The following is a 112065-nucleotide window of genomic DNA, read 5'->3' as shown; positions in this document are numbered from 1 at the left end:
CCGGCGGGGTCTGTTGTCCCAGTGATGGTCACGCATCCCGGCCGCTGGTTCCGCAGCGACACACCCCTGTGTGATGGTGCTCACGGATGGCCCGTTCGGGTGACCGGCCCTCCCCCTCGCCCCCCTCCTGACCAGTGATGATCTCTGCTTCGTCGAGGGGCGGCGGCACGGGGCGCAAGCGGGCGGCGATTCTTCCCCGGGATTTCCGGCTACGCCGATCGGGCGACCGTTTCAGCTCCTCCGGGCCGGGGGCAGGGTGACCCGCCCGGTACGCCGCTCCCCGTCCAGCACCCGCAGCGCCCGCGCCAGGGTGGCGGTGTGCAGGGCGCTCTCCCCGCGCTGGTGCATCAGCTCCAGCGCGTCACGCAGTGCGACGGCCCTGCCGACCAGCGCCTGGGCGGCACGCAGACTCGCATAGGTGTCCTGGGCACGGGCCGGGTTGACCCTCCCGAGCAGATCGACCGCCTCCAGATAGGCATCGACGAGGTTCCCCTCCGCGCGGGTCAGCGCGGGCAGCGGCGGCAGCTCCGGTGGAAGCATCCTGCGCTCACCTCGCTCCGGTGGCCGTGTCCGGCCCGCCGCGGCGCTCGGTGAGCCGGTCCACCAGTCCGTATGCCACCGCGGCCGGAGCGTCGAAGATCCGCTCGCGGTCGATGTCGGCGCGGATCTCCTCGGCGCTCCGGCCGGTGTGGCGGGCCAGCATCTCCTCGAGCAGCGCCTGGCTGCGCAGCAACTCCGCGGCCTGGATCGCCAGATCGGAGGTGCTGCCCTCGATCGGCTCGCTGATGGCGGCCTGGTGCAGCAGGACCCGTGCGCCGGGCAGCGCCAGCCGCTTGCCCGGCGTACCCGCGGCGAGCAGTACGGCGGCGGACGAGGCGGCCTGGCCCAGGCAGACCGTCTGGATGTCGCAGGTGACGTAACCCATCGTGTCGTAGATCGCGGTCATGGCGGCGAACGAGCCGCCGGGGGAGTTGATGTAGAGCGAGATGTCCTGACCGGGGGCGGCGTGCTCGAGGTGGACGAGCTGGGCGATCACATCGTTGGCCGAGGTGTCGTCGACCGGGGTGCCGAGGAAGACGATCCGCTCGGCGAGGAGCCTGGCGTACGGGTCCATGGTGCGGGCGCCCGAGCTGGTGCGCTCGGTGAACTCGGGCAGGACATGGCGCGCGGTCGGTCGTTCCATGGCGTCACCTCTCGGCGGCTCGCAAGGCGCTCTCCATGAAGGGCGCTCTCTGAATGGCGCTCTCTATAAAATGTACAGGACGTACGTTTCGTTATGATGGTGAGCATGGCCTATGAGATTCCGGTGACGCAAGCCCGTGCGGAGCTCGCGGAGCTGATCAACCGCGTGGTGTACGGCGGGGAGAGGGTGGTCGTCACTCGCCACGGAAAACCGCTTGTCGCCCTGGTCTCCGCCGCTGACCTGGAACGACTCGAGCGGAACGAGACGGAGGCGGAGGAGTCGGTGATCCGTACCGTCTCCAGCGTGCGGCCCTCGTCGTCCGCTCCGGGCGAACGGCGCCGTTTCGGCATCGCCGCCGAACACCGCGGCCCGGCCGCCGGGGATCGGCGGCCGGGCCAGAAGGAGTGAGGCGCGGGGCCGGCCGACCGGCCGGCCCCGCCGGGTCCTAGGAGCTGAGCGTCCAGATCGCGTTCGCGATCGCGTCGGTGTTCAGATCCAGTGCCTTGTCGTCGATGTTCGACGTCTTGTCGCATGCGGAGTGGTAGCACGGGTCGAACGGCTCGCCCGCCTTGCCGCCCCACTTGTCCGCCTGCTCCTGGCTCTTGGTGGCCTCGGCGCCGGTGAACAGACCGCCGACCCGCACGCCCGCGTCCTTGAACGGCGCGTGGTCCGAGCGGCCGTCGCCCTCGGTCTCCGGGTCGGTCTTGATGTCCTTGGCCGCGAACCAGTCGGTGAAGACCTTCTCCAGCTCGGTGTCGTCGTCGTAGACGAAGTACCCCGGGTTGGGGGAGCCGAGCATGTCGAAGTTCAGATACGAGTCGATCTTCGACTTGTCGCCGGACGCCAGCTTGTCCACGTAGTGCGTGGAGCCGACCATGCCGTCCTCCTCGTCGCCCCACCAGGCGAACCGCAGGTGCTTGGCGGGCTTGAGGTCGGCCTTGGCCGCGGCGAGCGCGACCTCCAGGATCGCGGCGGAGCCCGATCCGTTGTCGTTGATTCCCGGGCCCGCGGAGACCGAGTCCAGATGCGACCCGGCCATGACGACCTTGTCCTCGCTGCCACCCGGCCAGTCGGCGATGAGGTTGTAGCCCTTCGCCCCGCCGTTGTCGAACTCCTGGATGGCGGTCTTGAACCCGGCCTCGTCCAGCTTCTTCTTGATGAAGTCCACGGACGCCTTGTAGCCGGGCTGGCCGTGGGCGCGGTTGCCGCCGTTGCTGTCCGCGATGGACTGAAGTTCCTTCAGGTCTCCCTTGACGGCCTCGACATCAATGTCGGGGGCCGCCGCGGCGGAGGAGTCGGAGATGCTGGCCTGGGCCATCGACGCGCCGGACAGCAGGGCGGCGGCGAGGGCGGCACTGGCTCCGGCCGCGAGCACTCCACGGCGGATCGGCATTATTCGCTTCACAGTTGGGCTCCGTTGTGATGTGGGGGGATGTTGCGGAGCGGTGGATCATTTGTGCGCACATGAGAATCGACGGTCAACGGTGCCTCCGTCAAGGGCAAATATCGGACGGCCTGTCCCGCCGACCGGAGCCACCCGCCCCGACCTGCGACAACTGGCCGCTACAGTGGTGTTGACACCTGGGAACGCCATGCGGCGGGACACCCTCCGCCGTTGGGCTGATGTTCACGTGTTGATAAAGAAATGACGGTTTGCCCTGTACTCGGTGGTAAGCCAGCCACAAGAATCCTCCTGACACTCTGTGATCATCGCCGTCACAAGCGGCGCAACCATGCAGGGGGATAACTACGTGAGACGCACAGCACTCTTCGGCGTGGCCGGTGGTGTGATGACCGGTGCGCTGATAACTGGGGCGCTGGCCGCCCCCACCGCGGGTGCCTCCGAGCGGACGCCGGGCGGCGCCGCCGAGGCCCGCGGTGTTGCCATCGCCGCGGCCAAGGCCGCGAAGAAGGGCATCGACTGGAAGGACTGCCCCGCCGACTGGGGTCTGGCCAAGCCCATCCAGTGCGGCTATGTCACCGTGCCGCTGGACTACGCCAAGCCCGACGGCCGCAAGATCAAGATCGCGGTGGACCGGATCGGCAACACCGGCTCCGCCTCCGAGCGCCAGGGCTCGCTGGTCTACAACCCGGGCGGTCCGGGCGGTTCGGGTATGCGCTTCCCGACCCGGGTCACCAACAAGAACCCGGTGTGGGCGAAGGCCGCGATGGCCTATGACTTCGTCGGCTTCGACCCGCGCGGTGTCGGCCACTCCGCCCCCATCTCCTGCGTCGACCCGCAGGAGTTCGTCAAGGCGCCCAAGCTGGACCCGGTGCCCGACAGCGAGGCGGACAAGCGCGTCCAGCGCAAGCTGGCCAAGGAGTACGCCCAGGGCTGCAAGGAGCGCAGCGGCCGGATGCTGCCCCATATGACGACGCCGAACACCGCGCGTGACATCGACGTCATCCGGGCCGCGCTCGGCGACAAGAAGCTCAACTACCTCGGCGTGTCCTACGGAACGTACATCGGTGGCGTCTACGCCACGCTGTTCCCGAACCACGTTCGTCGGCTGATCGTCGACAGCGTGGTCAACCCCTCGCGGGAGAAGATCTGGTACCAGGCCAACCTGGACCAGGACGTCGCCTTCGAGATGCGCTGGAACGACTGGAAGGCGTGGGTCGCCAAGAACGACGCCGCCTACCACATCGGCAACACCTCGGCCAAGGTCCAGAAGCAGTGGGACACACTGCGCGCGACCGCCAAGGAGAGCCCCATCGGCGGGGTCGTGGGCCCGGCCGAACTGCTCGCCTTCTTCCAGAGCGCTCCGTACTACGACTCCGCGTGGACCCAGGTCGCGGAGGTGTGGAGCGCCTACCTCGCCGGTGACAACAAGCCGCTGATCGAGGCCGCGGGCCCGGACATGTCCGACACCGCGGGCAACATCGCCTCGGAGAACAGCAACGCGGTCTACACCGCCGTGGAGTGCGCCGACACCAAGTGGCCGACCAGCTGGGCCAAGTGGGACCGGGACAACACCCGGCTGCACCGGGACTACCCCTTCCTGACCTGGTCCAACGCCTGGATGAACCTGCCGTGCGCCACCTGGGGCGCCAAGCAGCACACCCCGCTGGAGGTGGGCGCCGCCAAGGGCCTGCCCAAGACCCTCATCGTGCAGAGCACCCGCGACGCCGCGACCCCGTACGACGGCGCCGTGGAGCTGCACAAGAGGCTCAAGGGCTCGCGTCTGATCACCGAGAAGGACGCGGGTTCGCACGGTGTGACCGGCCTGGTCAACGCCTGCATCAACGACCGGGTGGACGCCTACCTGCTCAAGGGCACGGTGGACGCCAAGGACGTGACGTGCGGTCCGCACGCCACGCCGGTGCCCGCGAAGTCCGACTCGGCCGCCAAGGCGGCCAAGGCGGCGAAGGTCTCGAAGGCCACCGCCGTCAAGTAACCACCACCGGGCCCGGTTCCGTACGTGTCGGCGCGTACGGAACCGGGCCCGGCCCCTTTCCGGCGAGGTGGTCAGACGGCCCGGCGGCGGCTGCCCAGCCAGGCGTCCTCGGCCGCGTAGTCGAACAGGTCGATCTTCGGGCCGTAGGCCGCGGCCATCTCCGGGAACGCGGCGGGCCAGCCCCCGCCGTCGGTGAGCCGCCGGGCCAGCCAGTCCACCGTCTCGGGCAGCGACTCGGCGTAGCCGGTGACCGGGCGGTAGCCCAACTCCCGCTCCGCCGCCGCCATGTCGTAGACCACGGGGTGCGGGAGGCTCCACGGGGTGACGCCCACGTGCGCAAGCGGTGGCTCGCCGTCGAGCAGTACGATTTCACTCCGCGCCGCCATCACGGCGTCCACCGCGGCGGCGATGTCGGCCACTGTCGGCGCCTGCGGGTCGCCCGCGTTGAGCACCCGCGACCCGGGCCGGTGGGCGGCCAGCCGTATCAGCTCCGCGAGATTGTCCACATGCACCGGGTGGAAGCGGCTGCGGCCGCCGTACGCCAGCACGCGCACCGGTCGCCCGTCGAGCACCCGCTTGACGAAGTACAGCTCCCGCGGGGTACGGCAGTGCGGGCCGTGGATCGCCCCGGCCCGCAGCAGGGTCACCGGCAGCCGGTCGCCCGCGGCCAGCAACTCCCGCTCCAGGGCGACCTTGCGGTTTCCGGCGGTGTCCCCCGGGGTCACGGTGCGCTGGGATTCGGGGATCGGCACCGGGTACACCGGGGCGCCGTCCGGCCGGTCCTGGGTGTCGAAGCCGCGGCCCCGGTCGTCCTGGTACACCGCGCCGCTGGAGATCACCACCGCCGAGCCGATCCGGTCCGCCAGGCCCAGCAACTGCCGTGCGTGCGCCCGGCCGTAGGCGACACAGTCCAGCAGCACCTCGCAGCCGTCCCCGACCAGCGCGGCCACCGCCGCGTCGTCCTCCCGGTCCAGCGCCACGCTCTCCACGTCCCCGGGCCAGCGCTCATCACGGCCCCCGCTGCGGGAGGCCGCCCGCACCCGTCGGCCCTCCTCGGCCAGCGCGCGCACCGCCGCCCGTCCGATCTGCCCGGTCGCCCCGATCACGCATATGTCTGCTGTGGTCATGCCGGGACGCTACGGTCCGCCGGCCGGGCACGCCCAGGGCACTCGGCTGGTGGCAGATTCGCCGTCAGCGCAACGGTCCGGGACGGCGCCGGGACTGCTCGGCCTTGACCTCCGAGGCGTAGGCGTCGACGTACTCCTGTCCGGACAGCCGCAGGATCTCGTACATGATCTCGTCCGTGACGGCCCGCAGCACGGTGCGCTCCCGCTCCAGCCCGGCGTAGCGCGAGAAGTCCAGCGGCTCACCGAACCGGATGGTCACCCGGCGGATCCGGGGCACCAGACGCCCCGGCGGCTGGATCTCGAAGGTGCCCACCATGGCGCACGGGATCACCGGGGCTCCGGCGGTGAGCGCCATCGCCGCCACCCCGGTACGCCCCTTGTAGAGCCGTCCGTCGTGCGAGCGGGTGCCCTCCGGATAGATGCCCAGCAACCGGCCCTTGCGCAGCACCGCGAGCCCCGAGCGCAGCGCCGCCTCGGCTGCCGTGCCGCCCGCGCGGTCCACCGGAATCTGACCGGCGCCGCGGAAAAACGCCGCGGTCAGCCGCCCTTTGAGCCCCGGTCCGGTGAAGTACTCCGCCTTGGCGAGAAAGGTGATGCGGCGCGGCACGATCGCGGGCATCAGAAAATGATCGGAGAACGACAGGTGATTCCCGGCGACGATGGCGGCGCCCTCGGCCGGGATGTGCTCGACCCCCTCGACCCGGGGCCGGAAGAGAAGCCTCAGCAACGGCCCCAACAGCACGTATTTGAGCACCTGGTAGAACACGCGACCGCCCTCCACACCTGTGTGGCCAACCGACAGACTCTACAACCCGGTTGCCCCTGCGGGGAGTCACCGCGCGATGTCCGTAATCGCCGGAAATGAGCGGTCTTTTATGGGTGTGGGGTTTCGAGGCGCAGGGGAATCTGAATGAATGTGATCGATTCTTCGCCCTGAATGAATTCGCTCTTCAGTGCAATTCCGAGAAAAAAGCATCTTCGTCTTGATGCCTGAGGAAAGCGCTATGCTCCTGGGCCCATAGCGAGCTCCTCGCACGCATTTTCTTCCGCTCTTCCTAAGGAAGCCAATGGTTTTCGCTGGCGCCTCACCCGGAGGCCGACGGCCCGCCTCCACGCTCGTATGGGTCCTTCCTCCCGCCGCGACGGCGGTCTGCGCGGCGCTCGCCGTGACCGCGGTACCGGCCGGGGCACGAACGGCGGTCGCCTGGTGCGGAGTGGTGGCGACGCTGGTGGTGGCCGTGGCGGCGGCCGAGTCGATGCGCCGTGGCCGGCTGATCGCCACCCTGCGCGAACGGTTCGCCGCCCAGGAGGACGGACTCCGCCGGCGGCTGGTGGAGCAGGAGGAGGAGATCCGGCGGCTGGCCCGCGATCTGCTGCCCGCCGCGGTGGACCGGCTGCGCCGCGGCAGCATGGTCGACGAGGTCATGAAGGACATCGACCACGCGCCCGACCTCGACCGGGACTTCGAATCCGCGCACCGGGCCCTGCTGCGCGCGGTGCTGGAGACCGTGCGGGCGGAGGAGGACCTGCGGGACGCGGCACAGCGGGCGTTCGTCAACATCGCCCGCCGGGTGCAGGCCATCGTTCACCAACAGGCCCAGGATCTGCGGGAGCTGGAGGACAAGCACGGCGCGGACCCCGAGGTCTTCGAGGACCTGCTCCATATCGACCACGGCAACGCCCTGGTCGGCAGGCTGGCGGACAGCATCGCGGTGCTGGGCGGCTCCCGCCCGGGGCGTCAGTGGCAAAAGGAGGTGCCGCTGTTCAACGTGTTGCGCGGCGCCATGTCGCGCATCCTCGAGTACCAGCGGGTGGATCTGCACTCGGTGGCGGACGTCGCCATCGTCGGCCCCTCGGTGGAGCCGCTGATCCACGCCCTGGCCGAACTGCTGGACAACGCCACCCGCTATTCACCGCCCAGGACCCGGGTGCATCTCACCGCGATCGAGGTCCAGTCCGGGATCGCGATCGAGATCGAGGACGCCGGGGTCGGACTGTCCGCGGAGGCGCGGCGCCGCACCGAACTGGTGCTGGCCCAGGCGTCCACCGGACTGGATCTCAACGACCTGGGCGAGACACCACGGCTGGGCCTCGCCGTGGTCGGACGGCTCGCGCTGGCGTACCGGTTCCAGATCTCGCTGCGGCCCTCGGCGTACGGCGGGGTGCGCGCCGTGCTGGTCGTACCGCAGGACATCACCTGCCCCACTCCCGCGCCCGGCGGAGCCATCGCCCGCGCCGCCAAGCTACCGCCGCCCAAGCCGGTCAAGCGCGCGACGCCGACGCCGATGCCCGCGCGGGTCGCCAAACCCGCTCCGGACCACCCCGGGTTCCGCCAGAACGGCGCCGGACTGCCCCAGCGCCGCCGTCGGATGCCGGTGGTGACCCCGCCCATCCGGGTCGACGCACCTCCACCCGCCCCGGCCGCCGACCGGCCCGCCGAACCGGCCGCGCCGCCGGTGCAGCCCGGGATGTGGCTGGCCGCGTTCCACCAGGGCCTCTCCGGGGAGCCCTCGGACGACACGGAAGCCACGGAAGCCACGGGCACCCCGTCAATCCCCTCGGACCCCACAGACCCCTCGAACAAGGATGAATAGCCAAGTGAGGCAAGCGCGGTTCAACATGGACTGGATGCTCCGGGACCTGGCGTCCAGCGTTCCCCAGACCCGCCACGTGGTCCTGCTCTCCTCGGACGGTCTGTGCATGGCACAGGTCGGGACCGACGAGGACACCGCCGACCGGCTGGCCGCCGCCTGCGCGGGATTGCAGAGCCTGTCGACCGCGATCGCCGCCGAATTCCCCGAAGGCGACGGGCGGATGAGGCTGGTGGTCATCGAGGTCGGCGGCGGGTTCTTCTATCTGATGGCGGCCGGAGTCAGTTCGTATCTGGCGGTCCTCGCCGAGGACAGCGTGGACGCGGGGCTGATGGGCCAGTGCATGCGGGACCTGGTCGCCCGGCTCGGAGAACATCTGAGCAGCCCACCCCGTGTCGACGGACTGACATGAGCGGGCCGGACAGGGGCGGGACCGGTAAGGACTGGGACGAGGGCGGCCCCGAGCGGCTGTACACCGTCACCCGTGGCCGTGCGCAGCCCGACCGGACCTCCGTCGAGCTGGTCAGCCTGATCGTGGCGCGGACCGAACCGCAACCGGGGATGCAGCCCGAGATCGCCGCTGTGCTGAGGATGTGTCAGTTCCCGCTCTCCGTGGCGGAGATCTCGGCGTATCTGGTGCTGCCCGTCTCCACCGTCTCCGTGATCCTCGCGGGACTGCTCAAGGACCACCGAGTGGAAGCGCGGGCGCCGGTCCCCGCCGCCGTGCTGCCCGACCCCGAACTGCTCCAGGCGGTGATGCATGGACTACAGAATCTCTGACGGCAACGGCGGCAACGGCGCCGGTGGCGGCAATGGCGGGCTCGTCGGGCCGCGCACCGAGGACATCCTCCCCGCCTCCGCCGCGGCGGCCGTCAAGGTGGTGATCGTCGGAGGGTTCGGCGTCGGCAAGACGACCATGGTCGGCTCGGTGAGTGAGATCCGCCCGCTGACCACCGAGGAGACCATGACCCAGGCCGGGGTCGGCGTCGACGACCTCGCCGGGGTGGAGCGCAAGACCGAGACCACCGTGGCCATGGACTTCGGCCGGATCAGCCTCAACGAACGGCTGGTGCTCTACCTCTTCGGCACCCCGGGCCAGGAGCGCTTCTGGTTCCTGTGGAACGGCCTCTTCGAGGGCGCGCTCGGCGCCGTGGTCCTGCTCGACACCCGCAGGCTCGAGGTCAGCTTCGATGTGGTCGGCCGGCTCGAGGAGCGCGGAGTGCCCTTCGTGGTGGCGGTCAACGCCTTCCCCGAGGCGCCCGTGTACCCCATGGCGGAGCTGCGCGCGGCCCTGGATCTGTCCGACGCCGTCCCGATGATCGACTGCGATGCCCGCGACCGCGGTTCCAGCCGCGACACCCTCATCACCCTCGTGAGCTATCTGCAAGCCCTCACCACCATGACCCCGGAGACACCGTGACCCCTCCCTCCGACCACTGCGGCACCGGCACCGGGCACCCGGCCGCGCCACCCGTCGAATGCCCCGCCCACGCCCTGATGTCCGAGGGCGCCATGACGGATCTCTTCGGACCGGAGAACGCGAAGGACCCGATGGCCCTGTACGAGCGGCTGCGCGCCGAGCACGGGGCGGTGGCCCCGGTCCGGCTCGACGGCGACGTACCGGCCTGGCTGCTGCTCGGCTACCGCGAGAACCTGGAGGTGACCCGCACCCCCTCCCGCTTCTCCCGCGACTCCCGGCACTGGTACGCCTGGAAAGAGGGCACGCTGCCCCCCGACTCTCCCCTGCTGCCCGTGGTCGGCTGGCAGCCCATGTGCACCTTCGCCGACGGCGATGAGCACGAGCGGCTACGGGCCGCGCTCACCGAGTCCATGGGCCGCCTCGACCGGCGCGGGATCCGCCGCCACATCACCCGCTTCACCCACCAGCTGGTCAACGACTTCTGCGCGGACGGCGAGGCCGATCTGGTGGCGGGCTTCGCCCAGCAGCTGCCCATGCTGGTCCTCACCCATCTGCTCGGTATGCCCGACGAGTACGGCCCACGGCTGGTCGCCGCCACCCGGGATCTGATGCAGGGCACCGACACCGCGCTGCGCAGCGACGCCTACGTCACCGAGGCCATCCAGAGCCTGGTGGACCGCAGACGGAGCGCGCCCGCCGAGGACCTGGCGTCCTGGCTGCTGGACCACCCCTCGGAGCTCACCGAGGAGGAGGTCGTCCAGCATCTGCGGCTGGTGCTGCTCACCGGGAACGAGACCACCACCAATCTGATGGCCAACACCTTGCGCATGGTCCTCACCGATCCGCGCTTCCGCGCCTCGCTGGCCGGTGGCCATATGACCCTGCCGGACGCCATCGAGCATGTGCTGTGGAACGAACCGCCGCTCACGGTCATCCCCGGCCGCTGGGCCACCGGGGACACCGAGTTGGGCGGTCAGCAGATCAAGGCGGGGGACATGCTGCTGCTCGGGCTGGCCGCCGGGAACGTCGACCCGGCCATCCGCCCCGACATCGGCGCCCCCATGTACGGCAACCGTTCCCATCTGTCCTTCAGCGGCGGCCCCCATGAGTGCCCCGGACAGGACATCGGCCGGGCCATCACCGACACCGCCATCGACACGCTGCTGCTGCGGTTGCCCGATCTCCGGCTGGCCGTCCCGGAGTCCGAGCTGAGCTGGCACGCCACCTGGATCTCCCGGCGGCTGGAGGCGCTGCCCGCCGAGTTCTCCCCGCGCCGCGCCCAGTTCGAGTTCATGGAGGACACCTCGGGCACCACGCTCTCGCCCGAGATCCGGGCGCGCCGGCTGCCCAAGGAGGAACCGCCCGCGGCTCCGCGGCTGCCGGTGGCGGTCTCCGAGACACCGCCGCCTGTGCCGTGGTGGCGCGCGCTGTGGCGGCGGCTGCTGGGCCGCGCGGCGGACCCGGCGCGGCACGAGGCGGACCAGGCGCGGCAACAGGACTCCGGCGGCCGGGACTGACGGCCGGGGCACGCCGCCCGCTTCAGGAGCGCGCCAGCACCACCCCCACGGTCAGCAATCCGAGCACCACCCAGCTGAACCAGAGCCATCCATTGCTGCCCAGGGCCACGGTGTAGGCCGTCACCATCACCAGGCCCCCCACCGTGCACACCGTCATCGCCTTCGTGGATCCGGGCATCCCCGACCTCCTCACGGCGGTTCTGACGACCCATCGCCAGAACCACGGCCAACCACGGGCCGGGGCATATCGTCTCGCGGCCGGGGCCCGGCCGCCAGCGGGCTGAAGCGGCCTCGCTCACGTCCGGTGCGGTCCGGTTGCGCCCCGAAGGGGCGCGGGGCTGTGTCGATGTGCGGCTCCGCCGCGTGGGCGCGACCAGCCACGACGCGGCCGCAGACGAACGACGGCGCTTCGCGGTACTTCCCGCGGAGCGCTTAGGCCCTGTCCGGTGGATCTTTGAGGAGCAGCCCGCGGCGTCTGGTGCCGTGGATCGCAAGGCGGAGGATCGCCCTCGTACTGGGCGTACTCGGACGACTCCGACAACGCGGCGAGGTGCGGTGCCAGGCGTCGCGGGCCCGATGAGATCCACCGGACAGGGCCTAGCGGCCGCGGCTCTGGAGCGAGGCGAGATAGGCGTTGTACGCCGCGAGCTCCTGGTCGCCGTCCCGGTCCGCGGTGCGGTCCGCCCGCCGCGCCTGGCGCTGCTCGGACTTGTACCACTGGTAGACCAGCGCCACCAGGACGATCACCGATGGGATCTCGCTGAACGCCCAGGCGATGCCGCCCGCCGCGTTCTGGTCCGACAGCGCGTCGATGCCCAGCGAGGCGGGCGGGTGCTCATAGGTGCCGATCATGGGCTCGGTCGCCATCATCAGCGCGATCCCGAAGAACGCGTGGAACGGCATGCCCGCGAACAGCTCCAGCATCCGCATCACATAGCCCGGCCGGTGCGGACCCGGGTCCACGCCCATGATCGGCCAGAAGAACACCAGACCCACCGCGAGGAAGTGGACCATCATCGCCAGGTGTCCGGGCTTGCTCTCCATGAGGAAGTCGAAGAGCGGGGTGAAGTAGAGCGCGTACAGGCTCGCGATGAACAGCGGGATTGTGAACACCGGATGGGTGATGACCCGCATATAGCGGCTGTGCAGCAGCGCCACCAGCAGCTCCCGCGGACCCTTGCGGCCGCGCCCGGCCGCGGGCAGGGCGCGCAGGGCCAGCGTCACCGGCGCGCCCAGCAGCAGCAGGATCGGCGAGACCATGCTGATGATCATGTGCTGCACCATATGGACGCTGAACATGACCATGCCGTAGTCGTTCAGCCCGGTGCACATCGCGATCATGATGGTCAGCACCCCGAGGGCGAACGAGACCATCCGCCCCACCGGCCAGGAGTCACCGCGCCGCCACAGCCGCGCGGCGCCCCAGGCGTACAGACCGAGCACCACCACGGAGCCGACCAGGAAGAGCGGATCGCCGCCGAACTCCAGTCCTCGCGACAAGGTGAACGGCGGCAGATCCATGTCCATGCCGTGCCCGCCGTGATCCATTGACTCTCCCCGGCCTTCCCTGTTCTCCCGCTGTGCACCGATGTGCCCGCACCAGCGTAGAACCGGTCAGGTCAGAGCACGCACTCGGCCTCGGCATAGCGCTCGTCCGGGACGGTCTTGAGCCGCTCCACGGCCTCCGCCAGCGGCACCAGCGTGATCTCCGTACCGCGCAGCGCCGTCATCCGGCCGAAGTCGCCCCGGTGCGCCGCCTCGACCGCGTGCCAGCCGAAGCGGGTGGCCAGCACCCGGTCGTACGCCGTGGGCGTACCGCCACGCTGCACATGGCCCAGGATCACCGGCCGCGCCTCCTTGCCGAGCCGCTGCTCCAGCTCGACGGAGAGCTGACGGGCGATACCGGCGAACCGCTCATGCCCGTAGACGTCCTTGCCGCCCGACTCGTAGGCCATCGTGCCCTCGACCGGCTTGGCGCCCTCCGCCGCGACCACGATCGCGAACTTCTTGCCCGCCTCGAAGCGCTGCCCGACCGTCCGCGTCAGCTCGTCGATGTGGAACGGACGCTCCGGCACCACGATCGCGTGGGCGCCCGCGGCCATCCCCGAGTGCAGTGCGATCCAGCCGGTGTGGCGGCCCATGACCTCGACGATCAGCACCCGCTGATGCGATTCGGCGGTGGTCTTCAGCCGGTCCAGGGCCTCGGTGGCGACCCCGACCGCGGTGTCGAAGCCGAAGGTCACATCGGTCGAGGCGATGTCGTTGTCGATGGTCTTCGGGACCCCGACGATCGGCAGCCCGGCGTCGGAGAGCAGCCGTGCCGCCTTCAGGGTGCCCTCCCCGCCGATCGGGATGACCGCGTCCAGGCCCAGATCGGCGACATGGCCCTTGGCCCGCTCCACACCGTCGCGCAGATGGGCGGGCTGCACCCGGGTGGAGCCCAGGATGGTGCCGCCGCGGGCCAGGATGCCGCCGACGGCGTCCAGGTCCAGCTTGCGGTAGTCGCCCTCCAGCAGACCCTTCCACCCGTCGTGGAAGCCGATCACTTCATCGCCGTGATCGACGACGGCGCGGTGGACGACGGATCTGATGACGGCGTTCAGACCGGGGCAGTCGCCGCCGGACGTGAGCACACCAATGCGCATGGCACGGATTCCTCTGTGTACGAGGGGGCCGAGGACCGGACTGCGCTGTCCGGCGGGAGACCCCGCCACCCTACAAGCGCGGGGGTGGCGGGGTCGTGGCCGTGCGCCATGTGTCCAGCATCCGGGCACATTCCGTGCCGGAGCGGCTCATCTGGGCCGGAGGCGGCTCAGGCCCTGTCCGGTGGGTCTTATCGGGCCCGCGACCCCTGGCACCGCGCCCCCAGCTAACGCTGGGAGGTGCCCCCGGCTGCGTTGTCGGAGTCGCCCGAGTACGCCCAGTACGAGGGCGATCCTCCGCCTTGCGATCCTCCCCCAGCTAACGCTGGGAGGTGCCCCCTCACCAGACGCCGCGGGCTGCTCCTCAAAGACCCACCGGACAGGGCCTAGGCGGGCTGGCTGGCCGCCGCGATCCGCTCGTTGCGCAGCGCCTCGTACCACTGGTCGTCGACCGGCGGCAGCGCGTTCACATCGAGCGCCAGCTTCAGCAGCAGATCGGCGATATGCGGATTGCGCGCCATCACCGGGCCGTGCATATAGGTGCCGAAGACGGTCTCGTTGTACGCGCCCTCGAAGCCGTCGCCCGTGCCGTTGCCGTTGCCGAACCGGACCCGGGCGAACGGGCGCGCGGTCGGGCCCAGATGGGTGACGCCCTGGTGGTTCTCGAAACCGGTCAGCGGCGGCAGGCCCAGCCGCTCGTCGATGTCGGCCAGTACGTCCCCGACGCAGCGCGCGCCCTCGCCACGGGTGCTGATCACATCCAGCAGCCCCAGACCGGGCTGGCGCTGGCCGAGGTCGTTGACGAACTCATGGCCGAGGATCTGGTAGCCCGCGCACACCGAGAAGACGATCGCCCCGTTGGCGACCGCGCGGTTCAGCCCGCCGTCCCGGGTCAGCCGCTCGGCGGCGAGCCGCTGCGGGCGGTCCTCACCGCCGCCGATCAGGTAGATGTCCCCGGAGGTGGGGATCTGCTGGTCGGATCGGACGTCCAGCCGGGAGACATCCAGCCCGCGCTGGCGCGCCCGGCGCTCCACCACCAGCGCATTGCCCTGGTCGCCGTACGTGCTCAGCAGGTCGGGGTAGACCCAGACCAGGCGCAGGCCGTTCTGGCTGTTGCTACGCATGTCGTGTGCCTCTCGTACGGGGTCAGTTGCCGACCCGGCGGCGCAGGTCCTGGAACGCGGTGTAGTTGGCGATGGTCTCGATCTGCCCCGGGGGAGCGATCCGCACCGCCTCGTCCACATCGGCGCAGACCCGGAAGTCCAGCCCGGCGACCTCCAGCCGGACCGCCAGGTCCAGCTTGCGATCACCGATCACACAGATCGGGTGCCCGGCGAGCCGGGTGTAGTCCACGTCCCACAGCCAGGAGGTGTCGGTCCCGTCCGCCCCGCGTGCGTTCACCGAGAGGATCACCGGGGTGGGCGGCGGGTTGATCAGCGAGAAGGTCTCCAGCCAGCCGGCCGGGTTCTTCGCCAGCAGCAGCCGCAGCTGACGCTCCTCGAAGGTGACCACGTCATAGCGTCCGGCGACCGCCTGGACCTGGTACATCCGCTCCAGCGCGACCTGCGGGGGCACCCCGAACGTCGCCGCGACCGCCGCCGAGGTGGCCGCGTTGGCCTTGTTGGCGCGGCCGGGCAGCTGGAGGTGGATGGGCCAGGCGGCGCCGTGCGGGTCGAGGACGTAGTCGCCGTTCAGCGCCCAGCTGGGCATCGGACGCCGGAAGCCGCACTCGGCGCAGACCCAGTCGTCGCCGGGGCGCTGGAGCACCCCGCCGCACGACGGGCAGGACCACGCGTCGTCCTTCCACTCCTGGCCCGCCGCGACCCAGACCACATTGGGGCTGGAGGAGGCGGCCCAGACGATCAGCGGATCGTCGGCGTTGGCGATCACCACGGCCTTGGTGCCGGTCAGCCCCTCCCGCCACTTCTCCGCGAGCATGCGGGTCTCGGCGGCGCGGTCGAGCTGGTCGCGCGAGAGGTTGAGCAGCGCGATGGCCTTGGGCTCGGTGTCCCGGGCCACCCCCGCGAGGTACTTCTCGTCGACCTCGATGACCCCGTAGCGGGCGTCCGAGCCGCCCGCCAGGGCCGAGGTGATACCGGCCGGCATATTGGCGCCCAGCGCGTTGGAGACGACCGGTCCGGCCGCCCGCAGCGCCTCGGCGATCAGCCGGGTGGTCGTGGTCTTGCCATTGGTCGCCGACACCAGGATCACGTCCAGGTGCTGTGCCAGCCTGCCCAGCAGGTCGGGGTCGAGCCGCAGGGCCACCTTGCCGCCGATCACCGATCCGCTGCCGCGGCCCGCGGCCCGCGACACCGCCGCCGCGGCCTTGCCTGCCGTCACGGCCAGTTTGGCCCGCGGCGACAGCGGCTCCGAGTTGCCTGCCATCGTCTTTCGATCCTCCTCGCATACCGGTGCCGCTTCTGCCCCCCGAGCACCGGTGGTACGCCCCCTCCGAGCCGGATCTCCAGCCGGGAGGCCACGGTCGGGGATCAGCCTATCGAGATCCGGCCGCCGACCCGAATTCCGTGACCCCCACAAGTGCCAACCGGGTGGCCCGTACCCTTGGCTCTCATGCGAAACGGCGTGATCCCCGGAAGCAGCGGAGCGGTACGGCCGATGCGGCTGTTCGGCGATGCGGTGCTCGGCGCGCCCTGCGCGGAGGTCGCCGAGTTCGGCCCGGAGCTCGGCCGTCTGGTCGAGGACATGTACGCCACCATGTACGCGGCGCAGGGGGTCGGCCTTGCCGCCAACCAGATCGGAGTGGCCCTCCGGGTCTTCGTCTACGACTGCCCGGACGACGAGGACCGGCGCCATCTGGGCCATGTGGTCAATCCCCGGCTGGCGGAGACCGACGGGGTCGTGGTGCGTGGCCCGGAGGGCTGTCTGTCGCTGCCGGGCATCGAGGCGGGCACCCCGCGCCACGACCGCGCGGTGGTGGAGGGGGTGACCCTGACCGGGGAGCCGGTGCGGATCGAGGGCACCGGCTTCTTCGCGCGCTGTCTCCAGCACGAGTGCGACCACCTGGACGGGGAGCTGTTCACCGACCGGCTCGGTGGGCTGCGGCGGCGCCGGGCGCTGCGCGCGGCCCGGCGGGCGCCCTGGGCCCGCGGCGGGATGTGACCCGGCCCACGCCGCCGGAAGGCCCGGTCCGCGATGGGCCCGGCTCAGAACGCGGGGCCGCCGTCGCGGTCGTCCGCCACCGCCAGCCGGCCCCACAGCAGCTCGGCGAGATGCTGCACCAACTGCTCGCGTGAACAGGGGCGTTCCCGCAGCCACCAGTCACCGGCGGCATGCATCATGCCGACGATCCCATGGCCCCAGACCCGCGCCTGCTCCTCGCCCCCGGGCCCCAGTTCGACCCGTTCGGCGATCACCATCGCCAGCTCCTCGCCGAGGCGGCGGAGCAGCGGCGCGGAGTGATGGCCCACATCGAAGCCCTGCTCCTGCTGCTGGCCCTGGTCGGAGGGGTGCATCAGAAAGCGGTACACCTGCGGCCGGGCCTCGATCGCCGTCAGATAGGTGTCGAGGGTGGCTTCCACCCGGTGCCGCCGGTCGGGGGCGGGGGCGCCGAGGGCGGCCCGCAGCGAGGACAGCAGCGCGTCGGTGTGGCGCTTGGCGAGCGCGCGGTACAGCCCTCCCTTGTCGCCGAAGTGGCGGTACAGAATGGGCTTGGTGATGCCCGCCTCGGCGGCGATGGCGTTCATCGAGGCTTCGGGGCCGTCGCGAAGCACAACGCGGTCGGCGGCCTCGAGCAACTCTCTGCGCCGCCGCTCGGCCGCTTGCCGCTGGTCTTCCCGCTGGCTGGTCCCGGTCTCCATCGCGCTTCCTCCCCGCCCCCTGACGTCCGCTTACGTCCAGGCCGTCTGTGCTCTGCGCAACGTAACACCCGTGTGGTGCGTCCGGCGCGGGCGGCCAGGGGAGTTGACATCGCCTACTCGTGAGTAACACACTCTTGTTACCGCAGGTAACAAGCAGGTGGAGGGGCCATGGCGGAGTTCTCGTTCGAACTCGACGACGAGCAGAAGGCAGTGCGGGACTGGATTCACGGGTTCGCCGCGGACGTGATGCGCCCGGCCGCCGCGGAATGGGACGAGCGCGAGGAGACCCCCTGGCCGATTATTCAGGAGGCCGCCAAAATAGGGCTGTACTCCCTGGATTTCTACGCCCAGCAGTACTTCGACCCGACCGGTCTCGGCGTCCCCATGGCCATGGAGGAGCTGTTCTGGGGCGACGCGGGCATCGCCCTGTCCATCGTCGGCACCGGTCTGGCCGCCGTCGGCGTCCTCGCCAACGGCACCGAGGAGCAGATCGGCACCTGGGTCCCGCAGATGTACGGTGACGCGAACGACGTGAAGGTCGCCGCCTTCTGCTCCTCCGAGCCCGACGCGGGCTCCGACGTCGGCTCGATGCGCACCCGCGCCGTCTACGACGAGGCCAAGGACGAATGGGTGATCAACGGCACCAAGACCTGGGCCACCAACGGGGGTATCGCCAACGTCCACGTGGTGGTCGCGGTGGTCGATCCCGAGCTCGGCTCCAAGGGCCACGCCTCGTTCATCATCCCGCCGGACACCCCCGGCCTGTCCCAGGGGCAGAAGTTCAAGAAGCACGGCATCCGCGCGTCGCACACCGCCGAGGTGGTCCTGGACCACGTCCGCGTCCCCGGCCACTGTCTGCTCGGCGGCAAGGAGAAGCTGGACGAACGGCTCGCGCGCGCCCGTGAGAGGGCCAAGGACGGCGGGGAGCGGCTGAAGAACGCCGCGATGGCCACCTTCGAGGCATCCCGTCCGGCCGTCGGCGCCATGGCGGTCGGCACCGCCCGCGCCGCGTACGAGGTCGCGCTCGACTACGCCAGGACCCGGCAGCAGTTCGGCCGCCCCATCATCGACAACCAGGGCATCGCCTTCCAGCTCTCCGACATGCGCACCCAGATCGACGCCGCGCGGCTGCTGGTGTGGCGCGCGTCGTGGATGGCGGTCAGTGGCAAGCCCTTCGAGTCGGCCGAGGGCTCGATGTCCAAGCTGTTCGCCAGTGAGACCGCCAAGAAGGTCACCGCCCAGGCGGTGCAGATCCTCGGCGGCAACGGCTTCACCCGCGAGTACCCGGTCGAGCGGATGCACCGCGACGCGGCGATCTACACCATCTTCGAAGGCACCAGCGAGATCCAGCGGTTGGTGATCGCGCGCACCCTGTCGGGGATGCCGATCCGCTGAACCCGCCGCGCCGTACCGGTGGCCCGCGCCGGGCCCTGTCCGGTGGGTCTTTGAGGACCAGCCCGCGGCGTCTGGTGCCGTAGATCGCAAGGCGGAGGATCGCCCTCGTACTGGGCGTACTCGGGCGACTCCGACAACGCCGCGAGGTGCGGTGCCAGGCGTCGCGGGCCCGATGAGATCCGCCGGACAGGGCCCAGGGGCGGGTCACCCCACGCCCGCTCCGAAGCGCCGCTTGCGGGTGGCGAACGCGTCCAGCAGCGCCCGCAGTTCCTCGCCGGTGAAGTCGGGCCAGAGCGTGTCGACGAAGAACAGCTCGGCGTAAGCCGCCCGCCAGAGCATGAAGTTGGAGATGCGCTGCTCCCCGGAGGTGCGCACCAGCATGTCCAGGTCCGGCAGATCGGCATGCGGCAGATGACGGGTGAACAGGGCCTCGTCGATCAGGCCGGGGTCCAGCGCGCCGTCCGCGGAGGCGCGGGCCAGGGAGGTCGCCGTGCGGGCGATCTCCTCCCGGCCGCCGTGGTTGAAGCAGAACGCCAGCGTCATCGCGCGGTTGCCGCGGGTCTCGGCCTCCGCCCGGCGCAGGGCGGCGAGGGTGGACGCCGGCAGCCGTGCCTCCGAGCCCAGCCAGCGCAGCCGCACCCCGCGCTCGCCGTAGCCCCGGAAGACATCGGCGAGCTGGGCGGTCAGCCGCATCAGGGCGGCCACCTCGCCGCGTGGCCGGTTCCAGTTCTCGGTGGAGAAGAAGAACAGCGACAGATGCTCGATACCCTCTTCCAGCGCGGTGTCCACCACGCGGGGCAGGGCCCGGATTCCGGCCTCGTGGCCCCGGGTGCGGGACAGCCCGCGGGCGGCCGCCCACCGCCCGTTGCCGTCCATGATGATGCCCACATGCCGGGGCCGGTCCGGGCCGTTCCCTTCGTCCCGCAGGCCGCGGCGCTGCCGGACAACGGCGGGCGCCTCATCGGGCGGACGCTCCGTTCCGCGCAGCAAGCGCTTGACGGAGGGCACTCTCCAGGCTCCGACCTCGAACACCCTGCGTCCCTCCGCCCTCGCCCTCGGCTTTCCGGCGCTGTGTCTGACGAGGCGGCGGGGGCGGGGGTTACCTGCCCGGTGGCCGAACCATTCGTTATGGCTACCGCCAGTCGGGGCAGTGGGCGCCGGGTCGAGCGTCAGGGTTTGCGCGCCACACCGCCGTGGACATCGGTGGTCTCGATGGCGGTCTCGGTGGGACCGGGCCGCCACAGCGGACAGGACACGATACCGGGTTCGATCACTTCCAGTCCCTCGTAGAGGCGGGTGATCTGCTCGTAGCTGCGCAGCACGTACGGCACCGCGCCGGTGTCGTCGTATCCCTCCTGAGCCTTCTTCAGCGCCTGGTCGGTGTCGGTGCTGTCGTAGTGCACGAAGTAGCTGCCGGAGGGCAGGGCGTCCTGGAGCCGCCGGGTGATCGACACCGCCTCCTCGAAGTCCTGGATGTGACCGAGGATGCCCATCAGCATCAGGGCGATGGGCTTCTCGAAGTCCAGGATCCTGGCCGCGGCCTCCAGGATCCGGTCCGGGTCGTGCAGATCGGCGTCGATGTAGTCGGTCACCCCCTCGGGGGTGCTGGTCAGCAGGGCCTGGGCGTGGCGCAGTACCAGGGGGTCGTTGTCGACGTAGACGATGCGGGCCTCGGGTGCCACCCGCTGGGCGACCTGGTGGGTGTTGTCGTAGGTGGGCAGCCCGGTGCCGATGTCGAGGAACTGGCGGATCCCGCACTCGCCCGCCACATGGGTGACGGTGCGGATCAGATAGGCGCGCGAGGCGCGGGCCATGACCTCGATGTTCGGGGCGATCTCGCGGTACTGGTCCCCGGCCACCCGGTCGACCTCGTAGTTGTCCTTGCCGCCCATCCAGTAGTTCCAGATCCGGGCCGAATGCGGCACGGCGGTGTCGATTTTCGTTAATGCCTGCCGGCCGGGGGTGGATGATGCGTCTGCCATGAGGTTCTCCTGCCGTACGACTGCCTGTGCGGGCACCAACGTAGCGTCGTTGCCCGGGAGTTCAGCGGGGTTGGGCGACGAGGGAGACCGGGGAGCGGATCCGCGGAAGGCGCCGGGCCGACGGGCTCACCGGCAGCGCGATGGTGAGGTCGGGCGGTCCGGTGCCGGGGCCGGTCAGCGGATCCTCGTCGACCGTGACCACCGGGGCGTGCTGGGCGAGGGTGCGGAACGCGCCCTCGAAGGCGGCCACCGCGGCGGCGATCTCCGGGAGGTCCACCGCCGGACCGCGGCGCGCGGCCATCCGCTCCTCGAGCACCGCGACCGGCGCCCTGACGTGGACGAAGGCGCCGCGGCGCTCGGCCAGCGCGTCGGCGAAGTCGTACGCCTGGATCCAGGTCACCCGGGAGTGGCCACGCCGCAGCGGTCCGTAGACCAGCTCCCCGACCAGATGGGCGTCGACGGCGAGCGCGCCGCCCTGCTGGAGGATCTCGCGGTAGGGCCGGACCGGGTCGATATGCGGCAGCTCCCGGGGCGCGCGGCCCACGGTGTATCCGTGGTTCTCGGCGAGTCCGGTCAGCAGCCGGTCTCTGATGACACCGTCGCAGCTCTCGACGACGAGTGTGCGGCGCTGTGCGGCCAGCTGGTGAAGGTTCATCCTGTCGTCCCGTCGTCCCATGTGTCCCGTACTCGGTTCAGGGGGACGACACTGCCGCCCGCCACGGCTCCTCCAGTGTGCGTGGCGTAACGCCAGGGGTGGGAGTGAACTGCGAGTTGTGCGGTTGTGCGGGCGTAGTGGTTTCCGGTGACAGCCGCAACGGACGCGTAGTGGGGCGGCTAGGCGATCAAGAAGTCTGCTTCGCCCGCCTTCGCGGCCTCCAGGAAGGAGGCGACCTCGGAGCGGGTGTATATCAGCGCGGGCCCGGAGGGATCGGTGGACTGGCGCAGCGCGACCCGGCCGTCGGGGAGCCGCTTCGCCTCGATGCAGGTGCCGCCGTTGGTTCCGCTCCAGGGCTTCTGCCAGCCCTCCGTGCCCAGGTTCGTGGCCGGCATACCGCTGTAGACGGGATCGGTCATCTCAGAACTCCTTACGCAGTTCGGCCAGGACGGTGCTGGTGTCGGCGATGGGTTCCGCCTGGACTGCCATCCGGTCCAGGACCTCCAGATAGGCGACCACCTCGGCCGGCTGGTCCACATAGACCGCGCCGGTGAGGCTCTCCGTGTAGACCACGTCCGGAAGTTCGGAGAACCCGAAGCGGAAGTAGTGGAAGGGGCCGAAGGCCCCCGGGTGCGGTCCCGTGGCGAACCGCATCACCTGGAGCCGGACCTTGGGCCGCTCCAGCGCGTCGATCAGATGGTCGATCTGCTCACGCATCACCTGGTGGCCACCGACCGGGCGCCGCAGCACCGTCTCGTCGAGGATGGCCCATATGGTCGGCGCGTCCGGTTTGGTGAGCAGGCTCTGCCGCTGGACGCGCAGGGCGATCCGGCGGTCCAGCTCCTCCTCGGTGTCGTTGGGGAAGCCGGTGCGCAGCACCGCTCGGGCGTACTCCTCGGTCTGGAGCAGCCCGGGTACGTAGTGCGGCTCATACGCGCGGATGACGGTCGCCTCGCTCTCGAGGCTGACATACGCACTGAACCAGTCGGGCAGGACGTCCCGGAACTGATGCCACCAGCCAGGCTGGTTGGCCTCCCGGGCCAGGGCGAGGAAGTCCTCGATCTCCGGACCCCGGACGCCGTAGTTGCGCAACAGCTCCTTGACGTACGGGATTTTGAGGCCGACCTCCGCCTTCTCCATCCGGCGGACGGTCAGCGGGGTGACCTCGATGGCCTTGGCGGCCTCCTCGAAGGAGACCTTGGCCCGTTCACGCAGCTGTCGCAGGCGTTTGCCCAGCACGCGGCGCAATACGGTGGGAGCGGCTCCGGCCGGCCGTGCCTCACTCACGTCCCGCCTCCCGAAATGGCCGTCATATGCCTGCACAGTGTGCCACGCCTCGCGGCGACATATACAGCACGAGCGGATCGTTCTGAAATTATCAGAACGACGGTTGCGGGCTGAGTGTGTCACCGCTCATAGTGAGCACGTGACCCATCTCACCCTCCATGGCGAGGGCTCCCAACCACCCCTGTCCACAACGCCGTTGAGGTGGTCGGCCGCGCGGTCGGCGCCCCGCGGCGGGGATCCCGCAGATCGCCGTGGCCCGAGCTCGGGACGGTCACGGTGACGCACGACGCGCATTCCACGGGCGTACGCCGGAGCGCCGCCACCAACAGCGCGTTGGCCGCCGCCCTGAAGGAATCCGGGTGCTCCTACGCCTCGTTGGCCCACCGGGTCAACGAGCTGGGCCGCCGGCAGGGACGCGAGTCGAACTACGACAAGGCGTCCGTGACCCGCTGGCTCCAGGGCGGACAGCCGCGCGGCAGCACCCCGGAGCTGATCGCCGCCGTGCTCTCCCACCGGCTCGGCAGGCCGGTGGGCCCCGCCGAGCTCGGCTTCATAGCCGACCGACAACGCCCGGTGGTCGCCAGGGCGTTGGCCTACCGGGAGGACGTAAGCGAAACCTTGCACACGCTCGCCGAACTCGGCTCCACCGATATCTCCCGCCGCAGCCTGCTCGGTGCGGTGCCCTTCGTCGCCGGCGCGCTGGTGACCCCACAGCGCGAATGGCTGCTGTGGCTGGTCGAGAACCAGGACTCCGCCCGTCTGGCCGCCGCGGCCGACGGTGGACGCGTCGAGCAGGTCCACGCCGCCATCAGCATGTTCGACGAGATGGACAACCGGTTCGGCGGCGGCCAGGTCCGCGCCAGCATCGTGCTCTATCTGTCGACCGAGGTCGTGCCCATGCTCCAGCAGCGCGGCGCGCCCCCGCACGAGCGGCGCCAGCTGTTCACCGCGGCCGCCAAACTGGCCGCCATGGCCGGCTGGAGCAGCTATGACAACGCCGAATACGGCCTGGCCCAGCGCTATATGACACAGGCGCTGCGGCTGTGCGCCGAAGGCGGTGACCGCGTGCTCGGCGGTCAGATCCTCGCCGGGCTCTCCCATCTGTCCACCAATCTGGGTCAGCCCGAGGCGGGGGTCGAGCTGGCCAGGGTGGGGGTGGCCACCGCGAAACACGCGGGCAGTCCGCTCGGACTGATGCGGCTGCACGCCATGGCCGCCCGCGGATACGCCGCCCTGGACCAGCCCCGGGAGGCGTCCAAGTCGCTGCGCGCGGCCGACGCCCAGCTGGAGGCGAGCCGCGGCGCCGAACAGGAGTCGCCCTGGGTGCGCTTCCTCGACCACCACTATCTGGCGGCCGAGGCGGCACTGTGCTTCCGTGACCTGGGCAACTCCGCGGAGGCCGAGCACGCGGCCGCCGAGTCGGTGCGCGCCAACGCCGACCGGCGCCGCCGCCAGGCCATCAGCCGGTCCGTCCTGGCCACCGCCTTTCTCCAGCAGAACCGGCTGGACGAGGCGGTCGGGACCGCGAACGAGGCGCTGGACACCCTCAACGGGGTGCACAGCGAGCGCTCGATCCAGGCGCTGCGCGACTTCCGGGCACGGCTTCGGCCGCGCCAGAAGGAGCCTCTGGTCAGGGAGTTCGAGCGGCGGTCGCGGACCGTGCTCGGCGCCGCCGCCTGACCGGTGGCGTTCGGCGACGCCCCTTCGGGGGAGCGCCGGGTGGCTGCTAGTAGCCCCCCGGCGTAGGGGCGTTCTGGGCGCGGTCGACGGGCAGGTGTGCGCCGGAGACACCGCTCGAGGCATCCGAGAGCAGAAACGCGACGACTCGGGCGACCTCTTGCGGCGCCACCAGTTCGCCGTGCGGGAACTCCGCCGCGAACCGCGCGAACGCCTCGGGCTCCTCGGTGCGCATCCGGTCCCAGCGCTTCCCGGGGATGAGCATCGACCCCGGTGAGACGGCGTTGACCCGGATCCCGTCCGGCCCCAGTTCACGGGCGAGCGAGCCCGCCAGATGGATCTGGGCCGCCTTGGCGGCCCCGTACTGGGCCTGCGGCCCCGGCTTCCATCCGGAGATGGAGGCGATCACCACCACTGAGCCGCCGCCCGCCCGCCGCAGATGCGGCACCGCGGCCTTCACCAGCCGCGCGGTGTGACCGACGTTCATCTCCCAGGTCAGGGACCAGTCCCGGGCGTCGGCCTCCTCCAGCCCGCGGCCCCGCGCTCCGCCCGCGCAGGCCACCACACCGTCCAGTCCGCTGAAACGTTCCGCCGTGGCAAGGACGAACTCCTCCAGCCGATCCGGCTCGGTGATGTCCAGGGCGCGGGTGAACAGCGGGCCATATCCCTCTGTGGCCAGTGACGCCGTGAGTTCCCGCAGGTCATCCGCCGTGCGCGCACAGGTGGCCAGCCGTGCTCCCTCCGCGGCCAGCAGCCGCACGATCTGTTCGCCCAGCCCCCGGGTGCCCCCGGTGACCAGAACGCGCTTGCCCTCCACATCGGACCGGCCCCCCGGGCGGAATTGCCCGCTCCGGCTCCCACTCATACGTGCCACGCCGGGACCGTACAGCCCGAACCACTACGCCCGTACAACCGGACAACCCCCATGCCCTCTCGCCCGCCGGTCGGTCCAACCGTTTGTCTACATGAACGGCGGCCGTTGACGCTGTGCGCTGCCTTCGAAGGAGGAATCATGCCGGTATCCGGCACTCACCGCGACCGGGCCCTCTCCGTCCATGGCAGCCGGTCCAGGCGGGTCGGGCAGGGCGCGTCCCCCACCCTTCACCAGCACAGATGCGGCGTGGTCGGTCGCCAGCATGCGCTTACCCGCTCCCCAGGACGTCAACCACGCCATGTGCACGTATGCCATCAGAGCCGACAGACCGAAGAGGACCGTGAGGACCGACACCGTGAGCCGATCCTTCCCAGGGCCGCCGAAGCGGCCGGCGTCGGCCGATGAGGGAGGTGAACCAACCATGTCACCGTCCACGACCACCGCGCTCGCGCCGTCCACGGACCGCCCCCGCGCCGAGCCGACCGCCGGGCAGCGTGCTGTCCCCTGTCAGCGAGGGGGAAGACCGATGATGTCCGTGGACACCTGCCGTCTCTTCCGCGCCGAATTCCCCGCGCTGGCCGACCGCGCCTCCGCGTTACGCCGTATGGTCACCGGGCATCTGCGTGAGTGGCGGCTCGGCGCGCTGGTGGACTCCGCCGTCCTCGCCACCAACGAACTGTTCGCCAACGCCGTGGAGCACGGCAGCTCCGGCCCCGCCGACACCGTCACCATCACCGTCTCCCTCCAGAACCGCGGCCATGAGCTGCGGGTCGAGGTGGCCGACGGCTCGCCCGTCGTCCCCCGTATCCGGGAGGCGGCACCGACCGCCGAGTCCGGACGGGGGCTGGCCATCGTGGACGGCCTGGCCGGCGACTGGGGCACCGAGCCGCCCGACCCCGGGAGGGTGGGCAAGAAGGTGTGGTTCACCCTGCCGCTCGAGTCCGTCGAGAGCCTGTCATGAGGGCGGGGGAGCGGCGGACGCGGCTGACCGTGGAGGGTGACGCCGCCGACTGGCTGCTGTCCGCCAGCGAGGACCCCGGCCGGGTGCGGCTTCAGTGGGCCAGCGGCAGCGGTCTCGCCGACCTTCCGGTGGGCCCGGTCTTCGACCTGGTCAGAATGGCCGACGAGATCGGTTCCGCGGTGATCCAGGCCCTCCAGCGGCGGGATGCGGCCACCGGCCCGGTGATGCTGGCCACCGCCAGCCATGTGCTCTCGTTCCTCGTACCGCCCGGCTCCGCGGCCGAGTGGAAGGCATGGCTGGCCGGAACGGCGTACGCCCGGCGGCGCTCGGTGGCCGCGGCCGGACCGGGCCGGACCCTGCGCTGCCCCCGGCCCGGGTGCGTACGGCAGGGCCATGTCTGGCTGATCCGCCCCGGCGGCGGGCTCATCGACAGCCGCATCCTGCGGGCCGCGTTGGAGGAGGCCGCCGACCGGCCCGCCGACCGCCTCGCGGGCGCGCTGTTCCGCTGAGCGCTCCGCGGGACGTGCGGTGCGGTGCCGTCTGCGTCGTGGCTGGTCGCGCGGTTCCCTGTGCTTCCCCGTGCCCCTCCGGGGGGCTCAGAACGGGCGCAGGGTCTCCGGGACCTCCACCACGATCGTGGCCCGCTTCTCCCCGGGCGTGGCGCCCTCCCGCCGGGCCCAGGGCTCGGCGGAGCGCATCCACGCGGGCAGTCCCGCGGGCAGATCGGCCTCGGGGATGGAGGCGAGATCGGCCGGGGTGAAGCCGGTGCTGCCATACGGGACCAGGGGCCGTTCGTGGTCGGGGCGGGTGATCGCGCCGTGCAGCGCCTCGAGGGCGGTGTTCCAGTCGGCGAGCAGCTTCGCCATCGCCGTGGCCAGGGTTGTGCTGCCGGAGGAGGATGCGCTCTCGGGGTAGGTGGGGTGCAGCATGTGCTGGTAGGCGCCCGTGTAGCGGCGTCCCGCCGGGGTCGCGTGCCAGGTGCGGAACGCGGTGTCGGCCAGCCCGCCGAAGGCGAGGACCGCCTCCACCGCGTTGTGCTCCATCAGTGCGTCCAGCCAGGCGTGGCGGTAGTCGGCGATGGCCGGGTCCTGGGCGTGGGCGGTGCCGCCGCCCTGCCCGTACACGCTGTAGAGGAACGTGTTGACCATGACATAGCCGGTGTCGATGCCCAGTTTGGCCAGAAAACCCTGGACGCGGCGGCCCGCGGTGCCCACCAGGATCCGCCGGGTGACCGCTTCGTGCGCGGCCGGGTCCTGTCCGATGACCAGGACCCGGGCGCTTCCGTCGAGCCGCCCCCGGTGGAAGACCGGCCCCCACTCGACGCGGAAGTCCTCCGGTGGATAGATCTCGGGGCCGGGGTGGGAGCGGACCAGGGTGGCGTAGGGCTCATGGGTGTACCCGGGATCGAAGTCGTGCACCGCGGACTCCTCCTCACGTGGGGGGCTGCCGGTCTCTCCTCCGGATGGGGCCGGAGAACAGGGCATAACTGGATAAGTCACATCATCATCGCTTAGTGGGGCGGCGGTCGCCCGTGGACGGCCGCCGGTCAGGGAGCGAGGTGAAGGGACGCGCCATGCCACCTGCGGTGGATGCCGAAGAGCAGCCGCGCTGCGCGCTGCGCGGCCGGATCGTCACCATGGATGCGCATGACACCGTGCTCGACGACGGCGTGCTCTACATCGGCCGGGGCCTGGTCGACGCGGTGCTGCCCGCAGGCGCGCCCCGGCCCCCGGGCCATGAGGACACCCCGGTGGTCCGCACCGGCGGCACCGTCTACCCCGGTCTGATCGAGCTGCACAACCATCTGCCCTACGACGTGCTCCCGCTGTGGCGGATCCCCGAGCGCTACGGCAACCGCTCCGACTGGGGCGGACGGCGCAACCCGGCCTACCGCCCCCTGGTCACCGGGCCGATGACGGTGCTCGGCGAGGATCCGGAACTGATGCCCGCCGTGGTGCGCTACGTGGAGGCCAAGGCCCTGGTCAACGGCACCACCACCAGCCAGGGCATCGCACTGTTCAGCAACACCGGCTCCCGCCGGATGTACCGCGGCATCGTCCGCAACGTCGAGGCCACCGACGACCCCGCGCTGCCCGAGGCCGCCTCCCGGATCGCCGATGTCGAGGCGGCGGACGCCGCCCGGTTCCTCACCCGGCTCCAGCAGCCCCACCGGCTGCTGCTGCACCTGGCCGAGGGCACCGACAAGGACGCGCGCGAGCACTTCCAGGCCCTGGAGATCGAGCGCGGGCGGTGGGCGATCACCGACAACCTCGTCGCTATCCACTGCACGGCGCTCACCCCCGAGGACTTCACCGTGCTGGCCGGGCACGGCGGCTCCATGGTGTGGTCCCCGCTGTCGAACCTGCTGCTGTACGGCGGCACCGCGGACATCGCCGCCGCCCGTCGCACCGGCATGCTCATCGGGCTCGGCTCGGACTGGTCGGTCTCCGGCAGCAAGGGGCTGCTGGGCGAACTCAAGGCGGCCCGGCTGGCCTCCGACGTGGCGGGCGGGGTGTTCAGCGACCGCGACCTGGTCGCCATGGCCACCCGTGACGCGGCCGCCATCCTGCGCTGGGAGCGCACCCTGGGCTCGCTGCGGCCCGGTATGCGCGCCGATCTGATCGCCGTCGCCGGAGCCGACGGCGATCCGTACACCGCCCTGATCGACGCCCGCGACCGGGACATCACCCTCGTCGCCATCGACGGCACCCCCCGCTACGGCACCACCGCCCTGATGCGGAAGCTCACCCCCGACCCGTCCGAGCTGGAGCCGCTGGACCACGGGGCGCCCGCGCGGCGCAGCGTCCGGCTCCGCCAGACCTCCGCCGACCCGGTCGTCGGCGGTCTGACCCTCACCGAGGCCGCCGATCGGCTCAGCCGCGCCCTCGCCGATCTGCCCGGCCACGCCGAACGGGCCGCGCGGCGGGCCCCGCCCCGGGCGGACGAGGGCCCGCGGTGGCGGCTCGCCCTGGACGAGATCGAGCCGAACGGCACCGAGCTGCGCCCCCGGCTGGCGCCGCCCGGAGCGGCCCGGCGGGCTCGGCCGGGCCGCAGCGGTCCCGAGATCGCCCCACCCGGCATCAGCCCGGCCGCGCTCCCCGCCCTGGCCCTGGACGGCCTGACGGCCGGGGCCGACCCCGCGTTCCTGGCGAGTCTGGCCGCCGAGCCCAATCTGCCCCCGGACTACGCCGCCGAGCTGTCCGACCTGCTGACCTGACGTTTCCCCACCCCACCCGAGGAGCCCCCCATGGCAACCGGTATCTCCCTCCACATCGGACTCAACCAGGTCGACCCCGCCGCCTACGACGGCTGGAGCGGTGAGCTGAACGCCTGTGAGCAGGACGCCACGGATATGGCGGGCCTCGCCGACCACGCGGGGTTCGATGTCACCGATCCGCTGATCACCTCCGAGGCCACCTCCGAGGCGGTCACCTCCGCACTGGAGGCCGCGGCCGGGCGGCTGGCGGACGGCGACATCCTCTTCCTCACCTACTCGGGCCACGGTGGCCAGGTGCCCGACCTCAACCACGACGAGACAGGCGACCGGCTGGACGAGACCTGGGTGCTGTACGACCGGCAGGTGGTCGACGACGAACTGTTCGGCCTGTTCGGCAAGTTCGCCAAGGGGGTGCGGATCTGGATGCTCTCCGACAGCTGCCACAGCGGCACCGTGGCCCGCCAACTGCCGGAGGTCCTCAGCCCCCGCGAGCTGGACCGGCGGTTCAACACCGACGACCCCGATGAGATCGGCCGGAAGATCAGGGCGATGCCCGAGACGGTGCAGTCCACGGTCTACCGGCGGGACCGTGAGTTCTACGACCGGATCCAGAAGGCGCACACCGCCAAGGACCTCGTCAAGATCGAGGCCAGCGTGCTGGAGATCTCCGGCTGCCAGGACAACCAGACCTCCTCGGACGGCGTCATCAACGGCCTGTTCACCGGAACCCTGCTGGAGGTCTGGCGCGGCGGCGCCTTCGCGGGCAGCTACCGGGGGCTGCACCGGGAGATCGTGAAGCGGATGCCCCCGGACCAGACCCCCAATCTGTTCCTGGCCGGGGCGCGGAACCCGGCCTTCGCCCGTCAGCGTCCGTTCACCATCTGATGATGCGGGCGTATCCCACTGGTGTGCGGGGGACCGCCCGGCGAGGTATGACAGAAGAAGCGCACACGAGCCGGTGAGGTGCCGGTATGACCAGGCATGACCGTCTTGACCAGGACGGCGAGGCGGGCAGGGGCGGCCTGACCGCCGCCCCGGGAGGGGTGCTCGACCTGTTGCAGGTCGCCGCCGTGGTGCTGGACGGCGACGGCCGCATCGTGCTGTGGAGCCCCGAGGCGGAACAGCTGTTCGGCTACCGTGCCGCCGATGCGCTGGGCTGCCGCGCGGACCGGCTGCTGGTCCCCCCCGAGGACCGCCGGTCGGCGGTGGAACTCTTCGCGCGGGTGCGGGCGGGCGACACCTGGGCGGGCGTCTTCCCGGTGCGCCACCAGGACGGCCGTACCCTCCAGGTCGAATTCCGCACCATGGGCCTGCGCGATGTGCGGGGCGACGCCTACGCCCTCGGGCTCGCCGCCGACGAGGGGACCGTACGGCAGCTGGAGACCGATCTCGCCGTCTCCGGCTTCCTCATCAAACAGTCGCCCGTGGGCACGGCGGTCTTCGACACCCAGCTGCGCTGGGTGCGCGCCAATCCGTCCCTTCAGCGGATGAACGGGCTGACCGAGGACGAGGTGCGCGGCCACAGCATCGCCGAGGTGCTGCCGGGGCTGGACGCCGGAGCCATGGAGACCGCGATGCGGCACGTCCTGGAGTCCGGTGAACCGCTGCTGGACCAGCAGAGCGTCGGCCGCACCCCCGCCGACCCCGACCACGACCACGCCTGGTCGCAGTCCTACTACCGGCTGGAGGACCCCAGCGGCCGCATCCTGGGCGTTGCCGTAGCGGTCATCGACGTCTCCAAGCGCCACCGGGCGGCCAGCGAGGTCGCCGAGGCACGCGAGCGGCTGGCCGTCATCGCCGACGCCGGGGTCCGCATCGGCACCACCCTGGACCTGCGGCAGACCGCCCAGGAGCTGGCCGATGTGACCGTGCCCCGGCTCGCCGACCTCGCGGCCGTCGATGTACTCGACGCCGTGGTGCACCGCGAGGCCACGGCCCGGGTGCGCACCGACGGCTCGACCCGCTTCCGGGCGCTGGCCGTGGCCGCGGGCTATCCCACCGAGGCGGTGCACGCGGCCGACCCGGTCGGCGAGATCGCCCGCTACGGTCCCACCCGTCTGATCACCAAATGTGTGCGCGACGCCCAGCCGATCTTCGTTCCGCACGTCACCGAGCAGGACGTCCGCCGGATCGCGCGCGACGAGTCCGCCGCCGCGGTCCTCCAGCGGGAGGGCGTCCACTCCTATCTCGCGGCCCCGCTGATCGCCCGCGGCAGTGTGCTGGGCACCCTCAGCCTGCACCGCACGGTCAACCCCCGGCCGTTCGACGAACAGGACCTCACCCTCGCCTGCGAACTGGCCATCCGCGCCGCCCTGTGCATCGACAACGCCCGGCTCTACGGGCGCGAGCGCGACGCCGCGCTCACCCTCCAGCGCAGCCTGCTGTCCCAGCAGCCCCGGGACCTGGACGGACTGGAGATCGCCTCACGCTATCTGCCCGCCGTCAGCGCCGCGGGCGGCGACTGGTTCGACGTACTGCCCCTCCAGGACGGCCGGGTCGGCCTGGTGGTCGGGGACGTCATGGGCAAGGGCATCCACGCCGCGGCCATCATGGGCCAACTGCGCACCGCCACCCGGGCCTTCTCCCAGCTCGACCTGAACCCCGTGGAGCTGCTGCGCCACCTCGACGAGATCACCCTCAGCCTCGGCGAATCCATCGCCACCTGCCTCTACGCGGTCTGCGACCCGCGCACCGGGCGGTGCGAGCTGTCCACCGCCGGCCATCTGCCCCCGGTCCTGGTGCACCCCGGCGGTGACGCCGAGCTGATCGACATCCCCACCGGAGCGCCGCTGGGCGTGGGGGGCGTCCCTTTCGCCGCGGTCGACTGCGAACTGGCCGAGGGCGCGCTGCTCGCCCTGTTCACCGACGGTCTGGTGGAAAAGCGCCACCAGTCGCTGGACGTCGGACTGCACACCCTGGTCCAGCTGCTGCGCCGGCACCACGGATCCCTGGAGCGGATCTGCGACCAGGTGCTGGCGGCGCTGCACGGTGCGCCCGACGACGATGTGGCGCTGCTGCTGGCCCGGCTGCGTACGCCGTCGAGGCCCGACGGCGACGCCGGTCACGGTGCCGCGGTGCCGCGGAAGGTGGACCGGTAGGCGCTGGGGGAGACACCGAGCGCGGTGTGCAGATGCTGTCGCAGTGACGCGGCCGTCCCGAACCCCGCGTCCGCCGCGATCCGGTCCACCGGCAGATCGGTCTCCTCCAGCAGCTGCCGGGCGCGCTCCACCCGGGCATGCGTCAGCCACTGCACCGGGGTCATCCCGACCTCCTCGCGGAACCGCCGGGAGAAGGTCCGTACGCTCATCGACTCCCGCTCGGCCAGCTCCCGCAGGCTCACCGGCCGGTCCAGCCGGGTCAGCGCCCAGGCGCGGGCCGTGCCGGTGGACGAGCCGCGCCGCTCGGGGACCGGCCGCCGGATGAACTGGGCCTGGCCGCCGTCCCGGTGCGGGGCCACCACCGCGCCGCGGGCGACCTCGCTTGCCACCGCCGCTCCGTGGTCGCGCCGGATCATATGGAGGATCAGATCGATACCGGAGGCGTCCCCGGCCGAGGTGAGCACGGACCCCTCGTCGGTGTAGAGGACGTCCGGGTCCAGCTCGACGGCGGGGAACAGCTCCCGGAAGCGGTCGGCCGCCTGCCAGTGGGTGGTCGCCCGGCGGCCGTCGAGCAGCCCGGCGGCCGCCAGGACAAAGGCGCCGGTGCAGATCGAGGCGATACGGGTGCCGGGGCGGATCGCCTCGAAGGCGGCGCCGAGCGCGGCCCCGAGACGGCCCTCGGTCTGCGGTGCGTCCTGCTCGTTGGCGGCCGGGACGATCACGGTGTCGGCCTCGGCCAGCGCGTCGGGCCCATGGCGGACGTTCACGCTGACATCGGAGTCGGTACGGACCTCACCGGGGACCAGGGCGCACGTCACCACCTCGTACAGCGGCTCGCCCGTTCCCGATCGAGCCCGGCCGAACAGCCGGTGCGCCATGCCCAGTTCGAACGGCAGCAGCCCGTGCCGGACCAGCACCGCGACCCGGTGGCGGTCGGTATGCGCGAAGCGCGGGGCGGCAGACATGGCGCAATGCTTGCACAGCGTCCCGATCCGGCCTTGGTGGTGGCTCAGCCCTCGGTCTTCGCCCGGCTCGGCTGCACCCGCTTCGGCTCGCCCTTCATCTTGGGATGCTCCGGCGGATAGGGCAGGTCGCCCAGACCGTGTTCCCGCTCGTCCCGGTCGGCCAGCTCCAGCGCGCTGTCCAGCCGGAAGGCGTGCCCGTCCATATCGGCGTGCACATCGCCCAGTTCGCGGTAGCGCACCGGCATGGTCGCCAGATCGAAGTCCTGCGGCCGGGCGTCCGGCACCTCCTCCCAGCGCAGTGGCGCGGAGACCGGGGCGTCCGGCCGGGGGCGGACGGAATAGGCGCTGGCGATGGTGCGATCGCGGGCGGTCTGGTTGTAGTCCACGAAGATCTTGCTCCCGCGCTCCTCCTTCCACCACGCGGTGGTGATCCGCTCCGGCGCCCGCCGCTCCAGCTCCCGCGCGACGGCGATCGCGGACCGCCGTACCTGGGTGAAGGTCCACCGCGGCTCGATCGGGACGAAGACATGCAGCCCCCGGCCGCCCGAGGTCTTGGGCCAGCCGCGCAGCCCCAGCTCGTCCAGCACCTCGCGCAGCTCTCCCGCCGCGCGCACCGCGTCCCGGTAGTCGGTGCCCGGCTGCGGGTCGAGGTCGATCCGCAGCTCGTCGGGGTGCTCGGTGTCCTCGCGCCGCACCGGCCACGGATGGAACGTCAGACAGCCCAGGTTGGCCGCCCACACCACCGCCGCCACCTCGGTCGGACAGATCTCGTCCGCATGCCGCCCGCTGGGGAAGGAGATACGGCCGGTGGGGATCCAGTCGGGCAGGTTCTTGGGCGCCCGCTTCTGGAAGAACGACTCCCCCTCTACGCCGTCCGGGTAGCGCTCCAGCGTCGTCGGCCGGTTCCGCAGCGCCCGCAGCACACCGTCGCCGATCGCCAGGTAGTAGCGGGCGAGGTCAAGCTTGGTGAAGCCGCGCCCCGGGAAGTACACCTTCCCGGGGTTGGACAGCCGCACCGTACGCTCACCGACCGTGAGCTCCACCGTCTCTCCCATACCGTCACGCTAGGCCCGACGGCCCAAGGTCACCTCCCGGCGGGCGCCCGGCCCGCGACGGACGCACAATCGGACACCATGGACCTTCCGGTGATGCCTCCCGTCGCGCCGATGCTGGCCAAGTCCGCGGCCGCCATCCCCGCGGGGATGCGCTACGAGGCCAAGTGGGACGGTTTCCGGGCCATCGTCTTCCGCGACGGCGACGAGCTGGAGATCGGCAGCCGCACCGGCAAACCGCTCACCCGCTACTTTCCCGAGCTGGCCGGGGCCCTGCTCGCCCAGCTCCCGCCGCGCTGTGTGCTCGACGGCGAGATCGTCATCGTGCGCGGCGGACGGCTGGACTTCGACGCCCTGCTGGAGCGTATCCACCCCGCCGACTCCCGGGTCCGGATGCTGGCCGGGACCACCCCCGCGAGCTTCGTCGCCTTCGACCTCCTCGCCCTCGGCGACGCCTCGCTGATGGACACCCCGCTGCGGGAGCGCCGGGACGCCCTCACCGAGGCGCTGCGCGGGGCCACCGACCCGGTTTTCACCGCCCCCTGGACCGACGACCAGCAGGTGGCCCGGCAGTGGTTCGAGCAATACGAGGGCGCGGGGCTGGACGGAGTCGTCGCCAAGCCCTTCGGCCTCGGCTACCGGCCGGGCGAACGCGTCATGGTCAAGGTCAAGCACGAGCGCACCGCCGACTGCGTCGTCGCCGGACTGCGCCACCACAAGTCCGGCCCGGTCGTCGGCTCACTGCTGCTCGGGCTGTACGACACCACCGGCCGTCTCCAGCACGTCGGGGTGTCCGCCGCCTTCCCCATGCGCCGACGCCAGGAGCTGATGACCGAACTGGAGCCGTTGCGCATGTCCACCGTCGAGGGCCACCCCTGGGCGGAGTGGGCCCGCGAGGAGGCACACGCACAGTCCCGGATGCCGGGCGCGCCCAGCCGCTGGACCGGCGTCAAGGATCTGTCCTGGGTGCCGCTGCGCCCCGAGCGGGTCTGTGAGGTGGCATACGACCACATGCAGGGCGACCGCTTCCGGCACACCGCCCGGTTCCGCCGCTGGCGCCCCGACCGCGAGCCGCGCGACTGCACCTACGCCCAGCTCGAGGAGCCGGTCTCCTACGATCTGCGGCAGGTGCTGGGGAGCACCTAGCGGTGCTCAGTGACGGGCGCCGCGGGCCGGACGGCGGGACATCCGCGCGAACCAGTCGCGTGCCGCCTCGGCCGCCTGCTCCAGGGTTCCGGGCTCCTCGAACAGATGGGTCGCGCCGGGCACCACATGGACCTCGTGCGGCGCGGCGAGCATGGCGGCGGCCTGCTCGTTCAGCCTCAGCACCTCATGGTCGTCCCCGCCCACCACCAGCAGCACCGGAGCGCGCACCCGGTTCAGCGCCCCGCCCGCGAGATCCGGGCGCCCGCCGCGCGAGACCACGGCCCGCACCCGGTCCGGCCGCTCCGCCGCGGCGGTCAGTGCCGCCGCGGCGCCGGTGCTGGCGCCGAACAGGCCGACCGGCAGCCCGGTGGTGGCCGGATGCCCGGCGAGCCAGTCCACCGCCCCCACCAGCCGCCGCCCCAGCAGCGGAATGTCGAAGCGGTGCTCGGCGGTGACCGCGTCCACCCGCTCCTCGGCCTCGGTGAGCAGGTCGAACAGCAAGGTGGCGAGGTCCGCCCGCTGGAGCACCTGGGCCACCGCGCGATTGCGCGGGCTGTGCCGGGAGCTGCCGCTGCCGTGTGCGAAGGCCACCACACCGATGGGGTGTTCGGGCAGCGCGAGATCTCCCACCAGCAGGGCGTCGTCCGCGGCGATACGGGCGGTCTCGGAGCGCATCGGCACCTCCTGCCGGGGGTCGGAACTCTTCGTGGTCTTGTGGGCGGTCAGGTTCTCCTGGGCGGTCAGGCGTAGGCCATGAGCCCTTGGCGCAGCTCGCTGTAGAGCCGGGAGAGCCTGCGGGATATGTGCATCTGCGAGAAGCCGAGGATCTCGCCGATCTGGCTCTGCGAGAGCCCGGCGAAGAACCGCAGGTACAGCACATAGCGGTCCTGTTCCGAGAGATGCGAGATCAGCACCCGCAGCGCCTCCCGGTTGACGACGCGTTCGATCGCGGCGTCGTCGGCGCCCACCGTCTCGGCGAGCAGCCGCTCCTCGGCGCCCTGCACCGCGGCGTTGAGGGACAGCGGGGTGCAGGAGGCGCTGGCCTCGAGGCCGGCCTTCACATCCTCCTGCGGCATCCCGGTGCGCAGGCAGATCTCGGTGACGGTGGGGGTACGGCCGCCCAGCTCCTGTTCCAGCGCGTCGCGGGCGGAGCGGGTGCGGGAGCGCACCTCCTGGATGTTGCGGGGGATGTGCAGCGTCCACAGATAGTCGCGGAAGTGCCGCTTGAGCTCACCGGTGATAACCGGGATCGCATAGGAGGGGAAGGCGTGCCCGAGGTCCGGGTCATAGCGGTCAACGGCCTTCACCAGGGCCAGCGAGGCCACCTGGGTGAGGTCCTCCATGTTCTCGCCCTTGTTGCGGAAGCGCAGCGCCAGCCGCTTCGCGACCGGCAGCCAGGCGCAGATGATGGCCTCGCGCAGGGCATCGCGCTCGGGTCCGGAGGGCAGTCGGGACAGACGCTGGAAGGCACCGCCGGTGTCGGGAGTGTCGTCATGGCGTCGTCGGCGAGTCGCGGTTGCTGACATGGTCACTCGCCTCCGTGGTCCGATGTCACGGCGGTCCCCACCACAGTCGCATGATCCCTAACCCCCCGCAATTCGGCCATATTGGTTTATGTTTATGCGCTTTTGGGGGGAATGTGGAGGATCCGGGGTTCGGGGTGGTGGCCCCGGGTACAGTGCGGGGATGGACGTCACCGTTCGACTCGCCCAGCAGCCCGAGGCCGACGCCCTGCTCGGGCGCAGTCCGCTGGCCCTCATGATCGGGATGCTGCTCGATCAGCAGGTCCCCATGGAGTGGGCGTTCTCCGGTCCGTACACCATCGCGCAGCGCATGGGGGCGGACGATCTGGACGCACAGGAGATCGCCGCCTGCGACCCCGAGCGGTTCGCGGAGCTGCTGTCGCAGAAGCCCGCCGTGCACCGCTACCCCGGGGCGATGGCCAAGCGGGTCCATCAGCTGTGCCAGTACCTCGTCGAGACCTACGACGGTGACGCGGAGGCCGTGTGGCGCGATGTGGGCAGCGGCGCCGAGCTGTTCCGGCGGCTGAACGACCTGCCCGGTTTCGGCAAGCAGAAGTCCCAGATCTTCCTGGCGCTCCTCGGCAAGCGGGTGGGGGCCGGGCCCGAGGGGTGGCGTGAGGCCGCCGGGGCCTATGGCGAGGAGGGCGCGTACCGCTCGGTGGCCGACATCACCGGCCCCGAGTCGCTGGACAAGGTCCGCGCCCACAAGCAGGAGGTCAAGCGGCAGGCGAAGCGCACCGGGGGGAAGTGAGCCCCGGGGGTCGGTTCACCCGGTGTGCAGTGCGCCGCGCAGGGTGTCCACGGCCAGGGTGAGCGCGGCGCGCGCGGCCTGGGTGTCGCGGAGCGCGTCGAGCATGAGGAAGTCGTGGATGATGCCCTGCATCCGCACGGCGGTGACCGGTACCCCGGCCGCCCGCAGCTTGTCCGCGTAACGCTCTCCCTCGTCCCGCAGCACATCGGCCTCGCCGGTGATCACCAGGGCCGGAGGCAGTCCGGCGAGCTGGGCGACATCGGCGCGCAGCGGAGAGGCGGTGATCTCGGCGCGCTGGGCCGGGTCGGTCGTGTACTGGTCCCAGAACCACCGCATCCCCTCGCGGGTGAGGTAGTAGCCGTCGGCGAACTGCTCGTACGAGCCGGTGTCGAAGGCGGCGTCGGTGACGGGGTAGAACAGCACCTGCTGGACCAGGGAGAGATCACCGCGCTCCTTGGCCAGCAGGGTGAGGGCGGCGGACATGTTGCCACCCACCGAGTCGCCGGTCACCGCGATCCGCGCGGGGTCGAGACCCGCCCCCTCGCCATGCGCCACGATCCACTGCCCGACCGCGTAGCTCTGTTCCAGGGCCACCGGGTAATGGACCTCGGGGGAGAGGTCGTACTCGGGGAAGACCACGGCGGCGCCGACCCGGACGGCCAGCTCCCGTGCCAGCCGGTCATGGGTGTGGGCGTTGCCGAACACCCAGCCCGCGCCGTGGATGTAGAGGATCACCGGCAGGGTGCCGCCCATCCCCGGCGGACGGAGGATCCGCGCCTTGACGCCGCCCTCGGGGATCCCGGTGACACTGATCCACTCCTCGTCCACCTCCGGTTTGGGCACCGGACCCGACTGCGCCTCGTCCACCGTTCTGCGGCCCTCGGCGGGCGACATCTGGTACAGGAACGGCGGCTTGGCACTGGCTTCGGCGAACTCCGCGGCGGCGGGCTCCAGTACGGGGCGGGCCGGGGCGGTGCCGGGGGACATCTGCTTCTCCATCGCCTCTCCTCGACATGCGGGGGCAGCGCCGCCGCCCGCCCCGCCTGAAGTCACACCGCGATGCGGCGCTCCTCGGCGGTGATGGGCAGGTCGTTGATGCTGGCGTAGCGCTTGCGCATCAGGCCGTTCTCGTCGAACTCCCAGTTCTCGTTGCCGTAGGCGCGGAACCACCGGCCCTCGGTGTTGTGGTACGCGTACTCGAAGCGGACGGCTATCCGGTTGCCGGTGAAGGCCCACAGCTCCTTGCGCAGCCGGTAGCCGAGTTCGCGCTCCCACTTGGCGGTCAGGAATTCGACGATCTCACTCCGGCCGCGCAGGAACACATCGCGGTTACGCCACTCGGAGTCCTCGGTGTACGCGAGGGCGACCCAGGCGGGGTCCTTGGTGTTCCACGCGTCCTCGGCGAGCTGGACCTTCAGGCGGGCGGTCTCCTCGGTGAAGGGCGGCAGCGGGGGCTTCTGGTCGGCCATGGCGGAATCTCCTCGAGCGTTGGCACGGCGGGACGGTGGGAACGGTGGAGAACGGCCGTTCTCTCCGCTGGTCGCCACCGTAAGAGAACGATGGTTCTCACGTACGTGCGTACCGATGCGAGCGCCGCGCCCCGCCGTGCGATCAGGGCACGACGGAGCGCGGCGCGAGGGCTGTACGGGCTTAGGGCCCGTCCTTCGTGAGCGGCCCCGGGGCCGGTGACGGATCCGGGACCGGGTCGGGGCCCGGCGGTTTGGGCACCGGATCCGGGGACGGGCCCGGCGGCGGCCCCGGTGTGGGGCTCGGCGGCGGGCTGGGCGGGGGAGTGGGCACCGGGTCGGGCGGCGGTCCCGGCGGCGGGTCGGGCACCGGTCCCGGTGCGGGACCCGGCTCCGGGCCGCCCGGACCGGGTGATGGTGTGGGCGACGGCGGCCCGGGGTCACGCAGCGCCGGGTGCGGGGGAATCGGGTCGGTCTGCCGTGCCACGGTGTCCTCCCAGAGTTCGTACGACAGTGGCCACGTCATCTGCGGGGCGAGTGCCCCGAGCTCTGTCGTCCACGCATGGCCCCGCGCCGTGCGCGGAAAAACGCCCGCGCGATGGACCCGGCATCACTGGCATCGTCGTCGCCATGCGACGCTTCCCCGATCCGGATACCGGATCTCCGGACCTGCGCTCTCCTACATCCTATCTGTTATGGTTTGCCGCTGATCAGTGGAATTCGCTCTGCTTGGGCGTTTTTTATGGCATTGTCCATGTGCTGTCCCAGGCGCTGGTACCCGCCGTGATCGGCCGGGCCATCGACACCGGAATCATCGCGGAGAACCAGCGGGCGCTGCTGCTGTGGGGCGGGGCGGTGGTGGCCCTCGGGGTGATCCAGGCCGCCGCGGGCATCCTGCGCGACCGTGCCGCCCTCACCACCCGGCTCGGCGCCTCCTACCGCACGGCTCAGCACATCACCCGTCAGGCCGCCGGGCTCGGTGCCTCCTTACCGGGCCGGGCGACCAAGGGCGAGGTGGTGAACGCGGGGGTGGCCGACCTCTCCCAGCTCGGCGACGCGCTCGCCGAGACCGCCCGGGGCGGCAGCGCAGTCATTGCCGTGGGTATGGTGGCCGCGATCCTGCTGACCACCTCCTGGCAGCTGGGCCTGGTCGTGCTGATCGGCGTGCCGCTGATGGCGGGGGCGATCGCCCTGCTGATCCGTCCGCTCCACCGCCGACGGCAGCGGCTGCGCGAGCAGCAGGCCGAACTGACCGGCCGCGCGGTCGACATCGTCGGCGGACTGCGCGTCCTGCGTGGCATCGGCGGTGAGGAGTCCGTCGCCGCCCGCTACCGCGCCGACTCCCAGCGGGTGCGCGCCGCCGGAGTGGCGGTGGCCCGGGTGGAGGCCCTGTTCGACGCCGCGAAGGTGCTGCTCCCGGGGCTGCTCACCACCGTCGTCGTCTGGCTCGGCGCGCACTACGTGGCCACCGGCCGGATCGGTGCCGGCCAGCTCGTGGCGTTCTACGGCTACGCCGTCTACCTCGCCGACCCGCTGCGCCGGATCACGGGCGCCGTCAGCAAGCTCACCGGCGGCCATGTCGCCGCCCGCCGGGTCGTCCGCTTCCTGGCGCTGCGGCCCGCGCTGGAGTCCGGCTCCGCCGACCCGGGCCCGGACGGCGGACCCGCCGCCCTGGCCGACCCCGCGTCCGGGCTCACGGTGGCACCGGGCCGTCTCACGGCCGTGGTCTGCGCCTCCTCCGCAGATGCCACCACCCTCGCCGAGCGGCTGGGCCGCTACACCGACTCCGCGGTCACCCTCGGCGATCTCCCGCTGAGTGATCTGCCCCTCGCCGAGGTGCGCCGCCGCATCCTCGTCGCCGACAACGACGACCGTCTTTTCGCCGGACCGCTGCGTGCCGAACTGCGCGGTGAGCATGGCTCGGACGACCTGCTGGAGCGGGCCGTCGACGCCGCGTCCGCACAGGACATCGTGGCCGCGCTGCCCCATGGGCTCGATGACACCGTCACCGCGTGCGGGGGCACCTTCTCCGGCGGACAGCAGCAGCGGCTCCGGCTGGTCCGCGCCCTCGTGGCCGACCCCGAGGTACTGATCCATGTCCAGCAACTGCTGGGACCGGTCGACATGCTGCTGTACTCCCTGGGCGACCTCCAGGCCGGTGCCGCCTCGCTGGCCCGGCTGCTCGGCGTCCACCGCGGCCCCGAGCCCGCCGCGGGGCATGCCACCGCGTCCGCTCCCCGGCACCGGGCGCTCGCCCTGCGGGGAGTGACCTACGCCTATCCCGGCGGGGAGGATGTGCTGCGCGGCATCGACCTGGACATCGAGCCCGGTGAACGGCTGGCCGTCGTCGGGCCGTCCGGCGCGGGGAAGTCCACGCTGGGCAGACTGCTCGCCGGGATCGAGGCGCCGCGCACCGGTGCGGTCACCGTCGGCGGTATCCCCCTCACCGGGCTTCCGCCGCACGAACTGCGCGGTCAGGTCGCCCTGGTGACCCAGGAGAGCTATGTCTTCCGCGGCACCCTGCGGGAGAATCTGCTCCTCGCCCGGCCCGGCGCCGACGACCGCGAGCTGGAACGGGCCCTGGACGTGGTCGGCGCCCTGGGGTGGGCCGAGGAGACGGGCCTCGACACCCGGGTGGGGGCGGGCGGCACCGTCCTGCCGCCGGACCGGGTCCAGCAGCTGTCGCTCGCCCGGCTGGTGCTGGCCGATCCGCACACCCTGGTGCTGGACGAGGCCACCTCGCTGCTCGATCCGCGTGCGGCCCGTCGTCTGGAGCGTTCGATGGCCGCCGTTCTCCAGGGGCGCACCGTCATCGCGATCGCCCACCGGCTGCACACCGCGCATGACGCCGACCGGGTCGCCGTCATGGAGCGGGGCCGGATCACCGAACTGGGCCCGCACGAGGAGCTGGTGGGCCGGGAGGGAGCCTACGCCGCGCTCTGGGAGTCCTGGCACGGCCGATCCTGATCGGTGGCGCGAAAGACCCCGTTGACTTCTCCCGTTCGGTCATGGCCCTGACACCGAACCTCCGCAGGTTGTTCACCATCGGACGATCATGTGTCTGTCACGCTTTCGGGGATCGAACAACGGTCGTAAATCGGGGAAAGGACCACCTGTGCACGTCACCCGTGTCAACCGCTGGAAATCCCTGGCCCTGCTGGCCGGCGTCGCCACCATCGCCGTCACGGCACAGGCCCCGGCAACCGCCGAGGTCACGGCCACCTCCACGCCGTACGACGACACCTACTACAAGGACGCGATCGGCAAGACCGGTGAACCTCTGAAGGACGCGCTGCACACGATCATCAGCACCGACGTCACCAAGGTGTCGTACGACGAGGTCTGGGACGCCCTCAAGAAGACCGACGAGGACCCCGACAACCCGTCGAATGTGATCCTGCTCTACAGCGGGACGTCACAGAGCAAGGACGCGAACGGTTCCGGACCCGACCAGTGGAACCGTGAGCACGTCTGGGCCAAGTCGCATGGCGACTTCGGTACCGCGACCGGCCCCGGGACCGATGTCCACCATCTGCGTCCGGCCAATGTGACGGTCAACAGCATCCGCGGCAACAAGGACTTCGACGAGGGCGGATCCGAGGTCGAAGGAGCGCCGGGCAGCCGCACCGACGACGACTCCTTCGAGCCGCGGGACCAGGTCAAGGGTGATGTGGCCCGGATGGTGCTCTACATGTCCGTGCGCTACGAGGGCGACGACGACTTCCCCGACCTGGAGGTCAACGACACGGTGGACAACGGCACCCAGCCCCACCTCGGGCGGCTGTCCGTGCTGAAGAAGTGGAACGACGAGGACCCGCCGGACGCCTTCGAGAAGCACCGCAACGACGTCATCTACGACACCATCCAGCACAACCGGAACCCGTTCGTCGACCACCCGGAATGGGTCGGCGAGATCTGGAAGTAGGCCCAGCTCACCTCTCGTCCGCACCGACGGCCTCGCCGTCGGTGCGCAGCGGCACCGGGTCCGTGCTCCGGGCCGCCGCCAGCAGTTCGGCGGCGGTGCCGGGACGGGCCTGGAGCGAGGGCAGCAGCAGCGTCCACAGATCGGTCAGATGGTCCTCGACCAGCCGTCGTCCGTCGAGCGCCTCCGAGACGGTGTGCAGACCGAAGAAGGCGCACACCACGGTCCGGGCCGCGGCCTGCGGATCGACATGGGTGGTGAGCTCGCCCTCGGCCTGGGCCTTCTCCAGCATCTTTCCCACCGCGTCGATCCAGCCCACGAAGGGCGGCGGAAACTGCGCGTCGATCAGAGAGCGCTCGGTCCACAGCCGGGCCCCCGCCCGTACCACGATGTCATCGCGGAAGGCGCGGGCCACCGCATAGCTGAGCCGGACCAGTTGCTCCAGCACGGGGGCGTCGATGGTGGTGTGCTGCTCGATCAGCGGGGGCCAGGTGGCGAAATGCTCCTCCACCACGGCGAGCGCGAGCCTTTCCTTGCTCGTGTAGTGGAAATACATGGCGCCGCTGGTGTGCCCGGACCGATGGGTGATGTCGCTGATGCTCGTTCCGGCGTATCCGCGTTCGTCAAAGAGGGATGCGGCCGCTTCCAGAAGGGATCGGCGCGTTTGTTCGGCCCGCTCTTGCACGTGTTCGCCGTCCTTCATCAGCCGCTTTGTGTACGGAGCGAACTTAGCGGAATTCCGCCCCCTCATGGAGATGAGGCGAGACAGGTCAAACATTATTAGTATTTTATAGTGATCGTTCGTGAGGCTTGTGGCCTTTCGGAGCCCTCCGGTCCCACCGGCCGGCCGCTCAGTTGGTCCCGCACGGTGGAGCGCGAGGCCGTGCACCGGGTCTCGGTGGCCGAGGTGCTGCTCACCGACGTCCGCACGCTGGGTGACGACCGCTTCGAGGCCGCCGCCCAGTGGCCCCGCTCCCATCCGACCTTCCCGCACGGCGGGGACGGCAGACACCATCCGCTGATGATCGCGGAAACCCTGCGTGAACTGGGCATCTACATCCCCACCCGGTACTACGCGGTGCCCGCGGGCGCACACTTCCTGATCCGCGACCTGTTCTACCGGCTCGACCCCGAGGCCGAGCCGCGCGCGCCGCACGGCGCCACCGACATCACCTGCCGCGCTGCCGTGACGGACATCCACACCACGCCCTCCGGGCGCTTCGTCACGGGGATGCGGCTTGACATCGCCCTCGCGGCGGGCGGCAGACGGTTCGCCTGGGCCGGGGGCACCGCGCGCTTCCTCGACGGCACCTCCTACGCGGAGACCCGCTCGGCCGCCTCGGGGCAGACCGCACGGCGCAGACTGCGTGCCGCGGTCCGCCCCTCCCCGGGTCAACTGGCCGTTCCCGCGGCCCGGGATGTGCTGGTGGTACGGGACGGGGGAGTGGTGTACCTCGATCCCGCCGACCCCCGCCACCCGTTCTTCTATGACCACTGGAGCGACCATGTCCCCGGCCTGGTGCTGCTGGAGAGCGCCCGGCAGGCCGCCGCTCTGGCCACCGACGGGTTGCTGACCCGACCCGTCGCCTGCCGGCTGAAGGCGATCCGCTTCACCGAGTCGTATCCGCCCGCCGTGGTCGAGTGCACCTCCCACGGCAGGACCTGTGTCTTCCGGCTGCGCCAGGCGGAGATCTGCACGGCGGTCGGGGTGCTCCAATACCTCTGACCGCACTTCTGACCGTCAAACACACCGTACGACGGACGCATTGAGCGACGAACGCGCGCGGCGGTGAACAAACCGCCGACATTCCGTGACGTCTTGCTTACTACGGGTCATCCAATTAACGTAGTGATCGTTATGTTTCGGGCAGGCGGATTCTCCGTCTGTACCGCCTCCCATGTCGCGCACGCGAAAGGCGCTCGCGCATCGGACAGCAGCGGTCAACGCATTCGCGCACCGAGCCGCCAGGAAATCCACTGTGCTGCTCCCCGCAGGTACAGGCGCCCCCTGCGCCGATTCCTCCACCTCCCATGGAACGGCAGGCAGATGACAGCCGAAAAGCTCCTCGCATGGACCCCAGCCGCCATCGTCTTCGACTGCGACGGCACCCTCATGGATTCCGAACGGCATTGGGAGGAGGCGCGTGAAATGGTGCTCAGAGAGCATGGCACCGCCCCCACCGAAGAGTTCGCCCAGCGCACCAAGGGACTCCACTACCGCGAATGCGGCCGTATGCTGGCCGAATTCGCCGGGCACCCCGAACTCGCCGAGCAGATGACCGGGCAACTTCTCGACGCCTTCCGCACCCTGGTGGCCGAGAACCCGGTCACCATGCCCGGGGCGCCGGAACTGGTGGAGAAGGCCGCGGCGTTCGCCCCGCTGGCCATCGCGAGCAACTGCCCGCGGGACGTGGTCGAGGACGGGCTCGCCAAGGCGGGGCTGCTGCGGCACTTCGGCCATGTGCTGGTCCCCGAAGGGGAGATGCGGCCCAAACCGTATCCCGATGTCTATCTGGAGGCCGCCCGTCTGTGTGGTGCGGCCCCCGGCGACGCCCTCGCGGTCGAGGACTCCCACTGCGGGTTTCTCTCCGCCTCACGCGCCGGGCTGAGAGTGCTCGGTGTCGGCCCGCGGAAACCGGTGGACGAACGCCCCCCGGTGGACCTGTGGGTCGACACCCTCGCCGACCCCGATCTGGTCAGGTGGGCCGAGACCAGGGTGGCATGACCGGCTGACACGCTTCGCCGCCTGGTCGGCGGTGCGGTTCACATCCCGTCCATCCCGTCGTGCGAGCCGGAGCCGTGCGAGCCGGACCCGCCCTTCGAACCGGACCCGCCCTTCGGGTCGGAGCCTCCGTGGGATCCGGAGCCGCCGTGGGACATGGACCCGTGCTCGATGTCCCCGCCGATCTTCTCCCGCAGAGGCGTGAGCGAGCCGGTGGACAAGCCGGTCACCGACCAGCGCTTGCCGACCAGGTAGGTGCCCCCGTAGTCCTTGGACGTCGACAGCCAGGCATGCTGGCCCTTCGCGGTGGCGAAGGTCAGCATCGTGTACCGGTTCTTGCCGGAGGTGCAGGCACCCTGCCGCAGCTCCTCCACCTCGGTGATGACCTTCGCCTTGCAGCCGATGGCATCGGCGATCCCGGTCAGCGGGGCGGGTTTGCCGGGTTTGCCGAACTCCTTGGCGGAAGGCGCCGCCTTCTCCTCCCGATGTTTCGCGGCGTCGTGCGCCTTGCTGCTCCCGGCGCAGCCGCTCAGGAACAGCAACGCCGCGCAGAGCGCGGTGGCACGGAGTGCGGGTGACACTACAACCTCCCGTTGAGGGTCCGTCGGGAGGCCCGGGTCCTCTGCGGCCTCGGGCCTCCCGCTGCGGTGACCGTGTTGGTGCGGCTACTGCGCCGCGGCGAGGCCCGCCTTCTTTCCCTTGTCGGTGACCGCGAACCACTGGCCCGCCTTGCCCTGGCCGTTGGTGTCGCCGGGCTTGGTGTCCCCGGTGAAGGTGTAGAGCAGCCAGCAGTCGAAGGCAGCCTGCTTGGTGCCGTCGGGACGGGTGAAGGAGGTGACCTTCGAGGCGTCGAGACCGGCGACCTTGGAGGTGTTCACGGCCTTGACCGGCTTCCAGGTGTCCAGGCAGGCGCCGAGGCAGCCGGTCTTCATCGGCCACGCGCTGTCCTTGTTGAACCGGTAGACCGTCATGCCCTTGCCATCCACGATGATCTTGCCGAGCTTGGCGTTGTTGTTCACCATCAGCTGGAGGCTCTCGTCCGTACCGGCGGCCTTCTTGCCGGCCGGCTTGCCGTCGGGCGCCAGCGCGTTCCAGGTGCCGCCCACGCCATGGCCCTTGGTGTCGCCCGCCTTGGTGTCACCCGCGTAACGGTAGACCGGCCAGCCCTCGAGTGTCAGCTGCTTGGTGCCGTCGGAGCGGGTGACCGAGCCCAGCTTGGACTTGTCGACACCGGTACCGGCGGCGGCGTCGTTGGCGGGCACCGGCGGCCACTTGGTGGCGCAGGCGTCGTTGCAGTTGGACTTGGCCGGCTTGGGGGTGTCCTCGTCGAACCGGTAGAGCGTCCAGCCCTTGGCGTCGGTCACGATCTCGCCCAGCTTGGCGTCCTTCTTGACGGCCACTTCCTTGGCCGGGCCGGAATTCCCGGTGTCGCCGGAGCCCGCCGCGGCGCCCGTGTCCCCGCCCGCCTGGTAGCCACCGGCCGCACCGGAGGAGGCGGTGCTCGAGCCGGCGCCCGCGCTCGATCCCACGTTCTGGGCACCGCCGGCGGGCTGGACATTGGAGCTCTGACCGGAGGAGCTGTCCTTGCTGCTGCCACACGCCGCCGTCAGCAGAACCATCGCGACGGACACTCCGGCGAATGCGATCTGACGCCGCTTCTCCATGACCATTCCTCTGCAATCTCTCTCGGTCCGGCGGTGTTTGCGCCGACGCCATGTGCATACGGAGCCGGTGCCGAGCGACGTTCAGCGGGCCCGGAATTTGTCATCCGACGCAAAAAACGCGGGATCCTTGAGCGCATAGCAGTCGACGGCCGTTCCGGGCGGCCGTCGGTGGGTGACGCGGGGTACGGGAGGCGGCTACTCCTCGATGCGCAGCGCCAGCGCCGGGCAGCGCCGCACCGCGCGGACCGCCTGGGCCCGCAGCTGACGTGGCACATCCATCTTCGCCGAGGCCGGATAGCCGTCGATGCCCAGCTGGAGCACATCGGGGATGATGTCCGCGCACAGCCCGTGGCCCTGGCACAGCGACCAGTCCACGATGAGCTGCTCCATCCGTCCCCGCGGCTCCCGTTCGCGCCGGGGCTCGGCCGCCGAAGGACCCGGGGGCAGCGCGAGCGGCTGGGAGTCCTCGGGCAGCGGCAGCACACCGAGGGTGGGCCGGCCGCAGCCCAGGCCCAGCGCATGGGACTCGATCTCCTCCGGGAAGGCGTCCAGCGCGGTGGTCACAAAGCCGGCCGTACCGTCGGGGTGGCTGCATGCCCCGCGCTTCTTCACGGAGTTGATGTACGCCCGCACATTGTCGACGGCGCTCTGGCCGCCACCGCGTTCCACCTGGCCCAGCGCGTCCGCGAGGGCGGGCAGCCCGATGAAACACGGTCCGCACTGGCCGGCCGTCTCCGCGGCCAGCCAGCGTGTCACCCGCGCGGTCTCACCGAGCGGGCAGGTGTCCTCGGGGATCGGCAGCACCGCCCCGGCGCCCAGCCGGGCGCCGTACTTCTTCATGGACTCACGGGAGATGGTGGTGGCGTGGATGCTGTTCGGGTCCAGCCACTTGCCGTGGTATCCCCCGACCAGAACGCCCTGGCCGGGGGTGAGGTTGCACAGATCCAGGATGTAGGTCAGCGGGACCCCGGTCGGGGTCTCCATCACGAACTTGCCCGCCACCGTCAGCAGGGTGGTGCCCGGTTCGGTGGGCAGCCCCACCGAGCGGTACGGCAGGGCGCCCATCCGCGCCGCCACGGCGAGCTGGGCGAAGGTCTCGGTGTTGGACAGCAGGGTGGGCAGCCCACCGAGCCCGCTGTCACTGGTCCGGATCTTGCGGCCGTTGGGGATGGCCGGGGCGCCGCTGATGCCGTTGATGACGGCACCGCCCTCACCGGCGACGAAGCGGTCCGGAGTGCGGGAGACCCACAGCCGGGGCCCGCTCGGGGCGCGTTCGGCGATGGCGGCGGCGATCGACTCCTCGACGTCCGGCCGGTGCACCGCGACGCACACGTCCTCCGCACCGAGCGCCTCGGCGGCCAGCATCGCGCCGTCGATCACCAGATGCGGAGTGTGCAGCAGCAGTGCGGTGTCCTTCAGACAGCTGGGCTCGCCCTCGCTGCCGTTGACCACCACGGCGCAGCGGCCGTCCCGCCGCGCCGCCGACTCGATGACGGAGGTGAGTTTCTTGGCGAACGGGAACCCGGCGCCACCACGGCCGCGCAGGTCGATGTTCTCCGCGAGGGCCACCAGTTCATCGGCGCGCAGAGCGGGCATCTGCCCGTGCACCGTCAGATGGCCGACACGGTCCAGCCGGTACGCCTCGTCCAGCCCGGCCAGCAGCCGGGGTGGATCGATGCAGGCCAGCCGGGGCTTTGCTGTGATCACCGGCCCCACCCGCGGGAGGCGCCGAGCGGCTCGGTGTCACGCCGGTCGGGCTCCGCGGAGCGCGGACGGGGGACGCTCGGTGCGGCCCGTCCGGTCCTGCTCTCCTGCCGACCGCGAGCGGGGGGATTCCTCACCTCGATGCCGTCCGTCCTCTCGCCTTGCGCCCGCCGGGAAGCGAGCCGTATCCACAACGCGACCGCCACACCAGCCAGGGCCATGACATATCCGGCCGTGGCCCAGTCCTTCGCCGGACGGCCTGCCTTGAGGCCGTGGATCAGCGCGGCACACCACGCCGGATACGCGGCCACATGCAGGGCCCGCCACCAACGGTAGCGCCAGCGGGACTTGCCGGTTGAGGCGAATGCACTGCGCACCGCTCCGGTGACCGCCGCCATGGTGAAGAGGTACCCGGCGATGGTCCCAAGGCCGATGAGCACAGGCTGATTTGCGTCAGCGAACGGTACCACGATGGTCGCGGCGCTCGTGTGGCTCTCCGCCACCTTCACCCAGACATGCAGCGCGAGAAAGCACAACCCCCCGACGGCGGCGGCCCGGTGGACACCCTGGGCGATCAGCCGGTGGTTGGTGTGCAGCACCAGTTGGTCGGTGGCCGCGAGCCCCCACAGCACTGCCGAAGTGAGAGACACCAGGGCGAGCACACCGGCGCCGAAGTCCAGAAAAGCCCAGGTCTTGGTGAATGCGCCCACGTTGTTCGCCACAACGAGGGACAACACCACCGCCGCACCGATAGCGTAGAGGCGAAGGTGTCGGGCCTGGCCGCTGCCAGGCCGGGCGCGTGCCCGAGGCCGGCGGGCGGCTCGTCGGCTGCCGGGTACTCCGAGGGCTCCAGCGGGAACCGATCCGGTGTGGCGTCCCCTGCGGTGCGGCCCCTGGGAGCGGGGAGTCGGCATCTGGGACATGGACATGGAGCCTCCCGATCGCGCGGATTCGCGCGGGTGACGAGATACGTCAAAGTCGTCTTGGGAGCAGCAGCTTCTCGGAACTACACGTGATCTCCATAAGATTTGTCGTAACGTGACAACTTCTTGTGGAGAAACGGTGCCCACACCGTCTCCTACCGATCCGTTGCCATCTCGATGGCAAAGAAACGGCAAAATGCCGGGACCGGTAGGGGTGGGGGTCCTCTATGACGTAGCGGAGGACCCTCGACTCCCTTTCCGGACTGGACGAACCGGAGACGGAGGCAACCTCCACGGGCCTGACCGACCCCCCAACGGCCAGGCCTCCCCCCGGCAAGAACGAGGTAATGATGGGCGAACTCGTGAACCGCATGTGGTCCCGCCCCCGTGGCGAGTGGACCCGCGTTCTGCGCAATGAACTCCCGTCCCTGGCCGATGAGGTGGTTGAGACCCTTCGGCACAGACTCCCGGGATTCTCCGAACTCCTGGAGGACTCTGAGCGAGAGAAGGTCCGATGGGGAGTCGAGCAGGCTCTCCTGACCGCACTGGGCTACCGGAAGCAGGGCGAGGAGGGGGCCGGAGAACCGGCTGCCTGCCCGCCGCCCCGCTCCGGTGACGAACGGATGGCGGAGGTACCGCCCGAGCGGGCCCGCCGTGAGCTGTTCGAAGCCCTCACCGGCGAAGTGGCGGTCTCCGAACGGACCCTGGCGGAGCTTTCACGGGCCGCCCGCTGGCCCCTTCCCGAAACCGTCCAGGCCGTCGCCCTGCCCACCCCGGGCGAGGCGCCGCAACTGGCCGCCGTGCTGGGAGACACCCTGATCGGCGCGGTCGGCGACGAGCTGTGCCTGCTGATCCCGGACCCCGACGCGGACGGCGATCCCGTGCCGGACACCACCGCGGAACGGGCGCCGGACGGCGAGCGGGACCCGGACCGGGAACCGCCCGTGGACGCCGGCACCCGTGGCGCGCTGGAAACCGCGCTGCGCGGCCGCACCGCCGCGGTCGGCCATGTGGTGCCGCTCAACGACGCGGCGTCCTCGGTGCGCTGGGCGCGGAAGCTGCTGACGATGGCCCCCGCGCGCAGTGGCCCCGAGGCCCGGGTGCTCTTCGTCGACGACCACCTGTCGATGCTGCTGCTGCTCCAGGACGAGTCACTGGTCCGGGCCCTGGCCTCCCGGTGGCTCAAACCGCTGGTCGGGCTGACACCCCGGCAGAGCGAACGGCTCCAGATGACACTGCTGGCATGGCTGGAGGGCGGTGGCGCCCCCGAGGCGGCGAAGGCGCTCAAGGTGCATCCGCAGACCGTGCGGTACCGGTTGCGCCAGATAGAGAAGCTCTTCGGGCCGGGCCTGCGGGACCCGCGCATACGCTTCGAGCTGGAGATGGCGCTGCGCGGGCGGCGGCTGATGGCACAGATGGACCGGATACGCCGCCATGCGTCACGGGTGAGCCGCAGGACCCGTACCGGAACGGCCCCCGGGATCCGGCCGCTCGGAATCGCCAGGGAGGCCCGCGTCAACGGACTGTGAGCCAGGTGGGCGCACCGCGCTGACCACCACCAACGGAACTGCCGGCCGCGTCACGCGGTCGGCAGTTTTGTGTGGCGAAGCGGGTGTTGTGGGGATACGGCCGGGTCAGCGACCGGCGCCCACGGGCACCTGGGCCGGTGCGACGGTGCGCATCGCGGCGTTGAGCCCGAGCAGTTCGTGGTAGGCGTGGGCGCAGAACGCGCACGAGGCCAGATGGCGCCCGAGCGCATGGCCGCGAACCCCGCCACGCCGCACCGAGGCGCCCAGCATGGCGCTGAAGTGGCGGCACCGGTCGTCCCGCGCGGACTCCAGATGCGCCTGGAGGTACGACTCGCGCAATCCCTCCCTGGCCCGGAAGGCGAGTGAGGTGACACCGCTGGGGGAGATCCCCAGGACGGTGGCCACCTGGTGCGGGGGGTTGTCCTCGACGAGGGTCAGCCACAGCACGGTCTGCCAGCGTTCGGGCAGTCCGCGGAAGCTGCGGATGAGCAGCTGGCGGTTCTCCCTGGCCACCAGGTGCTGCTGGGGGTCGGCCGAGGGTGCGAGCTGCCGCCAGGACTCGAAGTCGGCCGTGAGCAGGATCTGCCGTTCCCCGGCGCTCCACTCGACCGCGGTGTGGCGCACCACGGTCAGCAGATACGGCCGCCAGGGCCCGCGCGGCCCGCCACCGGCGCGCACCGCCTGGAAGGTGCGGATGAACGCCTCGGAGGCCAGATCCTCCGCGTCGTGAAGGGCGCGGCAGCAGGTCCGGGCGTACGAGAGCGTGGCCGCGTGGTGGCGGCGGTAGAGGATGTCGCCCGCGGCCGGGCTGGTGGTGCCCGAGCGGTAGCCCTCCAGGAGCAGCCGGGTCAGTTCCGGGTCGGAGAGGGAGCGGATCGGCCGGTCGGTAGGTCCAGGGCCCACCGCTTCGGGATGTTCCGCGGCGGGAGGGTCCGAGGGCTCGTCGGCCGTCTCATGGGTGGTGGCAGCGCGGCGCGCGCCGGCCTGGTGGCCGACGCGCGCCTGGAGGGTCTCGTTCATCAATTGCACTTTTGGCCGCTGTTGATGCAGTCCACCGCCTGGTTCATCAGGTCGTCCGGCATCACGTTGATGAAGTCGTCATGGTCGGTGATGGGCTTGTGCAACTGCTCGGGGAAGCCGTCCACGGCGAACGGGGTGTTGGGCGGCACATCGTAGGTGATGGTGTTCACCAGCTTGGGGATGGCCTGGAAGCCGTTGGGGCAGGCGCCGTCCTGGTTGGGGAAGGCCATGTGGTCACGGTGGTTGGCGCTGTCGATGTTCTGGCCGTCCCAGCAGCTCTGGAAGTCGAAGGTGCGCGTCACCGAGCTGCCCTCGGGGCAGAGCGGGTACTTGTCGGTCAGCTGCCGGTCCTCGAAGCCGGTGCAGCTCCAGGAGGCGTTGGCGTTCTTGTCGCCGTTGGTGAACGCCTTGGCGTCACCGGTGATGATCCGCAGGAACTTCGGCATCGCCACGACCTTGCTCTGCGGGTTGCCCTGGAACTCGATGGTGGAGCTCTTGGGCGTCAGGATCGTGCCGACGTTGCCTTCCTGACCACCGCCGAGGTCATTGGCGTCCGCTTCGTCCTTACCGTCCTGGGCGCGCACCACCGGCCAGTAATAGGTCGACTTGTCGCCGTTGTTGCAGGAGGTCCCGGCCTGCTCGAAGGTCTGGTTGTTGGCGAAGGCGTCGTTGCTGTCGTTGCCCACGTAGTCGTGCATGTGGTGGGCGCCGTTGCCCACACCGGGCGCGACGATCACGTTGTCGCTGTTGCGGAGCTCCGGGTCGCCGACGCCGCACTCCGAGGTGAACGTGCCGTTGGAACCGCCCTGCTGCGCCTGGGGCGGGTTCTGGACGTTCGGCTGCACCTGATTGATGTCGACGAAGTCGTCCTGCGACGGGCCGTTGCCCGCCTGGCCGCCGGCGTTGCCGGGCACCTCATTGGCGCCCTCGCCACCTTGCTGCTGGCCGCCGTCCTGCTGCTGCCCGTCGTCCTGCTGCTGGCCGTCGTCCTGCTGCTGTGCACCGTCCTGCTGCTGGCCGTCGTCCTGCTGGTCGACCTGGCCGCCGTCGTTGCTGACCTGCTGCATCTGGCAGTTGCTCATCGAGTTCAGGTCGTCGGGGGCCTGGCCCTGTTCGTCGATGGCGTTGCCGATGTCGCCGAGGGTTTCCCCCCGCTGCTTCTCCAGGGACGAGAGCACCGAGTCCTTGGAGGCTCCTCCGTCGGACATCTGCTGGTACGCCTTGGCCACCTGGGAGTCGAGCTCGGCGAGGTTCTTGTCGACCTCGGGGCGCGCCTGGCGCGGCACGGACGACAGCTGTTGGCCCACATCGGGGCAGCGGATCGTCCATGATCCGGCGGACACCGTGCGGTTCTGGCCGGAGTCGTTGTTGTCGCCGCTGGCGGACGCGTTCGCCGCGATGATCGCGGCCCCGCCGCCGCCCAGAGCCAGTGCGGCGACGATGGCGACGGTCTTGTTCGAGAACCTGCCGCGCTTGTGGGTCTGTTGCCTCATGAGATCACTTCACTTAGTTGTTGAGGGCGTCGAAGTCGACGAGCCCGGTGTTCTCGAGGACCGTGATGTGGTCGAGAACGATGGTGTTGGCCCGGGTGGCCAGTGATCGCACCATGGAGTTCCGGCTCTGTGCCCGGATCTGAGCGACGAGCGAGAACACCTTCCCGTGTGCCGCGCGGAGCCGGTTGGCGAAGACACGCTCGAACTCGGCGCTGCTGGACGCGTTGTTCATCTCATTGAGCCAGCCCTGCTGCTGCTCGTTCGGCTGAGTGGGCAGATCGACGCCCAGCGCCCGGCCTACCTCGTTCACCCGGCGGTCGAGCTCGGTGTGGCCCTCGATGAGGTGCTCACCAGCAGTCTTCACCGAGTCCCGGGTGCCGCGCTCCTGCGCCTCCCGTCCTGAGGGAAGCTCCCAGAGCCCGGCGAGTTTCACCTTGCGGACGAAGTCCCGGTCCAGAGCGGTGAGCGGCCCGTATTGGGTGCTGACCGTGCCCTTGCCGTCGTCTGTGACGCCGGGGGGCAGCGATGACGCGGCGCTGCTCTCGCCGAACAGCTGGACGGGGATGAGGATCGCCGCGAGGGTCATGGCGAGTGCCCCAATGATGAGGCCGGTGCCGAGGGTACGGCTGGATGCGATGGATCTGCTGACGATTGCTGATCGCACAGCGCCCTCCTTACTTCGGAGTGACACCGGACGCTAGTACCTGGTGTGGCCCGGACGTGGAGACCTCATCACTAACGAATAAAGCCGGGACAACCATCGTTACCGACTGGTACCCTACGCGGCCATCTTTCGGCCGCACCCTCCGCGGGGGCGGTCGCAAGTTTTTTTCCCGCGCGTTGAGCACATCGCGGGCGCCGTCCGTACGACAGGGAGAACCGTCCCCGTGCGAAGGGCATCTGTGATGAGAACAGCGGCATGGATCGCCGAACTGTTACCCCGGCGGACCGGGGTTCGCTCCGCCCCGGCCCGCCATACCCATCCGCCGCCGTCATCCTTCGGCGGTTGAACTCCTCGAGGACGGCCAGAGCCTGCCGCCAGGTGTCCAGGGCGAAGTCCCGCTCGCCCAGGGCGTACTGGCTGTCCCCTTATATGTGTGAGGGCGTGCCCTGTCCCCTATATAGGCATCAGCAGAAACGACAGAAGAAAGGAGGGCGGCGGGGCCGGTGGCGGCCCGCGCTGTCACCACCCCCTGACCTGGTGTGTCTCACCGTTCGGCACGGAGGTAGCCTGTGCCGCGCACATGCGGCCGCAAGGCCGGGCACAACGGTGAGGAGCGGCATATGGCCGGGGGCGAATCGCGCGGGACCGTCTCGGAGCGGAAACAGCGGGTGCGCCGCGAGCGGTTGGGGCGCTGCGCCCCTCTCTTCGACGGCCGGCCACAGGTGGAGATCTCCAACGTCAAGCTGCTGCCCGACGAGGCCATTCAGCTGGCCACCGCCTTCGGCTATCGCTATCTGCGCACCCGGGGCCACAAGGCGGTCCGGTACCGGATCTTCGTACCCGACCCCAATCCGGTGGCGCGCCAGGAGGCGTTGGCGCCCGGCACCCCCGTCGAGGTGGTCGCCCAGCACCCGGCGTTCCAGGGACTCAGCGCCCGGGCCGCCCGGAACCACGCCGAGATGATCCGGGGTGAGCGCAATCTCCTCAAGGTGATCCCGGTCCTCGTGGTCATGGTGTTCGGCATCGTCGTGATGGCGGTGCAGGCGGTGCGCTCCGATGCCGCTGTCCTGCTGGCGCCGATCGTCTTCTTCATCCTGCTGGTGACGGCGCTGCTGCTGATGCTCCGCAAGGGGCTGTGCACACAGCGCGAACTGGAGGAGCGAGCCACCCGGCTGTCCGGGCCTTCCTGACCCCGGGAGCGGGGCGGGGAGGGGCGAACGCCGTGTCCGTTTTCCGCCAGCGCCCCGGCCCGGACCGGAGCACAGTGGACACTGTGATGACGGAGGACGGTAAGTACGAGGCGGTGTGTGGCCGGGACGCGCGGTTCGACGGCGAGTTCTTCTTCGCTGTGGCCACGACCGGTATCTACTGTCGTCCGAGCTGTCCGGCGACCACGCCCCGGCGGAAGAACGTGCGGTTCTTCCCCACCGCGGCGGCGGCCCAGGGGGAGGGGTTCCGGGCGTGCCGTCGCTGCCGCCCGGACGCCGTGCCCGGTTCGGCCGCGTGGAACACCCGCGCCGATGTTGTCGGGCGCGCGATGCGGATGATCGGCGACGGGGTGGTGGACCGCGAGGGTGTGGCGGGGCTGGCCCACCGGTTGGGCTACAGCCCACGTCAGGTGCAACGGCAGCTCAACGCCGAACTGGGCGCCGGACCCATCGCCCTCGCCCGCGCCCAGCGCGCCCACACCGCCCGCATCCTCCTCCAGACCACGCAGATGCAGGCCGCGGAGATCGCGTTCGCCGCGGGGTTCGCCAGTGTGCGGCAGTTCAACGACACCATCAAGGAGATCTACGCCATCACCCCCACCGGGCTGCGCGACGCCCGGCCCGGCCGCTCCTCGCGCTTCGGCCCGGTCGCGCAGCGTTCGTTCTACGGCGGGGTGCCACTGCGGCTGGCCTATCGCGGACCGTATGCCGCGGCCGAGTTGTTCGACCAGCTCGCCCGTCACACCGTCCCCGGTGTGGAGGAGGTGATCGGCGAGCGCGGGTCGCGCACCTACCGGCGCACCCTGCGGCTGCCGCACGGCCATGGCATCGCCGAGGTCGACGAACGGCCCGGCGACGGCGGCTGGCTGGAGTGCCGGTTGTGCCTGGGGGAACTGCGCGATCTGACGACGGCCACCCAGCGGATGCGGCGGCTGTTCGACCTCGACGCCGATCCGTACGCGGTCGCCGAACACCTCGGCGCCGACCCGCTGCTGGCGCCGTTGGTAGCCGCTCGCCCCGGGCTTCGCTCCCCGGGCGCCGCCGATCCGCAGGAACTGGCCGTCCGCGCCGTCCTCGGCAGACGGCTCTCACCCGAGGAGGCACGGGCCAACGCTGCCGCGCTGGTCAGCGCGTACGGGCGGCCGCTGACGGCCCCGAGCGGCGGACTCACCCATCTGTTTCCCCGCGCCGCCACCCTGGCCGGTGCCCCGCTGGAGGAGATGGGCCTGCCCGGGCCACGGCGCAGGGCACTGCGCGCGCTGGCCACCGCACTCGCCGACGGCACCGTACCGCTGGACGCCGGGGCCGACCGGGACCAGGCGGAGAAGGAACTGCTCAACCTCGACGGCATCGGACCACGCACCGCCGGATACATCCGGATGCGTGCGCTGGGTGACCCCGATGTCCTGCTCCTCCCGTCCGGGACATCCGTAGCGCCGGAGACGGCCGCCGGCTGGCGGCCCTGGCGCTCGTATGCCACCCAGTATCTGTGGGCCGCCGCGGGCGCTTAGGATCCGCCGTGGGTCCTGCCGTGTGACGTGGTGTCCTCGATGGTGCCGCCGAACTGTTCGCGCACCTCCGTCATGTTCTTCCGCGGGGACGACGACACCACCCAGCGATCGCCGATCAGATACACCCCGCCGTACATCTGCGCCGTCTCCAGCCAGTCGCGTTGCCCCTTGGCCTTGACGAAGTCCAGGAGGAGGAACGTACCCCGGGAGTTCTTGCACACCGCTTGGCGGTAGTCGTCGACATCCACGGTGAACTTCGGCTTGCAGTCGACCGCCGAGGCCAGTTGCTCCACCGTCGCCGGTCTGGGAGTGGGTCTCGCCCCGGCGCTCGGCCGGTCCGCGCCACGCCGTCCGGTCTCCGCCGTGGCATCCCCCGCACCGCCGTCACCACCGCAGCCCGCGACGGTGAGCAGTCCGCAGACGGCCGCCACCACCGGGGTCAGACGTGGGCCGCGGCGAGGTGGGGTGCGTTCGGCGGTGCGGACCGGGTGCGGGGATGCGTCCATGAGGGGCCTCTCGTGACGTGTCCGGGTGGCGGCTGCACCTATGGATACGCACGCGTGGGACGGAGTGTTCACGGCCTCCGGCGGCGCCCGTCTCAAGCGGACGGCGCGATGTGCAAACCCTTGACAGCCAGGGCGGATGCTGGATTACTGGACCGCACTCTGATGTAAACCGAATGTTCGGTCGGGCCTCGAGGGCGGTGGAAAACAGGTGGCAGGCTCCAGACACGCGGCCGTCGGTCCGGTGGAGGAGATGTTCGCCGCGGACCAGGCGTCACGCGGACTGGGCATCGAGCTGCTGAAGACCGGGGACGGTTCGGCGGTGCTCCGGATGGCCGTGACAGCCTCGATGGTGAACGGACACGGGATCGCCCATGGCGGCTTTGTCTTCCTGCTCGCGGACACGGCGTTCGCCTGTGCGTGCAACAGTCACGGCCCGGTGACCCTCGCCGCCGGTGCCGACATCACCTTCGTCGCCCCCACCCGGGAGGGCGATGTGCTGGAGGCGACCGCCGAGGAGCGGACCCGGTACGGACGCAGCGGTGTCTACGACGTGACGGTGCGCCGCGGCGACGAGGTGATCGCGGAGTTCCGCGGGCGCAGCCGCACCCTCGGCCGCCGCGCCGCCGAAGCGGAGGAGAGATCGTGACCGGTACACCGCCACCTGAGGAACTGCTCGACGCCGCCGAGCGGATGAGCCGGGACGAGCTGAGGGACCTCCAACTGACGCGGCTGCGTGCCATCTTGCGTCATGCGTACGACCATGTGGAGCAGTACCGCAAGAAGTTCCGCGAGGCCGGAGTGGTCCCGGAGGACTGTCGCACCCTGGAGGACCTGGCCCGCTTCCCCTTCACCACCAAGGCCGATCTGCGGGACACCTATCCCTTCGGGATGTTCGCCGTGGACCAGAGCGAGGTGCGGCGCATCCACGCCTCCAGCGGCACCACCGGCAGACCCACCGTCGTGGGCTACACCGAGAACGACCTGTCGATATGGGCGGATGTGGTCGCCCGTTCGCTGCGCGCGGCGGGCGGCCGTCCCGGCCACAAGGTCCATGTCTCCTACGGCTACGGCCTGTTCACCGGCGGTCTCGGCGCCCACTACGGGGCCGAGCGGCTCGGCTGCACCGTCATTCCCGCCTCCGGTGGAATGACCGCGCGTCAGGTGCAGATCATCCAGGACTTCAAGCCCGAGATCATCATGATCACCCCCTCCTACATGCTCACGCTGCTCGATGAGTTCGAGCGCCAGGGCGTGGATCCGCGCACCACCTCCCTCCAGGTCGGTGTCTTCGGCGCCGAGCCGTGGACCGAGGAGATGCGCCGGGAGATCGAGAACCGCATGGACATCCACGCGGTGGACATATACGGGCTCTCCGAGGTGATCGGACCCGGGGTGGCACAGGAGTGCGTGGAGACCAAGGACGGTCTGCATGTATGGGAGGACCACTTCTACCCGGAGGTCGTCGACCCGCTCACCGACGAGGTGATGGCCGACGGCGAGGAGGGTGAACTCACCTTCACCACCCTCACCAAGGAGGCCCTGCCGGTCATCCGCTACCGCACCCGGGATCTGACCCGGCTGCTGCCCGGCACCGCACGCCCCGCGTTCCGCCGTATCCAGAAGATCACCGGCCGCTGCGACGACATGCTCATCGTGCGCGGGGTGAATGTCTTCCCCAGCCAGATCGAGGAGATCGTGCTGAGGGTTCCGGCGGTGGCGCCGCACTTCCAGGTGGAGCTGACCCGGTCCGGCCGGATGGACCGTATGACGGTCCGCGTCGAGGCCCGCCCGGGAGCCGACGGCGCGCAGCGCGAGGCCGCCGCGGCGCTGATCGCCCGGGGGATCAAGGACGGGGTGGGGATCACGGCCGAGGTGGCGGTGGTGGATCCGGAGACCCTGGAGCGCTCGGTGGGCAAGATCCGCCGGGTCAGGGACCTGCGCGAGGGGTGAGCCGGGTGGGGGACGAGGGGAGAGGCCGCCGGGCGCGAGGGGTGCGCGCCCGGCGGGCCGGTCCGGGGTGGGCGGTACCGTAGGAGAACGAATGTTCTCAGGTGAGGGTGGCCGTGATGGACCAGGAACCGATCAGGACCCGTGTGCTCGACGTCGCGGAGGGGCTGTTCTACGGCCGCGGGGTGCAGAGCGTGGGCATGGATGAGATCCGGACCGCCTCGCAGGTCTCCCTCAAACGCCTCTATCAGCTCTTCCCGTCCAAGGGTGAGCTGGTCGAGGCGTATCTGGAGCGGCGCGACATCCGGTGGCGGGAGGCGCTGGCCCGCCATGTGGAGGCGGAGGGGGACCCCGAGGCGCGTATCCTCGCCGTCTTCGACTGGCTGCACGGCTGGTTCACCGAACCGGACTTCCGGGGGTGCGGATTCATCAACTCCTTCGGTGAGCTGGGGGTCACCACCCCCGCGGTGGCAGACGCCGCCCGTGCGCACAAGGAGGCGTTCCGGGTCTATCTGGGGCGGCTGGTGGCCGATGCCGGACGGCCCGCCGCGCTCGCCGGGCAGCTGGCGCTGCTCGCCGAGGGGGCCATGACCACGGCCGCCATCTGCGGGTCGGCCGAGTCCGCGCGGCAGGCCCAGGACGCCGCGCGGGTCCTGCTGGAGGCGTCGGCCGGAGCCCCCGGACGGCCTCCCCAGGGGTGATCCCGGCTTCCCCGAAGTGATCTCGGCGGGCGGGAATGAAGGCGTGTAGTTCACTGTTCAACCAGATGTCTTCAGGGTCGGCTGTCCTGGCCGGCCGACCGCCGTCCGCGAAGGAGGAGAGCGTCATGCCCGCCGTGACCGTCGACAGCACACTGGAACTGCCCCGTGTCCCCACCCCCGATCCGCAGACCGCCCCGGCGCGCCCGGTCCGCTCGGTGACCGGCGCTCCGCAGGGGTTCGAGGGGGAGGGCTTCCCGGTGTACCGGGCCTTCGCGGGCGCCTCGCTGCGCGATCTCGACCCCTTTATCCATATGGACCAGATGGGCGAGGTCGACTACGCACCGGGTGAGCCCAAGGGCACCCCCTGGCATCCCCACCGCGGCTTCGAGACCGTCACCTACATGATCGACGGCGAGATGCAGCACCAGGACTCCAACGGCGGCGGTGGTCTGATCGCCGACGGCGCCACCCAGTGGATGACCGCCGGTGGCGGCATCCTGCACATCGAGACGCCGCCGGAGCACCTGGTGGTATCGGGCGGGCTGTTCCACGGCATCCAGTTGTGGGTGAACCTGCCGCGCGCCAACAAGTGGAATCCGCCGAAGTACCAGAGCATCGAGGGCCGCGAGGCCACGCTGCTGTCCTCGCCCGATGGCGGCGCCCTGGTGCGGGTCATCGCCGGGGAGATCGCGGGCCATCAGGGGCCGGGTGGCACCTTCACCCCGATCACCATGATCCATGCGACGCTCAGCCCCGGCGCCCGGCTCGATCTGCCCTGGCGTCCCGACTTCAACGCGCTGGTCTACGCCCTGTCCGGACGTGGCACCGTCGGTGCCGAGAACCGTCCGCTGGACGCGCATCAGCTCGCCGTCCTCGGGCAGGGCGGAGCCCTGAGCGTGGCCGCCACCGACCGTCCGGACACCCGCACCCCCCAGCTCGATGTGCTGATCCTCGGCGGGCGGCCGATCCGGGAGCCGGTCGCGCACTACGGACCCTTCGTGATGAACACCAAGGCGGAGATCGCCCAGGCCATCGACGACTTCCAGAGCGGCCGTCTCGGGGTCGTGCCCGCCGAGCGCATGCCGCACACCGCACCCGGAGAGGAGGACGCATGACCGCGTACATCCCCGAGGAGACCCTGGCCGAGCGCTGGGAGCGCGCCGGGCTCTTCTTCGAGGCGAAGGACTACGCCGAGGCCGCCCGCATCCTCGCCACCGTGGTCGAGGACGAGCCGGAGCAGATCGCCCCGCGGCTGCTGCTGGCCCGCGCCTACTACCACTCCGCCCAGCTGCGGCGCGCCGAGGAACAGCTGCGCGAGGTGATCGCCCGCGATCCGGTCGAGGCGTACGCCCATCTGATGCTCGGGCGCACTCTGCAACGCCAGGGGCGGGACCGGGAAGCGGCCGGTGCGCTGCGGGTGGCGGACGCGCTTCGCGGGGCGTTCGCCACGACCGCGGCGGACTGACCCGCCACACCCGTCCCCCGGCCGGGGGACGGGTGGTCAGCCGTGCAGGGGGAGTCGGGCACCGCACACGGTGGCCTGCGCCCGCGCGGCGAGCGTACGGCGGTCCTCCCTCCCCGGCGCGGGCAGCAGCGGCCGGTGGTTGCGCACCCGGATGGTCAGCCCGTCGGCGCGCAGCACCCGGCGCAGTGAGCTGCCGAAGTCGTCCTCGCCGACGAAGGCCGCCACCGTGGTCGGGGCGCCGTGCTGGAGGTACTCCAGGGCCACCGGGCGCACCGGAGCGCCCGCGTCGATCGCCGCCTGGAACGTCGCCCGCCGGAAGTGTCCTCCGGTCCCGGCACACCAGGTGATGCCCTGCGGGAAGACCACCAGCGAACGGCCGTCGCGCAGCAGCGCCGACATCTCCCGTACGGTGTCGGGCAGTTGGCGCAGACTGGCGCGGTCGATGAACATCGTCCCGGCCCGCTTCGCCAGCGGGCCGACCACCGGCCAGCCCCCCACCTCCCGCTTCGCCAACATGACCACCGGCTCGACGGCCAGCAGTGCCACGATGTCCAGCCAGGAAATGTGGTTGGCCACCACGAGGGTGCCGGTGGCGCCCGGTGCGCTGAGCGTGGCGTCGCCCGCCACCTCCAGCCGGATGCCCAGCGCGTTCAGCAGCTCCGCGGCACGGGAACGCAGTGTCTCCGGCTCGGCGATCCGCTCGCCCCGCACCAGCGCGCCGACCAGCGCCCGGCCGAAGGCGGCGGACCGCCGCAGGGTCCGCGTGGCGGGGACCCGGTCGGCGGCGTGGGCGACACAGTCCGGGTCGCACGGGGACCACGCGGCCCACGCGTGCGCCGGCGGATCCAGGGGGGCCGATACGGTCACGTGGTCTCGCCCAGGAAGTAGCGGCGGTAGCGGTCGTTCATCCGCTCGGTGTCCAGCAGGACGAAGAAGTCGGCGTCGTCGAAGCTCCGGTCGTGCTGTGGGGAGCCGCACATCCAGGCACCGACCCGCAGATAGCCGCGGAGCAGCGGCGGCAGTTCGGCGTAGCTCGGCTCGGCGTCCAGCGTCCGGGTCGGTATCCAGGGGTCGAGCGGATGCACCCGCAGCCCGGAGGGGGCGGCGTGCCGGGTGGTGCCCAGCAGCCAGGCGTTGGCCGCGGCCTGCCCGCCGTCGGCCAGCGGGACCGAGGCGCAGCCCGCGAGATAGCGGTGGCCGGACAGCAGGACATAGCGGGCCAGCCCGGCCCACATCAGATTGATCACCGCGCCCGAGCGGTGGTCGGGGTGCACACATGCCCGCCCCGCCTCGACCATGGAGGAACGGACCTCCTCGGGGAGGCCGCGCAGATCGAACTCGGTCTCCGAGTAGAGCCGTTCACTGCGGCCCGGAGGGAGCAGCCGGTAGGTGCCGACCACGGTGCCCGTCGTCGTGTCCGTGACGATCAGGTGGTCCATCAGGGCGTCGAACTCGTCCACGTCGCGCCCGGCGAAGGGTGAGGACAACCGGCCTCCCCTCTCCTCGCCGAACACCTGGTAGCGCAGCCGCTGCGCGGCGTGGATCTGCTCCTCGGTGTGGGCGATGGAGGTGACGTACGAGCTGGTGGACGCCGGTACCGGGGGCGTCGTGAGCACGGACATTCCTGTTCTCCTTCCGGGGAAGTCAGGAGCGGCGGGGATGGGGGAAGGGGGCGGGCGGGGAGAGATACCCGCACGCCGGCGCGGTGCGCGAAGAGCGGCGCACACCGCTTGCGTTCACCCCAGTCTTGCCGTGACGGCGAACGCCACAGTGTCCGCGTGGTGTTTCGGCGACTGCCAGCCGATGACAAACGCATGCCGTGGTGACACGGGCGATCGGCCCGGTGACACGGAGCGCCGAGAGGTGATGACGCGCCCCGGTGTCAGGGTGCGCCGGTGCCGTGCAGCGGGAAGCCGAGGGACTGGGCCGCGGTGGCGGGCGTGGGCTGGGACCAGTAGTCGGTGACGGCCTGCGCGGAGGACAGCGAGCGGGTCTCGGCACGGTCCAGATACAGCACACCGTCGACGTGGTCGGTCTCGTGCTGGACGATCCGGGCGGGCCAGCCGGTGAACTCCTCGTCCACCTCCCGCCCCGTCTCGTCCTGTCCGCGCAGCCGGATCCGCTCGGGGCGGCTGACCACCGCCTGCCAGCCGGGAACGCTCAGACACCCCTCGAAGAACGCCGCCCGGCCGTCGCCCACGGTTTCGTACGACGGGTTGACCAGGACGCGGTACGGCTGTGGCACCCGGCCGCGCGCCTCGCGTACCTCGGCTGTCACCTCCGCCGGATCCTCGATCACCGCGAGCCGCAGCGGTACGCCGATCTGCGGGGCGGCCAGGCCCACGCCGGGCGCGGCGTGCATGGTGTCCCGCATCGCCCGCAGCAGCCGGTCGAGCTGGTCCGTGGACAGCTGGCCCTCATAGGGCAGGGCCGGCTGCCGCAGGACGGGGACGCCCGCGGAGATGATCGGCAGCGGGTGGGTGCCGGAGAGCAGTTCGTCGACGAGTTCGGACAGGCTGGAGGTCGGCATGGGGGACAGCCTGGCAAGCCGATCAGGCCGCGGCAATCCATGGGACGGGGCGGCTGTGCGGAGTCGGGCGTGACGGTGTCCGCCCCCGGTGAACGGGATGCGGATGTGGTCCGTACTCACTCCTGAGCCGCCGGGGATCCCACGCCCCGAGGCTCACCCGGGTCCTCCCGACTCGGGACGCCGCCGCTCCGCGGTGCTTTCCCCGTTGTGCACGCGGGGCGGCGGCCCGCGTCCGGGAGGCGGAGGGAGGCGGTGCTCACGGGGCGGCCGTCTCCTGGGCGGCCGCCTCCCGGACATCGCTCAGATCGCGTACGTACGCCAGCCCGGGGCGCCGGCCGAGGGTGATCTCGCCGCCGGTGGGGACGAAGCCGGTGCGGGCGAGTACGGCGCGTGACCCGGCGTTGTCGAGCGTGGTCTCGGCGCGCAGCGCGGTCAGACCGTACTCGGTGGCGGCCAGCAGGCAGACCCGCCGGACGGCGCTGGTGGCGAGGCCCTGACGGGCGGCCCGCTCGGCGATCCGGTATCCCAGCTCCGCCGTGCCGTCGGCCACATCGACCAGATTGACCCGTCCCAGCACCTGGCCGTCGGCGTCCACGATCAGATGGAAGTGGTGGAGTCCGGCGTCCTGTTCGGCGAGCAGTTCGGAGTGGCGCGTGTCGAAGTCGGTGAAGTAGTCGTCACCCCGGTCGGAAATCGTCTGCGCGAAGTAGGCGCGGTTCTCCCGCTCGAAGGCGAGCAGGGCCGCGGCGTGATCGCGCCGGAGGCGCTGGAGTTCGGGCATGGCAGCACGGTACGCCGCGACCGGCCGGAACGATCACTGGTTTTCGCGGTCCGCGGATCCGGAGGTCCCGCTGCCGCCCCCTGTCCCGCCGTCGCGGTCGGCGCGGGCGGCCCGGTCCTCGACATCGGTCCGGTCGTCGAGGTCGGCCCGCGCCTCCGGGAGCAGGGCGCGGATATCGCTCGGCAGCACCCCGTACACCTTCTCCATCAGCTCCGGGTCCACGGCGGCGTCCAGCACTTCGAAGAAGGCGCTCGCCTCGCGCAGCGCCTCCTCCTCGGTGTGCTCGGTGCGCCAGGCGATCCGGCCCGCGAAACCGGTGAGGTCGAACCGCTCGCCGTGGTCGCGCCGGAAGGCCCGTTCCTCCGGCGAGCCCCGGTGGGAGGCGGTCACCCGGCGCATCGGTTCCGCCGCCTCGGTGGGCAACTGGGCCGCCAGATGGTCCGCGACCGAAGCGTCCGCCCCGGCCCCGATCGGCGCCGGCCGCCGGAGCCGGTCAGCCCTCCCGGTCCGGTTCGCGGGCGGCGATCAGCGGTCCCAGGACCCGGGTGCCCGGTCCGACATGCCCGCCGGGGCCGGGCAGCTGGGTGGTGTTCCCGGTCGTGAGGGGCTCGCCGCAGTGTGCGCATGCGCACACCGCCGTGGTGTCCTGGCCGCAGCTCAGATGGTGGATCCGAGCCGGGGGCCCGGCGGTGCCGGAGTACCAGCGGTCGCCCCAGTTCATGAGGGCCAGCAGCACCGGATACAGCTCTTCGCCCTTGGCGGTGGCGCGGTAGTGCTCGCGCGGCGGCCGTTCCTGGTAGCGCTCGCGGACCAGCACCTCCTCCTCGACCAGCCGGGACAGCCGGGCGGCCAGCACCTTGCGGGAGATGCCGAGGTCATGGGCGAGATCGTCGAAGCGGGTCACCCCGGTCAGCACATCCCGCATGATCAGCGCCGTCCATGCGTCGCCGAACAGATCGGTGGCGCGGGCGATCGAACAGGCCACCTCGCCGAGCGGAGTACGGGTCATGACACGAGCCTAGCCGAGGCCGAGTTCCCTGAGGGAACCGAAGATGCTAGGTTCCCTCAGGGAACTCGAAGCCCGGGGGGGAACGCCGGAGCGGGATCGGAGGGGGACGATGGCCGGTGCCCCGCGTATCGAGCTGGACTCACGGTCGCCGGAGACGGTCGACGGCCGTCAGATCCGGGCCGTCGCCTTCCAGGAAGCGCGGCTGGCGTATGTGCGCACAGCCCTCACGGGGGTGGGGCTGTGCGCGTCCGGAAGCCGGGCCCTGGTGGTGGGAAACGGTCGCGGGCTGCTGGCCCGCGGCCTCGCCGGGCTCGGCTTCGAGGTCGTGGCCGCCGATCCGTCCGCCACCGCCACCGAACTGGCCCGTGAGGCGAAGGGGCCCGACCGTCCCCGGATCGTCCATCTGACCGCGCCCGCCGAGGAACTCGGCCTCGTCGACGCCTCGTTCGACCTCGCCTACTACGCGGACACCTTCGAGATCACCTCCCGGCTCGACCGGGTGCTGGCGGAGGCCGCCCGGGTACTGCGGCCCGGCGGAGTGCTGGTCTACGACACCGTCAACCGCACCCCGCTGTCCCGGCTGATCTATCTCGGCGCCTTTCAGCGGTTCCCGATGACGCGCATCATGCCCGCCGGACGCTATGCGGCGGACCGGCTGCGCACCCCCGCCGAACTGGCCGCCGCACTGGACCGTTACGGACTGCGCCAGCAGGACGTCTGCGACTTCCGTCCGAAGGATCCGCGCCGTCTGGTGCGGGCCATCGTGGCGCGCCGCCGCGGCCGGATCACCGATGAGCAGATCCCGCGCCTGGTCGAGGTGGTGCTCGCCCCGGGCGCCCGGCCGCTGGTCACCTATCTCGGCTACGCCCGCAGGCGCTGACGCCACCTGCCGAACGGAGCGCGGTGCGGCCGCCGCGGCCGCACACTGGGCACTGTGGCGGAGAAGAGCACGGGGAAGAGCACCGAGAAGAGCACGGGGAAGCGTACGGAGCGGCGCACCGAGAAGCGCAGCGCCGGAATCCTGCTGTTCCACGGCACCGGACCGGCCACCGAGGTGCTGCTCGGCCATATGGGAGGCCCGTTCTGGGCCGCCAGGGACGAGCGGGCGTGGTCCGTGCCCAAAGGCGAGTACACCGAGGGGGAGACCCCCGAGGCCGCCGCGCGCCGGGAGTTCGAGGAGGAGCTCGGACTGCCGCCGCCCGACGGCGAGCTGCTGCCGCTCGGCTCGGTCCGGCAGACCGGCGGCAAGCTGGTGACGGTCTGGGCCTTGGCGGGCGAGCTCGATCCGGGGGAGGTCACGCCCGGCACCTTCACCATGGAGTGGCCCCGGGGATCCGGCCGGATGCGGGAGTTCCCCGAGCTCGACCGGGTGCGGTGGCTGGATCTGCCACGGGCCCGTACGAGGATCGTGGCCAAACAGGAGCTCTTCCTCGACCGGCTCGACGCGCTGCTCAACGGGGCGCCGCTACCGTGAAGAGGGAGTGCGGCATGCCACGACGCGCGCGCTGAAGCCGACGGAGGCACGGTGGGCATGGAGAGCGCGAGGAGTTCGGAGTACCTGCCCCGACTGCGGCTGGATGAGCTGCTGGAGGAGTTGCAGGTCCGCATCGACGCGGTGCGCGGCACCCAGGACCGGGTGCACAGCCTGCTGGAAGCCGTGCTCTCGGTCGGCCGTGAGCTGGATCTCTCCCATGTGCTGCGGCGGATCGTGGAGGCCGCGGTGGTCCTGGTGGACGCCGAGTACGGGGCGCTCGGCGTCATCGGCGAGGACCAGCGGCTCGCCGAGTTCCTGCCGGTCGGCGTCGACAAGGAGCGGATCGAGACGATCGGGCACCTGCCGTCCGGCCATGGCATCCTCGGCGAGCTGATCCGCCACCCCGAGCCGCTGCGGCTGGCCGAGCTGTCGGAGCACCCCGCCTCGTACGGGTTTCCGCCGGGCCATCCGCCGATGCACTCGTTCCTCGGGGTGCCCATCCGGGTGCGGGACGAGGTTTTCGGCAATCTCTATCTCACCGAGAAGCGCGGCGGGAAGGAGTTCGACGGGGAGGACGAGACCGTGCTGTCCACCCTCGCCGTGGCCGCGGGCGTGGCCATCGAGAACGCCCGGCTCTACGAGGAGGCCCGGCACCGCCAGCACTGGCTGGAGGCGAACGCGGAGGTCACCAACAGCCTGCTGTCGGGTGTGGACGAGACCAGCGTGCTGGAGCTGATCGTCGACCACGCCCGGCGGATCCTCTCCGCCGATCTCGGAGTGCTGATGCTGCCCGTGGCCGGAAGCGACGATCTCGAGGTCGCGCTCGCGGCGGGCACCGACGCCGAGACCCACCGGGGTCTGGTGCTGCCCTGCCGGGGCACCTTCGCCGGTGCCGCCTTCACCGCCTCCGAGCCGGTCACCAGCACCGACGTCAAGAACGATCCACGGATCACCGTGGGCCCCCAGCGCTGGGAAGGGCTCGGCCCGGCCGTCGCGGTGCCGATGCGCACCAGCGACGGAGTGGGCGGGGTGCTGTCGCTGGCCCGCTCGGCGTCCAGCGCCCCCTTCACCCAGATCGAGACCGATACCCTGCTCGGCTTCGCGGGCCAGGCGGCGATCGCCATGAAACTGGCCGAGCGGCGGCGCGACGCCGAACAGCTCGCCCTGCTCGAGGACCGCGACCGGATCGCCCGTGATCTGCACGACCTGGCCATCCAGCGGCTGTTCGCCGCGGGGATGACCCTCCAGAGCACCCTGCGGTTCGTCCAGCACCCGGAGGGCTCCGAGCGGCTGCTGCGGGTGGTGGACGACCTGGACGACACGATCAAGATCATTCGGTCCACGATCTTCGGGCTGCGGGCCCATGAGGCGGGCCCCGCCGTCCAGGGGCTGCGCGTCCGCACCGCCAAGACCATCGAGGAGGCCGTGCCCGCGCTCGGCTTCACCCCCTCGCTGCGCACCGAGGGCCTGGTCGACACGGATGTGCCGCGCCCCGTCGCGGACGACATGGTCGCGGTCCTCGCCGAGTCGCTGTCGAACACCGCCCGGCACGCGGAGGCGGACGCCGCGGAGATCTCCCTCGTCGTCGCCTCCGGGCGGCTGACCCTGACCGTCACCGACAACGGCGTCGGCATCCCGGAGGGCGGGCGCCGCAGCGGACTGCGCAATCTGACCGAACGTGCCGAGAAGTACGGCGGTGCACTGGTCCTCCAGGTGCCACCGGGCGGCGGGACCCGGCTGGTGTGGGGCGTACCACTGCGCAGCCCCTGAGCCCTCGGTGTAGGCCGGCCTCGGTGGTCAGCCGCTCAGATCGCCGGGTCGCCGTCCAGCACGTCATGGGCACCGCTGCGCGGAGTCGCCGGGGCCGCCGGCCCGTACCCCAGCCGGATCAGCATCTGCACATGGCCCGGTACCTGGCGGCCGTCGCTGAGCGCCCACCGCAGATCCGACCACTCCAGCGCCTGGTGCAGCAGCGAGGCCCGCACCGCGCGCGAGGTCGCCAGCAGCAGGACGTGCTCCAGCGCCTGCCCGGCCCGCAGCCAGTCCGCCCGGCGGTCGTGGCCGGTGGTCAGCACCGCGATCGTGGGACGGCTCTCGAACACCGCCGTGGGCTGCTGTCCGACGCCACGGAAGTCCCGCACCGGCATCCGCCGCGCGGTGTCCCGGGGGCCGATGGCCGCCGTGGGGATCCCGTACGGACCGCTTTCGCGGATCCACTCCCGGCTCTCCGCGGCCCGCCGCGGGTCATGGATGTTGCGCTGCTCGGCCTCGGCGGTCAGCCGCAGCAGATGGGAGGTCTCCTCCGGGCCCGCGAGATGCAGGGTGGCCCCGTCCTCGTGGGCGGCGTCGGCCAGTTGGTACACCAGCTGACGCGGCAGCCGGTGCGCCGAGTAGGGCATACGGCTGCTGTGCCGCCGCCAGATCACGTCGTACAGCTCGTCGTGTGCGCCGCGGGTCCGGTCGCGGGACGACGCGGTCAGCCGCACCGTGGCCAGCAGATCCGGCTGGGAGCGGTACGGCAGCAGCCGGACCACCGGCTCCCAGCCGAAGTGGGCCACGGCCACGCGCAGATTGAACACGGCGGCCCCGGCGGAGACGCTCAGGGCCCGTCCCATCGGGTCGGCGTGGCGCAGGGCGCGCTCCGGGGCGGCCCGCACCTCCAGCGTGACGGTGTCGGGGTTCAGCCGGTACCGCCACGGCTGGGTGTTGTGCATCGACGGAGCGGCCACGGCCGCGGAGATCAGTTTCTCCAGGATCGCCGCGTCGAGTGCTGCGGGCTGCATGGTGTTCTCCTCGCCGGTGGGCACGGGCGGTTCCCCGCGCAGTCAGCGTGCGGCTCCGGAAAGCGGGACGGGCAGGGGCCGTTGGTCCCCGGGGAGGGACCGGTTGGTACGCGTCGGCCCTCAGCGGTGGGGCGCACGGGGTGCCTGGGGCGCGGAGCGCGCCGGGTGGTCGTCGGGGGAGGTCGGGGAGGAGTGGGTCGCCAGCACCGCCGCCTGGATCCGGCGCTCGACGCCCAGCTTGGCCAGCAGCCGGGAGATGTGGTTCTTGACCGTCTTCTCGGAGAGGAACAGCCGCTTGCCGATCTGCCGGTTGGTCAGCCCCTCGCCGACCAGCGCCAGGATCTCCCGCTCCCGTGGCGACAGCCCGGCCAGCACCTCGTCCCTCGGTTCCTGCGGGGTGGTGTCCCCGCGCAGGGTGCTCATCAGCCGGGCGGTGGTCGCCGGGTCGAGCATCGACTGCCCGGAGGCGACCGTACGGACCGCGGAGACCAGGTCGGAGCCCTTGATCTGCTTGAGCACATAGCCCGCGGCCCCGGCCATGATCGCGTCCAGCAGGGCATCGTCGTCGTCGAACGAGGTGAGCATCAGACAGGCCAGATCCGGCATCCGGGAGCGCAGCTCACGACAGACCGTGATGCCGTCCCCATCCGGCAGCCGGACGTCCAGGATGGCCACGTCGGGCCGGAGCGCGGGGCCCCGCGCCAGCGCGTGGTCCACGGTCCCGGCGTCCCCGACCACCTCGATGTCGGGCTCGGCGTCCAGCAGATCGTGCAGCCCGCGCCGGACCACCTCGTGGTCGTCGAGCAGGAACACCCTGATGGGGTGCGATGTCGGCGGGGAATCCCGTGTCTCGGTCATGGCGCTCCTCGCACCGCTGGTCCGTGTCCGCCCGTTGTCCGTGTCCGCCCGGCCCGTGGGCCCGCCCGGCTCCCCTCGCTGAATCCCCGCCCCTCGCTGACGAGGGTGGCGCATCCGGCGAGGGCCGCACCAGGGCCGAACGGGCCCCCGCGGGGCCGCGACGGGACCGAAAGGCCCCCGGCACAGGGGTCTGCCCGGCCCTCGCCCCGGGCGCCCGCGCGTGCGACGGTCTCGGCATGGGCACGAACGTGCGGGGGCGGTGGCTGTGGCGCTGGCGGCGCAGTCCGCTCAGACGCCGCTCCGACGTGGCCGAGGCATGGGTGGTGCTGGTGACCGCCCTGGTGATGGCGGTCGGCGGCCCGGCCGCGGGCGTCATCGCGGGCAGCGCCGTGGACGAGGCGCTGCGGCAGGAGCGTGCCGAGCGGTTCCGGGTGCCCGCGGTGCTGCTGGAACACGCTCCCGCCGTGCCGCCCACGAGCGACGGCACCGACACCGACCAGGTGCGCGCCCCCGTACGGTGGACCGCTCCCGACGGCGCCGTACAGACCGGTTCCGCCCTGGTCCACGAGGGGCGGCGGGCCGGTACGACCACGCCGGTGTGGGTCGACGGCCGAGGCCGTCTTGTCCCCGCCCCGCCCACCGCGGAGCAGGTCGCGACCCGGGCCTCGCTGGCCGGTGCGTCGGCGGCGGCGGGTGTGGCCGCCGTGGCGCTGACCGGGCGCGGTGTGGTGCGGTGGCGGCTGGACCGCAGCCGGGCCCGGGAGTGGGAGCGTGCCTGGGCCGAGGTGGAGCCGCGCTGGAGCCGCCACCTGTGAGACCACCGGATGACGTCTCCCGTACCGGGTTCCGTACCGGGTGATGGTGTCCCGTACCGGGTGACGGTGGCTCTACGACCGGTGTGCCGCGGGCGGAGCCGTCGTCAGCTGGTTGTCGAAGTCCACGACGCCCTCGACCGCCCGGATCAGCCGGGCAGCCGCCGGAATGAGAACGGCGTCCCGGATCCGTCCGGTGAGGGTGACCACGCCCTCGCTCACACTGACCTGGACCGTCTGCCCCGGGGCCGGGAAGAGATGGGTCACCACCTCGTTGCGTACCTCCTCCGCGATGTCCTCGTCCGGCCGCAGAAAGACCTTCAGCAGATCGGCGCGGCTGACGATGCCCTCCAGACGGCCCTCCTCGTCGACCACCGGCAGCCGCTTGACGCGCTTGTGCGTCATGATGCGCGCGGCCTCGGCCAGCGTCGCGCTCGCGCGCACCGTGATGGCGGGGGACGTCATCAGCTCCTCGGCGGTCACCGCGCCCGCCTTGGCCACCTCCGGCAGATCGCGCAGCTGGGGTATCCGGGCCGGATCGCTGTCCCGGAACTCCTCCTTGGGCAGCAGATCCGCCTCGGAGACCACACCGACGACCCGGCCCTCGCCCTCCAGCACCGGCAGCGCGCTGACCCGCCACTGCTCCAGCGTTCTGACGATCTCCTTGAACGGCGCCTCGCGGCCGACGGCCACCACCGTATGCGTCATCACATCACTGACGATGTGCGAGGTCCGTTGCACAGGTTTTCCTCCGTTCAGCCTCCGGTCAGCCCCTCGGCTCCCCCGCCCTTCAGCCGTCGAAAGCGGCGCTGTAGGGCCCGTAGAGGTCCAGCAGCCGGCTGCGGGTCGACCGCAGCCGCCGCCCGACGACACCCGCGACATACGTGGCCAGTGCGCTGCCCAGCACCGGGTCCTCACGGCACAGCGCACGCACCGTGGCCGCGTCGAACTCCTCGGCGCGCACCAGGCTGACGGCCTCCGCGCCCAGATGCCACCGGCACGGCGGGATCAGCCATGACCAGCCCAGCAGATCGCCGGGGCCGAGCGTGTCCACGGTGGGTGCCTGCCGCCCCGGCACATGCACATCCAGGGCCACTCCGCCGCTGCTGATGATCCAGAAACGGTCGGCCAGCCCCCCTTCCTCGAAGATGCGGGTGCCCATCGGGAAGGACACCTCGTGGGCGAGTCGGACGAACTGGTCGCGGTGGTCCGGCGGTACGGCGGCCACCACCCCGTTTCTGGTGATCATCGAGGGCCCCTTCTCCACAGATGCAACAGGTCATGGGTGGCGGGCATCGGCGTCGCCGACGCCATCACGTCCATCGTGCGGGTGTGCCACCGGCGTGAGGCAGGGGCCGAGCGGCCCCCGACCTGGTCCGCTCGGCTCCGGGGCCCGGCCGGTCGGCTCCTTGGCCCGGCCTGCCGGCCTCGTGGTCCCCCGGGAGTAGCCGGTGCTCGATCTGGTGGCGCACCCGGCCCGCCAGCCGGGCCAGCGGCGCCGAGGTCGCCGCACGGGGCGGCATGGGTTCCCGGAGGCGGCGCGCCTGGGGCGGCAGCCCGGCCAGATCGGCGGCGAGGCGTTCACGCGCCCGGCCCAGGGTGTCGGGCTCCCCGGTCCGCCGACCGCCCCGCATCACCGTCTCCAGCAGCGGGGTGCCACCGCGCGGCGGCAGTTCGTCCTGCTCGCCGATCACATCGGCGAAGCCCGGCCGCCGCCACACCTGCTTGGCGCCGGGGGCCGTGACCTTCGCCGAGGACAGCTTCATCACCGGCCGCCCATCGTAGGCGACCAGCTTGTACGCCGAGTCGAGATACGCCGAGTCGGCCGAGACCCCGACCCGGGTGCCCACGGCGAACACATCGATCGGCGCCCCCGCGCGCACCAGGTCCTGCACGGCGTACTCGTCCAGACCGCCACTGGCCACGATCCCCACCTGCGGCAGCCCCGCATCGTCGAGGATCCGCCGCGCCAGCACCGCGAGCGCGCCGAGGTCGCCGCTGTCCAGACGGATGGCGCAGCCGGTCCCCAGGCCCAGATCGCGCAGCACCCGCGCGGCGGTGGCCACACCCGTCTGGGTGTCGTAGGTGTCGACCAGGAAGGTCACCGGACCGGGGTGGGTGCGGGCGAACGCCCGGAACGCGGTCTCCTCGTCCGCGAACGCCTCGATGTACGAATGCGCCATCGTGCCGCTGGCCGCGATCCCGTACGTGGTGGCGGCCTCGACGTTGCTCGTCCCCACGAACCCGGCCAGCGCGCCCAGCCGTGCCGCCTGCATCCCGGCCTGCGGGCCGTGGGTGCGGCGCAGCGAGAAGTCCACCACCGGGCGGCCGTCGGCGGCCATCACACACCGCACGGCCTTGGAGGCGATGGTGGTCTGGTGGCTGAGCTGCCCCAGCAGATACGTCTCGACCAGCTGGGCCTGCGGCAGCGGCGCCGTCAGCTCCAGCAGCGGTTCCCCGGCCAGCACGACCCGGCCCTCGGGCACCGCCCGCACCTCGCCCTCGAATCCCAGGCCCAGCAGGGGTTCCAGATCGTCGTAGGAGCGGTGCAGCGCGGTGGCGAACGCCTCGACGTCGTCCGGCCCGACCCGGAAGCCGGACAGATAGTCCAACGCCGGTTCCAGACCCGCGGCGACCAGGAAGCCGCGCTCGGGCGGGAGGTCGCGGACGTACAGATCGAAGGTGGCCGGGGCGGTCATACCCTCCCTCAGGTACGACAGGGCCATGGTCGCCTCGTAGAGATCGGTGGTCATCGCGTTCGACATCGTCGTTGTCTCCCTGTCTCCCTCTGTCTCCCTTGTGCTCTCCTCAACTCCTCGTCCGCCGGGGCGCGTTGACCGGCGTCCCCCGTCCGCGTCAGCCGGACGGCACCACCGCCACCGGACACGGTGCGTGGTGCACGGCGGCGTGTGTCACGGAGCCCACCCGCGGTACGGCACCGTGCTCGTCACGGCCCAGCACGAGCAGCCCGGAGTCCGCGGCGGCGCGCACCACGGCGCGCCCCGGGCGCTCCGCGGTGATGTCCTCGGCCACCGGCACCCCCGGGTACTTCTCCCGCCACGGCCGCAGCGCCGCGCCGACCGCCGCGGCGGCGTCGGCGTCCGCCCGCCGGGCGCCCGCGTGCACCGCGCGCAGTGCACCGCCGCGCCGTGCGGCCTCGTCGAAGGCGAACGCGAGCACCTCGTCGTACGGCCGCCGCAGCCCCAGGCCCACGGTCACGTCCGGGCTCCGGCCGGCGTCGTCCGCGTGCACCAGCACCATCGGCCGCACACCGCGGGCGAGGAGCTGCCGTCCGGTGGAACCGAGCAGATAGGCGGTGAGGGTGCCGCGTCCGCGCGAGCCGAGCACCAGCATCTCGGCGTCGGCGCACGCGGCCAGCAGCGCGGTCACCGCGTCCCGCGGCAGCAGCTCGGCGGTGACGTTCAGCCCCGGATGCGCGTGACGCAACTCCTGCACCGTGTCGCTCAGCAGACGCCGCGCCCAGTAGTTCTGGTCCATCCCGCGCGGGAGGTGCTCCTCGGACAGCACGCCCGTGTCCGTGGGCGCGAGCAGGACCCAGGCGTGCACCAGCCGCAGCGGCAGATCACGCAGCAGCGCCTCATGTGCCGCCCAGTGAGCGGCGTGCGGACTCTCGGGAAAACCGTCGATGCCGACGGTGATGGGCGGTCGCACGACCGTCACCTCCATAGATCTCGTCCGGCTGTGTGGAGTTGGTGTTCCGTTGTGCCGCGGACCGTGGTGTACGGCCGCGGGCCGGTGTGCCGGTGTGCAGGGTCAGCGCGCCCGGATCCGGCGGCCGGTGACGCTGGTGGGTTCGATGCGCAGCCACAGATCGCGGCTGCCGCCCGGCCAGGGGGTCGAGTACGCCGCGGTGGTCAGCCGCCGCACCCTCTCCGGGTCGGTGACCCGCTGCGCGCGTCCGACGACGAGGACGCTCCAGCCCTCGCTGAGCGCCTCGTCGATGTGGTCCACCTCGAAGGCCACTTCGGTGCCCGCGGCCGCCGCGGGGGTGGCGTCGGGCGCGGTCCGGAAGACCACGGCGTCGTCCACCACGCTGTAGTTGACCGGGATGACGGCGGGTCCGCGCGCGGTGGTCACCGAGACCCGGCCCACTCCGTGCCCGGCCAGCCGGTCCCGGCACTCCTCGGTGTCCAGCTCCAGCAGATCGGGGTGGGGCGCCGCCTGTCCGCGACCGGGTGGCCGTTCGGCGCCACCGCCGCGCAGCGCCGCCGCGCTGGTGTCCAGTGCCGCCGCGATCCGCAGCAGCGCCCCGGCTCCCGGATCGGCCGGATACTCCTCGAGATAGCGCACATAGCCGGGTGAGGTGCCCGCGCGCGCCGCCAACTCAGCACGGGACACGCCGAGTTGTGCGCGGCGCTCGGACACCCGGCGCCCGATGTCGCCGCCGCCGGCCACCGGCCGTGCGGCTGCCGGACCCGGCCGTACCACGTCGGACATCGCCCTCACTCCTCCCGGGTCGCCAGGGGCCGGATGGGACCCCCGAGCGCGATCTTGATCGCGCCGGTGTCGGTGGCCCGCGAGAAGACGTCGTACGCCTCCTCCATCTGGTCCAGCTCGAAGACATGGGTGATGAGCAGGGACGCGGGCAGCCGTCCGGCGGCCAGCATGGACAGCAGCGTGGGTGTGGAGTACGTGTCGACCAGCCCGGTGGTGATCGTCACGTTCTTGATCCACAGCTCTTCCAGATGCAGGGTGGCGGGCCTTGCGTGCACTCCGACATTGGCGATCCGGCCACCGGGCCGCACCATGCGGGTGCATGTCTCGAAGCTCTGTGGTGTGCCCACCGCCTCGATCACCACATCGGCGCCCAGCCCCTCGGTGAGGTCGTCGACCAGCCGTTCCGGGTCCTCGTCAGCGGAGGCCACCGCGTCGGCGCCGATCCGCTTGGCGGCGTCCAGCCGCGCGGTGGCGTAGTCGACGGCGATGATCCGGCCGGGGGAGAAGAACTCCGCGGTCGCGATCGCGGCCAGCCCGATCGGCCCGGCTCCCACCACCGCGACCGTGTCCCCGGGGCCCACCCGGCCGTTGAGGACACCCACCTCGTAGGCGGTCGGGAAGATGTCCGCCAGCAGGACCGCCTCAGGGCCCTCGGCCGTGCCGGGCAGCGGATGCATCGACAGATCGGCGAACGGCACCCGCACATACTCGGCCTGTGTGCCGTTGACCGTGCGCCCCAGAATCCAGCCCCCGCCCCCGCGGCACTGCCCGTACGCACGCTCCCGGCAGAACCGGCAGTGGCCGCACGCCGAGATGCAGGAGATCAGCACCCGGTCCCCCGGACGTACGCCCCTGACGTCCTCCCCGGTCTCCACCACCTCGCCCAGGGCCTCGTGGCCGAGGACCGTACCGGGCCTGACGTCCGGTACGTCGCCGTTCAGGATGTGCAGGTCGGTGCCGCAGATGGTGACCGTGTCGATCCGCACGATCGCGTCGGTGACCTCCTCGAGGTCGGGGTCGGGCACCTCCTGCCAGGAGATCCGCCCCGGCTCGTGGAAGACGAGTGCTTTCATGGCCGTTTCCTCTCCTCACCTCGTGGCATGCGTGATCTCAGTTCTGGTCAGCTCTGGGGGACGACGGCGACCGGACACGCGGCGTGGTGCGCCACGGCCTGGGCGACGGGCCCGAGCCGCGGACCGAGGCCCGTCCGGCGCGGACCGCGCCCCACGACCATCAGCGCCGCCCCAGCCGCGGCGGCCACCAGCCGCCGGGCCGGGCTGTCCGACGCGATCTCCTCGACCACCCGCACCCCGGTGAACTTGTCCCGCCACGGCGCCAGCGCCTCGCTCAGCGTGTACTCCGCCTCTTTGTGGGCATCGTTCAGCCCGACGTCCACGACCCAGGGCGCGGAGCCCCGTATCGCGGGAACCCTGTTGGCGTACACACACCGCAGCCCCGCACCACGCCGGGCGGCGGTGTCGAACGCGAACTCCAGCACGTCATGGCACGACCTGCGCGGATCCACCCCCGCCACCACATCGGCGTCCCGGGTGTCCGGGGTGTCCGCCCGTACCAGGACGACGGGGGTGGCGGCGCGGGCGGCCAGCTCCAGACCGACCGAGCCCAGGAAGAATCCGGCGACCGTGCCGAGCGAGCGGGACCCGACCACCAGCAACTGGGCCCGCTCCGCCTCGGCCAGTAGCACGGGCCCGGGATAGCCGGGTATCTGGTCGGTCAGGATCGGCATCTCCGGGTGTTCGGCGTCCAGTTCAGCCCGCGCGGACCGCAGCGCGCGCTCGGCCCAGTAGTGCCAGGCGGCCTCCCGGCCCGGGGTGAGCTCCAACTGCTCGGGCCCCGGCCAGGCGTTGACCAGCCGCAGCGGAGCGTCACGCAGCATCGCCTCGCGCGCCGCCCAGTCGGCGGCGGCCAGGCTCTCGGGGGACCCGTCCAGGCCCGCGGTGACGGGGCGCACCATCGCTGCCCTCCTCTCCGGCGTGGCGCGGTGCGGTGCGGCGTCGTGGGCGCCGGGACTCCTGCGGCCGTATCGGCTCCGGGACGCCTGCCGGACCATGTCGTTGTTGACCGGCGTCTTTGTTGACCGGCGCGCCGACCGGGGGCAGTACGGCCCACCCGGGCAGCCCCGCCCCGGTGCGACCTTTCGGCCGCCGCCGCGGCACACCCGCGGCGCCGGGGGCCGCCCGCTTCTCGCGGGCCCTGATTGCGCGGTGCGCGGTAGCCGGTGACACACGTCAGCGGCGGTCACCGGTCCGCTTCTCCGCGTCTGCTGGACGCCCCCGGTGCCACTTTCCAGGGCACCACGTCCGGGTGGCCCGCGCCAGGGCCGACCGGTCCCGGCCAGCCCCCGCCCCCCAGGACAACCGGCCCATCCACCCCGAGCCCCCCGGCCCCGCCCCGGGGCTGCGTCATCTCCGGCGGCCACCGTGCCGCCCATGCGCGCCGCGCGGCGGTGGCCCGGACCCAGCCCGGACCCACTCGTCGGCGCCCGCTCACCGCGCCGCGCGGAACGCTCAGCCGACCGGGACCAGGACGACCGGGCAGTGGGCGTGATGGAGGACCGCGTGGGTGACGGGGCCGAGCTGGAGGCCAAGACGGGCGGTGCGGCGGTGGACGGCCAGGACCAGGACGTCCGCCGCGCGGGACGCCTCCACCAGGGCCTGCGCGGGGGCGCTGTGGACCGTGTCCTCGCGGACGCCCACCTGGCCGAACTCCTCGCGCAGCGCGGCCACCACGCGGTACGTCTCCGCCTGCGCGTGCTCCGCCCGCAGGGCCACGACCTCCCTCGAGGGCAGCGTGTGGTCGCCGCCGAAGGCCCGGGGGTGGGTCCACGCGTACAGCACCCGCAGCCGCGCCCCGCGCCGGATGGCCTCCTCGAAGGCGAACCGGGCCGCCGCCTCGTCCGCGCCGCCCTCGACCCCGACCAGCACCTTGCCGTGGCCCTCGGGCCCGTACGCGGCCGGGACATCGCCGCGTACCACCAGCAGCGGGCGGTGGGTGTGGGCGGCCAGCCGCAGTCCGACCGAGCCCAGCAGCAGCCCGGTGAAGCCTCCCAGACCGCGCGTGCCGATGACGATGAGCGAGGCGCCCTGGCCGATCCGCAGCAGCTCCGGCACCGCGTCCTGCGCGGTGAGGGTGGGGACGATCCGCAGCTCCGGGTCCTTCTCGGCGGCCCGCGCCACGGCGAGCCGCAGCACCGTGCGGGCGATCTCGACCGGGGGCCGCTGGGGTTCGCTGTCCATGTCGAAGGCGAGCGGATCGGTACGGGCCCATGGCCAGGCGTGCACGATCTCCAGCGTGGCATCGCGCCGCCGGGCCTCGGCGACGGCCCTGTCCAGCGCGGCCCAGGCGCTGTCGGAGCCGTCGAGGCCCACCACGACCCGGCCGTCCTGGGCCGGCTTGCCGGGAGCCGTCATGACGCGGCACCTCCCTGGCCGGGGGAGTCGTCGACGCGATAGGTGAGCCGGTCGACCACCGCCACCACCCCGTCCACCTGTCCGGCCATCCGCACCGCGATGGGGATCTCGCTGTGCCGGTCGAGGCGGCCCTCCAGCCGCACCACCCCGTCGGTCACGGTGACCGTGACGGTGTGCGGCAGCAGCCACAGCGAGCGCACCAGCACCTCGTCGATCACCTCCGCGCGGATCTCGTCGTCCGGGCGGAGGAAGACCCGCAGCAGATCACGGCGGGTGACGATGCCGATCAGCCGGTCCTCCTCGTCCACGACGGGGAGCCGTTCGATCCGATGGCGGTCCATGGAGCGCGCGGCGTCCACGATGGTGTCCTGGGGGTGCACGGTGACGGCGGGCCGTGACATCAGCTGCCAGGCGGTGCGTCCGTCGGGGGGCTGCCGTGGCACTCCGTCGGCCCGTCCGCCCCCCTGATGGCCGCCGTCCTGGCGGCCTGTCAGCTCGCTGAGATCGGTACCGCTGATCACGCCGACCACCTTGTCGTCGTCGTCCACCACCGGCAGACCGTTGATGCGGTGCCGCGCCAGCAATTGGCTGACCTCCTCGAACGAGGCCCCGTGGCCCACCCGGACAACATCGTCGGTCATCACGTTGCCGATCTTGCGGTGCTTCATCCCTGCCTCCCCGGATCCTGTCTCCAGCCTCCGATGGCACCCCCTTCGCCCTCATGGGCTGCCCGGGGTCCGCTCGGGGCCGACCGGCCCGACCCGGCGGTCTGGGCCGAACGACCCCCGCCGGGGCCGAAGCGCCCCTCGCGCCCGGGGCCGGACGGCGGGAGGGTGGGGACGTCGGACGGCGAAGGCCACTGCGAAGGACGGTGGATACGGTGGTGCTCCCCCTGATCGTGGGTGTCGACGGCTCACAGTCCAGCCTCAACGCGGTGGACTGGGCGGTGGACGCGGCGGCCCGGCACCGGCTGCCACTGCGCCTGGTGCACGGCTCGCTGTGGGAGCGCTATGAGCACATCAGGCCCGCCACCGATCCCGAGCGCCCCTGGGACCGGGTGCTGTCCGAGCAGATCACCGACACCGCGGCCGAGCGCGCGCGGCGCCGCGGCCCCGATGTGAAGATCTCCACCGAGGTGGTGCCGGAGGACCCGGTGTCCGTGCTGCTGCGCGCGGGCCAGGAGGCGTTCGGCGTGGTCACCGGAGCGCGCGGCCGGGGCGAACTCTCCGGACTGCTCCTCGGGTCGGTCGCCCTGACGGTCGCCGCCCGTGCTCCCTGCCCGGTCACCGTCGTCCGGGGCGGGACGCCCAACCGGCGCGGTTCCTTCGGCCGGATCGTGCTCGGTGTGGATGAGCCCGGCGGTGAGGCGGCGCCCGCCCTGCGATACGCCTTCCGCGAGGCCGAGGCGGGCGGCCGCGAGCTGGCCGCCGTACGGGCCTGGCGGTGCCCGGCCGGTGAGATCACGGACGACCTGATGATCTACGGCGATCCGGTCCGCGCCCACTGGGCCCGCGCCGAGCGGGCCCTCGACGACGCCCTGCGGGTCCCCGAACGGGACCACCCCAAGGTCGTCGTCCGCCGCGAGACCGTCGAAGGACCGGCCCGCAAGGCGCTGCTGCACGCGGCGGCCACCGCCGATCTGCTGGTCGTCGGCGCCTACCGGCGCCACGGCCACATCGCGGGGCTCCAGCTCGGACTGGTCGCCCACACGGCGCTGCACCATGCGCCGTGTCCGGTGGCGGTCGTCCCCGAGCGGACATGACGTTCCGCGCGCAGGGAACACGGACGCGCGCAGGGACACGGACGCCCGGTGGAACACGGACGAAGGGCACACCCGGCCGCGGGACGAGCGGCGGCCCGGCAGCGGGTACCCATCCGGAGACCCTACGAGGGAGAGAGGCCCATGCCAGACGTACCGACCTCGGCGGCGAGCGGGCTCGCCGCCGACGAACTGCACGCCCTGGACGCCCACTGGAGGGCCGCGAACTACCTCGCGGCCGGCCAGATCTATCTGCTGGCCAACCCACTGCTGACCGAGCCGCTGCGCCCCGACCACATCAAGCCCCGGCTGCTGGGCCACTGGGGCACCTCACCCGGGCTCAACCTCGTCCACACCCATCTCAACCGGGTCATCAAGGCCCGCGACCTGGACGCCATCTGCGTATGGGGCCCGGGGCACGGCGGCCCGGCGGTGCTCGCGGGCTCCTGGCTGGACGGCAGCTACGCCGAGGTCTACCCCGACGTCGGCCGGGACGCGGCGGGCATGGCTCGCCTCTTCCGCCAGTTCTCCTTCCCCGGCGGGGTGCCCAGCCATGTCGCCCCCGAGACCCCCGGCTCCATCCACGAGGGCGGTGAGCTCGGCTACTCGCTCGCCCACGCCTACGGCGCGGCCCTGGACAACCCCGGCCTCCTCGTCGCCTGCGTCATCGGCGACGGCGAGGCCGAGACCGGACCGCTGGCCGCCTCCTGGCACGCGAACAAGTTCCTCGACCCGGTTCACGACGGCGCCGTACTGCCCATCCTCCACCTCAACGGCTACAAGATCGCCAACCCCACGGTGCTCGCCCGCCTCCCCGGGCCCGAACTGGACGATCTGCTGCGGGGATACGGCCATGAGCCGATCGAGGTGTCCGGCGACGAACCGCTCCAGGTCCACCGGGACCTGGCCCGGGCCATGGACCAGGCACTCGACCGGATCGCCCTGCTCCAGCGCACCGCCCGGGAGGAGGGCGTCGGCGAACGTCCGCGCTGGCCGGTGATCGTGCTGCGCACCCCCAAGGGCTGGACCGGGCCCGCCGAAGTCGACGGCGTCCCGGTAGAGGCCACCTGGCGCTCCCACCAGGTCCCGCTGCCGGGCGTACGGGAGAACCCGGAGCATCTGCGGCAGTTGGAGCGGTGGTTGCGCTCCTACCGGCCCGAGGAACTCTTCGACGACGACGGGCGGCCCCGGCCGGAGGTGCTGGCCTGCGTCCCCGACGGGCGGCGACGGCTGGGCGCCAATCCGCACGCCAACGGCGGACTGCTGGTGCGCGATCTGCCCCTGCCCGACCTGGAGCGGTACGCGGTCCCCGTCGAGAAGCCCGGGGTGACGCTGCACGAGCCCACCCGGGTGCTCGGCGACCTCCTGGAGCGGGTCATGGAGGACAGCGGCGACCGCCGCGACTTCCGGGTCGTCGGCCCGGACGAGACCGCCTCCAACCGGCTCCAGGCCCTGTTCCGGGCCACCGGAAAGGCGTGGCAGGAAGAGACCCTGACCACGGATGAGCATCTGAACCGGCATGGCCGGGTCATGGAGATCCTCTCCGAACACGTCTGCCAGGGATGGCTGGAGGGCTATCTGCTCACCGGACGCCACGGGCTGTTCTCCTGCTACGAGGCGTTCGTGCACATCGTCGACTCCATGGTCAACCAGCACATCAAGTGGCTGAAGGTGTCCCGGGCGCTGCCGTGGCGGCGCCCGGTGGCCTCCCTCAACTACCTGCTGACCTCGCATGTCTGGCGGCAGGACCACAACGGCTTCTCGCACCAGGACCCCGGCTTCGTGGACCATGTGCTCAACAAGAGCCCCGAGGTGGTGCGGGTCTATCTGCCGCCGGACGCCAACACGCTGCTCTGTGTGGCCGACCATGTGCTGCGCAGCCGGGACTACGTCAATGTCGTCGTCGCGGGCAAACAGCCGTGCTTCGACTGGCTGGACCTCGACCAGGCCCGTGCCCACTGCGCCCGCGGCGCCGGAAGCTGGGACTGGGCGGGCACCGAGAACGGCACCGGCGAACCCGATGTGGTGCTGGCCTGCGCGGGCGACGTCCCCACCCAGGAGGTCCTGGCCGCCGCCGGGATCCTCCGCCGCCATCTGCCCGATGTGGCGGTGCGCGTGGTCAACGTCGTCGACATGACCCGGCTGCTGCCCCGGAAGGAACATCCGCACGGGATGCCGGACGCCGAGTTCGACGCCCTCTTCACCCGCGACCGGCCGGTCATCTTCGCCTATCACGGCTATCCGTGGCTGGTGCACCGGCTGGCCTACCGCCGGACCGTCCACCCGGAGCTGCATGTGCGCGGCTATCTGGAGTCGGGCACCACCACCACGCCCTTCGACATGGTCGTCCGCAACGACCTGGACCGCTACCGGCTGGTGATGGACGTCATCGACCGCACCCCGGGCCTCGGGGTGCGTGCCGTCGCCGTACGCCAGCGGATGCAGGACGCGCGCACCCGCCACCACGCGTGGATCCGCGAACACGGCACCGACATGCCCGAAGTGGCGGAGTGGTCCTGGAGCGGATGAGCCACCGCACGGGGGCACCGGGAGCCGCGCCGGCCCCGGGTGCTGCCCCATGCCCCGTACGGCCCCGGGTGCTGCCCCATGCCCCGTACGGCCCAGCAGAAAGCGCCGTTCCGCCCGCGCCGCGCACACCATGGGCCCATGACGGAGGAGAAGGAGCAGGGCCGGCGCTCGGGACTGATCGGCGAACTCTCCGCGGAGTTCGCCGGGACGATGGTGCTGATCCTCTTCGGCTGCGGTGTGGTGGCGCAGGTGGTGGCGGCCGGCGCGCTCACCAAACCACCGGGCGCGCTCGGTGACCACGACTCCATCGCCTGGGGCTGGGGGCTCGGCGTCACCCTGGGTGTCTATGTCGCGGCACGGCTCAGCGGTGCGCATATCAACCCGGCGGTCACCCTTTCCCTCGCGGCCTTCAAGGGCTTCCCCTGGAGCAAGGTGCTGCCGTACACCCTGGCCCAGACGCTCGGTGCGTTCGTCGCCGCGCTGCTGGTGCGCTGGAACTACACCGAGGTGCTGGCGGGCGCCGACCCGAAGCACACCTTCAAGACCCAGTTCGTGTTCTCCACCCTGCCGGGCAACGGCTCGCTCCCGGTGAGCGAATGGGGTGCGCTGCGCGACCAGATCATCGGCACCGCCATCCTGGTGCTCCTCATCTTCGCCGTCACCGATCTGCTGAACACGCCCCCGCAGGCCAATCTGGGTCCGTTCATCATCGGCCTCATCGTGGTCGGAATCGGCATGGCGTGGGGCGCCGACGCCGGATACGCCATCAACCCGGCCCGTGACTTCGGCCCCCGGCTGGCCAGCTACCTCACCGGCTACCACACCGCCTGGCGGGACCAGTACGGGAATTTCTACTTCTGGGTGCCCATCGTCGGACCGCTGGTCGGCGGACTGGTCGGCGCGGCCCTGTACAAGGTCCTGATCAGCCGTTTCCTCCCGGTCCCCGGCCCGCAGGAAGTGGGACGCACCCCCGCTCCCGAGAGCTGAGCCGGGCCGGACCCATCCACGAAAGGCGGCGGACGGATGCCGGAATTCGTCGGAGCGGTGGACCAGGGGACCACCAGCACCCGCTTCATGATCTTCGACCACGACGGCAGCGAAGTGGCGAGGTACCAGCTGGAGCACCACCAGATCCTGCCGCGCTCGGGGTGGGTCGAGCACGACCCGGTGGAGATCTGGGAACGCACCAACTCCGTGATGCAGAACGCCATCCGCACCGGCGGGCTCTCACCCGCCGACCTGGTCGCCATCGGCATCACCAACCAGCGCGAGACCACCGTCATCTGGGATCCGCGCAACGGCCAGCCGTACCACAACGCCATCGTCTGGCAGGACACCCGCACCGACACCATCGCCGCCGCCCTCGAACGGGACGGTCACGGCGAGGTCATCCGTCGCAAGGCCGGACTGCCCCCCGCCACCTACTTCTCCGGCGGCAAGATCAAATGGATTCTGGACAACGTCGAGGGCGTCCGCGAGGCGGCCGAACGCGGCCACGCGCTCTTCGGCAACACCGACGCCTGGGTGCTGTGGAACCTCACCGGCGGCCCCGGCGGCGGAATCCACGCCACCGATGTCACCAACGCCAGCCGCACCATGCTGATGAACCTGGAGACGCTGGACTGGGACGACGAACTGCTGGAGATCTTCGGCATTCCACGGGCCATGCTGCCGACGATCAACCCCTCCTCCCACGCCGAGGCGTACGGCCAGGCACGTACCACCCGCCCGCTGCGCACCGCGACCCCCATCACCGGTGTTCTCGGTGACCAGCAGGCGGCCACCGTCGGCCAGGTGTGCTTCAGCCCCGGCGAGGCCAAGAACACCTACGGCACCGGCAACTTCCTGGTCCTCAACACCGGTACGGAGCTGGTGCGTTCGACCAGTGGACTGCTCACCACGGTGGCGTACCAGTTCGACGGCGAACCCGCCGTCTACGCCCTGGAGGGCTCCATCGCGGTGACCGGCTCGGCCGTGCAGTGGCTGCGCGACCAGATGAAGATCATCGAGGACGCGCCCGCCAGCGAGCGGCTGGCCCGCAGCGTCGAGGACAACGGCGGGGTGTACTTCGTCCCCGCGTTCTCCGGTCTGTTCGCCCCGTACTGGCGCTCCGACGCCCGTGGCGCGATCGTCGGCCTGACCCGCTACAACACCAATGGCCATCTCGCCCGCGCCACCCTGGAGGCCATCTGCTACCAGAGCCGGGACGTGGTGGAGGCCATGGAGAAGGACGCGGGAATCCATCTCGATGTGCTCCGGGTGGACGGCGGGGTCACCGACAACGACCTGTGCATGCAGATCCAGGCCGATGTGCTGGGGGTGCCGGTCAGCCGCCCGGTGGTGGCCGAGACCACCGCGCTGGGCGCCGCCTATGCCGCCGGTCTCGCCACCGGTTTCTGGGGGGACACCGATGAGCTGCGCTCCCACTGGAGCGAGTCCAAGCGGTGGGAGCCGGAGTGGAGCGATGAGCGGCGCGAGGAGGGCTACGCGGGCTGGAAGAGGGCCGTGCAGCGCACCCTGGACTGGGTCCAGGTGGGCTAGCTTGATCTTTAGAAGTCATCTCATTTGGCGGGGTCCGTAGGCTCAGGACCGTGATGGGGATCGTTGAGCGGCTGGTGCCGGACGAGTTGTGGGAGTTGTTCCAGCGGGTGGTGCCGGAGGCACCGTCGCGCCCGCAGGGCGGTGGCCGACGCCGTCACGGGGACCGCGAGGTGTTGGCCGCCGTCGTGTTCGTGGCCACGTCAGGGTGCACCTGGCAGCAGCTGCCTGCCGCGTCGTTCGGGCCCTCGGGAGCGACGGCCCACCGCCGCTTCGCCGAGTGGACGAAGGCCGGGTCTTTGCCAAGCTGCACCGCCTGGTCCTGGATGAACTCGGCTCCCGCGGCGAGCTGGACTGGTCGCGCTGCGCGATCGACTCGGTGAACATGAGGGCCTTGAAAAGGGGGACCTGACAGGTCCGAATCCTGTCGACCGAGGCAAGTACGGCTCAAAGATCCATTTGATCACCGAGCGGACCGGTCTGCCCCTGTCCATCGGTATCCCCGGCGCCAACGTGCACGACAGCCAGGCCCTGCTCCCGCTGGTCACGGGCATCCCGCCCATCCGCTCCCGCCGAGGACCCCGGCGCCGCAGACCGCACAAGCTCCACGCGGACAAGGGATACGACTGCGCCCACCTGCGGCGATGGTTATCCAGCCGCGGTATCCGGCATCGCCTCGCCCGAAAGGGCGTCGAGACCTCGCAACGACTGGGCCGGCACCGCTGGACCATCGAGCGCACCATGGCCTGGCTCCCCATGTCGCCGCCTGCACCGCCGCTACGAACGCAAGGCCGATCACTTCCTCGCCTTCACCAGCATCGCCTGCACCCTCATCTGCTTCCGCAGGCTCACCAAATGAGCTGACCTCATAGTGCTCACCGTTCCACATGCTTGCATGCTAGAAACGGGAGTTGAGTTCGCCCGTAATCTGGGGAGGGGGCGTTCGTGAGGACCGGGTCCGTGAAGCGGCCGGAACGTGTTGCTGTCATCGGAGTGGGCATCCTCGGAGCCAGCGTGGGCTGGAACCTGTCCCGGCACGGCGCCAAGGTGGTCTTCATCGACGCAGGCCAGCCGGGCGAAGGCGTCACCAACTGGTCTTTCTCCTGGGTCAACGCCAGCAACAAGACCACGCGCAAGTCCTACTTCGACCTGAACGTCGCGGGCATGGCAGCGTACCGTGAGCTTGCCAGGACCATCGGGCCAGACTCATGGTGGTATCCCAGCGGCCACCTGCGCTGGGCAGACGATCCCGCGGCAGAGACGAAGCTCCTGAAAACGGCCGAACAGCTGGCCAACTGGGACTACCGGGCTGAGGTGTACACGGGGGCCGAGGTATGCCGCCGCCTCGAACCTGCTCTCACGATGCCCAGTGAGGTTCCAGTCGTGTTCTACCCCGACGAAGCCTGGGTGCACGGACGTCATCTCGTCAGCCGCCTGGTCGGCCAGGCCGTTGCGTCCGGCGCCGAGCTCCGGTCCGGCACCGCGGTCTATGACATCGACACAGGTACCGACGGGAGCATCCAGAAGGTTGCTCTATCTGATGGGAGCTGTCTCGACGTCAACATCGTCGTGAACGCAGCAGGCCCCAGCGCCTCCCACGTCGCCGAGCTCATCGCACGGCACTTGCCGATGCGCCGGGAACCCGGAGCCGTCACCCGGATCGACTGCACTCAGGTCCCGGTTCACCGGGCCATGCACGCACCGCACATCGAGATCCGTCCTGACGGAGACGCTTCGGTAGTCCTCCACAGCCGCGAGGTCGACGCACTCATCGACACAGGCGAAGATCCAGCGCAACTCGCACGGCTGCTCCACGAATCGGCGCGGCAGGTCGTTCCCGAACTCGGCAACGCCCGCATCGCACAGACACGGGTAGCCCACCGGCCCATCCCAGCCGACGGATTCCCCTCGGTAGGAGCGGTGCCGTCCGTGCCGGGCTACTACGAGGCCGTATCCCACAGCGGCATCACCCTCGGGCCGGTAATCGGCCCGCTGCTTGCTTCGGAGATCCTCAGCGGCGAGAGAAATGAGATGCTCGCGGACTTCCGCCCGGAGCGGTTCCCCCCGTGACAGCCCTGCAAGCGCCACCAGTACCGCGACCAGGCGGGCGCGTCTCCGTGCGCCCGAAACAGTCTCGTAAAGCCGCGCCGCCGCGTCACACGAGCCGGAGAGACCGGACGGTCCTCCACCTCTGCCGCTCCAACCCGCGCACGAGTCATCCGCGTCTGGTGGTTGAGCGCCACACCAAGAGACGTGTTGCAAGCAGCACCAGCCGCTCAGCGACCCCCACCATGGCCAGAGCCTACTGACCCCCCAAATGAGATGACTTCTTAACCTCCACCCGGTTACCAGGAGGCGCTGGGTGGCGCGAACGGCTACGAGCAGGTCCGGCTGTGGTGGACCAAGAGCGGGCCAGCTTGGTGATGACGGCCGCCGTCGAGGCCCCGCGCTGGGGGCCCGACAGCGAGTGACGTTAGGCGGACCGGCTGACGTCGTCGAAGTCGGTGGAGGCCGACAGCTCGGCCCATGCCAGCATGTCGCGCTCGAAGGCGTCGCGTCCGGCCTGGACGAGCTGAAGCGCGTCGGTGCCGAGCAGCAGGCGCGTCGGCGGCTGGTCGGCCGCCACGATTCGCAGCACCGCGGCCGCGGCCTTGTCCGGGTCGCCCGGCTGGTGCCCGCTGCCGTGGATGCGCCGGGCGCGCAGCGGCTCGAACAGCTCGTCGTAGTCGGCGATCACACGGGGTGCGCGGATCATCGAGCGGCCGGACCAGTCGGTCCGGAAACTGCCCGGCTCGACGGCGGTGACATGGATGCCGAATTCGGCGACCTCCTTGCCGAGCGTTTCGAGGATGCCCTCCACCGCGAACTTGCTGCCGTGGTAGAAGCTGAGGCCCGGCATGGTGATCAGCCCGCCCATCGAGGTGACGGCGATGATGTGGCCCGAACGGCGTTTCCGCATGTGCGGCAGCACGCCCTTGATCACCGCCACGGTTCCGTAGACGTTCACCTCGAACTGACGGCGAAGGTCATCCATCGACGACTCCTCGAAGAGGCCATCATGGCCGTACCCGGCGTTGGCGACGAGTACGTCGACCGGGCCCAGGTCGCGCTCGGTCTCGTCCACGACCGTGTCCACCGCGTCATGGTCGGTCACGTCCAGGATGCGGGCGTGCGCGTCGCCGGCGAGCGCCTCAAAGGCCCGTGCGTCGGCGGGCGTGCGCACCGTGCCCACCACCCGGTGGCCCGCGGCCAACGCCGCGCGCGCGAGTGCGCGGCCCAGGCCGGTGCTGACGCCGGTGATCAGGAATGTCTTGGTGTCCGACACAGGAGTTCCCTTCGTGCGATGCGAACAGAGGCCGACCGGGGCGGTTAGGCCCCGGTCGGTCTCGACACGTTCCACTTCAGCACCGGAATCGGCTGCTGATCGACTTCCGGGGGGGCCGCTTCGCCCCGGGGACAGCCGGACCGGGGGACTGCCAGTCCCCCTTTCGCGGGCCGTCGGGGCGATCTTGGGCCCTATCGTGAACGGCATGGACCGCAACACAGCTCTCGGTGAGTTCCTCCGCTCTCGGCGGGCACGGATCACCCCGCGCCAGGCGGGCCTGTCCGACGACGGCGGCTCGCGGCGAGTGCCAGGACTGCGCCGCGAAGAGATCGCGCAACTGGCGGGCGTGAGCGTCGACTACTACGTACGCCTGGAACGCGGACGCCGACTGAACGTCTCCGAGACCGTGCTGGACGCCATCTCCCGCGCGCTACACCTCGATCCCGTCGAACGCACCCATCTGTTCCAGCTCGCCAAGCCCGCCGCAGGCAGGCCCCGCCGCACGGCGACGCGTCCGCAGCCGGTCCGCCCGGGGCTGCGCGACCTGCTCCGGATCCTCGAGCACACTCCCGCCCTTGTGCTGGGGCGGCGACTGGACATACTTGCGTCCAACCAGATGGCACGTGCGCTGCTCACCGACTTCGACGCGCTGCCGCACCGCGGGCGGAACCTGGTGCGGTTCATGTTCTGCGACGAGACCGCCCGCTCGCTGTATACCCACTGGGACACCCACGCCCAGGACATTGTCGCCTCGCTCCGGCTCGACGCCGGACGCCATCCCCACGATCCACTGCTGGCCGAACTCGTCGGCGAACTCTCGATCACGGATGAGGACTTCCGCCGCTGGTGGGCCGACCAGAACGTGTATCGGCACACGCATGGCAGCAAACACTTCCACCACCCGATCGTCGGCCCGCTCACCCTCAATTACGAGTCCCTCACCCTGCCCGCCGACCCGGACCAGCGGCTGAGTGTCTACACCGCCGAGGCAGGCTCCGGCTCCGAAGAGGCGCTTCGGCTACTGGCCGCGTGGATACGGCAGCCCGGGACCTCGAACGGGCAGCACGCAGATCATTAGACGCCCGCCGGTCCGCGAGGAGCGGTCGGCCATAGTGGCTGCGTCCCATGAGCCGGGATGGGCGTTATGGAACACCGGCAGACCTTGCGCCCCACCGCCGGTGTCCCGAAACCCTCGTCGAGGGCAACGGTCCTTGTCGTGAGCGCCGGCCAGGACAGGCGGCCGTCGATCAGGGTCCGCGAGGGAAGCGAAGAACCTCGCGGACCGGCTAGTTGCCAAGCACCAGCTGATGTAAGCCATCTACCACAACGGTATGCGTGTCCCCGTGTCCCCGTGCGCCGAGGCCGCCACGCTCGCGAAGTCGGCCGTGGCCTACAACGCTGGCGCGTTGAACCGGACCCGCCACAGGTCGGCGTATCTGTGGTCGAGATATTCGATTGCGAACATGGTTTTGTCTCCTTGTGCTGTCCGGCGAATATCGATGGCCCTCCTTTCATCGCCGGAGGAGGGCCATCGACGCGCGTTGCCGGATCTCGAACGTCGTCAGACTGTGCCGAAGTCGACCTCGCCTGAGCGAACCAGTCCGATGAACGAAGACCAACCGTCCGGACTGAACTGTAGGGCCGGGCCGTCCGGTTTCTTGGAGTCGCGAACGCCGATCACACCACGAGTCGCGGTCACATCGGCGATCTCGACGCAGCTATTTCCTGAGCCGCCGCTGTACGACGACTTGTACCAGGCATCTTCGGGTGCCAGCTCAAGGGCTGGGATGTGAGTGTTGATGGCTCTACAACTCTCGTGCTAGAGATCTTTAAGGGTGTGGGTTACGTGGGGGCGTGACGGCTGTCGTGGGTCGCGCTATGCCGGAGGAATGAGGTATCCCGATGGTGGAGGGCTGACGGCTGAGGAGCGTGCTCGGCGTGAGGGGATCCGGTTGGCTGCCGCTGATCTGATCGAGGCCGGGGCCGCTGACCGGGAGGTGGCCCGGCGGTTCAGGGTGAGCCGGATGTCGGCGAACCGCTGGCGGCGGGCGTTGGCTTCGGGCGGTCGGCAGGCCCTGGCCTCCAAGGGTCCCGGCGGTGCCCGCTGCAAGCTCGATGCCGGTCAACTACGTGTGCTGGAGGCGGTGTTGGATGCCGGGCCGTCCGCCGTCGGCTGGCCTGACCAGTGCTGGACGTTGGCGAGGATCGCCGAGGTCGTACGCCGCCGGTTCGGCGTCGAGTACACCCTGGCCGGGATGGACCTGCTGCTGCACCGCATCGGCTGGAGCGTGCAGGTCCCGTCCCGCAAGGCCGCCGAGCGCGACGAGGAGAAGATCGCCGCATGGAAGGACGAGCAGTGGCCCGTCATAAAAAGACGGCGGCGGACCTGGGCGCCTGGCTCTGCTTCGAGGACGAAGCCGGCCAGGGGCTGAGGCCGCCCAGAGGCCGCACCTGGGGCCGGCGAGGCCACACACCGGTGGTGCGGGTCACCGCTGCAGGCACCAAACGCGTCTCCATGGCGGCACTGATCTGCACGAAGTCCGGCCACCGGCCCCGGCTGATCTATCGCACCCACCTCGACCGCGGCCCTGCCAAAGGCCGGCGCAAGGGCTTCACCGAGACCGAGTACGCTCGCCTGCTCGACGCCGCACACCAGCAGCTCGGCGGCCCGATCGTCCTGGTCTGGGACAATCTGAACACGCATGTCAGTCGTGCCATGCGACAGCTGACCGACGCCCGATTATGGCTCACCGTCTACCAACTGCCGCCCTATGCACCCGAGTTCAATCCTGTCGAGGGCGTCTGGTCGCATCTGAAACGCTCACTGGCCAACCTCACCAAACACAGCCTCGACCAGCTCACCGTGCTCGTGAAGACCCGGCTCAAACGGATGCAGTACCGCCCCGGCCTCATCGACGGCCTCATCGCCAAGACCGGCCTCGACTTCCAACCGCCGTAACCTCAGCCATTGAAGATCTCTAGTCGTTGCATGAATTCGGGTGTCTCCTCGGACGGGAGCGCCGAGGCGATCATCTGGTTGAACCTACGGGTGAACCGAGCCACCTCCTTGGGCTTGTCCGAAGTCGAGACCGCAGCCCAAGCGTTGTCCACCTGCACCATCGGGGGCAGTCCATCACCCAGGTCGAGGATGGCCAAGTCGCTGCTCGCGCGATACCCCCGACCGTTGAGGGGCAGCACCTGGATCTTGACATGGTCGAGTTCCGACAGCCGTGTGATTTCCTCGTACTGATCCAGGCGCCTGCTGGGCAGCCCATCGACGCTCAGGCTCTGGCCGGAGTCCTGGAGCAGCCGCGCCACGAGGAATGGACCGGCATGATGGTCCGCGCCATGGAGTCACCGGAGTGGATGGAGCTGTTCGTCTCCTGCTCGTTGCCTTCTGGCCTGATCCGCATGCTCTTCCCGCAGGACGCCAAGGGCACCGTCCTCACCGATGACCCGTACCCTTCGTCGACTGCCGCGGTCGAAAGAGGCGCCCTGACGTACCTCGCCCGACGCCTCTCAGACCAGAAGACCGCTGGGGGCGGCAAGCTGTGGGAGTTCGGCGTCATCGGCCATGGGCCCGGCAGCGATGAGCTGGCCGCACAGGTCGCGGACGCCATTCGCACCTGGGACCGCGAGTACCGCGGTCGCGAGGCCAAGTTCGAGATCCAGCCCCTCGACGACTGCTTGACCGATCTGGTCAGCACCTGCCTCAATCACGAAGCCAAGCCGGGACTGACCGTCTTGCTCCGATCTTGCAGCCTCGGGGTGGGGGCTGTCCCGGAGGCACTGCACCGCACGCTCTCAGTCGCTCTGGACTCCAGCGAAGTGGTGATCTCTCATGCACTGGACGCCACGAAAGCGGGCAGCTCCGCACAGTGAACACGCCTCGGAGGATCTGAGCTGACCGCGGGCAGAGCTACTCTCGACCCGTGGCTTCCCGCGAGGGAGAGCGAGTCCCCGGCCTGGTGGGGGCCGCGGTTGCGGCCCCTGCCGGACGGCGGTTTCCTGGGAACGTATCCGGCGGTGAAGTGTGATCGCACCGGGGCCACGGCGTGACCGGGGCCCGGACCGGTCCCGTGTCTTCGGCGCCCGCCTTGTCCGCCGCCGCCGGTCCGCAGGCGACCGACGCGGAGGTGGTCGAGGTGAAAGCCGTTGTCTACGAAGAGCCCTTCACCGTGGCCGTGAGGGACGTCGACGATCCCCGGATCGAGCATCCCAACGATGTGCTCGTACGGATCACCTCCAGTGCGATCTGCGGTGCGGACCTGCATATGTACGAGGGGCGTATGGCGGCCCGGCCGGGCATCGTCTTCGGACACGAGAACATGGGCATCGTCGAGGAAACCGGCTCCGGCGTCACCTCGCTGTCCACGGGGGACCGCGTGGTCATGCCGTTCAACGTGGCCTGCGGATTCTGCAAGAACTGCCTGGCCGGCAACACCGGCTTCTGTCTGACCGTCAACCCCGGCTTCGCGGGCGGTGCTTACGGCTATGTGGCGATGGGGCCGTACACCGGTGGCCAGGCGGAACATCTGCGGGTGCCCTACGCCGACTTCAACTGTTTGAAGCTGCCCGAAGGCGATGAGTTCGAGACCGACTTCGTTCTGCTCGCCGATATCTTCCCGACCGGCTATCACGGGTGCGAGCTGGCACAGGTCTCCCTGGGTGAGAGCGTGGTCGTCTACGGCGCCGGACCGGTGGGGCTGATGTCCGCCTACTCGGCCCTGTTGCGCGGTGCCGCCAAGGTGTTCGTGGTGGACCGGGTGCCCGAACGGCTGGCCAAGGCCGAGGAGATCGGGGCGATTCCCATCGACTTCACCAAGGGCGACCCGGCCGAGCAGATCAAGGACCGGACCGGCGGGGAGGGCACCGACAAGGGGGTGGACGCGGTGGGGTACCAGGCCCAGTCCCGCGACGCCGGCCACGAGGAGCCCGCGATCGTCCTCAACGGGCTGGTGGACACCGTGCGGCCGACCGGGATGCTCGGGGTGCCGGGCCTGTATGTGCCCTCCGACCCCGGCGGCCCCGACGAGCACGCCAGACACGGTGAGCTCCTCCTCTCCATCGGCCGGATGTTTGAGAAGGGGCAGCGGATCGGCACCGGCCAGTGCAGCGTCAAGCGGTACAACCGTCAGCTGCGCGACATGATCATTGCCCGTCGCGCCACACCGAGCTTCGTGGTCTCGCATGAACTCCCACTGGACCAGGCGCCGTCGGCGTACGAGAAGTTCGATCAGCGGATCGAGGGCTACACCAAGGTGGTGCTGCACCCGGCGCTGGCGGCCTGACCGTGGAACTCCCGGATCCCCGGAATCTCGGAATCTCGGGAATCCACGAAATTCATAAATGGGGTGAATGCGACATACTCGAAAGTGAGGCCCGTGTATGGGGGCTCTTCGAGTGGCGGCCGTGCTCCGGTGGCGGTGAGGAGGACCGATCATGAAGAGCGAGGCGGCGCTGGCCTTCGCCAGCGGTTACCTCTTCGGGCGCCGTCGCAGGATGCGGTGGGCCGTCGCGCTCGCCGGCATGGCGGCGGGCAAGCGACTCGCGTCCCGCGGCACGGATGTCCTGCCCACCTCGGACATCGGCAAGCTGGGCCGCGATGTCCGCGGTCAGGTGGCGTCCGCGGGACGGTCGGCCGTCGTGTCGGCGGCCAGTCATCGTATAGACGCTCTGAGTGACCGGCTGGAGCGCCGGGCGAGCACACTGCGCGGCCGGGACACGTCCGAGGAGCCGGACACGTCCGAGGAGCCGGATACGTCCGAGGAGCGGAAGACCTCCGGCGAGCGGGAGGCGAAGGGCAGGGCGCGGGAGCGCAAGAGCACTTCCGCCGCGCGGTCCGGCGGGCGCGGCCCGAGCGGGGAGCGGCCGCGGGGCGCGGAGCGGAGCCGGAGCGAGGACCGGCGGCGGAAACCGGCCGCCGACCGCCCGGCGAAGACCCGGAAGCGGAGCGAGTCCGGAGGGTCCGGACGGCGGAGTCAGGGGTGAGGGCCTATGGCGCGGAAGGCGGATGAACAAGGCTCGGGAGGGCTCGGTGCCCTCGTCCAGGAACTGCCCACCGAGCGCCTGAAGAAGGAGGCGCGGAACCTCGTGGGCGCCCTGGGGCAGAAGGCCGTGTCTTCGGTGACCCAGCGCGGCAAGCAGGCCGTGGGCAAGGCCGGAGGCGGTCTGGACGTACCCGTGAAGCCGCTGGTGAAGGCGGGGTTGGAGACCGTCAAGGACAAGGCGGTGGACAAGGTCGAGGAAGTGGTCCCGGGGCTGGGCGGTGGCAAGGGGGGCGGGCGGGACAAGTCGCTGAAGGTCACCAATATCGTCGAGCAGATCGATGTCGGCGCGCCCGTCTCGCTCACCTACGACCTGTGGACCCAGTTCGAGGACTTCCCCAGCTATATGAAGAAGGTCGAGGACGTCTCGCAGGAGTCCGACACCGAGCTGGACTGGAAGGCGCAGGTCTTCTGGTCGCACCGCAAGTGGCACTCCGAGATCGTCGAGCAGGTGCCGGACAAGCGCATCATCTGGACCTCACAGGCCGAGAAGGGCCATGTGAACGGCGCGGTCACCTTCCATGAGATCGCCCCCGAGCTCACCCGGATCATGGTGGTCCTCCAGTACTACCCGCAGGGCTTCTTCGAGCGCACCGGAAACATCTGGCGGGCCCAGGGCCGCCGGGTGCGCCTGGAACTGAAGCACTTCCGCCGCCATCTGATGGCCGAAGTGCTGCTCAACCCCGACGAGATCGAGGGCTGGCGCGGCGAGATCCACGAGGGCGAGGTCGTGGACGGAGAAGACGAGGGCGACGAAGGCGACGAGGGCGACGAGTACGACGAGGACGAAGACGAGTACGACGAGGACGAAGAGTACGAGGGCGAGGAGTACGGCGAGGAGGAAGAGGAGGACGAGGCGCCGCGGCGGCGCTCGCCCCGCCGCTGACCGTACCGATCACCGATCGGCGCTCAGATCTCACCCAAGTGCGCGTAGACCGTGCGGAGTTGACGCTTGAGGATCTTCCCGCTGGGGTTCTTCGGCAAGGATTCGGCGAGCGCCACGTACTTGGGCACTTTGTAGCCCGCGAGCCGGGAGCGGCAGTGGTCCAGGATGTCCTGGACGTCCACCGTCTCACCCGGCCGGGGCACCACGACCGCCGTCACCGCCTCGATCCAGTACGGATGCGGCACCCCGAACACCGCGGCCTCGGTGACGGCCGGATGGCTGTGGATGACCTCCTCCACCTCGCGCCCGGACACGTTCTCCCCGCCGGTGTTCACCATGTCCTTCTTGCGGTCGACGACGGTCAGATACCCCTCGTTGTCCATCACCCCCAGATCGCCGCTGTGGAACCAGCCGCCACGGAACGCCTCCGCGGTGCGCTCGGGGTCCCGCCAGTAGCCGAGCATGGTGTGCGGGCCCCGGTGCACGATCTCGCCGGTCGTGCCCGGCGGCACCGGACGGTCGTCCTCGTCCACCACCAGCGTTTCGACGTTGAGTGCGGCCCGCCCCGCGGATCCGGCCTTGCGCTCCTGGTCGTCCGGGCCCAGTACGGTGGCGATCGGGGACATCTCGGTCTGGCCGTAGAGGTTGTACAGCGCCAGCCCCGGCAGCCGGTGGCGCAGCTCGGCCAGTACGGCCACCGGCATCGACGCCGCGCCGTAGTAGCCCTTGCGCAACGACGACAGATCGCGGGTGCCGAACTCCGGATGGCGCAGCAGCGCGATCCACACCGTCGGCGGCGCGAACAGCTTGGTCACCCGCTCCGCCTCGATGGTGGCCAGCAGGGTCGCCGGATCCGGGCCGGGCAGCACCAGGGAGGTGGCGCCCAGATAGATGTCCGGGGTGAGACACGCGTGCAACTGGGCGCAGTGGTACAGCGGCATCGCGTGGATCTCGACGTCATCGGCCGACATATCGCCGACCACGATCGCCGTCAGATACTGGGAGATGAGATTGCGGCTGGTCATGATGGCGCCTTTGGGCCGGGACTCGGTCCCCGAGGTGTACATCAGCTGCACCGGATCGTCGTCCGTCAGAGCGGGGTCGGGGACCCGGTGGCCGTCCTCCTCGCCCAGCGCCGCGAGGTCCTCCCACTCGCCGTGCCCGCCGCCGATCGCCGCCCGCACCACGAGACGTGGTGGCGCCGCCTCCGCCAGCGCGGCGTCGGCGGCGTCGAGCAGATCCACGCCGGCGATGATCCCCACGGCCCCCGAATGGTCCAGCACATAGGCGACTTCGGGCGGAGTCAGCATGAAGTTGACCGGGACCGACACCGCGCCCAGCCGGGCGAGCGCGAAGTAGGCGACCACAAAGCCGTGTGCGTTGCGCGCGTACAGCACCACCCGGTCGCCCGGGACCACTCCGCGTGCGGCCAGCGCGCCCGCGGTCCGGTCCACCACCGCGTCGAGTTCGGCGAACGTCTGCCGCAGCGGACCGTCGACCACGGCGGTCTTGTGCGGCAGCCGCAGCGCGGTGCGCGACAGCAGATCGGCGATGCCGTGGCGGCGGGCGCGCACGATGTCCACGGGCAGCGAGGATGCGGTCACCGGTGTCTCCCGAGGTGGCGGGGTGGAGGGACGGATCGCCACGCTGACACGCCCCGGGGCGGGCTTCAAGAGTGACGTCGTCACCGTCGTCACCGTAGTCGCCGCGCCGCGGTGGCCGCCGGGTCCGGACCGGCCCGTCACCGCCCATATCGCACCCCACCGGACCAGGGGCCGGACGGCCCCGTCTCAAGGGCCGCGCAGCCCTGCCGCCGGGGCTCTCGGCGGGCCACTCTGGTGCTCCACACAAAGTGGGGGGAAGACGGACGGGCGGCCGCACCGAAGGAGTCATCTCGCCGACTCCAAACCATCTTCGGACGCGGCCGCCCGTCCGTCCTGTGCCATCACGCTCATCACGCACCACACGCAAGGGGGAGACGTATGTCCCGAACTGCCGCTCGCACCGGCGCCCTGCTCGCCGTCGGCTGCGCCGCCGCGCTGCTGTACCCCGCGGCGCCCGCCGGAGCCGCGGGCTCGGTCCACCTGTCCAAGATCTATTACGACTCTCCCGGCAGCGACAACGGCAGCAACTCCAGCCTCAATGCCGAATACGTCCAGATCAAGAACTCCACCTCACGCGGGGTCAGCCTCAAGGGCTGGGTGCTGGTGGACGCGAGCAACCACACGTACACCTTCCCGAGCTACACCCTCGGCGCGGGCAAGACCGTGACCGTGCGCACCGGCACCGGCTCGGACACCTCCGCCACCAAGTACCAGGACCGCCGGGCGTACGTCTGGAACAACACCAGTGACAAGGCCACGCTGCGCAAGAGCAGCGGATCCACCGTCGACACCTGCTCGTACAACAGCAGCCGCGTCGACTACAAGCTCTGCTGACCACCCCGGTGGCGCCATCCGACCGGTGCACCGCCCCGCCCCCGACGACAATGGGAGTGTCGAGGAGCGAGAGCCGGTGAGCGGCCGTGTCGGACTGGGTGTGGGAGTACCAGGGCTACGCGCCCGCGGAGGAGCGGCTGCGGGAGTCGCTGTGCACCCTGGGCAACGGCTACCTGGCCACCCGGGGGGCGGCCTCCGAGACCGCGGCCGACGAGGTGCACTACCCGGGCACCTATGCCGCGGGCTGCTACAACCGGCTGGTGTCGGAGATCGCCGGAGGGCAGGTCGAGAACGAGGACCTGGTCAACCTGCCGGACTGGCTCCCGCTGCGCTACCGGCTCTCCGGGCCGGACCCCGCCGCGCCCGGCCCCGGCCCCTGGCTCACGCCCGACGGCGAGGGACTGACCGAGTACCGGCAGACCCTCGATATGCAGCACGGCACGCTCACCCGGCGGCTGCGGTTCACCGACCGCCACCGCCGGGTGCTCGTCGTGGAGCAGCGGCGGCTGGTCCACATGGGCGATCCCCATCTGGCGGCACAGCGGACCACCTTCACCGCCGTGGGCTGGTCGGGCACGGTCGAGATCGAGTCCGGGCTCGACGGCGCCGTGGCCAACGCGGGGGTGGCCCGCTACCGCGATCTGGCCGGGCACCATCTGACCGAGTTGCGCACCGGGGTCGCCGCGGCCGACACGGTGTGGCTGAGCTGCCGTACCTCGGCTTCCGACGTACGGGTGGCCATGGCCGCGCGCACCCGGGTGACCGAGGGCGTGGCCGCCACCACCGGACAGCGCCTCACCGGGACCGGGGCCGTCCGGGAGCTGACCGTACCGATCACCTCCGAGGCACCCGTCACGGTGGAGAAAACCGTGGCGGTGCACACCTCCAGGGACGCGGCGATCGCCGATCCGCTGTGCGCCGCCGTCGACCGTGTGGAGCGCGCCCCGGACTTCGCCGGGCTGCTGGCCTCGCACCACACCGCGTGGAAACACCTGTGGCGCGAGGGCGCGTTGGAGGTGCCGGGTGAGGCGGGCCGCATCCTGCGGCTGCATCTGTTCCACGTCTTCCAGACGCTCTCCCCGCACACCGCCGAGCTGGACGTGGGCGTACCCGCGCGCGGACTGCACGGTGAGGCGTACCGCGGCCATGTGTTCTGGGACGAGCTGTTCGTCCTGCCGTATCTGAATCTGCACTTCCCCGAGGTGTCCCGGGCCCTGCTGCACTACCGGCACCGCCGGCTGCCCCAGGCGTGCCGGGCGGCGGCGGACGCCGGGCGGGCCGGTGCGATGTACCCCTGGCAGAGCGGCAGCGACGGCCGTGAGGAGACCCAGATCCTCCATGTGAACCCGCGCTCGGGCCGCTGGTTGCCCGACTACTCGCGGTTGCAGCACCACGTCGGCTCGGCCGTGGCGTACAACGTGTGGCAGTACTGCCAGGCCACCAATGACACCGACTTCCTGCACACCAAGGGCGCGGAGATGCTGGTGCAGATCGCCCGGTTCTGGGCGGACGCCGCCGTCCTCGACCCGGACCACGGCCGGTACCGCATCCGCGGGGTGGTCGGCCCCGACGAGTACCACGACGGCTACCCCGGCGCCCAGCAGCCCGGCCTCGACGACAACGCGTACACCAATGTCACCGCCGCCTGGGTGCTCAGCCGCGCCCTGGAGCTGACCCGCACCCTGCCCGAGCCGCGGCGGCGCGAACTGTTCGAGCGCATCGGCCTGGACCGCGCCGAACCGGAGCACTGGGAAGATGTCTCCCGGCGGCTGCGCATCCCCTTCCACCAGGGCGTCATCAGCCAGTTCGACGGCTACCAGGACCTGGCCGAGCTGGACTGGGACGGCTATCGCGCACGCTACGGCGACATCCGCCGCCTGGACCGGATCCTGGAGTCCGAGGGCGACACCGTCAACCGCTACCAGGCGTCCAAACAGGCCGACGCGCTGATGCTCGGCTACCTCTTCTCGCCCGCCGAACTGGCCGAGCTCTTCCATCAGCTCGGCTACGGCCTCGACGACGAGACCTGGCACGCCACGGTCGCGTACTACCTGCGCCGCACCAGCCACGGTTCGACCCTCAGCGGGCTGGTGCACGGCTGGGTGCTGGCACGGGCCCGCCGTGCCGAGGCATGGCGGTACTGCCAGGAGGCGCTGGCCGGTGATGTGGCCGACATCCAGGGCGGTACCACCGCGGAAGGCATCCACCTCGGCGCCATGGGCGGCACCCTCGATCTGGTGCAGCGCGGCCTCACCGGTCTGGAGACCCGTGAGGACGCCCTGTGGCTGGACCCGGTGCCGCTGCCGGAACTCTCGGAGTACGCGGTGTCCGTGCGCTACCGCGGCCACTGGGGGATCGTGCTGCGGCTGCGCTCCGGGCGGCTGTGGATCAGGGTGCCGGACTCGGAGGAGCCGCCCATCGAGCTGCGGCTCCCGGACCGCACGCTGACCGTCGCGCCCGGCGAGTCCATCTGGCTGCCGCTGCCGCTCGGCTGACGGCCGCGGTACCAGCCCCGGCGGCTACTCCGCCAGGGCGTCCAGGACCTGCTGCCCGTACTTGGCCAGCTTGTTCTCCCCGACACCGTTCACCGTGGCCAGCACCTCCAGGGTCGTGGGACGCTCGGTGGCGATCTGCCGCAGCGTGGCGTCATGGAAGATCACATACGCCGGGACACCCTGCTCCTTCGCGGAGGCGGCGCGCCAGGCGCGCAGCCGCTCGAAGACCGGCACCGCCTCCTCGGGCAGTTCGGCGGACGCCTCCGCGCTCTTGGGCCTGGCCGCCTTGGCGGACTTCGCCGCGCGGGCGGCCTTCTCCGGCTCCCGCCGCAGTCTGACCTCGCGCTGCCGGGTCAGCACCGCGGCGCTGCCCTCGGTGAGCACCAGCGTGCCGTAGTCGCCCTCGACACCGATCAGCCCCTGTGACAGCAACTGCCGTACCACACCGCGCCATTCGGCCTCGCGCAGCTCGGTGCCGACGCCGAACACCGACAGTGCGTCATGGTCGAACTGGATGACCTTCGCCGTCTTCTTGCCGAGCAGGATGTCGATGATCTGGCCCGCGCCGAACTTCTGGTTCCGTTCCCGCTTCAGCCGGACCACCGTGGACAGCAGCTTCTGCGCGGGGATGGTGCCGTCCCAGGACTCCGGCGGGGTCAGACAGGTGTCGCAGTTGCCGCACGGACCGCTCTGCTGCCCGAAGTAGTCCAGCAGCTGGACCCGGCGGCATGCGACGGTCTCGCACAGCGCCAGCATGGCCTCCAGATGAGCGCCCAGCCGCCGCCGGTGGGCCTCGTCGCCCTCCGAGGTGTCGATCATCTTCCGCTGCTGGATGACGTCCTGGAGCCCGTACGCCAGCCAGGCGGTGGACGGCAGGCCGTCCCGCCCCGCGCGGCCGGTCTCCTGGTAGTAGCCCTCGACGGACTTGGGCAGGTCCAGATGGGCCACGAACCGCACATCCGGTTTGTCGATGCCCATGCCGAAGGCGATGGTCGCCACCACCACCAGACCGTCCTCCCGCAGGAACCGCGCCTGGTGCTCGGCGCGGGTGAGCCCGTCAAGACCCGCGTGGTACGGCAGCGCCTCGATCCCGTTGCTCACCAGGAAGTCGGCGGTCTTCTCCACCGAGGCGCGGGACAGGCAGTAGACGATGCCCGCGTCGCCCGTGTGCTCGGTGCGCAGCAGTTCCAGCAGCTGTCGCTTGGGGTCGTTCTTGGCGGCGATCCGGTACTGGATGTTGGGGCGGTCGAAGCTGGCCACGTAGTGGTGGGCGTCCTGGAGCTTCAGCCGTGAGGCGATCTCGGAGTGGGTGGCCTCGGTGGCGGTCGCCGTGAGCGCGATCCGGGGCACGCTGGGCCAGCGTTCGTGCAACTCGGACAGGGCCAGGTAGTCGGGCCGGAAGTCGTGTCCCCACTGGGCCACGCAGTGCGCCTCGTCGATGGCGAACAGCGAGACCGTGCCCCGCTCCAGCAGCCGCAGCGTGGACTCCAGACGCAGCCGCTCCGGCGCCAGATACAGCAGATCCAGCTCGCCCGCGAGGAACTCGGCCTCGACCAGCCGCCGCTCGTCCGGATCCTGGGTGGAGTTGAGGAAACCGGCCCGCACCCCGAGGTTGCGCAGAGCGTCCACCTGGTCCTGCATCAGCGCGATGAGCGGTGAGACCACCACCCCCACGCCCTTACGGACCAGCGCGGGGATCTGGTAGCACAGCGACTTGCCGCCGCCGGTCGGCATCAGGACCAGCGCGTCACCACCGGCCACCACATGCTCGATGATCTCCCGCTGACCTCCGCGGAACGCGTCGTAGCCGAAGACGCGGCGCAGTACGCGCTCCGCCTCGCTGCCGTCGGGACCGTTGCCGGGTTCGGGACCGTTTTCCGGGAGAGCCATCCGGCGATTCTAGGGGGCCGCGCCGGGGCCCACGAAACGTGTGCGCCCCGGGCGCGGACCTGCCGGCGGGCGGGTGTCCGGACGGGTGCCCGGACGGCTAATGGCGGGTGAAGCGGGCGGCGACGGACACGGTGGCGGCGCCCGTCATCATGCCGCCGGGGTTCGCGGCCATCCCGAAGTCATGGCGGTCGATCACGACCTCCGCGGTGAGGGTGACGGTGTCCTTGGCCACCTCGTCGAGCCGGGCGGTGAACGTCATCGGGTGGCTGCGGCCGACGATGGTCAGCACGCCGTTGACCCGTGCCGCGCCGCTGCCCTCGGGGGACGCGTCGGTCACGGTGAAGACGATCCGCGGATGGTTCTCCACGTCGAAGAACTCCGGGCCGCGCAGATGGGTGTCGCGTTTGCGGTTGCCGGTGTCCAGCGAGGCGGCGTCGATGGCCAGGTTGCCGTGTGCGGAGCCGTCGGGCCTCACTTCGCCGTCGCCCTCCACCCGAGTGAAGGCGCCCTTGACATTGACCAGTCCCCACATGGTCCGGTGCCGGAGACGGACCGAGGACCGGTCGGCGTCCAGGCGCCAGTGGCCGGTGGCGGGGGAAGCGGGGGAGGCGGTGTTGGTGTCGGTGGTGTCCGTCATGGCGCTCACGTCCTTCACAGACGGCATATGTCCCTGAAGGCTAAACAGCCCCCGGGCCGTTGTCGCGGCGGCGTTCCCCCGCTCGGGGCACGGCCCCCGCGGCGGCCGGGACGGCGGGCGCTGGGCCGAACGGGTGGCTCCCACCGGATAAAACGGAGGAGGGACCGCCGGTTGGACGGGGTCCGGGGTGGGCATGGTGGCCGATGAGCATGGCGGTGCGTCATGTTCACGTTCAGAAGCCAGAAGCCAGAAGCCAGAAGCCAGAAGCCCAAAAGGTTCCTTCCCCCACAAGGAGGCCGATCGTGACATCCAGAAGGCTTGTGCGCGCCTTACCAGCCGCCGTGGCGGCGACCCTCGCCCTGGCGGGCGGACAGGCCGTGGCCGCCCCTGCCGCCGGCCCGCAGGCCGAACACGCCGCAGCCCGGGTGGTGACCTACGATGCCTCCGGGGCGGCCGAGTTCAAGGACGCGGTCTCCAAGGGCGTGGCCGTGTGGAACGAGAGCGTGACCAACGTCCAGCTCAAGCCCGCCACTTCCGGTCAGCGGGCGAACGTCCGTATCGTCGCGGACGACGGCTGGCCGCGCGCCGCGGTCGACGGGCTGGGCAGCGGCACCGTCTACTTCGGCCGCCAGGCCGTCGACCAGGGCTACAACACCGTGCGGATCTCCTCCCACGAGCTCGGCCACATCCTGGGGCTGCCCGACAAGAAACCGGGCCCGTGCTCCAGCCTGATGTCCGGCTCCACGGCCGGGACGTCCTGTGCCAACCCCAACCCCGACGCCTCCGAGAAGGCCGAGGTCGAGGACAACTTCGGCGGCGCGGCGGTCACTTCGGGCACCGCACGGACCACCGTCTACGCGGACTGATCCGGCGCGCGGGAGCGAGCTGAGCGAACGCTCGACGGGGCGGGCCGGAGAACCTCCACGGCCCGCCCCTACCGCACCGTCTCCTCGACCCGCAGCGGCGGCGTCGGAAGCCCCCCGCGGCGCGGCAGCAGCACCGTCCGCAGCGCGACGGCGGGGGAGAGCAGCCGGGACGTGGGCGCGGCCAGGTGGGTGAGGTCGCGGAAGGCCGCGCCCACCACCGGGTCGATCGTCGCCCGCGCGACCAGACGGCCGAAGTACCAGGTCTGGATCCGCTCGGCGGCGCCCGGCGGGGTCGCGTCCTCGGCCGCGGCATAGGGCCGGTCGGCGCCCACGGCGGTCAGCCACGCGGTGTCACTGGCGCGGGCCACCGCCCGCTGCGCCACGGCCGCGAAACCCGGCCGCAGACCCCCCTTGACCAGGCAGTCGCGCAGGGCGAGAGCGCTCAGCGCGGCCACCGACATGCCCTGGCCGTAGATCGGGTTGAAGGTGCACGCGGCGTCCGAGACCGCGATGAAGCCCTCGGGCACACCGCCCGGGGCGTGGTAGGAGCGGCGGCGGTTGGCGGTGTCCCGGTAGCCGAACGGCGGGGACACCGGTGTGCAGCCGCTCACGTGCTCGTGCAGATGCGGTTCGTCGAGCGAGGCGATGAAGTCCAGCACCTCTGCGCTTTCGGTCGGCGGATGGTGGCCGCGCACTCCGGCCATCGTCAGCAGCCAGTTGCCGTTCTCGACGGGCGACCACGCGGCGCCGCGCGGGCAGTTGGGCCGCGGCTCGACGACCATCGACATGTCCAGCGGCTCGGCGGGCCGCAGCATCTGGGTGGAGTAGCCGATCCCGGCGTCGACCACCTCCTCGCGCGGCGCGGGGCGGCCGAGTTCCCCGAACCACTGGGGAGCGCGCGAGGAGCGCCCGGAGGCGTCGACGACCAGATCGGCACGGATGTCGCGCTCGGCGCGCTCCGCGTCGCGCGCCCGCACCCGTACCCCGCTCACCCGGTCCGCCGTGCCCAGCAGTCCGATGGCCTCGGTCGCCTCCAGCACCTCCACCCGGGTGCCGGAGCGGGCCGCCTCGGCGAGCACCCGGGCCCGTACGGTGGCGTCGAACAGCGGGCGGGTGCAGCTGAGCACGGAGTGCCTGCCCTCGTGGAAACGGCGCTGCCAGCCGCTGGCGGTCCTGGTGATCACATCGCGCGGCGCCTCCATCCGGTGCGCGCCCGCCGCCGCCAACTCCGCGAGGGTGCCCGGGAGAAGCGTCTCCAGGGCCCGCTGGCCGCCGCTGAGGAAGACATGGAGATGGCGTCCCTGGGGCACCCCCTTGCGGAACACCGGATCCTCCGGATAGCGGTCCCGCTCGATGACGGTGACCGTGCCGACCTGACCGATCAGAGCGCCTAACGCCAGCGTCCCCGCCAGCCCTCCGCCCACCACTACCGCCGCGCCGTTCATTCCGTACCCTCCCTGGCCCAAGATCGCATCGGCCCAAGCCTGGGGCCCGGGGGAGGGGGCGTCAACCACGCCGGTGGGGAGGGCGAGTGCCCTCCCCACCGGTGCGCCGTGTGCGCCGGAGTGCTACGGCACCACCACGATCTTGCGGCCCTGGCCGGACGCGAACTGCTCCAGCGCCGCGGGGTACTCCTCGAGCGGCAGCCGGTGGCTGATGAAGATCTCCGGGTCCAGGACGCCCGAGGCGAACAGTCCGGCGGCGCGCTCATAGCTGTGCAGCACGGCCATCGAACCGGTGATGGTGATCTCCTGGTTGTAGATCTTGTACGGCTCGACCGTGGCCCGTGTCGCGTAGTCGGAGACTCCGAACTGGAGAAACGTTCCGGCTTTGGCCACCCGGCCCAGTCCGTCCTGAATGGCGGCCTGGTTGCCGGTGGCGTCGATGACCACGTCCCAGCCGCGCGGCTGCTCCAGCTCCTCCGGCGAGCCGGCGGACCGGGAACAGCCCAGTGTGCTTGCGGTGGCCAGCCGTTCGGGGTTGATGTCCACCATGTCCACCGTGGTGGCGCCGGTCCGTTTGGCCAGCTCCAGCATCATCAGGCCCATGGTGCCCGAGCCGTAGATGAGCACCTCCGCGCCCAGATTGCCGTGCAGGACGTCATAGCCGCGCACGGCGCAGGACAGCGGCTCGATGAGGGCCGCGTCCGACGTCGCCACGTGCTCCGGCAGCTTGACGCAGTTGGCCACCGGGGCGACGGCGAACTCGGCGGCGCCGCCGGGGACACTGACCCCGATGGCGTTCCAGTTGTCGCACAGATTGCCCCGCCCGATCCGGCAGTAGCGGCACTCGTGGCAGTGCAGGGACGGATCCACCGCCACCCGGTCACCCACCGCCAGCTCGGTGACAGCGCTGCCGACGCCCACCACCTGCCCGGCGAACTCGTGCCCCGGGACGATCGGCAGTGTGGGGGCGAACTCGCCCTGGAGAATATGCAGATCGGTGCCGCACAGACCGCACGCCGCCACATCGACCACCACCTCGCGGGGGCCCGGCGTGGGGTCCGGAACGGTTTCGACGGTGACCTTGCCGGGGGCTTCGATGACGGCGGCCCTCATTTGACTGCTCCTAGAGACAAGCCCTGGACCAGTTTGTCCTGGGCGGCGAAGCCGGCGGCCAGCACCGGCAGGGAAATGACGACGGACGCGGCACACACCTGGGCGAGGAACAGCCCCTGGCTGGTGACAAAGCCGGTCAGGAAGGCCGGGGCGGTCTGGGCGACCACACCGGTGAGCACCTGGGCGAAGAGCATCTCGTTCCAGCTGAAGATGAAGCAGATCAGCGAGGTGGCGGCGATCCCCGGACCGGCGATCGGGGCGATCACCCGCACCAGGACGGTGGGCAGCCGCGCCCCGTCCATCTGCGCGGCCTCGATCACCGACACCGGGATGTCGGCGAGGAAGGACTGCATCATCCACACCGCGATCGGCAGATTCATCGAGGTGTAGAGGATGACCAGCAGCCAGATGTTGTCCAGGAAGCCGGTGTCCTTGGCGAACAGGAACACCGGGAGCAGACCGGCCACCACCGGCAGCATCTTCGTGGACAGGAAGAAGAACATCACATCCGTCCACTTGCGCACCCGCCGGATGGACAGCGCATACGCCGCCGGAAGGGCCAGTACCAGGACGAAGAGGGTGGAGAACACGCTCGCGCCCAGGGAGTTGAGCAGCGGCGGCCAGGGGCTCGCCCCACCGCCCGCCCCGAAGAACTCGCGGTAGCCGTCCAGGGTGAGCGGCGCGGTCACCGATGGCGGGTTGGTGGCGGCGTTGGACTCGGAGTGGAAGGAGGTCAGCACCATCCACAGCACCGGCAGGACGAACACGATCCCGGTGAACCAGGCCAGCAGTCCGAGCGCGGCACCGCGGCGCCTGGCCCGGCGGGTTGACGGGGGAATGGCGGTGACGGCCGCCTGGGCGGTCGACGCGGTCATGCGCGGGACACCTCCTCACGGAACAGGGAGGACACCACGCGCAGCGCGAAGGTGGCGATGACGATCGTGCCGATCACCACCAGCACGCCGGCCGCGGATGCCAGCCCGTACTCATGAGCGTTGTAGAAGGTCTCGTAGATGGTGTACGGGAGGTTGGCGGTGTCCAGACCCCCACGGGTCAGGGTGAACACCGCGTCGAAGTTCTGCACGATGTAGATCGACCCCAGCAGGGTGCCCAGCTCCAGATAGCGGCGCAGATGCGGCAGGGTGAGATAGCGGAAGATCTGCCAGCTGCCCGCGCCGTCCAGCCGGGCCGCCTCGATCATGTCCAGGGGGCGGCTCTGGAGCCCGGCCAGCAGGATCAGCATCATGAACGGTGTCCATTGCCACACCAGGGACATCTCGACGGCCAGCAGTGGCATATCGGAGATCCAGTCCGGCTGGGGCCCGCCCAGCCAGTTGAGTACCCCGTTGAACAGACCGTACTCAGGGTTGTACAGCGCATGCTTCCACAGCAGCGCGGAGGCCACCGGGACCAGCAGAAACGGTGCGATGAGCATGGTGCGCACCAGCCCGCGGCCACGGAATTTCCGGTCCAGCAGCAGCGCCAGCAGCAGCCCCAGCACCACGCTGACGATCACCACACCGGCGGTCAGCAGCACCGTGGTCAGGATGGATTCGCGCAAGCCCTCGTCATTGACCACGGTCCGGTAGTTGTCCAGACCGGTGAATTCGCGATGGTCGGGCCGGAAGGCGTTCCAGTCGAAGAACGAGATCACCAGTGTGGCCACGAACGGCAGCTGGGTGACCACGATCAGGAAGATCAGCGCGGGCATCAGCGGAGCCCGGGTGGCCCACTCGCGGGCGCGGTTGCGGGGCACCTTGGCGGTGTGCCGCGAGGCGGTGGTCACGGCCGGCGGACGCGGGTCGCGTACGGGGGCGGCAGTCGTGGGATTACTCATCTCGGTACTCCTCGCCGACCTTCTCGGCCAGCTTCTGCGACTTCTTCAACGCCTCGTCGACGGACTGCTTTCCGGCGATCGCGGCACTGATCTCCTGTGCGACCTTGGTGCCGAGATCCGAGAACTCCGGGATGTCGACGAACTGGATGCCGATGGTCGGCCGCTGCTGCACACCCGGGTCACGTGGCCGGGCGCTGGTGATGGCCTCGCGGGTGACCTCCGAGAAGGTGCCGGCGGCCTTGCGGTAGTCGGGGCTTGCGTAGGTGGAAGCCCGTTTGCCCGCCGGGACGTTGGCCCAGCCGAAGGTCTTGCCCACCAGGCGCTCGTACTGCTTGCTGGAGGCCCAGCGGACGAACTTCCATGCGTTGTCGTGGGCACGGGACGCCTTCTGGATGCCCCACGCCCAGGTGTAGAGCCAGCCGGAGCTCTTGGTCTTCACCACCGGCGCCTGGGCATAGCCGATCTTGCCCTTGACGGGGGAGTCGGCGGCCTCCAGCGATCCGGCGGCCGAGGTGGCGTCGTACCACATGGCGCTCTTGCCCTGGGTGAGGTTGTTCAGGCATTCGGCGAAACCGGACTGCGGCGCGCCCGCCTCACCGTGCTTGCGCACCAGGTCGACATAGAACTTGGTCGCCTCCTTGAACCCGGGGGAGGTGAGCTGCGCCTTCCAGTCCTTGGTGAACCAGGTGCCGCCGAAGGTGTTGACGACCGTGGTGAGCGGTGCCATCAGCTCGCCCCAGCCGGGCAGTCCGCGCAGACAGATGCCCTTCATCCCGGTGCGCGCGCCGTCGGCCTTGGCCGCCAGCTCGGCCACCTGCTGCCAGGTGGGCCGCTTGGGCATGGTCAGATGTTTCTCGGCGAACACATCCTTGCGGTACATCAAGAAGGACGACTCACCGTAGAACGGCTGGGCGTACAGCCGGCCGTCGTCGGCGGTCAGCGACTGGCGCATCGGGGGCAGGATGTCCTTCTGGTCGAAGGCCCGGTCGTGTGCGACCCGGTCGTCCAGCGGCAGCAGCCAGTCGTTCCTGGCGTAGAACGGGACCTCGAAGTTGCTGATGGTGGCCACGTCGTACTGACCGGCCTGATTGGCGAAGTCCTGACTGATCTTGTCGCGGACATCGTTCTCCGGCAGCACCGTGAAGTGCACCTTGATGCCGGTTTCCTTGGTGAAGTGTTTCGCGGTGAGCTTCTGCAACTCCATCATCTGGGGGTTGTTGACCATCAGGACGTTGATGCTCTTGCCGGAGCCACCGCCCCCCATGCCGGCGCACCCGGCGAGGAGCGCTCCCGCGGTCAGGGCCACCAGCGGTATCCGGGCAGCACGAAGAGTCAGGACGGGCATGACAGGTCCAATCGAAGGGACGTGTGGGAGGGAGCGGGGAGTGACAGCGGGGCGG

General features: G+C 70.9%; 108 protein-coding genes and 2 pseudogenes. 48 read left to right on the top strand and 62 right to left on the bottom strand.

What is annotated here, in order from left to right:
• Nucleotides 1–231: 231 nt before the first annotated feature.
• Together JK363_RS19925 and JK363_RS19920 are read right to left on the bottom strand one after the other, a co-directional pair.
• Nucleotides 232–540 (bottom strand): hypothetical protein, encoded by a 309-nt coding sequence (locus JK363_RS19925; RefSeq protein ID WP_201876277.1) that lies wholly within the window; start codon nt 538–540, stop codon nt 232–234.
• A 7-nt stretch (nt 541–547) separates the two neighbouring features.
• Nucleotides 548–1183: an ATP-dependent Clp protease proteolytic subunit gene (locus JK363_RS19920; protein ID WP_201876276.1), complete on the bottom strand. Its 636-nt coding sequence runs from the start codon at nt 1181–1183 to the stop codon at nt 548–550.
• Between the two features lie 105 nt (nt 1184–1288).
• Between JK363_RS19920 and JK363_RS19915 the strand changes: the two genes are divergently transcribed.
• The gene (locus JK363_RS19915; RefSeq protein WP_201876275.1) at nt 1289–1591 is read left to right on the top strand and encodes a type II toxin-antitoxin system Phd/YefM family antitoxin; all 303 of its coding nucleotides are present in this window, start codon (nt 1289–1291) and stop codon (nt 1589–1591) included.
• 37 nt (nt 1592–1628) lie between these two features.
• On the opposite strand, the gene JK363_RS19910 is transcribed toward JK363_RS19915, so the two are convergent.
• Nucleotides 1629–2588, bottom strand: a complete 960-nt coding sequence (locus JK363_RS19910; protein ID WP_307821795.1) for a M28 family metallopeptidase — start codon at nt 2586–2588, stop codon at nt 1629–1631.
• A gap of 385 nt (nt 2589–2973) precedes the next feature.
• Between JK363_RS19910 and JK363_RS19905 the strand changes: the two genes are divergently transcribed.
• Nucleotides 2974–4581 (top strand): alpha/beta hydrolase, encoded by a 1608-nt coding sequence (locus JK363_RS19905; protein WP_372444814.1) that lies wholly within the window; start codon nt 2974–2976, stop codon nt 4579–4581.
• A 71-nt stretch (nt 4582–4652) separates the two neighbouring features.
• Here JK363_RS19905 and JK363_RS19900 read toward each other — a convergent pair whose 3' ends face one another.
• Nucleotides 4653–5708, bottom strand: coding sequence for an NAD-dependent epimerase/dehydratase family protein (locus JK363_RS19900; RefSeq protein ID WP_215911065.1), 1056 nt, complete (start codon nt 5706–5708; stop codon nt 4653–4655).
• A 64-nt stretch (nt 5709–5772) separates the two neighbouring features.
• Nucleotides 5773–6474 (bottom strand): lysophospholipid acyltransferase family protein, encoded by a 702-nt coding sequence (locus tag JK363_RS19895; RefSeq protein WP_201876273.1) that lies wholly within the window; start codon nt 6472–6474, stop codon nt 5773–5775.
• 301 nt (nt 6475–6775) lie between these two features.
• Between JK363_RS19895 and JK363_RS19890 the strand changes: the two genes are divergently transcribed.
• The 5 genes from JK363_RS19890 to JK363_RS19870 are packed head-to-tail and all read left to right on the top strand — an operon-like array spanning nt 6776 to nt 11236.
• Nucleotides 6776–8302, top strand: coding sequence for an ATP-binding protein (locus JK363_RS19890; RefSeq protein WP_201876272.1), 1527 nt, complete (start codon nt 6776–6778; stop codon nt 8300–8302).
• Entirely contained in the window at nt 8295–8711 is a 417-nt protein-coding gene (locus JK363_RS19885) for a roadblock/LC7 domain-containing protein (protein WP_201876271.1), read from the top strand. Before JK363_RS19890 ends, JK363_RS19885 begins: the two co-directional genes overlap by 8 nt.
• Nucleotides 8708–9079 carry a DUF742 domain-containing protein gene (locus JK363_RS19880; RefSeq protein WP_201876270.1) on the top strand — a complete coding sequence of 124 codons (372 nt, stop codon included), beginning with the start codon at nt 8708–8710 and terminating at the stop codon, nt 9077–9079. The genes JK363_RS19885 and JK363_RS19880 overlap by 4 nt, the downstream gene beginning before the upstream one ends.
• Entirely contained in the window at nt 9060–9719 is a 660-nt protein-coding gene (locus tag JK363_RS19875; protein WP_215911064.1) for a GTP-binding protein, read from the top strand. Before JK363_RS19880 ends, JK363_RS19875 begins: the two co-directional genes overlap by 20 nt.
• Nucleotides 9716–11236, top strand: coding sequence for a cytochrome P450 (locus JK363_RS19870; RefSeq protein WP_372444812.1), 1521 nt, complete (start codon nt 9716–9718; stop codon nt 11234–11236). Before JK363_RS19875 ends, JK363_RS19870 begins: the two co-directional genes overlap by 4 nt.
• A 22-nt stretch (nt 11237–11258) precedes the next feature.
• Here JK363_RS19870 and JK363_RS19865 read toward each other — a convergent pair whose 3' ends face one another.
• The 5 genes from JK363_RS19865 to JK363_RS19845 form a co-directional block, all read right to left on the bottom strand.
• Nucleotides 11259–11414, bottom strand: a complete 156-nt coding sequence (locus JK363_RS19865) for a hypothetical protein (protein WP_201876269.1) — start codon at nt 11412–11414, stop codon at nt 11259–11261.
• Nucleotides 11415–11833: 419 nt separating this feature from the next.
• Entirely contained in the window at nt 11834–12784 is a 951-nt protein-coding gene (locus JK363_RS19860; protein WP_201876268.1) for a cytochrome c oxidase assembly protein, read from the bottom strand.
• A gap of 71 nt (nt 12785–12855) precedes the next feature.
• Complete coding sequence (locus JK363_RS19855; protein ID WP_201876267.1) at nt 12856–13881, bottom strand: 6-phosphofructokinase; 1026 nt, start codon at nt 13879–13881, stop codon at nt 12856–12858.
• 383 nt (nt 13882–14264) lie between these two features.
• Nucleotides 14265–15002, bottom strand: a complete 738-nt coding sequence (locus JK363_RS19850) for a type 1 glutamine amidotransferase (protein ID WP_201876266.1) — start codon at nt 15000–15002, stop codon at nt 14265–14267.
• Nucleotides 15003–15024: 22 nt separating this feature from the next.
• Nucleotides 15025–16263 carry a Mur ligase family protein gene (locus JK363_RS19845; protein ID WP_201876265.1) on the bottom strand — a complete coding sequence of 413 codons (1239 nt, stop codon included), beginning with the start codon at nt 16261–16263 and terminating at the stop codon, nt 15025–15027.
• A 186-nt stretch (nt 16264–16449) separates the two neighbouring features.
• Here JK363_RS19845 and def (JK363_RS19840) point away from each other — a divergent pair, with 186 nt between their 5' ends.
• Nucleotides 16450–16998, top strand: a complete 549-nt coding sequence (def, locus tag JK363_RS19840) for a peptide deformylase (RefSeq protein ID WP_201876264.1) — start codon at nt 16450–16452, stop codon at nt 16996–16998.
• Between the two features lie 44 nt (nt 16999–17042).
• Here def (JK363_RS19840) and JK363_RS19835 read toward each other — a convergent pair whose 3' ends face one another.
• Nucleotides 17043–17696, bottom strand: coding sequence for a TetR/AcrR family transcriptional regulator (locus JK363_RS19835; protein ID WP_201876263.1), 654 nt, complete (start codon nt 17694–17696; stop codon nt 17043–17045).
• A gap of 168 nt (nt 17697–17864) precedes the next feature.
• On the opposite strand from JK363_RS19835, the gene JK363_RS19830 reads away from it, so the two are divergent.
• Complete coding sequence (locus tag JK363_RS19830) at nt 17865–19091, top strand: acyl-CoA dehydrogenase family protein (RefSeq protein ID WP_201876262.1); 1227 nt, start codon at nt 17865–17867, stop codon at nt 19089–19091.
• 204 nt (nt 19092–19295) lie between these two features.
• On the opposite strand, the gene uppS is transcribed toward JK363_RS19830, so the two are convergent.
• The 5 genes from uppS to JK363_RS19805 form a co-directional block, all read right to left on the bottom strand.
• A complete protein-coding gene (gene uppS / locus JK363_RS19825) occupies nt 19296–20099 on the bottom strand; it encodes a polyprenyl diphosphate synthase (RefSeq protein WP_307821794.1) in 804 nt (267 codons plus the stop codon).
• Nucleotides 20100–20260: 161 nt separating this feature from the next.
• On the bottom strand, nt 20261–21073 hold the full coding sequence (locus tag JK363_RS19820) for an SAM-dependent methyltransferase (RefSeq protein ID WP_201876260.1): 813 nt from the start codon (nt 21071–21073) through the stop codon (nt 20261–20263).
• A gap of 61 nt (nt 21074–21134) precedes the next feature.
• On the bottom strand, nt 21135–21728 hold the full coding sequence (locus JK363_RS19815) for a hypothetical protein (RefSeq protein ID WP_201876259.1): 594 nt from the start codon (nt 21726–21728) through the stop codon (nt 21135–21137).
• A 179-nt stretch (nt 21729–21907) separates the two neighbouring features.
• Nucleotides 21908–22147, bottom strand: a complete 240-nt coding sequence (locus tag JK363_RS19810) for a DUF397 domain-containing protein (RefSeq protein WP_201876258.1) — start codon at nt 22145–22147, stop codon at nt 21908–21910.
• A 1-nt stretch (nt 22148) separates the two neighbouring features.
• Entirely contained in the window at nt 22149–23015 is an 867-nt protein-coding gene (locus JK363_RS19805; RefSeq protein ID WP_201876257.1) for a Sco1979 family transcriptional regulator, read from the bottom strand.
• A 276-nt stretch (nt 23016–23291) separates the two neighbouring features.
• Between JK363_RS19805 and JK363_RS19800 the strand changes: the two genes are divergently transcribed.
• Entirely contained in the window at nt 23292–24695 is a 1404-nt protein-coding gene (locus tag JK363_RS19800; RefSeq protein ID WP_201876256.1) for an NsdA family TPR-like regulatory protein, read from the top strand.
• A gap of 46 nt (nt 24696–24741) precedes the next feature.
• Here the strand turns inward: JK363_RS19800 and JK363_RS19795 are convergent, their stop codons facing one another.
• Together JK363_RS19795 and JK363_RS19790 are read right to left on the bottom strand one after the other, a co-directional pair.
• A complete protein-coding gene (locus JK363_RS19795) occupies nt 24742–25557 on the bottom strand; it encodes an SDR family NAD(P)-dependent oxidoreductase (protein WP_201876342.1) in 816 nt (271 codons plus the stop codon).
• 96 nt (nt 25558–25653) lie between these two features.
• Nucleotides 25654–25920, bottom strand: coding sequence for a hypothetical protein (locus tag JK363_RS19790; protein ID WP_201876351.1), 267 nt, complete (start codon nt 25918–25920; stop codon nt 25654–25656).
• A 67-nt stretch (nt 25921–25987) separates the two neighbouring features.
• Between JK363_RS19790 and JK363_RS19785 the strand changes: the two genes are divergently transcribed.
• On the top strand, nt 25988–26527 hold the full coding sequence (locus JK363_RS19785) for an ATP-binding protein (RefSeq protein ID WP_236075944.1): 540 nt from the start codon (nt 25988–25990) through the stop codon (nt 26525–26527).
• Complete coding sequence (locus tag JK363_RS19780; protein ID WP_201876255.1) at nt 26524–27036, top strand: hypothetical protein; 513 nt, start codon at nt 26524–26526, stop codon at nt 27034–27036. Before JK363_RS19785 ends, JK363_RS19780 begins: the two co-directional genes overlap by 4 nt.
• Before the next feature lie 87 nt (nt 27037–27123).
• Here JK363_RS19780 and JK363_RS19775 read toward each other — a convergent pair whose 3' ends face one another.
• Complete coding sequence (locus tag JK363_RS19775) at nt 27124–27945, bottom strand: uracil-DNA glycosylase family protein (protein ID WP_201876254.1); 822 nt, start codon at nt 27943–27945, stop codon at nt 27124–27126.
• Between the two features lie 155 nt (nt 27946–28100).
• Here JK363_RS19775 and JK363_RS19770 point away from each other — a divergent pair, with 155 nt between their 5' ends.
• The 3 genes from JK363_RS19770 (at nt 28101) to JK363_RS19760 (ending at nt 32842) form a co-directional block, all read left to right on the top strand.
• Nucleotides 28101–29744, top strand: coding sequence for an amidohydrolase family protein (locus JK363_RS19770; protein WP_201876253.1), 1644 nt, complete (start codon nt 28101–28103; stop codon nt 29742–29744).
• Between the two features lie 30 nt (nt 29745–29774).
• Nucleotides 29775–30629 (top strand): caspase family protein, encoded by an 855-nt coding sequence (locus tag JK363_RS19765; RefSeq protein WP_201876252.1) that lies wholly within the window; start codon nt 29775–29777, stop codon nt 30627–30629.
• 86 nt (nt 30630–30715) lie between these two features.
• Entirely contained in the window at nt 30716–32842 is a 2127-nt protein-coding gene (locus tag JK363_RS19760; RefSeq protein ID WP_201876251.1) for a SpoIIE family protein phosphatase, read from the top strand.
• Here JK363_RS19760 and JK363_RS19755 read toward each other — a convergent pair.
• Together JK363_RS19755 and ligD are read right to left on the bottom strand one after the other, a co-directional pair.
• The gene (locus JK363_RS19755; RefSeq protein ID WP_201876250.1) at nt 32806–33807 is read right to left on the bottom strand and encodes a GlxA family transcriptional regulator; all 1002 of its coding nucleotides are present in this window, start codon (nt 33805–33807) and stop codon (nt 32806–32808) included. The two genes, JK363_RS19760 and JK363_RS19755, sit on opposite strands and share 37 nt — an antisense overlap.
• A gap of 44 nt (nt 33808–33851) precedes the next feature.
• The gene (gene ligD, locus JK363_RS19750) at nt 33852–34862 is read right to left on the bottom strand and encodes a non-homologous end-joining DNA ligase (RefSeq protein WP_201876249.1); all 1011 of its coding nucleotides are present in this window, start codon (nt 34860–34862) and stop codon (nt 33852–33854) included.
• Between the two features lie 78 nt (nt 34863–34940).
• On the opposite strand from ligD, the gene JK363_RS19745 reads away from it, so the two are divergent.
• Nucleotides 34941–36005 carry an ATP-dependent DNA ligase gene (locus JK363_RS19745; RefSeq protein WP_201876248.1) on the top strand — a complete coding sequence of 355 codons (1065 nt, stop codon included), beginning with the start codon at nt 34941–34943 and terminating at the stop codon, nt 36003–36005.
• Between the two features lie 6 nt (nt 36006–36011).
• On the opposite strand, the gene JK363_RS19740 is transcribed toward JK363_RS19745, so the two are convergent.
• Nucleotides 36012–36680: a dienelactone hydrolase family protein gene (locus JK363_RS19740; RefSeq protein ID WP_201876247.1), complete on the bottom strand. Its 669-nt coding sequence runs from the start codon at nt 36678–36680 to the stop codon at nt 36012–36014.
• Between the two features lie 65 nt (nt 36681–36745).
• A complete protein-coding gene (locus JK363_RS19735; RefSeq protein WP_201876246.1) occupies nt 36746–37531 on the bottom strand; it encodes a SigB/SigF/SigG family RNA polymerase sigma factor in 786 nt (261 codons plus the stop codon).
• A 160-nt stretch (nt 37532–37691) separates the two neighbouring features.
• Here JK363_RS19735 and JK363_RS19730 point away from each other — a divergent pair, with 160 nt between their 5' ends.
• Complete coding sequence (locus JK363_RS19730) at nt 37692–38279, top strand: HhH-GPD-type base excision DNA repair protein (RefSeq protein WP_201876245.1); 588 nt, start codon at nt 37692–37694, stop codon at nt 38277–38279.
• Nucleotides 38280–38294: 15 nt separating this feature from the next.
• Here the strand turns inward: JK363_RS19730 and JK363_RS19725 are convergent, their stop codons facing one another.
• Nucleotides 38295–39278: an alpha/beta hydrolase gene (locus tag JK363_RS19725; RefSeq protein WP_236075942.1), complete on the bottom strand. Its 984-nt coding sequence runs from the start codon at nt 39276–39278 to the stop codon at nt 38295–38297.
• Between the two features lie 50 nt (nt 39279–39328).
• Nucleotides 39329–39748 carry a nuclear transport factor 2 family protein gene (locus JK363_RS19720; protein ID WP_201876244.1) on the bottom strand — a complete coding sequence of 140 codons (420 nt, stop codon included), beginning with the start codon at nt 39746–39748 and terminating at the stop codon, nt 39329–39331.
• Nucleotides 39749–40474: 726 nt separating this feature from the next.
• Between JK363_RS19720 and JK363_RS42555 the strand changes: the two genes are divergently transcribed.
• Both JK363_RS42555 and JK363_RS19705 read left to right on the top strand, forming a co-directional pair.
• Entirely contained in the window at nt 40475–42712 is a 2238-nt protein-coding gene (locus JK363_RS42555) for an ABC transporter ATP-binding protein/permease (RefSeq protein ID WP_372444810.1), read from the top strand.
• A gap of 148 nt (nt 42713–42860) precedes the next feature.
• Nucleotides 42861–43670, top strand: a complete 810-nt coding sequence (locus JK363_RS19705; RefSeq protein ID WP_307821793.1) for an endonuclease I family protein — start codon at nt 42861–42863, stop codon at nt 43668–43670.
• 7 nt (nt 43671–43677) lie between these two features.
• Here the strand turns inward: JK363_RS19705 and JK363_RS19700 are convergent, their stop codons facing one another.
• Nucleotides 43678–44370: a ScbR family autoregulator-binding transcription factor gene (locus JK363_RS19700; RefSeq protein ID WP_201876242.1), complete on the bottom strand. Its 693-nt coding sequence runs from the start codon at nt 44368–44370 to the stop codon at nt 43678–43680.
• 90 nt (nt 44371–44460) lie between these two features.
• Here JK363_RS19700 and JK363_RS19695 point away from each other — a divergent pair, with 90 nt between their 5' ends.
• A complete protein-coding gene (locus JK363_RS19695; RefSeq protein ID WP_201876241.1) occupies nt 44461–45393 on the top strand; it encodes a ScbA/BarX family gamma-butyrolactone biosynthesis protein in 933 nt (310 codons plus the stop codon).
• A 321-nt stretch (nt 45394–45714) separates the two neighbouring features.
• Nucleotides 45715–46392, top strand: coding sequence for an HAD family hydrolase (locus JK363_RS19690; protein WP_201876240.1), 678 nt, complete (start codon nt 45715–45717; stop codon nt 46390–46392).
• 38 nt (nt 46393–46430) lie between these two features.
• On the opposite strand, the gene JK363_RS19685 is transcribed toward JK363_RS19690, so the two are convergent.
• The 4 genes from JK363_RS19685 to JK363_RS19670 all read right to left on the bottom strand — a co-directional run bounded on the left by JK363_RS19685 (nt 46431) and on the right by JK363_RS19670 (nt 50467).
• Nucleotides 46431–46970 (bottom strand): hypothetical protein, encoded by a 540-nt coding sequence (locus JK363_RS19685; RefSeq protein ID WP_201876239.1) that lies wholly within the window; start codon nt 46968–46970, stop codon nt 46431–46433.
• Between the two features lie 84 nt (nt 46971–47054).
• The gene (locus JK363_RS19680) at nt 47055–48053 is read right to left on the bottom strand and encodes an SCO0930 family lipoprotein (RefSeq protein ID WP_201876238.1); all 999 of its coding nucleotides are present in this window, start codon (nt 48051–48053) and stop codon (nt 47055–47057) included.
• Nucleotides 48054–48248: 195 nt separating this feature from the next.
• Nucleotides 48249–49760 carry an NADH-quinone oxidoreductase subunit NuoF family protein gene (locus tag JK363_RS19675; protein ID WP_201876237.1) on the bottom strand — a complete coding sequence of 504 codons (1512 nt, stop codon included), beginning with the start codon at nt 49758–49760 and terminating at the stop codon, nt 48249–48251.
• A complete protein-coding gene (locus JK363_RS19670; RefSeq protein ID WP_307821792.1) occupies nt 49757–50467 on the bottom strand; it encodes a ferric reductase-like transmembrane domain-containing protein in 711 nt (236 codons plus the stop codon). The genes JK363_RS19675 and JK363_RS19670 overlap by 4 nt, the downstream gene beginning before the upstream one ends.
• Before the next feature lie 560 nt (nt 50468–51027).
• Between JK363_RS19670 and JK363_RS19665 the strand changes: the two genes are divergently transcribed.
• Nucleotides 51028–52209, top strand: coding sequence for a PucR family transcriptional regulator (locus JK363_RS19665; protein ID WP_372444808.1), 1182 nt, complete (start codon nt 51028–51030; stop codon nt 52207–52209).
• Between the two features lie 105 nt (nt 52210–52314).
• Here the strand turns inward: JK363_RS19665 and JK363_RS19660 are convergent, their stop codons facing one another.
• From JK363_RS19660 to JK363_RS19650, 3 genes are read right to left on the bottom strand one after another with little or no spacing between them, the layout of a single operon-like run.
• Nucleotides 52315–53229: an RNA polymerase sigma factor gene (locus JK363_RS19660; protein WP_201876234.1), complete on the bottom strand. Its 915-nt coding sequence runs from the start codon at nt 53227–53229 to the stop codon at nt 52315–52317.
• Nucleotides 53229–54722 (bottom strand): DUF1996 domain-containing protein, encoded by a 1494-nt coding sequence (locus JK363_RS19655; RefSeq protein WP_201876233.1) that lies wholly within the window; start codon nt 54720–54722, stop codon nt 53229–53231. Before JK363_RS19655 ends, JK363_RS19660 begins: the two co-directional genes overlap by 1 nt.
• 13 nt (nt 54723–54735) lie before the next feature.
• Entirely contained in the window at nt 54736–55386 is a 651-nt protein-coding gene (locus JK363_RS19650; protein WP_201876232.1) for a DUF4142 domain-containing protein, read from the bottom strand.
• Between the two features lie 569 nt (nt 55387–55955).
• Between JK363_RS19650 and JK363_RS19645 the strand changes: the two genes are divergently transcribed.
• Both JK363_RS19645 and JK363_RS19640 read left to right on the top strand, forming a co-directional pair.
• Nucleotides 55956–56576 (top strand): hypothetical protein, encoded by a 621-nt coding sequence (locus tag JK363_RS19645; RefSeq protein WP_307821791.1) that lies wholly within the window; start codon nt 55956–55958, stop codon nt 56574–56576.
• An 86-nt stretch (nt 56577–56662) separates the two neighbouring features.
• Nucleotides 56663–58105 carry an AlkA N-terminal domain-containing protein gene (locus JK363_RS19640; RefSeq protein WP_201876231.1) on the top strand — a complete coding sequence of 481 codons (1443 nt, stop codon included), beginning with the start codon at nt 56663–56665 and terminating at the stop codon, nt 58103–58105.
• Here the strand turns inward: JK363_RS19640 and JK363_RS19635 are convergent.
• The gene (locus JK363_RS19635; protein WP_201876230.1) at nt 58102–58611 is read right to left on the bottom strand and encodes a hypothetical protein; all 510 of its coding nucleotides are present in this window, start codon (nt 58609–58611) and stop codon (nt 58102–58104) included. The two genes, JK363_RS19640 and JK363_RS19635, sit on opposite strands and share 4 nt — an antisense overlap.
• A 250-nt stretch (nt 58612–58861) precedes the next feature.
• On the opposite strand from JK363_RS19635, the gene paaI reads away from it, so the two are divergent.
• The 5 genes from paaI to JK363_RS19610 all read left to right on the top strand — a co-directional run bounded on the left by paaI (nt 58862) and on the right by JK363_RS19610 (nt 62724).
• Nucleotides 58862–59257, top strand: a complete 396-nt coding sequence (paaI, locus tag JK363_RS19630) for a hydroxyphenylacetyl-CoA thioesterase PaaI (RefSeq protein WP_201876338.1) — start codon at nt 58862–58864, stop codon at nt 59255–59257.
• Between the two features lie 44 nt (nt 59258–59301).
• Nucleotides 59302–60561, top strand: a complete 1260-nt coding sequence (paaK, locus tag JK363_RS19625; protein WP_201876337.1) for a phenylacetate--CoA ligase PaaK — start codon at nt 59302–59304, stop codon at nt 60559–60561.
• Nucleotides 60562–60677: 116 nt separating this feature from the next.
• The gene (locus tag JK363_RS19620) at nt 60678–61259 is read left to right on the top strand and encodes a TetR/AcrR family transcriptional regulator (protein WP_201876229.1); all 582 of its coding nucleotides are present in this window, start codon (nt 60678–60680) and stop codon (nt 61257–61259) included.
• A gap of 125 nt (nt 61260–61384) precedes the next feature.
• Nucleotides 61385–62374, top strand: coding sequence for a pirin family protein (locus tag JK363_RS19615; RefSeq protein WP_201876228.1), 990 nt, complete (start codon nt 61385–61387; stop codon nt 62372–62374).
• The gene (locus tag JK363_RS19610) at nt 62371–62724 is read left to right on the top strand and encodes a tetratricopeptide repeat protein (RefSeq protein WP_201876227.1); all 354 of its coding nucleotides are present in this window, start codon (nt 62371–62373) and stop codon (nt 62722–62724) included. Before JK363_RS19615 ends, JK363_RS19610 begins: the two co-directional genes overlap by 4 nt.
• Nucleotides 62725–62760: 36 nt before the next feature.
• Here JK363_RS19610 and JK363_RS19605 read toward each other — a convergent pair whose 3' ends face one another.
• From JK363_RS19605 to JK363_RS19580, 6 genes are all read right to left on the bottom strand, one after another.
• Nucleotides 62761–63591 (bottom strand): lysophospholipid acyltransferase family protein, encoded by an 831-nt coding sequence (locus JK363_RS19605; protein WP_201876226.1) that lies wholly within the window; start codon nt 63589–63591, stop codon nt 62761–62763.
• Nucleotides 63588–64346: a GNAT family N-acetyltransferase gene (locus tag JK363_RS19600; protein ID WP_201876225.1), complete on the bottom strand. Its 759-nt coding sequence runs from the start codon at nt 64344–64346 to the stop codon at nt 63588–63590. Before JK363_RS19600 ends, JK363_RS19605 begins: the two co-directional genes overlap by 4 nt.
• A gap of 260 nt (nt 64347–64606) precedes the next feature.
• Entirely contained in the window at nt 64607–65254 is a 648-nt protein-coding gene (gene def / locus JK363_RS19595; RefSeq protein ID WP_201876224.1) for a peptide deformylase, read from the bottom strand.
• A 256-nt stretch (nt 65255–65510) separates the two neighbouring features.
• Nucleotides 65511–66035: a GNAT family N-acetyltransferase gene (locus JK363_RS19590; protein ID WP_201876223.1), complete on the bottom strand. Its 525-nt coding sequence runs from the start codon at nt 66033–66035 to the stop codon at nt 65511–65513.
• 33 nt (nt 66036–66068) lie between these two features.
• Entirely contained in the window at nt 66069–66434 is a 366-nt protein-coding gene (locus JK363_RS19585) for a DUF2267 domain-containing protein (RefSeq protein ID WP_236075940.1), read from the bottom strand.
• A 94-nt stretch (nt 66435–66528) separates the two neighbouring features.
• Nucleotides 66529–67044 carry a winged helix-turn-helix transcriptional regulator gene (locus JK363_RS19580; RefSeq protein ID WP_201876222.1) on the bottom strand — a complete coding sequence of 172 codons (516 nt, stop codon included), beginning with the start codon at nt 67042–67044 and terminating at the stop codon, nt 66529–66531.
• 109 nt (nt 67045–67153) lie between these two features.
• On the opposite strand from JK363_RS19580, the gene JK363_RS19575 reads away from it, so the two are divergent.
• The 3 genes from JK363_RS19575 to JK363_RS19565 are packed head-to-tail and all read left to right on the top strand — an operon-like array spanning nt 67154 to nt 70288.
• Nucleotides 67154–67924: a methyltransferase domain-containing protein gene (locus JK363_RS19575; RefSeq protein ID WP_201876221.1), complete on the top strand. Its 771-nt coding sequence runs from the start codon at nt 67154–67156 to the stop codon at nt 67922–67924.
• Between the two features lie 54 nt (nt 67925–67978).
• The gene (locus tag JK363_RS19570) at nt 67979–68518 is read left to right on the top strand and encodes an NUDIX hydrolase (RefSeq protein WP_201876220.1); all 540 of its coding nucleotides are present in this window, start codon (nt 67979–67981) and stop codon (nt 68516–68518) included.
• Nucleotides 68519–68575: 57 nt separating this feature from the next.
• On the top strand, nt 68576–70288 hold the full coding sequence (locus tag JK363_RS19565; protein WP_201876219.1) for a sensor histidine kinase: 1713 nt from the start codon (nt 68576–68578) through the stop codon (nt 70286–70288).
• 35 nt (nt 70289–70323) lie between these two features.
• On the opposite strand, the gene JK363_RS19560 is transcribed toward JK363_RS19565, so the two are convergent.
• The gene (locus tag JK363_RS19560) at nt 70324–71301 is read right to left on the bottom strand and encodes an Acg family FMN-binding oxidoreductase (protein WP_201876218.1); all 978 of its coding nucleotides are present in this window, start codon (nt 71299–71301) and stop codon (nt 70324–70326) included.
• A gap of 120 nt (nt 71302–71421) precedes the next feature.
• Nucleotides 71422–72159 (bottom strand): response regulator, encoded by a 738-nt coding sequence (locus JK363_RS19555; protein ID WP_236075939.1) that lies wholly within the window; start codon nt 72157–72159, stop codon nt 71422–71424.
• 236 nt (nt 72160–72395) lie between these two features.
• Here JK363_RS19555 and JK363_RS19550 point away from each other — a divergent pair, with 236 nt between their 5' ends.
• Nucleotides 72396–72974: an Rv1733c family protein gene (locus JK363_RS19550; RefSeq protein WP_201876217.1), complete on the top strand. Its 579-nt coding sequence runs from the start codon at nt 72396–72398 to the stop codon at nt 72972–72974.
• A gap of 72 nt (nt 72975–73046) precedes the next feature.
• Here the strand turns inward: JK363_RS19550 and JK363_RS19545 are convergent, their stop codons facing one another.
• The 9 genes from JK363_RS19545 to JK363_RS19505 form a co-directional block, all read right to left on the bottom strand.
• Nucleotides 73047–73712 (bottom strand): CBS domain-containing protein, encoded by a 666-nt coding sequence (locus tag JK363_RS19545; RefSeq protein WP_201876216.1) that lies wholly within the window; start codon nt 73710–73712, stop codon nt 73047–73049.
• A 49-nt stretch (nt 73713–73761) separates the two neighbouring features.
• Nucleotides 73762–74220, bottom strand: coding sequence for a cyclic nucleotide-binding domain-containing protein (locus JK363_RS19540; RefSeq protein WP_201876215.1), 459 nt, complete (start codon nt 74218–74220; stop codon nt 73762–73764).
• Between the two features lie 64 nt (nt 74221–74284).
• Nucleotides 74285–75736 carry a nicotinate phosphoribosyltransferase gene (locus tag JK363_RS19535; protein ID WP_201876214.1) on the bottom strand — a complete coding sequence of 484 codons (1452 nt, stop codon included), beginning with the start codon at nt 75734–75736 and terminating at the stop codon, nt 74285–74287.
• A gap of 91 nt (nt 75737–75827) precedes the next feature.
• Nucleotides 75828–76643: a universal stress protein gene (locus JK363_RS19530; RefSeq protein WP_201876213.1), complete on the bottom strand. Its 816-nt coding sequence runs from the start codon at nt 76641–76643 to the stop codon at nt 75828–75830.
• 102 nt (nt 76644–76745) lie between these two features.
• A complete protein-coding gene (locus JK363_RS19525) occupies nt 76746–77429 on the bottom strand; it encodes a helix-turn-helix domain-containing protein (RefSeq protein WP_201876212.1) in 684 nt (227 codons plus the stop codon).
• 5 nt (nt 77430–77434) lie between these two features.
• Nucleotides 77435–78502 carry a zinc-dependent alcohol dehydrogenase family protein gene (locus tag JK363_RS19520; RefSeq protein WP_201876211.1) on the bottom strand — a complete coding sequence of 356 codons (1068 nt, stop codon included), beginning with the start codon at nt 78500–78502 and terminating at the stop codon, nt 77435–77437.
• A gap of 47 nt (nt 78503–78549) precedes the next feature.
• Entirely contained in the window at nt 78550–79404 is an 855-nt protein-coding gene (locus JK363_RS19515; protein WP_201876210.1) for a universal stress protein, read from the bottom strand.
• A gap of 553 nt (nt 79405–79957) precedes the next feature.
• Nucleotides 79958–80860, bottom strand: coding sequence for a universal stress protein (locus JK363_RS19510; protein WP_201876209.1), 903 nt, complete (start codon nt 80858–80860; stop codon nt 79958–79960).
• Entirely contained in the window at nt 80857–81528 is a 672-nt protein-coding gene (locus JK363_RS19505; protein ID WP_201876208.1) for a CBS domain-containing protein, read from the bottom strand. The genes JK363_RS19510 and JK363_RS19505 overlap by 4 nt, the downstream gene beginning before the upstream one ends.
• A gap of 212 nt (nt 81529–81740) precedes the next feature.
• On the opposite strand from JK363_RS19505, the gene JK363_RS19500 reads away from it, so the two are divergent.
• From JK363_RS19500 to JK363_RS19475, 6 genes and pseudogenes are all read left to right on the top strand, one after another.
• On the top strand, nt 81741–82622 hold the full coding sequence (locus JK363_RS19500) for a universal stress protein (protein WP_201876207.1): 882 nt from the start codon (nt 81741–81743) through the stop codon (nt 82620–82622).
• A 141-nt stretch (nt 82623–82763) separates the two neighbouring features.
• Nucleotides 82764–85148, top strand: a complete 2385-nt coding sequence (locus tag JK363_RS19495; RefSeq protein ID WP_201876206.1) for a phosphoketolase family protein — start codon at nt 82764–82766, stop codon at nt 85146–85148.
• A 138-nt stretch (nt 85149–85286) separates the two neighbouring features.
• A complete protein-coding gene (locus JK363_RS19490) occupies nt 85287–86135 on the top strand; it encodes an MIP/aquaporin family protein (RefSeq protein ID WP_201876205.1) in 849 nt (282 codons plus the stop codon).
• A 36-nt stretch (nt 86136–86171) separates the two neighbouring features.
• Nucleotides 86172–87689, top strand: coding sequence for a glycerol kinase GlpK (glpK, locus tag JK363_RS19485; RefSeq protein WP_201876204.1), 1518 nt, complete (start codon nt 86172–86174; stop codon nt 87687–87689).
• A gap of 53 nt (nt 87690–87742) precedes the next feature.
• Nucleotides 87743–88545: pseudogene (locus JK363_RS19480) on the top strand (IS5 family transposase).
• A gap of 101 nt (nt 88546–88646) precedes the next feature.
• Complete coding sequence (locus tag JK363_RS19475) at nt 88647–89756, top strand: NAD(P)/FAD-dependent oxidoreductase (RefSeq protein WP_307821790.1); 1110 nt, start codon at nt 88647–88649, stop codon at nt 89754–89756.
• 403 nt (nt 89757–90159) lie between these two features.
• Here JK363_RS19475 and JK363_RS19470 read toward each other — a convergent pair whose 3' ends face one another.
• Complete coding sequence (locus JK363_RS19470) at nt 90160–91011, bottom strand: oxidoreductase (protein WP_201876203.1); 852 nt, start codon at nt 91009–91011, stop codon at nt 90160–90162.
• 205 nt (nt 91012–91216) lie between these two features.
• On the opposite strand from JK363_RS19470, the gene JK363_RS19465 reads away from it, so the two are divergent.
• A complete protein-coding gene (locus JK363_RS19465) occupies nt 91217–92089 on the top strand; it encodes a helix-turn-helix transcriptional regulator (protein WP_201876202.1) in 873 nt (290 codons plus the stop codon).
• A gap of 483 nt (nt 92090–92572) precedes the next feature.
• On the opposite strand, the gene JK363_RS19460 is transcribed toward JK363_RS19465, so the two are convergent.
• Entirely contained in the window at nt 92573–92785 is a 213-nt protein-coding gene (locus JK363_RS19460) for a DUF397 domain-containing protein (protein WP_201876334.1), read from the bottom strand.
• A gap of 115 nt (nt 92786–92900) precedes the next feature.
• On the opposite strand from JK363_RS19460, the gene JK363_RS45030 reads away from it, so the two are divergent.
• Nucleotides 92901–93970 (top strand): IS630 family transposase gene (locus JK363_RS45030; protein WP_443726303.1). Its coding sequence is split into 2 segments (ribosomal slippage): nt 92901–93378 and nt 93378–93970, totalling 1071 coding nucleotides; the frame shifts between segments, so codons are not numbered across the junction.
• 2 nt (nt 93971–93972) lie between these two features.
• Here JK363_RS45030 and JK363_RS19445 read toward each other — a convergent pair.
• Nucleotides 93973–94209 (bottom strand): Scr1 family TA system antitoxin-like transcriptional regulator, encoded by a 237-nt coding sequence (locus tag JK363_RS19445; RefSeq protein WP_307821789.1) that lies wholly within the window; start codon nt 94207–94209, stop codon nt 93973–93975.
• Between the two features lie 36 nt (nt 94210–94245).
• On the opposite strand from JK363_RS19445, the pseudogene JK363_RS19440 reads away from it, so the two are divergent.
• From JK363_RS19440 to JK363_RS19425, 4 genes and pseudogenes are all read left to right on the top strand, one after another.
• A pseudogene (locus JK363_RS19440) lies at nt 94246–94692 on the top strand (class I SAM-dependent methyltransferase); the annotation flags it as partial.
• Nucleotides 94693–95156: 464 nt separating this feature from the next.
• Nucleotides 95157–96302, top strand: a complete 1146-nt coding sequence (locus tag JK363_RS19435) for a glutathione-independent formaldehyde dehydrogenase (protein ID WP_201876333.1) — start codon at nt 95157–95159, stop codon at nt 96300–96302.
• Between the two features lie 151 nt (nt 96303–96453).
• A complete protein-coding gene (locus JK363_RS19430) occupies nt 96454–97002 on the top strand; it encodes a hypothetical protein (protein ID WP_201876199.1) in 549 nt (182 codons plus the stop codon).
• Between the two features lie 6 nt (nt 97003–97008).
• Nucleotides 97009–97944 carry an SRPBCC family protein gene (locus tag JK363_RS19425; RefSeq protein ID WP_201876198.1) on the top strand — a complete coding sequence of 312 codons (936 nt, stop codon included), beginning with the start codon at nt 97009–97011 and terminating at the stop codon, nt 97942–97944.
• Between the two features lie 23 nt (nt 97945–97967).
• Here the strand turns inward: JK363_RS19425 and JK363_RS19420 are convergent, their stop codons facing one another.
• A complete protein-coding gene (locus JK363_RS19420; protein ID WP_201876197.1) occupies nt 97968–99548 on the bottom strand; it encodes a fatty acyl-CoA synthetase in 1581 nt (526 codons plus the stop codon).
• 378 nt (nt 99549–99926) lie between these two features.
• Here JK363_RS19420 and JK363_RS19415 point away from each other — a divergent pair, with 378 nt between their 5' ends.
• Both JK363_RS19415 and JK363_RS19410 read left to right on the top strand, forming a co-directional pair.
• Nucleotides 99927–100382, top strand: a complete 456-nt coding sequence (locus JK363_RS19415; RefSeq protein WP_201876196.1) for a lamin tail domain-containing protein — start codon at nt 99927–99929, stop codon at nt 100380–100382.
• Nucleotides 100383–100468: 86 nt separating this feature from the next.
• A complete protein-coding gene (locus JK363_RS19410) occupies nt 100469–102877 on the top strand; it encodes a glycoside hydrolase family 65 protein (RefSeq protein WP_201876195.1) in 2409 nt (802 codons plus the stop codon).
• A gap of 24 nt (nt 102878–102901) precedes the next feature.
• Here the strand turns inward: JK363_RS19410 and recQ are convergent, their stop codons facing one another.
• Together recQ and JK363_RS19400 are read right to left on the bottom strand one after the other, a co-directional pair.
• Complete coding sequence (gene recQ, locus JK363_RS19405; protein ID WP_201876194.1) at nt 102902–104767, bottom strand: DNA helicase RecQ; 1866 nt, start codon at nt 104765–104767, stop codon at nt 102902–102904.
• 97 nt (nt 104768–104864) lie between these two features.
• Entirely contained in the window at nt 104865–105404 is a 540-nt protein-coding gene (locus JK363_RS19400; protein ID WP_201876193.1) for a YceI family protein, read from the bottom strand.
• Nucleotides 105405–105706: 302 nt separating this feature from the next.
• On the opposite strand from JK363_RS19400, the gene JK363_RS19395 reads away from it, so the two are divergent.
• On the top strand, nt 105707–106270 hold the full coding sequence (locus JK363_RS19395) for a snapalysin family zinc-dependent metalloprotease (protein ID WP_307821788.1): 564 nt from the start codon (nt 105707–105709) through the stop codon (nt 106268–106270).
• A gap of 68 nt (nt 106271–106338) precedes the next feature.
• On the opposite strand, the gene JK363_RS19390 is transcribed toward JK363_RS19395, so the two are convergent.
• From JK363_RS19390 to JK363_RS19370, 5 genes are all read right to left on the bottom strand, one after another.
• Nucleotides 106339–107715, bottom strand: coding sequence for an NAD(P)/FAD-dependent oxidoreductase (locus JK363_RS19390; protein ID WP_201876192.1), 1377 nt, complete (start codon nt 107713–107715; stop codon nt 106339–106341).
• 123 nt (nt 107716–107838) lie between these two features.
• Complete coding sequence (locus tag JK363_RS19385) at nt 107839–108828, bottom strand: zinc-dependent alcohol dehydrogenase family protein (protein WP_201876191.1); 990 nt, start codon at nt 108826–108828, stop codon at nt 107839–107841.
• Nucleotides 108825–109703 (bottom strand): carbohydrate ABC transporter permease, encoded by an 879-nt coding sequence (locus JK363_RS19380; protein WP_201876190.1) that lies wholly within the window; start codon nt 109701–109703, stop codon nt 108825–108827. Before JK363_RS19380 ends, JK363_RS19385 begins: the two co-directional genes overlap by 4 nt.
• Nucleotides 109700–110665, bottom strand: a complete 966-nt coding sequence (locus tag JK363_RS19375; RefSeq protein WP_215911061.1) for a carbohydrate ABC transporter permease — start codon at nt 110663–110665, stop codon at nt 109700–109702. Before JK363_RS19375 ends, JK363_RS19380 begins: the two co-directional genes overlap by 4 nt.
• Nucleotides 110658–112010 carry an ABC transporter substrate-binding protein gene (locus JK363_RS19370; protein ID WP_201876189.1) on the bottom strand — a complete coding sequence of 451 codons (1353 nt, stop codon included), beginning with the start codon at nt 112008–112010 and terminating at the stop codon, nt 110658–110660. Before JK363_RS19370 ends, JK363_RS19375 begins: the two co-directional genes overlap by 8 nt.
• Nucleotides 112011–112065: the final 55 nt, after the last annotated feature.

Source organism: Streptomyces coffeae, from assembly GCF_016741875.1.
GTDB classification, from domain to species: Bacteria; Actinomycetota; Actinomycetes; order Streptomycetales; family Streptomycetaceae; genus Streptomyces; species Streptomyces coffeae.
The sequence above is the reverse complement of the archived record's forward strand: the minus strand, read 5'-3'. Positions and strand labels throughout refer to the sequence as shown.

What these genes read in the sequence shown, in the direction of transcription:
- JK363_RS19400 (WP_201876193.1), bottom strand. Translation starts at nt 105,404, where the DNA reads ATGACGGACACCACCGACACCAACACCGCCTCCCCCGCTTCCCCCGCC.
- JK363_RS19510 (WP_201876209.1), bottom strand. Translation starts at nt 80,860, where the DNA reads ATGACGGCTCCCGGCAAGCCGGCCCAGGACGGCCGGGTCGTGGTGGGC.
- JK363_RS19890 (WP_201876272.1), top strand. Translation starts at nt 6,776, where the DNA reads ATGGTTTTCGCTGGCGCCTCACCCGGAGGCCGACGGCCCGCCTCCACG.
- JK363_RS19795 (WP_201876342.1), bottom strand. Translation starts at nt 25,557, where the DNA reads ATGAGTGGGAGCCGGAGCGGGCAATTCCGCCCGGGGGGCCGGTCCGAT.
- recQ (WP_201876194.1), bottom strand. Translation starts at nt 104,767, where the DNA reads ATGGCTCTCCCGGAAAACGGTCCCGAACCCGGCAACGGTCCCGACGGC.
- JK363_RS19615 (WP_201876228.1), top strand. Translation starts at nt 61,385, where the DNA reads ATGCCCGCCGTGACCGTCGACAGCACACTGGAACTGCCCCGTGTCCCC.
- JK363_RS19745 (WP_201876248.1), top strand. Translation starts at nt 34,941, where the DNA reads ATGGACCTTCCGGTGATGCCTCCCGTCGCGCCGATGCTGGCCAAGTCC.
- JK363_RS19580 (WP_201876222.1), bottom strand. Translation starts at nt 67,044, where the DNA reads ATGACCCGTACTCCGCTCGGCGAGGTGGCCTGTTCGATCGCCCGCGCC.
- JK363_RS19540 (WP_201876215.1), bottom strand. Translation starts at nt 74,220, where the DNA reads ATGATCACCAGAAACGGGGTGGTGGCCGCCGTACCGCCGGACCACCGC.
- JK363_RS19860 (WP_201876268.1), bottom strand. Translation starts at nt 12,784, where the DNA reads ATGGATCACGGCGGGCACGGCATGGACATGGATCTGCCGCCGTTCACC.
- JK363_RS19495 (WP_201876206.1), top strand. Translation starts at nt 82,764, where the DNA reads ATGCCAGACGTACCGACCTCGGCGGCGAGCGGGCTCGCCGCCGACGAA.
- JK363_RS19620 (WP_201876229.1), top strand. Translation starts at nt 60,678, where the DNA reads ATGGACCAGGAACCGATCAGGACCCGTGTGCTCGACGTCGCGGAGGGG.
- JK363_RS19700 (WP_201876242.1), bottom strand. Translation starts at nt 44,370, where the DNA reads ATGAAGGACGGCGAACACGTGCAAGAGCGGGCCGAACAAACGCGCCGA.
- JK363_RS19430 (WP_201876199.1), top strand. Translation starts at nt 96,454, where the DNA reads ATGAAGAGCGAGGCGGCGCTGGCCTTCGCCAGCGGTTACCTCTTCGGG.
- JK363_RS19385 (WP_201876191.1), bottom strand. Translation starts at nt 108,828, where the DNA reads ATGAGGGCCGCCGTCATCGAAGCCCCCGGCAAGGTCACCGTCGAAACC.
- JK363_RS19905 (WP_372444814.1), top strand. Translation starts at nt 2,974, where the DNA reads ATGACCGGTGCGCTGATAACTGGGGCGCTGGCCGCCCCCACCGCGGGT.
- JK363_RS19555 (WP_236075939.1), bottom strand. Translation starts at nt 72,159, where the DNA reads ATGACCGAGACACGGGATTCCCCGCCGACATCGCACCCCATCAGGGTG.
- paaK (WP_201876337.1), top strand. Translation starts at nt 59,302, where the DNA reads ATGAGCCGGGACGAGCTGAGGGACCTCCAACTGACGCGGCTGCGTGCC.
- JK363_RS19885 (WP_201876271.1), top strand. Translation starts at nt 8,295, where the DNA reads ATGAATAGCCAAGTGAGGCAAGCGCGGTTCAACATGGACTGGATGCTC.
- JK363_RS19770 (WP_201876253.1), top strand. Translation starts at nt 28,101, where the DNA reads ATGCCACCTGCGGTGGATGCCGAAGAGCAGCCGCGCTGCGCGCTGCGC.
- JK363_RS19735 (WP_201876246.1), bottom strand. Translation starts at nt 37,531, where the DNA reads ATGTCAGCAACCGCGACTCGCCGACGACGCCATGACGACACTCCCGAC.
- JK363_RS19830 (WP_201876262.1), top strand. Translation starts at nt 17,865, where the DNA reads ATGGCGGAGTTCTCGTTCGAACTCGACGACGAGCAGAAGGCAGTGCGG.
- ligD (WP_201876249.1), bottom strand. Translation starts at nt 34,862, where the DNA reads ATGGGAGAGACGGTGGAGCTCACGGTCGGTGAGCGTACGGTGCGGCTG.
- JK363_RS19720 (WP_201876244.1), bottom strand. Translation starts at nt 39,748, where the DNA reads ATGGCCGACCAGAAGCCCCCGCTGCCGCCCTTCACCGAGGAGACCGCC.
- JK363_RS19535 (WP_201876214.1), bottom strand. Translation starts at nt 75,736, where the DNA reads ATGTCGAACGCGATGACCACCGATCTCTACGAGGCGACCATGGCCCTG.
- JK363_RS19785 (WP_236075944.1), top strand. Translation starts at nt 25,988, where the DNA reads ATGTCACCGTCCACGACCACCGCGCTCGCGCCGTCCACGGACCGCCCC.
- JK363_RS19845 (WP_201876265.1), bottom strand. Translation starts at nt 16,263, where the DNA reads ATGGCAGGCAACTCGGAGCCGCTGTCGCCGCGGGCCAAACTGGCCGTG.
- JK363_RS19590 (WP_201876223.1), bottom strand. Translation starts at nt 66,035, where the DNA reads ATGCCCGAACTCCAGCGCCTCCGGCGCGATCACGCCGCGGCCCTGCTC.
- JK363_RS19390 (WP_201876192.1), bottom strand. Translation starts at nt 107,715, where the DNA reads ATGAACGGCGCGGCGGTAGTGGTGGGCGGAGGGCTGGCGGGGACGCTG.
- JK363_RS19835 (WP_201876263.1), bottom strand. Translation starts at nt 17,696, where the DNA reads ATGGAGACCGGGACCAGCCAGCGGGAAGACCAGCGGCAAGCGGCCGAG.
- JK363_RS19780 (WP_201876255.1), top strand. Translation starts at nt 26,524, where the DNA reads ATGAGGGCGGGGGAGCGGCGGACGCGGCTGACCGTGGAGGGTGACGCC.
- JK363_RS19370 (WP_201876189.1), bottom strand. Translation starts at nt 112,010, where the DNA reads ATGCCCGTCCTGACTCTTCGTGCTGCCCGGATACCGCTGGTGGCCCTG.
- JK363_RS19765 (WP_201876252.1), top strand. Translation starts at nt 29,775, where the DNA reads ATGGCAACCGGTATCTCCCTCCACATCGGACTCAACCAGGTCGACCCC.
- JK363_RS19820 (WP_201876260.1), bottom strand. Translation starts at nt 21,073, where the DNA reads ATGGCAGACGCATCATCCACCCCCGGCCGGCAGGCATTAACGAAAATC.
- paaI (WP_201876338.1), top strand. Translation starts at nt 58,862, where the DNA reads ATGTTCGCCGCGGACCAGGCGTCACGCGGACTGGGCATCGAGCTGCTG.
- def (WP_201876224.1), bottom strand. Translation starts at nt 65,254, where the DNA reads ATGCCGACCTCCAGCCTGTCCGAACTCGTCGACGAACTGCTCTCCGGC.
- JK363_RS19465 (WP_201876202.1), top strand. Translation starts at nt 91,217, where the DNA reads ATGGACCGCAACACAGCTCTCGGTGAGTTCCTCCGCTCTCGGCGGGCA.
- JK363_RS19915 (WP_201876275.1), top strand. Translation starts at nt 1,289, where the DNA reads ATGGCCTATGAGATTCCGGTGACGCAAGCCCGTGCGGAGCTCGCGGAG.
- JK363_RS19665 (WP_372444808.1), top strand. Translation starts at nt 51,028, where the DNA reads ATGATGGGCGAACTCGTGAACCGCATGTGGTCCCGCCCCCGTGGCGAG.
- JK363_RS19865 (WP_201876269.1), bottom strand. Translation starts at nt 11,414, where the DNA reads ATGCCCGGATCCACGAAGGCGATGACGGTGTGCACGGTGGGGGGCCTG.
- JK363_RS19755 (WP_201876250.1), bottom strand. Translation starts at nt 33,807, where the DNA reads ATGTCTGCCGCCCCGCGCTTCGCGCATACCGACCGCCACCGGGTCGCG.
- JK363_RS19725 (WP_236075942.1), bottom strand. Translation starts at nt 39,278, where the DNA reads ATGGAGAAGCAGATGTCCCCCGGCACCGCCCCGGCCCGCCCCGTACTG.
- JK363_RS19550 (WP_201876217.1), top strand. Translation starts at nt 72,396, where the DNA reads ATGGGCACGAACGTGCGGGGGCGGTGGCTGTGGCGCTGGCGGCGCAGT.
- JK363_RS19740 (WP_201876247.1), bottom strand. Translation starts at nt 36,680, where the DNA reads ATGCGCTCCGAGACCGCCCGTATCGCCGCGGACGACGCCCTGCTGGTG.
- JK363_RS19635 (WP_201876230.1), bottom strand. Translation starts at nt 58,611, where the DNA reads ATGGACGCATCCCCGCACCCGGTCCGCACCGCCGAACGCACCCCACCT.
- JK363_RS19425 (WP_201876198.1), top strand. Translation starts at nt 97,009, where the DNA reads ATGGCGCGGAAGGCGGATGAACAAGGCTCGGGAGGGCTCGGTGCCCTC.
- JK363_RS19920 (WP_201876276.1), bottom strand. Translation starts at nt 1,183, where the DNA reads ATGGAACGACCGACCGCGCGCCATGTCCTGCCCGAGTTCACCGAGCGC.
- JK363_RS19690 (WP_201876240.1), top strand. Translation starts at nt 45,715, where the DNA reads ATGACAGCCGAAAAGCTCCTCGCATGGACCCCAGCCGCCATCGTCTTC.
- JK363_RS19900 (WP_215911065.1), bottom strand. Translation starts at nt 5,708, where the DNA reads ATGACCACAGCAGACATATGCGTGATCGGGGCGACCGGGCAGATCGGA.
- JK363_RS19520 (WP_201876211.1), bottom strand. Translation starts at nt 78,502, where the DNA reads ATGAAAGCACTCGTCTTCCACGAGCCGGGGCGGATCTCCTGGCAGGAG.
- JK363_RS19380 (WP_201876190.1), bottom strand. Translation starts at nt 109,703, where the DNA reads ATGACCGCGTCGACCGCCCAGGCGGCCGTCACCGCCATTCCCCCGTCA.
- JK363_RS19855 (WP_201876267.1), bottom strand. Translation starts at nt 13,881, where the DNA reads ATGCGCATTGGTGTGCTCACGTCCGGCGGCGACTGCCCCGGTCTGAAC.
- JK363_RS19585 (WP_236075940.1), bottom strand. Translation starts at nt 66,434, where the DNA reads ATGCGCCGGGTGACCGCCTCCCACCGGGGCTCGCCGGAGGAACGGGCC.
- JK363_RS19640 (WP_201876231.1), top strand. Translation starts at nt 56,663, where the DNA reads ATGACGGAGGACGGTAAGTACGAGGCGGTGTGTGGCCGGGACGCGCGG.
- JK363_RS19560 (WP_201876218.1), bottom strand. Translation starts at nt 71,301, where the DNA reads ATGCAGCCCGCAGCACTCGACGCGGCGATCCTGGAGAAACTGATCTCC.
- JK363_RS19610 (WP_201876227.1), top strand. Translation starts at nt 62,371, where the DNA reads ATGACCGCGTACATCCCCGAGGAGACCCTGGCCGAGCGCTGGGAGCGC.
- def (WP_201876264.1), top strand. Translation starts at nt 16,450, where the DNA reads ATGCGAAACGGCGTGATCCCCGGAAGCAGCGGAGCGGTACGGCCGATG.
- JK363_RS19760 (WP_201876251.1), top strand. Translation starts at nt 30,716, where the DNA reads ATGACCAGGCATGACCGTCTTGACCAGGACGGCGAGGCGGGCAGGGGC.
- JK363_RS19730 (WP_201876245.1), top strand. Translation starts at nt 37,692, where the DNA reads ATGGACGTCACCGTTCGACTCGCCCAGCAGCCCGAGGCCGACGCCCTG.
- JK363_RS19600 (WP_201876225.1), bottom strand. Translation starts at nt 64,346, where the DNA reads ATGTCCGTGCTCACGACGCCCCCGGTACCGGCGTCCACCAGCTCGTAC.
- JK363_RS19565 (WP_201876219.1), top strand. Translation starts at nt 68,576, where the DNA reads ATGGAGAGCGCGAGGAGTTCGGAGTACCTGCCCCGACTGCGGCTGGAT.
- JK363_RS19655 (WP_201876233.1), bottom strand. Translation starts at nt 54,722, where the DNA reads ATGAGGCAACAGACCCACAAGCGCGGCAGGTTCTCGAACAAGACCGTC.
- JK363_RS19875 (WP_215911064.1), top strand. Translation starts at nt 9,060, where the DNA reads ATGGACTACAGAATCTCTGACGGCAACGGCGGCAACGGCGCCGGTGGC.
- glpK (WP_201876204.1), top strand. Translation starts at nt 86,172, where the DNA reads ATGCCGGAATTCGTCGGAGCGGTGGACCAGGGGACCACCAGCACCCGC.
- JK363_RS19815 (WP_201876259.1), bottom strand. Translation starts at nt 21,728, where the DNA reads ATGAACCTTCACCAGCTGGCCGCACAGCGCCGCACACTCGTCGTCGAG.
- JK363_RS19660 (WP_201876234.1), bottom strand. Translation starts at nt 53,229, where the DNA reads ATGAACGAGACCCTCCAGGCGCGCGTCGGCCACCAGGCCGGCGCGCGC.
- JK363_RS19925 (WP_201876277.1), bottom strand. Translation starts at nt 540, where the DNA reads ATGCTTCCACCGGAGCTGCCGCCGCTGCCCGCGCTGACCCGCGCGGAG.
- JK363_RS19525 (WP_201876212.1), bottom strand. Translation starts at nt 77,429, where the DNA reads ATGTCCGACGTGGTACGGCCGGGTCCGGCAGCCGCACGGCCGGTGGCC.
- JK363_RS19375 (WP_215911061.1), bottom strand. Translation starts at nt 110,665, where the DNA reads ATGAGTAATCCCACGACTGCCGCCCCCGTACGCGACCCGCGTCCGCCG.
- JK363_RS19490 (WP_201876205.1), top strand. Translation starts at nt 85,287, where the DNA reads ATGACGGAGGAGAAGGAGCAGGGCCGGCGCTCGGGACTGATCGGCGAA.
- JK363_RS19515 (WP_201876210.1), bottom strand. Translation starts at nt 79,404, where the DNA reads ATGGTGCGCCCCGTCACCGCGGGCCTGGACGGGTCCCCCGAGAGCCTG.
- JK363_RS19850 (WP_201876266.1), bottom strand. Translation starts at nt 15,002, where the DNA reads ATGCGTAGCAACAGCCAGAACGGCCTGCGCCTGGTCTGGGTCTACCCC.
- JK363_RS19810 (WP_201876258.1), bottom strand. Translation starts at nt 22,147, where the DNA reads ATGACCGATCCCGTCTACAGCGGTATGCCGGCCACGAACCTGGGCACG.
- JK363_RS19680 (WP_201876238.1), bottom strand. Translation starts at nt 48,053, where the DNA reads ATGGAGAAGCGGCGTCAGATCGCATTCGCCGGAGTGTCCGTCGCGATG.
- JK363_RS19505 (WP_201876208.1), bottom strand. Translation starts at nt 81,528, where the DNA reads ATGAAGCACCGCAAGATCGGCAACGTGATGACCGACGATGTTGTCCGG.
- JK363_RS19880 (WP_201876270.1), top strand. Translation starts at nt 8,708, where the DNA reads ATGAGCGGGCCGGACAGGGGCGGGACCGGTAAGGACTGGGACGAGGGC.
- JK363_RS19575 (WP_201876221.1), top strand. Translation starts at nt 67,154, where the DNA reads ATGGCCGGTGCCCCGCGTATCGAGCTGGACTCACGGTCGCCGGAGACG.
- JK363_RS19415 (WP_201876196.1), top strand. Translation starts at nt 99,927, where the DNA reads ATGTCCCGAACTGCCGCTCGCACCGGCGCCCTGCTCGCCGTCGGCTGC.